Source organism: Arthrobacter sp. Z5-13, from assembly GCF_056499105.1.
In genome coordinates, this window is sequence record NZ_CP096460.1 from 2859266 (window position 1) to 2973979 (window position 114714).

The 114714-nt window shown below is 61.9% G+C and carries 106 protein-coding genes, 1 tRNA gene and 3 rRNA genes (2 of these 110 only partly in view); 28 read left to right on the forward strand and 82 right to left on the reverse strand.

From position 1 onward, the window contains the following. On the reverse strand, window positions 1–1853 hold the 5' portion of the coding sequence (locus M1E02_RS13460) for a pyruvate carboxylase (protein ID WP_479374756.1). The gene continues 1543 nt to the left of window position 1, outside the view; 1853 of the gene's 3396 nt are visible here — the first part of the coding sequence; its start codon is at window positions 1851–1853; its stop codon lies beyond the left edge, outside the window. 317 nt (window positions 1854–2170) lie between these two features. Here M1E02_RS13460 and M1E02_RS13465 point away from each other — a divergent pair, with 317 nt between their 5' ends. Then, the gene (locus M1E02_RS13465; protein ID WP_479374757.1) at window positions 2171–2992 is read left to right on the forward strand and encodes a ParA family protein; all 822 of its coding nucleotides are present in this window, start codon (window positions 2171–2173) and stop codon (window positions 2990–2992) included. 182 nt (window positions 2993–3174) lie between these two features. Here M1E02_RS13465 and M1E02_RS13470 read toward each other — a convergent pair whose 3' ends face one another. The 5 genes from M1E02_RS13470 to gcvH all read right to left on the reverse strand — a co-directional run bounded on the left by M1E02_RS13470 (window position 3175) and on the right by gcvH (window position 6289). Then, window positions 3175–3768 carry a MerR family transcriptional regulator gene (locus tag M1E02_RS13470; protein WP_247045148.1) on the reverse strand — a complete coding sequence of 198 codons (594 nt, stop codon included), beginning with the start codon at window positions 3766–3768 and terminating at the stop codon, window positions 3175–3177. 234 nt (window positions 3769–4002) lie between these two features. Then, on the reverse strand, window positions 4003–4506 hold the full coding sequence (locus M1E02_RS13475) for a bifunctional nuclease family protein (protein ID WP_479374758.1): 504 nt from the start codon (window positions 4504–4506) through the stop codon (window positions 4003–4005). Next, the gene (gene ftsR / locus M1E02_RS13480) at window positions 4506–5222 is read right to left on the reverse strand and encodes a transcriptional regulator FtsR (RefSeq protein ID WP_479374759.1); all 717 of its coding nucleotides are present in this window, start codon (window positions 5220–5222) and stop codon (window positions 4506–4508) included. The genes M1E02_RS13475 and ftsR overlap by 1 nt, the downstream gene beginning before the upstream one ends. Before the next feature lie 23 nt (window positions 5223–5245). After that, window positions 5246–5719, reverse strand: a complete 474-nt coding sequence (locus tag M1E02_RS13485) for an FHA domain-containing protein (protein WP_479374760.1) — start codon at window positions 5717–5719, stop codon at window positions 5246–5248. A 183-nt stretch (window positions 5720–5902) separates the two neighbouring features. Next, window positions 5903–6289, reverse strand: coding sequence for a glycine cleavage system protein GcvH (gene gcvH, locus M1E02_RS13490; protein WP_479374761.1), 387 nt, complete (start codon window positions 6287–6289; stop codon window positions 5903–5905). Window positions 6290–6420: 131 nt separating this feature from the next. Between gcvH and M1E02_RS13495 the strand changes: the two genes are divergently transcribed. After that, window positions 6421–7293: an Fpg/Nei family DNA glycosylase gene (locus M1E02_RS13495; protein ID WP_479374762.1), complete on the forward strand. Its 873-nt coding sequence runs from the start codon at window positions 6421–6423 to the stop codon at window positions 7291–7293. A 49-nt stretch (window positions 7294–7342) separates the two neighbouring features. Here M1E02_RS13495 and M1E02_RS13500 read toward each other — a convergent pair. From M1E02_RS13500 to M1E02_RS13545, 10 genes are all read right to left on the reverse strand, one after another. Next, a tRNA-Pro gene (locus tag M1E02_RS13500) sits at window positions 7343–7419 on the reverse strand. A gap of 138 nt (window positions 7420–7557) precedes the next feature. Further along, on the reverse strand, window positions 7558–9108 hold the full coding sequence (gene der / locus M1E02_RS13505; RefSeq protein WP_479374763.1) for a ribosome biogenesis GTPase Der: 1551 nt from the start codon (window positions 9106–9108) through the stop codon (window positions 7558–7560). A 10-nt stretch (window positions 9109–9118) separates the two neighbouring features. Beyond that, on the reverse strand, window positions 9119–9802 hold the full coding sequence (locus M1E02_RS13510) for a lysophospholipid acyltransferase family protein (RefSeq protein ID WP_479378156.1): 684 nt from the start codon (window positions 9800–9802) through the stop codon (window positions 9119–9121). A gap of 25 nt (window positions 9803–9827) precedes the next feature. Continuing rightward, window positions 9828–10541 (reverse strand): (d)CMP kinase, encoded by a 714-nt coding sequence (gene cmk, locus M1E02_RS13515; protein ID WP_479374764.1) that lies wholly within the window; start codon window positions 10539–10541, stop codon window positions 9828–9830. Next, window positions 10541–11650 carry a prephenate dehydrogenase gene (locus tag M1E02_RS13520; RefSeq protein WP_479374765.1) on the reverse strand — a complete coding sequence of 370 codons (1110 nt, stop codon included), beginning with the start codon at window positions 11648–11650 and terminating at the stop codon, window positions 10541–10543. Before M1E02_RS13520 ends, cmk begins: the two co-directional genes overlap by 1 nt. Window positions 11651–11653: 3 nt before the next feature. Then, entirely contained in the window at window positions 11654–12859 is a 1206-nt protein-coding gene (locus M1E02_RS13525) for a pseudouridine synthase (RefSeq protein ID WP_479374766.1), read from the reverse strand. Window positions 12860–12968: 109 nt separating this feature from the next. After that, on the reverse strand, window positions 12969–13538 hold the full coding sequence (gene scpB, locus M1E02_RS13530; protein ID WP_479378157.1) for an SMC-Scp complex subunit ScpB: 570 nt from the start codon (window positions 13536–13538) through the stop codon (window positions 12969–12971). 86 nt (window positions 13539–13624) lie between these two features. Next, on the reverse strand, window positions 13625–14467 hold the full coding sequence (locus M1E02_RS13535) for a segregation and condensation protein A (protein ID WP_479374767.1): 843 nt from the start codon (window positions 14465–14467) through the stop codon (window positions 13625–13627). Window positions 14468–14473: 6 nt separating this feature from the next. Then, entirely contained in the window at window positions 14474–15373 is a 900-nt protein-coding gene (locus M1E02_RS13540; RefSeq protein ID WP_247045170.1) for a ParA family protein, read from the reverse strand. A gap of 279 nt (window positions 15374–15652) precedes the next feature. Continuing rightward, on the reverse strand, window positions 15653–16993 hold the full coding sequence (locus M1E02_RS13545; RefSeq protein WP_479374768.1) for a cation:dicarboxylate symporter family transporter: 1341 nt from the start codon (window positions 16991–16993) through the stop codon (window positions 15653–15655). A gap of 139 nt (window positions 16994–17132) precedes the next feature. Here M1E02_RS13545 and M1E02_RS13550 point away from each other — a divergent pair, with 139 nt between their 5' ends. The 6 genes from M1E02_RS13550 (at window position 17133) to M1E02_RS13575 (ending at window position 23879) form a co-directional block, all read left to right on the forward strand. Next, window positions 17133–18755: a sensor histidine kinase gene (locus M1E02_RS13550; protein ID WP_479374769.1), complete on the forward strand. Its 1623-nt coding sequence runs from the start codon at window positions 17133–17135 to the stop codon at window positions 18753–18755. Further along, entirely contained in the window at window positions 18752–19465 is a 714-nt protein-coding gene (locus M1E02_RS13555; protein ID WP_479374770.1) for a response regulator, read from the forward strand. Before M1E02_RS13550 ends, M1E02_RS13555 begins: the two co-directional genes overlap by 4 nt. 123 nt (window positions 19466–19588) lie before the next feature. Then, the gene (locus tag M1E02_RS13560) at window positions 19589–20230 is read left to right on the forward strand and encodes a GntR family transcriptional regulator (protein WP_479378158.1); all 642 of its coding nucleotides are present in this window, start codon (window positions 19589–19591) and stop codon (window positions 20228–20230) included. Window positions 20231–20240: 10 nt separating this feature from the next. Then, window positions 20241–21761 (forward strand): MmgE/PrpD family protein, encoded by a 1521-nt coding sequence (locus tag M1E02_RS13565; protein ID WP_479374771.1) that lies wholly within the window; start codon window positions 20241–20243, stop codon window positions 21759–21761. Continuing rightward, window positions 21762–22667, forward strand: a complete 906-nt coding sequence (prpB, locus tag M1E02_RS13570; protein ID WP_479374772.1) for a methylisocitrate lyase — start codon at window positions 21762–21764, stop codon at window positions 22665–22667. 72 nt (window positions 22668–22739) lie between these two features. Then, complete coding sequence (locus tag M1E02_RS13575) at window positions 22740–23879, forward strand: bifunctional 2-methylcitrate synthase/citrate synthase (protein ID WP_479374773.1); 1140 nt, start codon at window positions 22740–22742, stop codon at window positions 23877–23879. A 129-nt stretch (window positions 23880–24008) separates the two neighbouring features. On the opposite strand, the gene M1E02_RS13580 is transcribed toward M1E02_RS13575, so the two are convergent. Genes M1E02_RS13580 through M1E02_RS13595 form a run of 4 tightly spaced genes read right to left on the reverse strand, consistent with a single transcriptional unit; the run spans window position 24009 to window position 27988 of the window. Continuing rightward, window positions 24009–24500 (reverse strand): 8-oxo-dGTP diphosphatase, encoded by a 492-nt coding sequence (locus M1E02_RS13580; protein WP_479374774.1) that lies wholly within the window; start codon window positions 24498–24500, stop codon window positions 24009–24011. Window positions 24501–24520: 20 nt separating this feature from the next. Continuing rightward, window positions 24521–25522 (reverse strand): site-specific tyrosine recombinase XerD, encoded by a 1002-nt coding sequence (gene xerD / locus M1E02_RS13585; protein ID WP_479374775.1) that lies wholly within the window; start codon window positions 25520–25522, stop codon window positions 24521–24523. Continuing rightward, window positions 25522–26184 carry an NUDIX domain-containing protein gene (locus M1E02_RS13590; RefSeq protein ID WP_479374776.1) on the reverse strand — a complete coding sequence of 221 codons (663 nt, stop codon included), beginning with the start codon at window positions 26182–26184 and terminating at the stop codon, window positions 25522–25524. Before M1E02_RS13590 ends, xerD begins: the two co-directional genes overlap by 1 nt. A 25-nt stretch (window positions 26185–26209) precedes the next feature. Then, the gene (locus tag M1E02_RS13595; RefSeq protein ID WP_479374777.1) at window positions 26210–27988 is read right to left on the reverse strand and encodes a CTP synthase; all 1779 of its coding nucleotides are present in this window, start codon (window positions 27986–27988) and stop codon (window positions 26210–26212) included. Between the two features lie 80 nt (window positions 27989–28068). Between M1E02_RS13595 and M1E02_RS13600 the strand changes: the two genes are divergently transcribed. Next, window positions 28069–28578, forward strand: coding sequence for a DUF2867 domain-containing protein (locus M1E02_RS13600; RefSeq protein ID WP_479374778.1), 510 nt, complete (start codon window positions 28069–28071; stop codon window positions 28576–28578). Window positions 28579–28621: 43 nt separating this feature from the next. Here the strand turns inward: M1E02_RS13600 and recN are convergent, their stop codons facing one another. Genes recN through M1E02_RS13630 form a run of 6 tightly spaced genes read right to left on the reverse strand, consistent with a single transcriptional unit; the run spans window position 28622 to window position 34392 of the window. Further along, window positions 28622–30361, reverse strand: coding sequence for a DNA repair protein RecN (recN, locus tag M1E02_RS13605; protein ID WP_479374779.1), 1740 nt, complete (start codon window positions 30359–30361; stop codon window positions 28622–28624). Between the two features lie 3 nt (window positions 30362–30364). Continuing rightward, on the reverse strand, window positions 30365–31429 hold the full coding sequence (locus M1E02_RS13610; RefSeq protein ID WP_479374780.1) for an NAD kinase: 1065 nt from the start codon (window positions 31427–31429) through the stop codon (window positions 30365–30367). Window positions 31430–31442: 13 nt separating this feature from the next. Then, the gene (locus tag M1E02_RS13615; RefSeq protein ID WP_479374781.1) at window positions 31443–32267 is read right to left on the reverse strand and encodes a TlyA family RNA methyltransferase; all 825 of its coding nucleotides are present in this window, start codon (window positions 32265–32267) and stop codon (window positions 31443–31445) included. Further along, entirely contained in the window at window positions 32264–32566 is a 303-nt protein-coding gene (locus tag M1E02_RS13620) for a hypothetical protein (RefSeq protein ID WP_479374782.1), read from the reverse strand. Before M1E02_RS13620 ends, M1E02_RS13615 begins: the two co-directional genes overlap by 4 nt. 9 nt (window positions 32567–32575) lie before the next feature. Next, complete coding sequence (locus M1E02_RS13625; protein WP_479374783.1) at window positions 32576–33565, reverse strand: HAD-IIA family hydrolase; 990 nt, start codon at window positions 33563–33565, stop codon at window positions 32576–32578. 5 nt (window positions 33566–33570) lie between these two features. Beyond that, window positions 33571–34392 (reverse strand): hypothetical protein, encoded by an 822-nt coding sequence (locus M1E02_RS13630; protein ID WP_479374784.1) that lies wholly within the window; start codon window positions 34390–34392, stop codon window positions 33571–33573. Between M1E02_RS13630 and M1E02_RS13635 the strand changes: the two genes are divergently transcribed. After that, complete coding sequence (locus M1E02_RS13635) at window positions 34378–35589, forward strand: hypothetical protein (RefSeq protein ID WP_479374785.1); 1212 nt, start codon at window positions 34378–34380, stop codon at window positions 35587–35589. The genes M1E02_RS13630 and M1E02_RS13635 overlap by 15 nt on opposite strands. 377 nt (window positions 35590–35966) lie before the next feature. Here M1E02_RS13635 and rrf read toward each other — a convergent pair. The 7 genes from rrf to M1E02_RS13670 all read right to left on the reverse strand — a co-directional run bounded on the left by rrf (window position 35967) and on the right by M1E02_RS13670 (window position 46977). Continuing rightward, window positions 35967–36083, reverse strand: a 5S ribosomal RNA gene (gene rrf / locus M1E02_RS13640). 242 nt (window positions 36084–36325) lie between these two features. Continuing rightward, window positions 36326–39461, reverse strand: a 23S ribosomal RNA gene (locus M1E02_RS13645). 537 nt (window positions 39462–39998) lie between these two features. Continuing rightward, window positions 39999–41523: ribosomal RNA gene (locus tag M1E02_RS13650) — 16S ribosomal RNA — on the reverse strand. The 16S, 23S and 5S rRNA genes sit together here, the layout of an rRNA operon. Window positions 41524–42058: 535 nt before the next feature. After that, on the reverse strand, window positions 42059–43372 hold the full coding sequence (gene tyrS / locus M1E02_RS13655; protein WP_479374786.1) for a tyrosine--tRNA ligase: 1314 nt from the start codon (window positions 43370–43372) through the stop codon (window positions 42059–42061). Window positions 43373–43415: 43 nt separating this feature from the next. Continuing rightward, complete coding sequence (locus M1E02_RS13660; protein WP_479374787.1) at window positions 43416–45644, reverse strand: HelD family protein; 2229 nt, start codon at window positions 45642–45644, stop codon at window positions 43416–43418. Between the two features lie 79 nt (window positions 45645–45723). Continuing rightward, window positions 45724–46281, reverse strand: coding sequence for an adenine phosphoribosyltransferase (locus tag M1E02_RS13665; protein ID WP_479374788.1), 558 nt, complete (start codon window positions 46279–46281; stop codon window positions 45724–45726). Window positions 46282–46290: 9 nt separating this feature from the next. Further along, complete coding sequence (locus M1E02_RS13670; RefSeq protein ID WP_479374789.1) at window positions 46291–46977, reverse strand: DNA-3-methyladenine glycosylase; 687 nt, start codon at window positions 46975–46977, stop codon at window positions 46291–46293. A 93-nt stretch (window positions 46978–47070) separates the two neighbouring features. Between M1E02_RS13670 and M1E02_RS13675 the strand changes: the two genes are divergently transcribed. Both M1E02_RS13675 and M1E02_RS13680 read left to right on the forward strand, forming a co-directional pair. Continuing rightward, window positions 47071–48579 (forward strand): DNA-3-methyladenine glycosylase 2 family protein, encoded by a 1509-nt coding sequence (locus M1E02_RS13675; protein WP_479374790.1) that lies wholly within the window; start codon window positions 47071–47073, stop codon window positions 48577–48579. Further along, entirely contained in the window at window positions 48576–49070 is a 495-nt protein-coding gene (locus tag M1E02_RS13680) for a methylated-DNA--[protein]-cysteine S-methyltransferase (RefSeq protein WP_479374791.1), read from the forward strand. The genes M1E02_RS13675 and M1E02_RS13680 overlap by 4 nt, the downstream gene beginning before the upstream one ends. Window positions 49071–49138: 68 nt before the next feature. On the opposite strand, the gene M1E02_RS13685 is transcribed toward M1E02_RS13680, so the two are convergent. The 9 genes from M1E02_RS13685 to argC form a co-directional block, all read right to left on the reverse strand. Continuing rightward, window positions 49139–49897: a maleylpyruvate isomerase family mycothiol-dependent enzyme gene (locus tag M1E02_RS13685; RefSeq protein WP_479374792.1), complete on the reverse strand. Its 759-nt coding sequence runs from the start codon at window positions 49895–49897 to the stop codon at window positions 49139–49141. Between the two features lie 93 nt (window positions 49898–49990). Then, complete coding sequence (gene argH, locus M1E02_RS13690) at window positions 49991–51454, reverse strand: argininosuccinate lyase (protein ID WP_479374793.1); 1464 nt, start codon at window positions 51452–51454, stop codon at window positions 49991–49993. Between the two features lie 5 nt (window positions 51455–51459). Continuing rightward, window positions 51460–52665, reverse strand: coding sequence for an argininosuccinate synthase (locus M1E02_RS13695; RefSeq protein WP_479374794.1), 1206 nt, complete (start codon window positions 52663–52665; stop codon window positions 51460–51462). A gap of 102 nt (window positions 52666–52767) precedes the next feature. Then, complete coding sequence (locus M1E02_RS13700; RefSeq protein ID WP_479374795.1) at window positions 52768–53298, reverse strand: arginine repressor; 531 nt, start codon at window positions 53296–53298, stop codon at window positions 52768–52770. After that, entirely contained in the window at window positions 53298–54287 is a 990-nt protein-coding gene (gene argF / locus M1E02_RS13705) for an ornithine carbamoyltransferase (protein ID WP_479374796.1), read from the reverse strand. Before argF ends, M1E02_RS13700 begins: the two co-directional genes overlap by 1 nt. Beyond that, window positions 54284–55618, reverse strand: coding sequence for an acetylornithine transaminase (locus M1E02_RS13710; RefSeq protein WP_479374797.1), 1335 nt, complete (start codon window positions 55616–55618; stop codon window positions 54284–54286). The genes argF and M1E02_RS13710 overlap by 4 nt, the downstream gene beginning before the upstream one ends. Then, window positions 55615–56556, reverse strand: coding sequence for an acetylglutamate kinase (gene argB / locus M1E02_RS13715; protein ID WP_479374798.1), 942 nt, complete (start codon window positions 56554–56556; stop codon window positions 55615–55617). The genes M1E02_RS13710 and argB overlap by 4 nt, the downstream gene beginning before the upstream one ends. A gap of 15 nt (window positions 56557–56571) precedes the next feature. Continuing rightward, window positions 56572–57738, reverse strand: coding sequence for a bifunctional glutamate N-acetyltransferase/amino-acid acetyltransferase ArgJ (argJ, locus tag M1E02_RS13720; RefSeq protein ID WP_479374799.1), 1167 nt, complete (start codon window positions 57736–57738; stop codon window positions 56572–56574). Further along, entirely contained in the window at window positions 57735–58766 is a 1032-nt protein-coding gene (gene argC / locus M1E02_RS13725; RefSeq protein WP_479374800.1) for an N-acetyl-gamma-glutamyl-phosphate reductase, read from the reverse strand. The genes argJ and argC overlap by 4 nt, the downstream gene beginning before the upstream one ends. A gap of 196 nt (window positions 58767–58962) precedes the next feature. Between argC and M1E02_RS13730 the strand changes: the two genes are divergently transcribed. Both M1E02_RS13730 and M1E02_RS13735 read left to right on the forward strand, forming a co-directional pair. Next, window positions 58963–60054 carry a fatty acid desaturase family protein gene (locus M1E02_RS13730; protein WP_479374801.1) on the forward strand — a complete coding sequence of 364 codons (1092 nt, stop codon included), beginning with the start codon at window positions 58963–58965 and terminating at the stop codon, window positions 60052–60054. Between the two features lie 138 nt (window positions 60055–60192). After that, window positions 60193–61158, forward strand: a complete 966-nt coding sequence (locus M1E02_RS13735) for a quinone oxidoreductase family protein (protein WP_479374802.1) — start codon at window positions 60193–60195, stop codon at window positions 61156–61158. A gap of 98 nt (window positions 61159–61256) precedes the next feature. On the opposite strand, the gene pheT is transcribed toward M1E02_RS13735, so the two are convergent. Together pheT and pheS are read right to left on the reverse strand one after the other, a co-directional pair. Beyond that, a complete protein-coding gene (gene pheT, locus M1E02_RS13740) occupies window positions 61257–63800 on the reverse strand; it encodes a phenylalanine--tRNA ligase subunit beta (protein ID WP_479374803.1) in 2544 nt (847 codons plus the stop codon). Window positions 63801–63802: 2 nt separating this feature from the next. Next, window positions 63803–64864 (reverse strand): phenylalanine--tRNA ligase subunit alpha, encoded by a 1062-nt coding sequence (gene pheS, locus M1E02_RS13745; protein ID WP_479374804.1) that lies wholly within the window; start codon window positions 64862–64864, stop codon window positions 63803–63805. Window positions 64865–65102: 238 nt separating this feature from the next. Between pheS and M1E02_RS13750 the strand changes: the two genes are divergently transcribed. The 3 genes from M1E02_RS13750 to M1E02_RS13760 are packed head-to-tail and all read left to right on the forward strand — an operon-like array spanning window position 65103 to window position 67495. Beyond that, a complete protein-coding gene (locus tag M1E02_RS13750; RefSeq protein WP_479374805.1) occupies window positions 65103–65621 on the forward strand; it encodes a hypothetical protein in 519 nt (172 codons plus the stop codon). Window positions 65622–65630: 9 nt separating this feature from the next. Then, on the forward strand, window positions 65631–66275 hold the full coding sequence (locus tag M1E02_RS13755; RefSeq protein ID WP_479374806.1) for an SIMPL domain-containing protein: 645 nt from the start codon (window positions 65631–65633) through the stop codon (window positions 66273–66275). A gap of 50 nt (window positions 66276–66325) precedes the next feature. Further along, the gene (locus tag M1E02_RS13760) at window positions 66326–67495 is read left to right on the forward strand and encodes an Rv2578c family radical SAM protein (RefSeq protein WP_479374807.1); all 1170 of its coding nucleotides are present in this window, start codon (window positions 66326–66328) and stop codon (window positions 67493–67495) included. Here M1E02_RS13760 and M1E02_RS13765 read toward each other — a convergent pair. Beyond that, window positions 67482–67937, reverse strand: a complete 456-nt coding sequence (locus M1E02_RS13765; protein WP_479374808.1) for a (deoxy)nucleoside triphosphate pyrophosphohydrolase — start codon at window positions 67935–67937, stop codon at window positions 67482–67484. The two genes, M1E02_RS13760 and M1E02_RS13765, sit on opposite strands and share 14 nt — an antisense overlap. A gap of 151 nt (window positions 67938–68088) precedes the next feature. Here M1E02_RS13765 and M1E02_RS13770 point away from each other — a divergent pair, with 151 nt between their 5' ends. Together M1E02_RS13770 and M1E02_RS13775 are read left to right on the forward strand one after the other, a co-directional pair. Then, window positions 68089–69300 carry an MFS transporter gene (locus M1E02_RS13770; RefSeq protein ID WP_479374809.1) on the forward strand — a complete coding sequence of 404 codons (1212 nt, stop codon included), beginning with the start codon at window positions 68089–68091 and terminating at the stop codon, window positions 69298–69300. 150 nt (window positions 69301–69450) lie between these two features. Next, window positions 69451–69720: a GlsB/YeaQ/YmgE family stress response membrane protein gene (locus tag M1E02_RS13775; RefSeq protein WP_247048690.1), complete on the forward strand. Its 270-nt coding sequence runs from the start codon at window positions 69451–69453 to the stop codon at window positions 69718–69720. Window positions 69721–69850: 130 nt separating this feature from the next. On the opposite strand, the gene M1E02_RS13780 is transcribed toward M1E02_RS13775, so the two are convergent. The 4 genes from M1E02_RS13780 to infC all read right to left on the reverse strand — a co-directional run bounded on the left by M1E02_RS13780 (window position 69851) and on the right by infC (window position 72784). Continuing rightward, a complete protein-coding gene (locus M1E02_RS13780; RefSeq protein ID WP_479374810.1) occupies window positions 69851–70747 on the reverse strand; it encodes a TrmH family RNA methyltransferase in 897 nt (298 codons plus the stop codon). A gap of 37 nt (window positions 70748–70784) precedes the next feature. Then, a complete protein-coding gene (gene rplT / locus M1E02_RS13785) occupies window positions 70785–71234 on the reverse strand; it encodes a 50S ribosomal protein L20 (protein ID WP_247048688.1) in 450 nt (149 codons plus the stop codon). A 116-nt stretch (window positions 71235–71350) separates the two neighbouring features. Next, a complete protein-coding gene (gene rpmI / locus M1E02_RS13790) occupies window positions 71351–71545 on the reverse strand; it encodes a 50S ribosomal protein L35 (RefSeq protein ID WP_009358635.1) in 195 nt (64 codons plus the stop codon). Window positions 71546–71659: 114 nt separating this feature from the next. Next, window positions 71660–72784, reverse strand: a complete 1125-nt coding sequence (infC, locus tag M1E02_RS13795) for a translation initiation factor IF-3 (RefSeq protein WP_479374811.1) — start codon at window positions 72782–72784, stop codon at window positions 71660–71662. Window positions 72785–73171: 387 nt separating this feature from the next. Here infC and M1E02_RS13800 point away from each other — a divergent pair, with 387 nt between their 5' ends. Next, entirely contained in the window at window positions 73172–73558 is a 387-nt protein-coding gene (locus M1E02_RS13800; RefSeq protein WP_479374812.1) for a DUF1844 domain-containing protein, read from the forward strand. 145 nt (window positions 73559–73703) lie between these two features. Here the strand turns inward: M1E02_RS13800 and M1E02_RS13805 are convergent, their stop codons facing one another. From M1E02_RS13805 to M1E02_RS13840, 8 genes are all read right to left on the reverse strand, one after another. Next, window positions 73704–75002 carry an MFS transporter gene (locus M1E02_RS13805; RefSeq protein WP_479374813.1) on the reverse strand — a complete coding sequence of 433 codons (1299 nt, stop codon included), beginning with the start codon at window positions 75000–75002 and terminating at the stop codon, window positions 73704–73706. Between the two features lie 54 nt (window positions 75003–75056). Beyond that, complete coding sequence (locus tag M1E02_RS13810) at window positions 75057–75926, reverse strand: SseB family protein (protein ID WP_479374814.1); 870 nt, start codon at window positions 75924–75926, stop codon at window positions 75057–75059. 2 nt (window positions 75927–75928) lie between these two features. Beyond that, window positions 75929–76675: a bifunctional 1-(5-phosphoribosyl)-5-((5-phosphoribosylamino)methylideneamino)imidazole-4-carboxamide isomerase/phosphoribosylanthranilate isomerase PriA gene (priA, locus tag M1E02_RS13815; RefSeq protein ID WP_479378159.1), complete on the reverse strand. Its 747-nt coding sequence runs from the start codon at window positions 76673–76675 to the stop codon at window positions 75929–75931. A gap of 67 nt (window positions 76676–76742) precedes the next feature. After that, window positions 76743–76904 (reverse strand): hypothetical protein, encoded by a 162-nt coding sequence (locus M1E02_RS13820; RefSeq protein ID WP_479378251.1) that lies wholly within the window; start codon window positions 76902–76904, stop codon window positions 76743–76745. Then, the gene (gene hisH / locus M1E02_RS13825; protein WP_479374815.1) at window positions 76904–77713 is read right to left on the reverse strand and encodes an imidazole glycerol phosphate synthase subunit HisH; all 810 of its coding nucleotides are present in this window, start codon (window positions 77711–77713) and stop codon (window positions 76904–76906) included. Before hisH ends, M1E02_RS13820 begins: the two co-directional genes overlap by 1 nt. Continuing rightward, window positions 77710–78336 carry an imidazoleglycerol-phosphate dehydratase HisB gene (gene hisB, locus M1E02_RS13830; RefSeq protein WP_479374816.1) on the reverse strand — a complete coding sequence of 209 codons (627 nt, stop codon included), beginning with the start codon at window positions 78334–78336 and terminating at the stop codon, window positions 77710–77712. Before hisB ends, hisH begins: the two co-directional genes overlap by 4 nt. 61 nt (window positions 78337–78397) lie before the next feature. Beyond that, on the reverse strand, window positions 78398–79516 hold the full coding sequence (locus M1E02_RS13835) for a histidinol-phosphate transaminase (RefSeq protein ID WP_479374817.1): 1119 nt from the start codon (window positions 79514–79516) through the stop codon (window positions 78398–78400). 90 nt (window positions 79517–79606) lie between these two features. Continuing rightward, window positions 79607–80170 (reverse strand): LysM peptidoglycan-binding domain-containing protein, encoded by a 564-nt coding sequence (locus M1E02_RS13840; protein ID WP_479374818.1) that lies wholly within the window; start codon window positions 80168–80170, stop codon window positions 79607–79609. 362 nt (window positions 80171–80532) lie between these two features. On the opposite strand from M1E02_RS13840, the gene lexA reads away from it, so the two are divergent. Further along, window positions 80533–81282, forward strand: a complete 750-nt coding sequence (lexA, locus tag M1E02_RS13845; protein ID WP_479374819.1) for a transcriptional repressor LexA — start codon at window positions 80533–80535, stop codon at window positions 81280–81282. Window positions 81283–81296: 14 nt separating this feature from the next. Here lexA and M1E02_RS13850 read toward each other — a convergent pair whose 3' ends face one another. Further along, window positions 81297–83363 carry an ATP-dependent DNA helicase gene (locus tag M1E02_RS13850; protein WP_479374820.1) on the reverse strand — a complete coding sequence of 689 codons (2067 nt, stop codon included), beginning with the start codon at window positions 83361–83363 and terminating at the stop codon, window positions 81297–81299. Further along, window positions 83356–84924 carry a GTPase HflX gene (gene hflX / locus M1E02_RS13855; RefSeq protein ID WP_479374821.1) on the reverse strand — a complete coding sequence of 523 codons (1569 nt, stop codon included), beginning with the start codon at window positions 84922–84924 and terminating at the stop codon, window positions 83356–83358. The genes M1E02_RS13850 and hflX overlap by 8 nt, the downstream gene beginning before the upstream one ends. Before the next feature lie 576 nt (window positions 84925–85500). Between hflX and M1E02_RS13860 the strand changes: the two genes are divergently transcribed. Next, complete coding sequence (locus M1E02_RS13860; protein ID WP_479374822.1) at window positions 85501–86115, forward strand: class I SAM-dependent methyltransferase; 615 nt, start codon at window positions 85501–85503, stop codon at window positions 86113–86115. Here the strand turns inward: M1E02_RS13860 and dapF are convergent. The 6 genes from dapF to M1E02_RS13890 all read right to left on the reverse strand — a co-directional run bounded on the left by dapF (window position 86096) and on the right by M1E02_RS13890 (window position 91692). Then, window positions 86096–87040, reverse strand: a complete 945-nt coding sequence (dapF, locus tag M1E02_RS13865) for a diaminopimelate epimerase (RefSeq protein WP_479374823.1) — start codon at window positions 87038–87040, stop codon at window positions 86096–86098. The genes M1E02_RS13860 and dapF overlap by 20 nt on opposite strands. A 93-nt stretch (window positions 87041–87133) precedes the next feature. Continuing rightward, window positions 87134–88069, reverse strand: coding sequence for a tRNA (adenosine(37)-N6)-dimethylallyltransferase MiaA (gene miaA / locus M1E02_RS13870; protein WP_479374824.1), 936 nt, complete (start codon window positions 88067–88069; stop codon window positions 87134–87136). Window positions 88070–88072: 3 nt separating this feature from the next. Continuing rightward, window positions 88073–89629 carry a tRNA (N6-isopentenyl adenosine(37)-C2)-methylthiotransferase MiaB gene (gene miaB, locus M1E02_RS13875; protein WP_479374825.1) on the reverse strand — a complete coding sequence of 519 codons (1557 nt, stop codon included), beginning with the start codon at window positions 89627–89629 and terminating at the stop codon, window positions 88073–88075. Window positions 89630–89708: 79 nt separating this feature from the next. Continuing rightward, window positions 89709–90242 (reverse strand): regulatory protein RecX, encoded by a 534-nt coding sequence (locus tag M1E02_RS13880; protein ID WP_479374826.1) that lies wholly within the window; start codon window positions 90240–90242, stop codon window positions 89709–89711. Beyond that, window positions 90229–91281 carry a recombinase RecA gene (recA, locus tag M1E02_RS13885; protein WP_309107189.1) on the reverse strand — a complete coding sequence of 351 codons (1053 nt, stop codon included), beginning with the start codon at window positions 91279–91281 and terminating at the stop codon, window positions 90229–90231. Before recA ends, M1E02_RS13880 begins: the two co-directional genes overlap by 14 nt. Before the next feature lie 186 nt (window positions 91282–91467). After that, on the reverse strand, window positions 91468–91692 hold the full coding sequence (locus M1E02_RS13890; protein WP_479374827.1) for a DUF3046 domain-containing protein: 225 nt from the start codon (window positions 91690–91692) through the stop codon (window positions 91468–91470). A 42-nt stretch (window positions 91693–91734) separates the two neighbouring features. Here M1E02_RS13890 and M1E02_RS13895 point away from each other — a divergent pair, with 42 nt between their 5' ends. Next, window positions 91735–92265, forward strand: coding sequence for a MarR family winged helix-turn-helix transcriptional regulator (locus M1E02_RS13895; protein WP_479374828.1), 531 nt, complete (start codon window positions 91735–91737; stop codon window positions 92263–92265). Window positions 92266–92459: 194 nt separating this feature from the next. Here M1E02_RS13895 and M1E02_RS13900 read toward each other — a convergent pair whose 3' ends face one another. The 4 genes from M1E02_RS13900 to M1E02_RS13915 form a co-directional block, all read right to left on the reverse strand. Beyond that, a complete protein-coding gene (locus M1E02_RS13900) occupies window positions 92460–92912 on the reverse strand; it encodes a helix-turn-helix domain-containing protein (RefSeq protein ID WP_479374829.1) in 453 nt (150 codons plus the stop codon). 154 nt (window positions 92913–93066) lie between these two features. After that, window positions 93067–93546 (reverse strand): CinA family protein, encoded by a 480-nt coding sequence (locus tag M1E02_RS13905; protein ID WP_479374830.1) that lies wholly within the window; start codon window positions 93544–93546, stop codon window positions 93067–93069. Further along, entirely contained in the window at window positions 93543–94169 is a 627-nt protein-coding gene (gene pgsA, locus M1E02_RS13910; RefSeq protein WP_479374831.1) for a CDP-diacylglycerol--glycerol-3-phosphate 3-phosphatidyltransferase, read from the reverse strand. Before pgsA ends, M1E02_RS13905 begins: the two co-directional genes overlap by 4 nt. A gap of 9 nt (window positions 94170–94178) precedes the next feature. Next, entirely contained in the window at window positions 94179–97088 is a 2910-nt protein-coding gene (locus tag M1E02_RS13915; protein ID WP_479374832.1) for an FtsK/SpoIIIE family DNA translocase, read from the reverse strand. A 259-nt stretch (window positions 97089–97347) separates the two neighbouring features. Between M1E02_RS13915 and M1E02_RS13920 the strand changes: the two genes are divergently transcribed. Then, entirely contained in the window at window positions 97348–99234 is a 1887-nt protein-coding gene (locus tag M1E02_RS13920; RefSeq protein ID WP_479374833.1) for an anthranilate synthase family protein, read from the forward strand. A gap of 85 nt (window positions 99235–99319) precedes the next feature. Here the strand turns inward: M1E02_RS13920 and M1E02_RS13925 are convergent, their stop codons facing one another. Together M1E02_RS13925 and dapA are read right to left on the reverse strand one after the other, a co-directional pair. Continuing rightward, window positions 99320–101011: a ribonuclease J gene (locus M1E02_RS13925; protein WP_479374834.1), complete on the reverse strand. Its 1692-nt coding sequence runs from the start codon at window positions 101009–101011 to the stop codon at window positions 99320–99322. Window positions 101012–101053: 42 nt separating this feature from the next. Continuing rightward, complete coding sequence (dapA, locus tag M1E02_RS13930) at window positions 101054–101962, reverse strand: 4-hydroxy-tetrahydrodipicolinate synthase (RefSeq protein ID WP_479374835.1); 909 nt, start codon at window positions 101960–101962, stop codon at window positions 101054–101056. A gap of 151 nt (window positions 101963–102113) precedes the next feature. Between dapA and M1E02_RS13935 the strand changes: the two genes are divergently transcribed. Next, window positions 102114–102938, forward strand: a complete 825-nt coding sequence (locus M1E02_RS13935) for an alpha/beta fold hydrolase (protein ID WP_479374836.1) — start codon at window positions 102114–102116, stop codon at window positions 102936–102938. A gap of 48 nt (window positions 102939–102986) precedes the next feature. Here M1E02_RS13935 and M1E02_RS13940 read toward each other — a convergent pair whose 3' ends face one another. Continuing rightward, window positions 102987–103739 (reverse strand): carbon-nitrogen hydrolase family protein, encoded by a 753-nt coding sequence (locus M1E02_RS13940; RefSeq protein ID WP_479374837.1) that lies wholly within the window; start codon window positions 103737–103739, stop codon window positions 102987–102989. A gap of 9 nt (window positions 103740–103748) precedes the next feature. Continuing rightward, entirely contained in the window at window positions 103749–104090 is a 342-nt protein-coding gene (locus M1E02_RS13945; RefSeq protein WP_479374838.1) for a hypothetical protein, read from the reverse strand. A 246-nt stretch (window positions 104091–104336) separates the two neighbouring features. On the opposite strand from M1E02_RS13945, the gene M1E02_RS13950 reads away from it, so the two are divergent. Then, window positions 104337–105572, forward strand: a complete 1236-nt coding sequence (locus M1E02_RS13950) for a heparan-alpha-glucosaminide N-acetyltransferase domain-containing protein (protein ID WP_479374839.1) — start codon at window positions 104337–104339, stop codon at window positions 105570–105572. Here the strand turns inward: M1E02_RS13950 and M1E02_RS13955 are convergent. Genes M1E02_RS13955 through M1E02_RS13995 form a run of 9 tightly spaced genes read right to left on the reverse strand, consistent with a single transcriptional unit; the run spans window position 105569 to window position 113220 of the window. Further along, window positions 105569–106045 (reverse strand): hypothetical protein, encoded by a 477-nt coding sequence (locus M1E02_RS13955; RefSeq protein ID WP_479374840.1) that lies wholly within the window; start codon window positions 106043–106045, stop codon window positions 105569–105571. The genes M1E02_RS13950 and M1E02_RS13955 overlap by 4 nt on opposite strands. A gap of 6 nt (window positions 106046–106051) precedes the next feature. Next, a complete protein-coding gene (dapB, locus tag M1E02_RS13960; protein ID WP_479374841.1) occupies window positions 106052–106810 on the reverse strand; it encodes a 4-hydroxy-tetrahydrodipicolinate reductase in 759 nt (252 codons plus the stop codon). 23 nt (window positions 106811–106833) lie between these two features. Beyond that, complete coding sequence (locus tag M1E02_RS13965) at window positions 106834–107292, reverse strand: molybdenum cofactor biosynthesis protein MoaE (protein ID WP_479374842.1); 459 nt, start codon at window positions 107290–107292, stop codon at window positions 106834–106836. Then, entirely contained in the window at window positions 107282–107737 is a 456-nt protein-coding gene (locus tag M1E02_RS13970; RefSeq protein ID WP_479374843.1) for a MogA/MoaB family molybdenum cofactor biosynthesis protein, read from the reverse strand. Before M1E02_RS13970 ends, M1E02_RS13965 begins: the two co-directional genes overlap by 11 nt. Before the next feature lie 56 nt (window positions 107738–107793). After that, a complete protein-coding gene (gene moaC, locus M1E02_RS13975; RefSeq protein ID WP_479374844.1) occupies window positions 107794–108288 on the reverse strand; it encodes a cyclic pyranopterin monophosphate synthase MoaC in 495 nt (164 codons plus the stop codon). Then, on the reverse strand, window positions 108276–109553 hold the full coding sequence (locus tag M1E02_RS13980) for a molybdopterin molybdotransferase MoeA (RefSeq protein WP_479374845.1): 1278 nt from the start codon (window positions 109551–109553) through the stop codon (window positions 108276–108278). Before M1E02_RS13980 ends, moaC begins: the two co-directional genes overlap by 13 nt. Window positions 109554–109576: 23 nt before the next feature. Beyond that, window positions 109577–111235: a molybdopterin-dependent oxidoreductase gene (locus M1E02_RS13985; RefSeq protein WP_479374846.1), complete on the reverse strand. Its 1659-nt coding sequence runs from the start codon at window positions 111233–111235 to the stop codon at window positions 109577–109579. Beyond that, on the reverse strand, window positions 111222–112448 hold the full coding sequence (locus M1E02_RS13990) for a sensor histidine kinase (protein ID WP_479374847.1): 1227 nt from the start codon (window positions 112446–112448) through the stop codon (window positions 111222–111224). Before M1E02_RS13990 ends, M1E02_RS13985 begins: the two co-directional genes overlap by 14 nt. Beyond that, the gene (locus tag M1E02_RS13995) at window positions 112435–113220 is read right to left on the reverse strand and encodes a response regulator transcription factor (protein WP_479374848.1); all 786 of its coding nucleotides are present in this window, start codon (window positions 113218–113220) and stop codon (window positions 112435–112437) included. Before M1E02_RS13995 ends, M1E02_RS13990 begins: the two co-directional genes overlap by 14 nt. Window positions 113221–113352: 132 nt before the next feature. Here M1E02_RS13995 and moaA point away from each other — a divergent pair, with 132 nt between their 5' ends. Both moaA and M1E02_RS14005 read left to right on the forward strand, forming a co-directional pair. Next, window positions 113353–114486 (forward strand): GTP 3',8-cyclase MoaA, encoded by a 1134-nt coding sequence (moaA, locus tag M1E02_RS14000; protein WP_479374849.1) that lies wholly within the window; start codon window positions 113353–113355, stop codon window positions 114484–114486. A 4-nt stretch (window positions 114487–114490) separates the two neighbouring features. Continuing rightward, window positions 114491–114714, forward strand: the 5' portion of a protein-coding gene (locus M1E02_RS14005; RefSeq protein ID WP_479374850.1) for a MoaD/ThiS family protein. It continues 43 nt past the right edge of the window; 224 of the gene's 267 nt are visible here — the first part of the coding sequence; its start codon is at window positions 114491–114493; the stop codon falls past the right edge of the window.

The window sequence follows — 114714 nt, forward strand, 5'->3', positions numbered from 1 at the left end:
GGTGTGTAGCCGACGGTATTCCTGCCCCGCAACAGCATTTGGAGACAGATGTTTGGCAGAGCCTTCCGCAAGGCTGCAAGCCGCTCCCAGGGATCCTCACCGAGGAACCGGAGTGCGACGTCGTAGGTAGCGCCGCCCCATGCCTCCACAGAGAGCAACTGGGGCAAAAGCTCCGAGACGGCAGGCCCCGCCGCTACCAGGTCCCGGGTCCGGACACGGGTGGCCAGCAGGGACTGGTGGGCGTCACGGAAGGTTGTGTCCGTGACCGCTACAGTTTGCTGTGCGCGCAGCTCCGCAGCGAAACCTTCAGGCCCCAGTTCCAGCAGGCGCTGGCGGGATCCGGCCGGGAACGTTGAAGAGGAGACAACGGGAAGTTTGGACGCCGGATCCGAGTGGACGGTCAGCTCGCCATGGGGTTTGTTCACCGTGACGTCGGCGAGCCAGGTAAGGAGCTTGGTTCCGCGGTCCGCTGATACACGGGATTTCAGGAGCTCGGGACGTTCGTCGATGAACGAAGTCACCACGTTGCCTGCAATAAAGTCCGGGTCCTCGAGCACTGCCTGAAGGAAGGAAATGTTCGTAGAAACGCCGCGGATGCGGAATTCCGCGAGGGAGCGCTTGGCCCGTGCCACTGCAGCAGGATAATCGCGCCCACGGCAGGTGAGCTTTACCAGCATGGAGTCGAAGTGAGGACTGATCTCCGCGCCCGAGTAGACCGTGCCGCCGTCGAGCCTTACACCGGCACCGCCGGCAGAGCGGTAGCCCGTGATCTTCCCGACGTCGGGCCGGAACCCGTTGGCGGGATCTTCGGTGGTAATCCGGCATTGGAGGGCAGCGCCCTTGAGCTGCACCGTGTCCTGGGAGAGGCCAAGGTCAGCCAGTGTCTCGCCTGATGCAATCCGCATCTGGGCCTGAACCAGGTCGACGTCTGTGACCTCTTCCGTGACCGTGTGCTCCACCTGGATCCGGGGGTTCATTTCAATAAAAACGTGCTGGCCTGCGCGCTCACCTACAGTGTCCACGAGGAACTCAACCGTACCCGCGTTCACGTAATTCAGTGCTTTGGCGAACTTCACGGCGTCGCGGTAAAGAGCCTGGCGGATTCCTTCGTCAAGGTTCGGTGCCGGTGCGATTTCGATGACTTTCTGGTGCCGCCGTTGGATGGAGCAGTCGCGTTCGAAGAGGTGCATCACATTGCCCTCCGCGTCGGCGAGGATCTGCACCTCAATGTGGCGGGGGCGCAGGACAGCCTGCTCGAGGAACATCGTAGGATCGCCAAAGGCGGCGTCGGCTTCCCTCATGGCTGCCTGCAAGGCTTCCGGGAGAGCGTCGCGGGTGTCCACGCGGCGCATGCCGCGCCCTCCACCTCCGGCCACTGCCTTGGCAAAGATGGGGAAACCGATCTCGTCCGCAGCAGCGATGAGCTCGTCAACATCCTTCGAGGGTTGGCTGGATTTCAGCACCGGCACACCCGCATCGCGTGCTGCCTGAAGTGCTGCCACCTTGTTTCCTGCGAGTTCAAGAACGTCAGCCGGTGGGCCTACGAACGTGATTCCCGCCGCTTCGGCTGCTCGCGCCAGGTCAGGGTTCTCAGAAAGGAAGCCGTAGCCCGGGTAGATGGCATCCGCACCGGACTCCTTAGCCACACGGACTATCTCATCAACGTCGAGATACGCCCGGACAGGGTGGCCCTCTTCGCCGATCAGATACGCTTCGCCCGCCTTTTGGCGGTGAATCGAGTTGCGGTCTTCATAGGGGAACACAGCAACGGTCTTGGCTCCCAGCTCATAGCCGGCGCGGAAGGCGCGGATAGCGATTTCACCGCGGTTTGCCACCAGAATCTTCGAAAACATACTTCTCCTGCATCATCGCGGGTGTATCGGTAGGTGGTCACAGTGTCTAAGACGCTTGCGTTCAAAGACAAATCATTGTGTCCGCTATCACAGAATTATCCGTCATGTCGGACTCCCTCTGAAGCGGAACGGCCAGCGGAAGTGCGGTGGACGAGCGGGATCAGGACTCTTCCCACCCTCGGCAACGGATAAAGCAGGATTTGACTCAAGGTCAACATATGATGAGTTGGGCGGCGTACGATCGCCCCGGGCTTCGGGACAACGCCGAGGCCGACTCTACCCCAACACGGCAACCGGCGTTAGGTATTGGTTTTTCAGTGCAAGTAGTCAGCATCAGCAGCCTCAAAGGCGGTGTCGGTAAGACATCCGTTACCACCGGACTGGCGTCTGCGGCACTCGCCGCCGGCATCCCTACCCTTGTTGTGGATCTTGATCCGCATGCCGACGCCAGTACGGCGATGGGCGTCCAGCCTGACGGGCAACTGGACATCGGCAGGATGCTCAAGAGTCCCAGACGCGCCCGGCTGGGCGATAACGTCGTGCCCAGCGGCTGGATTAAGCGCACCTCCGCCAATGGTTCCCCTGCCCCGGTGCTGGATGTGGCCGTAGGTTCCGCGTACACCGGGATTTACGACCGTCCTGACCTGGGACGGCGCGATCTGCGCAGGCTTTCGCACGTCCTGGCCACCGCGGACAACTATGAGCTTGTCCTTATTGACTGCCCGCCGTCACTCAATGGCCTCACCCGGATGGCGTGGTCAGCCAGCGACAAGGTCACCCTCGTGGCAGAACCCGGTTTGTTCTCTGTTGCCGGGACCGAGCGCACCATGCGTGCTATCCAGCTGTTCCGGCAGGAATTCGCCCCGGGCCTCTCCCCCGCCGGCATTGTGGCCAACAGGGTTCGCAGCGGATCATCAGAACATGCCTTCCGCCTGGCCGAAATGAAGACCATGTTCGGCAAGCTCCTACTCACGCCCCATATTCCGGAACAGGCTAATTGGCAGCAGATCCAGGGCGCGGCTCACGCAGTCCACCATTGGCCGGGAGATTCCGCCAAGAACTCCTCGGCGCTCTACGACTCTTTGCTGCAGAACCTGTTGTCTGCCGGTGACAGCCCGCAGGTGCGCGCCAAGCGCTAGGCGCTCCGCAGCGAAGCCCGCAAACGCCGGCCCTATGATTGATGATTTAGCGAACGACGGCGGAGGCCGCCTTCCCGACGGAAGGCGGCCTCTGCCATGGGTATCTAAATTCAGTTGTTTGCACTATTGATTTGGGCAGTTCAACTTGCCCAGTTCAATGGAGCAGTCAGCTCCCAGCGGGGTCAGCTGATTTTCCGTGCTGCCCGCCGCTTACTGAGTTCGTCGTCGGGAAAGGATTCGGTGGCGTGCTCACTGGGCAGCGCCGCGAGGCTTCCTTCCACTTCGCGCCAGACGCGTCCTACTGCTATGCCGAATACGCCCTGTCCGCCCTGCACAAGATCGATAACTTCGTCAGCAGAGGTGCATTCGTAAACGCTGGCACCGTCGCTCATGAGAGTAATCTGCGCGAGGTCTTCGACGCCCCGCTCACGCAGGTGTTCAACGGCAGTGCGTATCTGCTGCAGGGACACTCCCGTGTCCAGGAGTCGCTTGACCACCTTGAGGACCAGGATGTCGCGGAAACCGTAAAGTCGCTGGGAGCCTGAACCGGCCGCACCCCGCACTGCCGGCTCAACCAATCCTGTGCGCGCCCAGTAGTCCAGCTGACGGTAAGTGATCCCGGCTGCCTTGCATGCGGTGGGGCCACGGTAACCCGCATCTTCATCAAGGACGGGAAGGTCCTCGGTGAAGAGGAGGCCCTGGGCACCGCTTGCGGGCAGGGCAACACCAGCCGTTGAGGGCTGTTTCAGCTCGCCTGCTTCGCCTTTAGGACTCACGTGGACACTCCTTGTCATATGCTCCCCTAAGGAAGTTGCAACAGCGGCACGGACAAAATCCATCCGTGTAATTCTGCCGAGGCTGCACATTCCAGTGTGACTTGCACGGCTGCTGTATGCAATGGGAACTTGTATCTTCGACGTTAAGCCCGTGGAGGCGCGAGGTCAAAGATGTAGGGGTGTTTGGAAGGGCGTGTCGAAACTTTCAGGCTGAGCTTTAACCTTAGCGTGACCTTAGCCGTCGAAATCCTCGGGCTCCACGTCATCCAGGAACTCACGGAAGCGGCGCAGTTCCCGCTCTTCGTCCACAGTCGGCCCCTGATCGGTCTCTTCACCATCGTCGTGCTCAGTAATCCGGACACCGGCTTCCTCCATCACAGAGTCAGCGCACCAGATCCGGCACTTCGCCCTCAAAGCCAAAGCCAAGGCATCCGATGCCCGGGAGCTGACGGTGCTGCCGTTCTCGAACTGGAGCTGGCCGTAGAAGATGTTGTCTTCAACGGCCACGATGTTGACGCTGACAATGCTGTGGCCGAGGGTTTCCACGACATCAATGAGGAGGTCGTGAGTCATGGGACGTGGCGGGACTACGCCTTGCTGAGCCAGGGCTATGGCACTGGCTTCCGGAGTTCCGATCCAGATAGGAACATGGCGTTCCCCATGGATTTCCCGCAGGAGAACCAGTGGCTGATTCGAGGGAAGCTCAATCCTCACCCCTACGATCTCTACTTCTATCATCAGATATCCATCCGGGAGATTCGGTCCTGAACAAGCGCCCGATGCAAGGACAAGCAGATATCGCTGATCTCACGGGCCGTTTCGGCCGCGCGTGCCTGCGATGCCGCATCCTTGCGTGAGGTGAGGGTGGCGACGGCCCGCTCCACCAATCCGAATTCCCGCTCGGCGGCGGCCTGGAAAGGGCGGAGATGCCGGGGCTCCAGTCCGTGGCTCTCAAGCTGGACGCAAGCCCGCGCTACCTGGAGGGCATGTTCGTCGAAGGTGCCGTTGACGTGCGAAATGAGCCCGAAGCTCAACAGTGACTGAAGAAGGGGAACACTTGCCCCTGACTCCGCCCGCAGCTGTTCTTCGCTGAGCCGGCGCACGCGTGTCTGCAGTTCCACAGCCAGGTCATCTGAAACGATCCGGGGCGAAACGTTGACACCGGGAGGTAGGTTGTCCGGGCGTTCCCCGCGGTCTATGGCATCAAGATAATCCTTGATCACTTTCAGCGGCAGGTACTGGTCGCGCTGCAGGGCAAGGACGAACCGCAACCGTTCGACGTCTCCATCTGAATACTGACGGTATCCGGCGGGAGTCCGCTGCGGGTTGATGAGTCCCTTTTCTTCAAGGAACCTGATTTTTGACGCAGTCATATTGGGAAAGTCATCGCTCAGCTGCGCCAGCACTTCCCCAATATTCAGGACTTGCGGTCCCCGCCGTTCCGGCTGTGCCATGGCCACAGGCAACTACTCCGTAATCAGCCCTGGCCTGCGCGGGCAGGGCTCAGGTAGAACGTAAGACGGAACTTTCCAATCTGGACTTCGTTACCGGACCTGAGCTCCACGGCGTCGACCCGGTCGTGGTTAACGTAGGTGCCGTTGAGGCTACCGGTATCAACCACCTCGAAGCTGCGATCCGTACGACGGAATTCAACATGCCGGCGCGAGACGGTGACGTCGTCGAGGAATATATCGGCATCGGGGTGGCGTCCCGCCGTGGTGACATCCGAGTCCAGCAGGAATCTGGCCCCCGCGTTAGGGCCACTGTGTGCTACGAGCAGGGCAGAACCGTGAGGCAGCGCCTCGACGGCGACCCGCTCCTCGCGGGACAACTGCGGAGCAATGCTTGGCTCATCCCTGACGGGCGTGAGATTAATGGAGGTGGTTTCCGACGACTTCGTCTCACCCTTACCGAAAATACCTCTGGCTCGGTGACGTTCATGGCCAACCATGGTTCCTCCTCATCCGTTGCAGCCGCCCCGCCTGCAAACAACCCGTCTCGTCCGGAAATGCGTGGCACACCCGATCTGGGGCGCGTCGTCCGGCCGTTGATTACTCAATCGAACATCCAAATCGATCGCTCGAATCGAATGCTCATCAGAGTTCAATGGCCGGACGTCGCTGCCCAGTAATCTTTAGCCTACCTGTTGTTCGTACTCGGCTGCACTGAGTAGCGAATCAACCGCGTCGGGTTCCGCCAGCTTCACTTCGATCAGCCAGCCGTCTCCGTAGGGATCTGAATTGATGAGGGCGGAATCTGTATCCAGCGATTCGTTGCGGGCAACCACTTCGCCCGTAACCGGCGCGTAAATATCACTGACGCTCTTGGTGGATTCGACTTCACCGACAACGTCGTTTGCCCTCACCGTGGTTCCTACCTCCGGCATCTGCGCGTATACGACGTCGCCGAGTGCGTCCTGGGCGAAGTCCGTAATTCCCACGCGCACAACGCCGTCGGCATTGGGCGCCGAGACCCATTCGTGTTCCGCAGTATAGGAGAGGTCTTCGGGGATGTTGCTCATCAGGGGCCTTTCATCGGGTCAAACACCAATGTCAACGGAAGCCTGCTGAACAAGCCGCCGCTGAAAGTATAGGCACATCAATCCTCCCGAAGGCCGCTGATTTTGCCACCTCCCTGTGGCACAGTGGTGACATGCCAGAACTCCCCGAAGTTGCCGGGCTAAGCGCCTTCCTGGGCTCCCGGCTTCGTGGAGCCGTAATGACCCGGTTTCAGATTGTCTCCTTCGCCGTGCTCAAGACTGCGGATCCGCCGTACTCCACGCTGCAAGGCCGGGAAATCCAGGGTGTACAACGGTACGGGAAGTTCATCAGCATCGATGCCGGCACCGTCTTCCTGGTCTTCCACTTGGCGAAGGCAGGTTGGCTCCGGTACACGGAATCTCCCACTTCAACCCAGCTCCGGATGGGAAAGGGGCATATTGCCGCACGCTTCGCCCTGAGCCGGGGACCGGACGTGCACATCGGGATGGACCTGACAGAAGCAGGGACACGGAAAAGCCTGGCCGTTTACATTGTCCGGGATCCCCTTGACGTTCCCGGGATCGCCACCCTCGGGCCGGATCCGCTGAATCCATCCTTTGACATCGAAACTTTTGCCGCGATATTGGCCTCGAATCCACACCAGATCAAGGGCCTCCTGCGGAACCAGGGCACTATTGCCGGAATCGGAAACGCCTACAGCGACGAGATCCTCCACGCGGCCAAAATCTCACCGTTCGCGGTGGCCAAATCCCTGGACAGGGAGGCCGTCGAAGTGCTCTACGACGCTATCCATACAGTGCTGGGAGCAGCCGTGGCCGAGGCTGTCGGCAAGGCTCCAAACGAGCTCAAGGACGCCAAACGAAGCACTATGCGTGTCCATGGCCGGGCCGGCCAGGCATGCCCCGTGTGCGGTGACACTGTTCGCGAGGTTTCTTTCGCGGACACAGCCCTCCAGTACTGCCCCACCTGCCAAACCAAAGGGAAAATCCTAGCGGACCGCCGCACCTCAAAGTTCCTGAAGTAGGCAAACAAAAAACCCCGCCGATCCGGAAAGGATCGACAGGGTTTTTGGTTGGTCGGGCTGACAGGATTTGAACCTGCGACCCCTTGACCCCCAGTCAAGTGCGCTACCAAGCTGCGCTACAGCCCGTTAGTTCCGCCGTTCTCCGCTTCGATGATATCTGAGAATTTCATCTAAGCAGTCCGGCCGAACCACCTCCAAAAGCTTACACGATTCCGGAGGGTGCCTGTGACATCGAAGGGGCATCACAGGCCTTGTGTGTCCAAATTAACGCTTCTTGCCACGCTTTTCCCGCACGCGCATGTTGACCTCGATAGGGGTTCCCTCGAAGCCGAAGGTTTCACGCAGCCGGCGGGTGATGAAGCGGCGGTATCCCGGGTCCAGGAACCCGGTGGTGAACAGGACGAACTTCGGCGGACGGCTCGACGCCTGGGTGCCGAAGAGGATGCGGGGCTGCTTGCCGCCCCGGACCGGGTGGGGGTGTGCCGCAACGAGCTCACCGAGGAACGCGTTGAGCCTGCCTGTGGGAATACGCTTGTCCCAGCTCTCGAGAGCCACGTCCAATGCGGGCACCAGCCTGTCCTTGTGCCAACCCGTCTTTGCTGAGATATTCACGCGGGGAGCCCAGGCCACATGCGCGAGGTCCTGGTCGATTTCGCGCTCCAGGTACTTGCGCCGTTCGTCATCGAGCAGGTCCCACTTGTTGAACGCAAGGACCAGGGCGCGACCGGATTCGATGGCCAGCTGGAGGATGCGCACGTCCTGCTCGCTGAGTACCTCATCAACTGCCAGGAGGACGACGGCGACCTCGGCCTTCTCGAGCGCCGCCTGCGTACGCAGGGAAGCGTAGAAGTCGGCACCCTGGGCCATGTGCTGCCGACGGCGGATGCCTGCGGTGTCCACAAAACGCCAGGTCCGGCCGCCCAGCTCGATGAATTCGTCGACGGGGTCGCGGGTGGTGCCGGCGGTGTTGTCCACCACGACCCGTTCCGAACCCGCCAGCTTGTTAAGCAGGGAGGATTTGCCAACGTTGGGCCGCCCGATCAGGGCAATCCTGCGCGGTCCGCCGGAACGCTCAAGTCCCTCGATGGTGGAGAATTCAGGGAGAGTATCCATCACGTGGTCAAGGAGATCCGCCACACCGCGGCCATGGAGCGCTGAGACCGGGTAGGGCTCGCCGAATCCCAAGCCCCAAAGCGTTGACGAGTCTGCTTCCTGCGCGAAGTCATCCACCTTGTTGGCCACCATAATGACCGGCTTCTTGCTCTTCCGGAGCATCTTCACAACGCCTTCATCGGTGGCTGTAGCACCGACCGCGGAATCGACCACGAAGAGCACGGCGTCAGCCAGCTCAACTGCCATTTCTGCCTGCTCTGCAACCCGGGCATGGATGCCGCGGGCATCGTGCTCCCAGCCGCCTGTATCCACAATGGTGAAGTTGCGGCCGTTCCAGTGGGCCGAGTACATCACGCGGTCGCGGGTTACACCGGGAGTGTCCTCTACTACAGCCTCACGGCGGCCAAGGATCCTGTTGACCAGCGTGGATTTGCCCACGTTCGGGCGGCCGATAATGGCAAGCACGGGATCCAGCTTGACGGGTCCGTCAAAGTCCTCATCCGCGTAGAGCCCGTCCAGGAGGGCCGCGTCTTCCTCGTCAAGCTCATAGTCCTCCAGCCCGGCCCGGAGGGAGGCCGCGCGGACCTCAGCCTCGTCATCGTCCAGGGCTGCGAGGTTCTCCGCCACCTGGTCTGTGCCGGTGGGCGTGTATTCGTCTTCGCCGGCGCCAAAATTGCCGGAGGTTTGAGTCGTATCGCTCATTGCACTTTCCTTAGTGGTGGTCTGCCGGCGTCCCGGCTACTGCTTCATAACGTTTTTGCGGGGAATCCGCGAGGGGCAGAGGCTGCCCGCTGACTTTAATTGCTTGCTGGATGTGCTGCGCCAACGCAGCACGAATCTCGGTCCCCGCCCTGTCCATTGAAACACGCCCGCTCTCACCGGGTTTGCGGGTGACGTGGATGGGCTCACCGAAGTGGACGTGAAGTTGCCTGCGCAGGCGGGGTAAAGCATCGAGGTGCTCACCCTTGGTCCTGGTGCCAAGAATGGCTACAGGCACAACAGTTGCACCGGAATTGAGAGCCAGCCATGCCACGCCGTGATTGATCGAGGACGCAGCGCCACTCCCCCGGGTTCCTTCCGGAAGTATGCCTACGCACCGTCCGGCGTCGAGCATGTTCTTGCTGAGCTGGAGCGCTTGACGGTCGCCTGAGCGGTCAACCGGCAACTGGCCGGACGCGCGGAGAACCTGTCCGAGGAAGCCGGTGAACAACTCTTTTTTGACGAGGATGTGCATGGGCCGTGGAGCCGCACCGAACATCAGCGGCCCGTCGAGGAAGCTGATGTGGTTGGCCGCAAAAATCACCGGGCCGGTCAACGGAACCTTGGCGCGGCCAAGGACTGAGGTGCGGTAAAGGACATGGGTGAGGAACCAACCGACGGGACGGCTCCATGCCATGGTCAGACCGGTCCGAAGTCCGGGCTTAGTCACGGTTGATCACCTTGGTGACGATGGCGAGGGCTGCATCCACAGTCCCGTCAAAGTCGAGGTCCGACGAATCGAGGGTCACAACACCGTCGGCTGCCTGGGTGAAGTTCACAACAGTAGAATCCTTGGCATCCCGATGCGTTACCTGGGCGGCAAGCTCCTGCTCGTTCTGGGTACCGCCGAGCTGGATGCCACGACGGCGAAGCCTGGCTTCTTCGCTGGCGGTCAGGAGCATCCGCACTTCCGCGCCCGGTGCCACAACGGTAGTGATGTCCCGGCCTTCCACAACAATGCGCCGGTTGTGCTGTTCGATGAGTTCACGTTGACGGCGGATCAGTTCAGTGCGGGCTCCAAGGGTTGTTGCCACAGCGCTGACAGCCGCGGAAATCGCCGGCTCCCGGATCGCATGGGTCACTTCCGCGCCGCCAACCCTGACGTATTCCTCGAGTGGGCTCGTGCTTATTTCCAGGGGCAGCTCCTCGGCTGCCTGCTCCACCGCGACGCGATCCTCCAGGTCGATGCCCTGGTCAAGGCAGTACCAGGTAAGTGCCCGGTACATTGCGCCGGTGTCCAAATACGCGAGGCGGAGCCGGCGCGCCACCTCCCTGCTCACGCTTGACTTGCCTGAGCCTGAAGGACCGTCGATAGCCACAACAAGGGCCCGGCCCTGCCGCAGCATGGGCAATGTATCGATGAGTTCCTGTGTCATTACTGGAGTACCCGCCATCCGCGGTCGTTGAGCGCCTCGATCAGCAAATCATGCTTGTTTGGCAGAACCGACAATTCCACCATTCCAACATTCTGCCCTGAAGAGTGGTCCAAGCGCAGGTCCTCGAGGTTAACGCCGATCTCGCCGATCTCCGTCAGGAGGCGCGCGATTTGGCCCGGCCGGTCATCCACAAGGACAGTAAGCCACGAATATGCCTGCGGCGGACCGCCGTGCTTGCCGGGAATCCGTGATTGCCCGGCGTTGCCCTCGCTGAACAGCTGCGCCAGGTCCAGCCGGGCACCGGGAGCGAGCGGATCCTCAAGGGTGCCGATGAGTCTGTTGAGGTCTTCGCGGACACCGTGGAGGATCTCCACGACTTTTTCCGCGTTCGCACCGAGGATCTGAACCCAGAGGGTGGGATCGCTCGCTGCTATGCGGGTGGTGTCGCGCAAACCGTTGCCGGCCAGTGACAAGGCGTGCAGTGGGATGCCCTGGAGACGGCTGGCCAGCAGCGAGGACATGACTTGGGGCAGGTGGGAAACCAACGCCACAGCTTCGTCGTGTTCTTCGGCGTCGAATCGGGAAACAATGGCGCCAAGATCCGTCGCCAAGGCATGCGCTGTCAGGAGGGCATCGGGCAAAGTTTCCTCGGAAGGGCACAGGACCCAAGGCATGGAGGTGAACAGTTCACCCCTTGCCGCAACGGGCCCGGCTTTCTCCCGCCCGGCCATGGGATGAGTTCCCACGTACCTGCCCAGGTCCACGCCACGGCGCCGCAGTTCCTGTTGGATCCCTGCTTTGACGCTGGCGATGTCGACGACTACAGCCGCGGGGTACTCCCCCAAGGCGCGCTCGACGACGTCGGCCGTTACGTCGGGAGGCGCAGCCACCACCACCAGTTCGGGCTGCTCCGTTCCCAGCCCGGACAAGGGAAGCCCTGCCCCGATGTCAACGGCCACCGCCTGGTTGGTGGGTGACGGATCCGAAAGGAAAACGGGGACGCCCCGGCCGCGTAGGCCAAGACCGATGCTGGCACCGAGCAGCCCGGTACCAATCACCACCACGGGGCCATTCAGGTGGCCCCGCCCGTGAGTACCGAATGCCGACATTTCCTAGAGCCCTACTGATGCCAGCAGGTGGCCGACTTCCTGCTTGCCCAGGTTCCGGATGCTGCCCTGGCGCTGGTCTCCCAGACCGATGGGACCAACCTTGACCCGGACAAGCCGGAGAACCGGGAAGCCCACGGCGTCGAAGAGACGGCGCACAATGCGGTTCTTTCCGGAGTGCAGCACCACTTCGATCAGCACGTGGCCCGGTGTGGAATCCACCAGCTTGAACGAGTCCACAGAGGCAATGCCATCCTCAAGCTCAACGCCAGCCCGCAATTGGGCACCCACTCCCTGGGGGAAGGGACCCCGCACCTGGACGAGGTACGTCTTGGGCACTTCGTAGGAGGGGTGCGTCAGGCGGTTCGCCAGCTCGCCGTCATTGGTTAACAACAGCAAACCCTCGGTGGCGACGTCGAGGCGTCCGACGTGGAACAGCCGTTCGCCATGGTTGTTGCGGACAAAATCGCTGATGCATGGGCGCCCGTCGGGATCCTCCATGGTGGAGACAACGCCCTTGGGCTTGTTGAACACCATGTACACGAGGGACTCGTCAAGCTGGATGCGCAGGCCGTCCACGTGGATGACTGCGGTCTTGGGATCGACGCGGACGCCGAGTTCGGTAACAACCTGCCCGTCGACTTCCACGCGGCCTTCAGCGATCATCTCCTCGCAGACCCGCCTGGAGGCTACGCCGGCTTGAGCCATGACCTTCTGCAGCCTGATGCCGTCGGCATCGTGAAGTTCTGACTGGGGCACTTCGTTGCGAGGACCGCGCTTGCGTGCAGGCTTGCGTACCGGTCCAAGGTTCTGGCCAAAGCGTTCGCTGCCAAAGGCGCGGGGGCCCCCGGAATTCTGTGCGCCGGTCCGCGGCTTCGGTTTCAGGGCCCCGGGCGTGCCGGGAGTCTTTCCTGCGCCTGGCTTCCGTGCAGCAGACTTCCTGGCCGAGGGCTTCGCCCCGGTCTTCCAGTCGCCAGACTTGGCTGCGTCGGTTCCCCTACCCACCGGGGCGCTGCCCGTGGGCTGCTCATCGGGATCGATGAAGCGCTCCTCGCGCGGTTTGGGCTGCTTAAAGGGCCGGTCTCCGCCGCCCTTGGAAAAATCGCGCTGGCCAGCATTACGCTGTGCTCCGGTGCGCGGTCCTGCAGTGCGTCCTGAACCGTTACGTCCTGAACTGCTACGTGGTGAACCCTGGCGTCCCGCCTGTGTCATGACCCGTCCTTCGTTAATGTGGCCGCACTGTGTATTTCTCTTCAACACACTAGCCAGCCGTGCAGAATAGTTCTGCCCTTGTGGTTAATCTCGCGCAGGCCTCAGCGGCCTACATTCTTCCGGCATCATAAAACTCTTCTATGCCTTCAAGCCCCGGAAGATGGGGTGAAAGCTGAGGCAACTCAGCCACCGAGCCGATTCCCATGCGTTCAAGGAAATACGACGTTGTGCGGTACAGGATGGCCCCGGATTCGGGGTCGTTTCCTGACTCCTCAATCAGTCCGCGTTGGGTAAGGGTCCGCACGACGGAGTCAACATTAACCCCACGAATTGCAGACACCCTCGCCCGCGAAACGGGCTGGCGGTAAGCGATAACGGCGAGCGTCTCAAGCGCCGCCTGCGTCAGCCTGGCTGTCTGTCCTTCGAGCACAAAGCTGCCGACAAGATCGGCGAACTCTGCACGGGAATAGATCCGCCAGCCTCCGGCGATACTCCGCAATTCAAAACCCCGGGGGCTGGTGCCGAAGCCAGCATCGCTGACGTCGTCCATGTCCGGGGCTTTAACAGTATAGCCGTTATACTCGCGCTGCAGTTCCACCAGGAGCTGTTCGACGACGTCGACGGTCAGGTTGAGTCCGGCGGCAAGCTCAGTGGGCGTGGCCGGCTGGTCGATGACCATCAAGACAGCCTCCAAAGCTGCACGGGCGCCGCCCGGGAGTTTTGACAGGTCGTTTCCCGACTGTTCTGGTGCCCCAACCGGTTCACTCAAGGCTGTTCCTCATATTCTTCGCTCAAATTTTCGCTGCTCCAGGAAGCAGTATCAGCCGTCCAATGAACTGTCAGGTCGCCCAGCGGCTGGAGTTGGTCGAATCCGACCGCCTTGTCCCTGTACAGCTCAAGCAGCGCCAGGAACCGGGCCACGACCACCAGCGTAGACTCAGCATCGGAAATCAGGGCCCTGAAAGACAACGGCTTTCCTTGCTGCAGCTTCAGCCCTATGATCTCTGCCTGCTCTTTCACACTCACAGTGGAGCCGTGAAGGTGGGCCAGACCCACCTGGGTTGCGGAGGCCTCCTTTGGCTTCAGGGCCGATTGCGCTAAGGCAGCGAACTGCTGAGGGGTGTGCCGCCAGACGAGTTCAGGAAGCAAGGCCGCAAAATGGCCTTCGAGCGCTACCTGACGGGGGTAGCGGCCTGCTTCCAGTTCCAGCGTTGAATTGATCATTCCGGCCACCTCTTTGAAGGCCTTGTACTGGAGGAGCCGGGCGAACAGGAGGTCCCTCGCCTCAAGCAGGGCGATGTCCTCGTCGTCCTCGACCTCTCCGGCCGGAAGGAGCCTGGCTGCTTTGAGGTCAAGGAGAGTTGCCGCAATCACCAGGAATTCGCTGGCCTCATCCAGTGCCCATTCCTCGCCGAGCTTCTGCAGTCCCCGGATGTATTTGATGAATTCATCGGTGACCGTCGCCAGCGCCACCTCCGTGATGTCCAGCTGATGCTTTGAAATAAGGCCAAGGAGGAGGTCGAAAGGGCCGGTGAAATTCGCCAGCCGCACTTCGAAGCCCGGCTTTTTAGCTACGCCCGTCTCCGCAACATCGACTGCAGTGGTCATTGCTGACTAGGGTGCGCCGCCGCGCGAAATCAGTTCTTTTGCAAGATTCCGGTATGCGTCAGCACCTATGTGGTTCCCTGCGTAACTGGTGATGGGTTCAGCGGCCACGGTTGCATCGGCGAATTTGATGGAACGCTTGATGACGGTTTCGAAGACTTTGTCCCCGAAGGCCTCGACCAGCCGGGTGATGACCTCACGGCTATGCAGGGTGCGGGCGTCGTACATTGTGGCCAGCACGCCGTCCACCTGGAGCCTGGGGTTCAGCCGGTCCTGCACCTTGTCGATCGTTTCCACGAGCAGGGCCACAGCACGAAGCGCAAAGAATTCACAGATCAGGGGGATGATGACGCCGTGCGCAGCGGTGAGGGCGTTCACGGTGAGCAGACCGAGGGAAGGCTGGCAATCGATGAGGACGACGTCGTAGTCGTCTTCAACGCTCTTCAGCGCGCGGTCCAGAACCTGTTCACGGGCGACTTCATTTACCAACTGGACCTCGGCGGCGGAGAGGTCAATATTTGCAGGGAGCAGGTGAACGTTCTCCACGCCTGTCTGGTGGATGGCATCGCGAATGTCCACTTTGCGGTCCATGAGCACGTTGTAGACAGTCAGGTCGAGCTCATGCGGGTTGACGCCGAGGCCCGCGGACAAGGCCCCCTGGGGATCGAAGTCCACGAGGAGGACGCGCCGCCCGTACTCGGCCAAAGCCGCAGCAAGATTGATAGTGGACGTGGTTTTGCCCACCCCGCCCTTCTGGTTCACCATGGCTATAACGCGCGCCGGTCCGTGCGATGACAGCGGTGCGGGTTCCGGAAACTCACGGTGGGGGCGTCCTGTGGGACCCATGACCGCGTCTTCCAGATCGAGGTCCATGCCTTCCAGAGTTGCTGAACCGTGTTCGCTGCTCACGTATCTATCCACACTTTCGATGACGGTGATTATTGCCGGCGCATATTTCCGGTGATTATTGACCTGATCTCCTGCCACTGGCTTCCCAGCGCCGATCCTGCTTCCTCCCAAGGTTACAGCGCCGGGCTTGGTATTCAACGGACCCCGACACGCTCCCTTGCCCGTGCCTTTACCTTCTGGTAAAGCTTGAAGGTTGCCTATGGAAAACGGAAACCGCCCGCACAGCCTCTGCTGCGCGGGCGGTTTCCGTATGTGATGTTGAGGGTGTTGCAGTGAGGCCTAGACGGTGGCCGGTACGGCCTGGGCCTTGGTTTCCTCGACCTCATGGTGATGGGCGATCATGGTGGTCTCGTCGAACGGCTCTTCACCGGAGAGCACACGCTCAACCTGGCCGCCGTCGATCTCCTTGACCCAGGTTCCGATGAGGACCGTGGCCACGGCATTGCCGGTGAAGTTGGTCAGGGCGCGGGCTTCTGACATGAAGCGGTCGATGCCGACGATCATCCCGACGCCGCCGAGCAGTTCCGGCTTGTGGGCCTGGAGACCTGCGGCCAGCGTGGCCAGGCCTGCACCGGTCACACCGGCTGCGCCCTTGGAAGCGATGATCATGAAGATCAGCAGCGAGATCTGGGCTCCGAGGTCCAGCGGAGTTCCCATGGCGTTGGCAACGAACAGTGACGCCATGGTCAGGTAGATCGCAGTGCCGTCGAGGTTGAAGGAGTATCCCGTCGGAACCGTGACGCCAACAACCGGCTTGGAAATGCCCAGGTGTTCCAACTTGGCGATGAGGCGGGGAAGAGCCGCTTCGGAGGAGGACGTGGAGAAGATCAGCAGGTATTCGCGGCCCAGGTACTTCATGAGCCGGAAGATGTTGACGCCTGCAACAGCCTGCAGCAGCCCGCCCAGGATCACAACAATGAAGAGTGCGCAGGTGACGTAGAAGGCCGCCATGAGCGTAAACATGCTCACGATCGCCGCGAACCCGGTAGCACCGACCACAGCAGCGATGGCGCCGAAAGCACCCACCGGAGCGAGCCACATGATCATGATGAGGATCCGGAACACAACCGCCTGGCCGTGGCCGATGGCCTTGAGGACGGGAGCACCCTGGGCACCCATCTTCTGCAGTGCGAAACCAACGAGGATGGCTGCAAAGAGAGTCGGGAGGACCGGAATGTCGCCCGGAATGATGCCCAGGAGGAAGGCGACAGTGCTGTCTACTTCAGCCTTCTTGTTGGGGTCGTACGGCGCAAGCTTCAAGCCCTCGCCCGGGTGGATCAGGTTGCCAACCACCAGGCCGATGCCCAGAGCGAAGGTTGACATGATGACGAAGTAGCCCAGCGCCAGCCCGCCGACCTTGCCGACCGTGGCGGCCTTGGCGATGGAGCCGATCCCGAGCACGATGGTGCAGAAGATAATCGGGGCGATCATCATCTTGATCAGCTTGATGAAGCCATCACCCAGCGGCTTGAGTGATTTTCCTACTTCGGGAAACAGCAAACCGACGAGTGCGCCCAGGATAACGGCGGCGATGACGGCAATGTAAAGGTAATGGGATTTGTCCAGCCCCTTGCGGGCGGCCTTGGCAGGCGCTGCTGACTCTCCTCTTTGAGAAGCCATGATGTGTCTCCTTATGGATAATCTGGAAGACGTTCGGCACAGTCTCTGAGCTCTTCACGTCGGTCCGGTGTGATATCCATCATTGGGTACATAGTGACGTGGCTCACCGTTGCGTTCATATTGGTCATGAAAGGTCCCCATGAGGCACAAATGGAGCATTGCCAGGAGGCTGTTCGTGGCGCACCTGCTGTTTGTGCTTGCCCTCACGGCGATCGTAGGCACGGCAACGTTCCTTGACGCGCGCGACCATGCCTATGCAGAGGCGGGACGGCGGATGGCTGGAGTGGCGACGGCGATTGCAGACAACCCGCTCGTCCTGGATGCTGCAGCCACACCCGATCCCACCGCCACCCTCCAGCCTTATGCCCTCAACGTCATGAGGGATGCCGGCGCTGACTTCATCACCATCATGGCCCCTGACCGGACAAGGTGGACCCATCCCCGGAACGAAGAAATCGGACGCCCATACATTGGCTCAATTGATGCCGCCCTTGCCGGGAATGTCTATACCGAGGTCACGGCGGGAACACTGGGCCCGTCAGTGCGCACGATTGCCCCCGTCAAGGATTCAGCAGGAAACGTCAAGGCCCTGGTTTCGGCGGGGGTGACGGTACGGACTGTGGATGTCGCGGTTTCCGGGCGGCTGCCAGCGGTTTTGGCGATCGCTTTCGCGCTCCTGGTGGGCGGTTCGGTGGCGTCCTGGCTCCTCGGAAGGTATTTGCGCAGGGTCACCCGGGGGTGGGGACCGGAACAGCTCGCGCAACTCTTCGCCTACTACGAATCTGTGCTTCATTCAGTCCGCGAAGGAGTCATCCTGATTGACAGCAAGGGCAAAGTGGTGATGTACAACGACCAGGCGGCCGAACTCCTTGGGCTGGCCCCACGGGAAACGGACGGCGACCCGAACGATCCGCCGTCGCTCTCTGAACTGCCGTTAGCGTCAAGCCTGCAGACATTGTTCGAATCCGGAAGGCTCGCGCACGACGAAATCCATCTGACAGGCTCCCGCATCCTGGTAGTCAATCAGGGCCCGGCGCTTGGGCCGCCGAGCCAAGGCCGCCAGCGCGACCAGGTGTTCGGCACAGTGGCCACCATCCGTGACAGGACGGAGATCGAGTCCCTCGGCTCGGAACTTGAAACCATGCGGACGTTGTCTGCCGCACTTCGTTCCCAGACCCACGAGCATGCGAACAGGCTGCATACCTTGGTCTCCCTGATGGAGCTGGGACGAACGGAAGACGCCCTGGATTTCGCCACCAAAGACCTCGAGCTCAGCCAAAAACTCACTGACGAGTTGGTTGATTCTGTTGAAGAGCCTGTACTTAGCGCGCTGGTCATGGGGAAAGCAGCGGAGGCGCACGAGCGCGGCGTCGAACTGGTTCTTGAGGCGAAGGGGTCAACGGAACTTGCCGGCCTCGCGGTTCAGGATCTGGTAACCATCCTTGGAAACCTGCTTGATAACGCTATCGATGCCGCCGCTGAAGCCGCCTCCCCCAAACGGGTGGAGCTGGCTCTACACTCCACCAAGGAGAGTCTTGAGATCACGGTGCAGGATACTGGTAGCGGAGTTGATCCACGATCCGTGGACGACGTTTTCAGTTACGGTTTCAGCACCAAGGCACCCGGCAAGTACGGTCGGGGCATAGGACTGGCACTGGTCCGTCAAGCAGTCCAGCGTTTGGGTGGAACGTTGACCATTACCAACCCAGGCGGTGCGCTATTCCGCGTTGTTCTGCCTTCCGGTACTAAGGAGCAGTTTTGAGCGATATCCGCGTGCTCGTCGTCGAAGACGAACCGATCGCCTCCGCCGCACATGCCGCCTATGTGCAGCGGCTCGACGGGTTCTCACTCGCGGGGACTGCCCCGGACGGGCAGTCGGCACTCCGGCTCCTGGCGGAGTTTTCCGCTGCCGGGAACCAGGTGGAGTTGGTGCTCCTGGACATGAACCTGCCGGACCTTCATGGATTGGACATTGCCCGCCGGATGCGGTCCTCCGGCCTGTTTTCGGACATCATCGCCATCACTGCCGTACGGGAATTGAACATTGTGCGCAGCGCCGTAGCAATTGGAGTGGTCCAGTACCTGATCAAGCCCTTTACGTACTCCACCTTCGCCGAGAAGCTGACCAACTACCGGCTGTTCCGGGAGCAGTTAGCATCGTCCGACGACGGAAAAACTAAAACCGACGCCTCCCAGAGCGACGTCGACCAGGCCTTTGCAAGTCTGCGGACGCCCTCGGAACTCCAGTTGCCCAAGGGGTTGTCCGTGTCCACGTTGGACGCGGTCAAGGATTATCTCCGCAAGGAAGATGGGGCTGTGTCTGCCAGCGAAGTGATGGATGAGCTCGGAATGTCCCGCGTGACTGCCCGGCGCTACCTTGAGTACCTGGCCGATGCCGGGTCAGTATCGCGAGCGCCGAGATACGGAGCACCCGGCAGGCCCGAGAACGAGTATCGGTGGACCCGCGGCTGACAGCGCCATCGCGACTTTTGTATACATAATCTCTTCCCAGCCGGGAAAGATCCCAGCATTCTCCAAAAACCGGCCACTTCCTGTATACACTGATGGTCACAGGAGGATGATAGCGAGGTGACCATGCGGGCAAGCGACCGGGCTTACGAAACGCTGCGCGATGACATCATCGAGTGGCGCCTCCGTCCCGGCACAGTACTTGGAGAGGTGGAGCAGTCCGAGCGCCTCGGCATCTCGCGGACACCCCTCCGGGAAGCACTGGGCCGCCTCACTGCAGAGGGGCTCACCGCGGCGTCAGGCGGGCGCGGCGTCGTCGTTACCGACATTTCCCTGGACAATATCGACCAACTGTTCGAACTGCGGGAAACCCTGGAAGGACGGGCCGCCGCCCTCGCTGCCGAACGGGGTGACGCCGTGACGTTTCAAAAACTCCACGACGAGTTCCTGCGGGCTCCCTCGCTTATTCAGGCCGACGACCCTGCCCGGCACGAGTACTACGAACTGGTGGGACGTCTTGATTCGGCGATCGACTCAGCCATAACCAACACCTACCTCGCACAGGCCATGCGCAGTTTGCGCGTGCACCTGGTGCGGGTCCGGCGGCTGGCTGCGGACGACGCACGCAGGCTCACCTCGGCCGCTGCCGAGCACGCTGCGATCGCCGAGGCTATCGCCGCAGGTAATCCGCGCCTTGCCGAAGCAGCCACCATGCTGCACCTGCACCGCAGCCTCTCCCATGTCAAAGCCACGCATACACCGCATTAGAAGGAGCCCCATGGTCAAGGAACACCACGTCCGCGTTTACCGGAGCGAAGAAAAGCTGCCCCGCGAAGAGCAGCTGGCCCACAAGATCGCCGCCGTGGCGGCAGATCCCGTCGCGGTGGCAGATGACGTTACGGCCATGGTGATCAATAGGATCATCGATAACGCCTCCGTGGCGGTTGCATCCCTGACCAGGGCTCCCATTGTGGCGGCAAGGGCCCAGGCCCTGACCCACGGTCCCAGTACGGGAGGCAAGGGCGCGAAGGTCTTCGGAATTGATGAGCGGGTCTCCCCCGAGTGGGCTGCCTGGGCCAACGGTGTTGCGGTTCGCGAACTGGATTACCACGACACCTTCCTGGCCGCTGACTATTCCCATCCGGGCGACAACATCCCGCCGATCCTGGCCGTGGCGCAGCACGTTGGTTCCAGCGGGCAGGAACTGATCCGCGGGATCGCCACCGGGTACGAGATCCAGGTCAACCTGGTGAAGGCGATCTGCCTCCACAAACACAAAATTGACCACGTCGCCCACCTTGGCCCCTCGGCCGCTGCAGGGATCGGAACGCTGCTGGGGCTCGACGTCGAGACCATCTTCCAGTCAGTCGGCCAGGCCCTTCACACCACCACAGCAACGCGCCAGTCCCGAAAGGGCGAAATTTCAACCTGGAAGGCTCACGCCCCCGCTTTTGCCGGCAAGATGGCAGTCGAGGCCGTGGACCGTTCCATGCGTGGGCAGACCTCGCCGGTGCCGATCTATGAAGGCGAAGACGGTGTCATTGCATGGATGCTCGACGGCCCGGAGGCCTCCTACAGCGTGCCGTTGCCCGAAGCCGGCGAAGCCAAGCGCGCCATCCTTGACACCTACACCAAGGAGCATTCTGCTGAATACCAGGCCCAGGCCTGGATTGATCTGGCCCGGAAACTTCATGCGGAGCACCCTGAAGTGACCGATCCGGCGAATGTGAAATCCGTGCTGATCAAAACCAGCCATCACACGCATTTTGTGATCGGATCCGGAGCCAACGATCCGCAGAAGTACAGCCCCGACGCCAGCCGCGAAACCCTGGACCACTCCATCCCGTACATCTTCACCGTGGCATTGCAGGACGGCAGCTGGCACCATGTGGATTCGTATGCGCCGGAGCGGGCCCGCCGGGTGGACACCGTTGAGCTGTGGCAAAAGGTCAGCACCGTCGAGGACCCTGAGTGGACGCGCCGCTACCATTCCATGGACATTTCCGAGAAGGCGTTCGGCGGGTCTGTGGAAATCACGCTCAACGACGGGTCCGTAGTCACCGATCAGATTGCTGTGGCTGATGCGCATCCGCTGGGTGCCCGGCCGTTCGCCCGCGAGCAGTACATCAACAAGTTCCGCACTCTCGCCGCCGGTCTGGTGGAGGAAAAGGAAATCGACCGTTTCCTCGACGCAGCAGCACGGCTCCCGGAACTGGCCGCCGGAGAACTGGACCAGCTGAATATCGTTGCGGCTCGTGGTGTTATTGACTTCGCTGCAGCACCGAAGGGGCTGTTCTAAGTGCTGTATTCCCACACCACGCCCGAGCAAAAAAGGATCCGGCTCCGTGAACTCCTGGCATCCGGAACCATCCAGCAGTTCCCCGGCGCCTTCAGTCCCCTTTCTGCCCGGCTGATCGAGGAAAAAGGCTTTGCCGGTGTCTACATCTCCGGCGCCGTGCTGGCTAACGACCTCGGCTTGCCTGACATCGGCCTCACCACCCTGACGGAGGTTGCGACGAGAGCAGGCCAAATCGCTCGCATGACGGAGCTGCCGGCCATTGTGGACGCGGACACAGGTTTCGGCGAACCCATGAATGTTGCCCGCACAGTCCAGGAGCTGGAAAACGCAGGCCTGGCGGGGTGCCACATCGAGGACCAGTTCAACCCGAAGCGCTGCGGACACCTGGATGGAAAAAATGTGGTGGACCTGGACACCGCCACCAAAAGGATCCGCGCGGCAGCGGACGCCCGGCGGGACCCGAATTTCCTGATTATGGCCCGCACGGACATCCGGGCAACTGACGGCCTTGCGGCGGCGCAGGTGCGGGCCGTGGCCCTGGTCGATGCCGGCGCCGATGCGATCTTCCCCGAAGCCATGAAGGACCTGGGCGAGTTCAAGGCCATCCGCGAGGCAGTGGACGTGCCGATCCTGGCGAACATGACTGAGTTCGGCAAGAGCCCGCTGTTCACGGTTGAACAACTGCAGGCCGTAGGCGTGAACATGGTGATCTATCCCGTGACCCTCCTCCGTAGTGCCATGGGCGCTGCGGAGCGTACGCTGGAGACGATCAAGGCTGACGGCACGCAGGAGGCACAGGTGGAGAACATGCTCACCCGCGCGCGGCTGTACGACCTTGTGGACTACGAGGCCTACAACCGTTTCGACACCGGTGTGTTCAACTTCCAGGTTCCCGGAAAGAACTGACACTCAGATCCCATCGGATTTGCCGGCCCAGGCCGGGCAATAGCGTCTCAAAGAAACTAAGGAGTTTTCAGCATGGCTGCAGAAGAGATCAAAAAGGGACTCGCCGGCGTCGTGGTGGACACCACTGCCGTCTCAAAGGTCAATCCGGACACCAATTCACTTCTTTACCGGGGATACCCCGTGCAGGAACTCGCAGCAAGGTGCAGCTTCGAGGAAGTGGCATACCTCCTCTGGAACGGGGAACTGCCCACGCCTGACCAACTCGCTGAATTCACGGCAAGGGAGCGCTCGGGCAGGGCGCTGGACCCGGTAGTCAAACAGGTCATCGATGCATTGCCCACCACAGCTCATCCCATGGACGTATGCCGCACCGCCACTTCCGTGATGGGTGCCCGTCACAGCCTTGCCGAGGACTCGTCCCGGGAAGCCAACATGACCAAGGCAATCGACCTCTTTGCCGCCATGCCAGCTGTGGTCGCCTACGATCAGCGGCGGCGCAAGGGCCAGGCGCTCGTCGGGCCGCGGGATGATCTGGGCTACTCGGCGAATTTCCTGTGGATGGCCTTCGGGGAAGAGTCAGTCCCGGAGGTTGTGGAGGCCTTCAACGTCTCGATGATCCTGTATGCAGAGCACTCTTTCAACGCCTCCACGTTCACCGGCCGCGTCATTACGTCCACACTCTCCGATCTTCATTCTGCTGTCACAGGGGCCATCGGCGCCCTTAAGGGACCGCTTCACGGCGGCGCCAACGAAGCCGTCATGCACACGTTCGATGAAATAGGCATCCGTCCCGAGGAGTCACTGGAAGAAGCCGCGGCCAGGGCTAAGACCTGGATGGAGAACGCCCTCGCCCAAAAGAAGAAGGTCATGGGCTTCGGCCACCGCGTGTACAAGCACGGCGATTCCCGCGTGCCGACGATGAAAGCTGCGCTGGACAAGATGATCGCCCACTATGGCCGGCCCGAGCTCCTGGGCCTCTATAACGGCCTTGAGTCGGCGATGGAGGAGGCCAAGGCCATCAAGCCGAACCTCGACTACCCGGCGGGGCCTACCTACCACCTCATGGGCTTCGATACCGCCACCTTCACTCCCCTGTTCGTGGCCAGCCGCATCACCGGATGGACTGCGCACATCATGGAGCAAGTGGAATCAAACTCCCTGATCCGTCCGCTGAGCCTGTACAACGGTGCTGAGGAACGGCACGTTCCGTAGTTCTCCTTGCCGGGAACGACGGCGGGCCGGTCACCTTTGAAAGGTGACCGGCCCGCCTTTCTTATCCCTGTGAAACGTAGTGTCCTGACCCGCAGGCTAAATGTATAATTTCCAGCCTGCCGCGGATGGTTACAAAAACTCGGAAATCGTTACCGCGGATTGAACTGTCTCGTTGTCCGGGTTCAGTGTCACTACAACGTTGACCCCGCCCTTAGTGAGCGCCAGCGGAAGCCAGTGTTCGGCGTCGGCCCACATCCGCTCCAGCGGGAGGGAGTCAAGCAGAAACCACTCGGGAATGATTTCGATGCTTTCCGTCGGCTCTCCTTGCCACGTTCGTGTCGTGAAGAGGATTGCGGACATGTTCCAGAGCGGACGGGCCGGAAAAACAAAGTCGACTCTGCCTGCAGGCCTCAGATCGGACTCGAGAACGGTAATTCCCGTTTCCTCGTAGACCTCACGGCATACGGCTTCGGCCGCCGACTCGCCGGGTTCGATATGGCCGCCCACACCGACGATCTTTCCGGTCCCGAAGCCGGTCTTCTTGAGCCCCAGCAGCACCTCAGTGCCCACTCCCTCGAGATCGCGGAGGAGGAAGCAGAGGGTAACAGGGGCGGAAGTCATTCCCCAAGAATATCCCTGGGCTAGCCGAGCGCGCGGGGATGCGCCGCTGCGTAAATCTCGCGCAGCGTATCCGCCGTAACCAAGGTGTACACCTGGGTGGTGGTTACCGAGGCGTGGCCCAGAAGTTCCTGGACCACGCGCACATCCGCCCCGCCCTCCAGCAGATGGGTCGCGAACGAGTGCCGGAGCGTATGCGGTGAAACGTCTTTGGTGATGCAGGCTTTCTCTGCCGCGGCCTTGAGAATGGTCCAGGCGCTCTGCCTGCTGATCCGCCCTCCCCTCGCGTTCAGGAACAAGGCCGGAGTCCCCTTCCCTTTGCCCGCCAGGAGGGGGCGGCCACGGACCAGGTAAGAATCCAGTGCCCGTGCACCGAAAGAGCCCAAGGGTACCAGGCGTTCCTTGGAACCCTTACCAAAAAGGCGCACGATCGCCGGACCGTCGTCCGCCCCTTCGAGGGAGATGTCATCGACGTCGAGGCCCACTGCCTCGCTGATACGGGCACCGGTGGAGTACAAGAACTCCAGGAGCGCCCGGTCTCGGAGGCCTGTGGGAGAGTCCGTTGCGGCGGCCTCAAGGATCCGCGTTACCTCATCCACGCTGATGGCCTTCGGCAGCCGCTTGCCGGGCATAGGCGGGTGCACATCACTTGCCGGGTCCGCCGTCGTCGTGCCTTCAAGCGCCCAAAACTTATGCAACCCGCGTACTGCAACGACGGTCCGTGCGGCCGAGCGCACGCCGAGCACAGATCCTCCATCAGAACCGTCCGAGAGTGACTGCACGAACGCCGTCACGTGGCGCCTCGTCACATCCTCCGGGCGCGAAACGCCGGCCGATGCAAGATAGTTGCCGTACCTGGAAAGATCCCTCCGGTAAGCCGACAGGGTGTTCACCGCGAGTCCGCGTTCCACGCCCATGTGCTGGAGGTAGTCAGTGACACCACGATCGATGGCAGACGGTGGCCTCGGCGTCGGGGAGGTGCTGTCAGGCGTGTCAGACGCCTCAACCGTCGCAGTCCCGGTCATCAGCGCTGGCTGGGGTGAGCCGGCCAGGGCGCACCGGCCGGACGGAGGTGCCGGAAGTCATTGCCCCTGGCGGCCGCAGCGGCCAGGATTCCGACGACGGCGGAAGGGTTGTGCAGGCGGCCGTCCAGTACTGCTTGAACAGCATCGTCAAGGGAGGTCCAATGCAGCTCGATTTCGGCTTCCTCGTCGGTGCGGACGTGGAGTTCGTGGTGAGGTACAGCCGTCAGGTCCCGGGCAAGGTAGATCCGGATGGCTTCACTCGAGGAACCGGGAGAATTGAAGAAATCAACCAGGACGTTCCAGGTTTCTGCCACGAGATCGGCCTCTTCTGCCAGCTCTCGGGCGGCGCCCACCACGAAGTCCTCGCCATCAACGTCCAGCAGCCCTGCCGGGATCTCCCAAAGATCCATTCCCACCGGGTGCCTGTACTGCTTGATCAGCAGCACCTCGCCGGCGTCGTTCATGGGCAGCACTGCCACCGCACCGGGGTGGTCGATGTAATCCCTGGTCAGCGGGTCGCCGGCGTCAGTCAGTTTGAAGCTGTCGCTGACAACATCCCAGATGCGGCCTTCATAGACGGTCCGGGACGACAAAAGACGGCGCGGACTCGGTACATCCGAAACCTGCCGTGCAGCGTTGGGGGTTTCAGATGTATGAGGCATCGCGCCGTCCTTTTGTCGTGCTGGCTTACTTGGCCGGCACCACGCTGTCCGCTTTTTCCTTGCGGACCGGTGCCTCAGCACCCACTGTATTACGTTTTGCGGTGGCTCCCTGCTGGTGGTCCAGCGCGGCCTTGACCAGACCCGCGAAGAGCGGGTGAGGGCGGGTAGGCCGTGAGCTCAGCTCGGGGTGGGCCTGTGTAGCCACGTAGTACGGATGCGTCTCGCGGGGCAGTTCAACGAACTCCACGAGCTTTCCGTCCGGAGAGGTGCCTGAGAAGACGAGCCCTTCAGCAGCAATCTGCGCCCGGTACTTGTTGTTGACCTCGTAACGGTGGCGGTGCCGCTCGCTGACGGTGGTAGCCCCGTAGGTCTCTGCGATAACGGAACCCTCGTCCAGCTTGGCCTCATACAGCCCGAGCCTCATCGTTCCGCCAAGGTCGCCCTTGCCTTCAACGATGTCCAACTGCTCTTCCATGGTGGCAATCACCGGGTGCTTGGAGTCGGGTTCAAATTCGCTGGATGAAGCGCCTTCCAGCCCCACCACGTTGCGTGCATATTCAATCACCATGCACTGCAGTCCCAGGCAGAGGCCCAGTACCGGCAGCTTGGTCTGACGTGCGAATGTCAGGGCCCCCAGCTTGCCTTCGAGGCCGCGGATTCCGAAGCCGCCGGGAACACAGATGGCGTCGACGCCTTCGAGGGAGGTTATTGCACCCTCTTGGGTTTCGCACTCGTCTGACGGAACCCAACGGATCTTCACCTTGGTGTCGTTCGCAAACCCGCCTGCACGGAGGGCTTCCGTTACCGAGAGGTAGGCGTCAGGCAGGTCAATGTACTTGCCCACAAGCGCAACTTCGACCTCGTGCTTGGGGTTGTGGACGGCTTCCAGCAACTTGTCCCAGCTGGTCCAGTCCACGTCCTTGAACGGCAGATCAAGGGCACGCACAATGTACGAGTCCAGGCCCTGGGAGTGGAGGGTCTTGGGGATGTCGTAGATGCTGGGGGCATCCGGGGCACCGATCACGGCGTCAATGTCGACGTCGCACATGCGGCCGATCTTTTCACGCATGGGCTGCGGCACCTCGCGATCGGATCGGATCACGATGGCCTCAGGCTGGATACCGATTGAGCGCAGTGCGGCAACCGAGTGTTGCGTCGGTTTGGTCTTCAGCTCCTGGGACGGACCGATGTACGGGACCAGCGAGACGTGGAGGAAGAAAACATTGCCACGGCCGATGTCCTGCCGCACCTGGCGTGCTGACTCCAGGAAAGGCTGGGACTCAATGTCGCCGACGGTCCCGCCGATCTCGGTGATGATGACGTCAGGTGCATTCTTGCCTTCGGACGGAAGCCGCATGCGGCGCTTGATTTCGTCCGTGATGTGGGGAATGACCTGGACGGTGTCGCCCAAGTACTCGCCGCGGCGTTCCTTGGCGATGACGGTGGAGTAGATCTGGCCCGTAGTGACGTTAGCCGAGCCTTCAAGATTTTCATCCAGGAAGCGCTCGTAGTGTCCGATATCGAGATCTGTCTCGGCGCCGTCGTCGGTGACAAAAACTTCACCGTGCTGGAACGGGTTCATTGTGCCGGGATCCACGTTCAGATAGGGATCCAGCTTTTGCATTGTTACAGACAAACCACGTGCCCGCAGCAGGTGTCCGAGGCTTGAAGCCGTCAGTCCTTTACCGAGCGAGGACGCCACACCACCGGTGACGAAGATGTGTTTGGTCGTCTTGGACGAGCCCGGGAACCGGGAATTTACACGGGAATTTGATCGCTGCACCACGGAATTCGAGCCTATCATCAATTGCGCCTTCCACGGGTCCATCCGGTTGTTCCCCCAAAGCCTCAAGTCTCGCCTGTTTGGGCCGCTACGATCAAGGGGTGACGACGCCGGATCCCATAAACCAGCCCGCTGAAACCAGCCAATCCCCCGTTCCGTCTCCTTCTTTTGTCTCGTTGGCCCTCGCCTCGATTCCGGTGCCGGACTATGCCGATGTGATTGTTCTCCCAGTGCCGGCAGGAAGCCCCGTGGACCCACGGCTTTGGGCAGAGACGATCTTTTCAGGCGCTGTGGTCCCACTCTGGGTCAAATGGCTGCTGGGCATCCGGCAAACCTTGGTGGTCCTGATTGGAGTCAAACCCTCTCCCTGGGACATCTTTGCCGTGTCCGGGGTTGTTGGTGAGGAAGCCCTCATCAGCGCCGATGACAAGCATCTTGATTTCCGTTGCGGAGTGGCCCTTGATGCTACGCGAATGCTGCTGCGGGTCACCACGGCGGTGCGGATTAAGGGATGGCGGGGCCGCCTCTACTTCCTGCCAGTGAGGATCCTGCATCCGCTCGTGGTGCACGCCATGATGGCCAGGGCCGTTCGGGTGCTGACTTCCCGCTAGGCGATGCTTCCGGTTAGGCCCGCTGCCCGCTTGGCCCCGCCGGTTAGGCCCGCTGGGGCAGGAGACGGGCGTCCTCCAGGAGTTCCTTCGCGTGAGCTTGTGCAGACTCGGAGTCCTCTTGCCCCGCCAGCATCCTGGCAAGCTCCTTGATCCGCTCGGATGCGTCCAGCAACTGAACATCACTGGAGGTAAACCCAGTGGCGGTAGCGCCGTCCGAGCCGCGGACAGAGGTCTTGGTGACGCGGATGTGCTGGTCAGCGAAAGCAGCCACCTGGGGCAAGTGGGTCACTACCAGCACCTGGACATGCTGGGCCAGCATGGCCAGCCGGCGACCGATTTCGACGGCGGCACGGCCACCAACGCCTGCGTCGACTTCATCGAAAACGAACGTGGGCACGGGATCGACCGCAGCCAGCACCACCTCGATGGCCAGCATGACTCTTGAGAGTTCACCGCCGGAGGCACCCTTGCCAAGGGGCCTTGCGGGTGCTCCCGCATGGGGCTGGAGCAGGAACGAAATCTCATCCACGCCAAATGGGCCCAGTTGCCCGCCCGGTTCGATGTTGATCACCAGCGTGGCATCCGCCATGGCCAGTGCCTTCAGCTCGGCACTGACACGGGCGGAAAGGTCCTTGGCTGCCTTGGCCCTGATCTTGCTGATGGCGGCGGCCTGCTTCTTCAGGTCAGCCTCCGTGCGGACAACTTCGGCGTCGAGCGCCTCGATCCGGGTGGAATCGTCCTGCAGTTCGTCGAATCTGATCCTCGCGTTCTCCGCCCAGACCAGGACTTCATCGATGCTCGGTGCATACTTACGGACCAGCTTGGCCAATACGGCACGCCGGTCCTCGATCTCCGCGAGCCGCTCCGGTCCCTCAGAGTCCAGCCCTGCCTGATAGCTGGCCAGCTCAGTTGCGATGTCATTGAGAAGAAAGCCGACTTCGGCCAGGCGGGCAGAGGCCGCACCCAGCTCGGCGTCGTGCTCCGCCACGTGCTCCAAGGTGCGCTTCGCTGCATCCACCATGGTGGTTGCGTCACCGGAATCCCCAAAGTCCTCCGCGATGAGCGCCTGGTGCGCGGTGTTGGCGGCAATCCTCAGCTCTTCCACGTTGGCCAGTTTCACGGCCTCGGCTTTGAGGGACTCGTCCTCACCTGGTTGGGGATCCACTTCATCAATCTCCGCCAAGGCGATCTCCAGTGACTCGGCTTCACGCAGCCTGTCACGGGCGGCGCTGCGCAGCGTATCCAGCTCCGTCTGGATGGACTTCCATTGGCTGTACAGCGCCTGGTAGCTGGCGAGTGGAGCGGCGAGAGAGTCGCCCGCAAACTTATCCAGGGCACCGCGCTGGGCGGTAGCGCCCTTCAGCCGGATCTGATCCGACTGGCCGTGAACCACCACGAGGCTTTCGCCGATTTCGGCCAGGACGCCCACCGGGGCCGCCCGCCCGCCAAGGAAAGCACGGCTGCGGCCGTCGGCTCCCAGGCGCCGGGCAAGGATTAGCTCAGTGCCGCCGTCGAACTCCTCCACGTCTGCGCCGGCTTCCACCGCACGGGCAACGGCAGGATGCTCGTTCGCCAGCTTCAGTACCGCCTCAGCGGTGGCGCTTTTCGCCCCGCTCCTGACGGCACCGGCGTCGGATCTTGCCCCCAGCAGCAGGCCGACGGCGGTGACCACCATGGTTTTACCCGCACCGGTTTCGCCTGTCACCACACTCAACCCCGGGCCAAGCGGCAAAGTGGCGTCCGTGATGACGCCGAGATCGCGGATTCTCAGTTCTTCAAGCACGATTCACCTCGCAGTGGTGGGGTCGGGAGCTGCCGGCGGTTCTTCCGGATGTTCCGCCGAAGAATTTGCCGGCGCGGCAGCCGCGGTCGAAGGCGTGGGGGGCAACGGCATCGGCTTGGGTGTACGGACAATGGGGATGGGTCCGGTATGAACGGATTCGGGTTTTGGTGCAGGCCCCCTCCAGCCATGGATGGGCAATTCGAACTTGCGCACCAGCCGTCCTGAGAATGGCGTGGGATGAGTGCGGGCAAGGCGTACCGGTGTGGCCGACCGCGTAACCTCCACGCGGGCACCCGGCGGAAGGTCAACAGAGCGCCGCCCGTCGCACCAGAGAACTCCCTGCGCATCGGTCCGGCCCAGAACTTCGACGGCGAGTCTCGAGCGGGGTGAAACGACCAGTGGTTTGGCAAAGAGGGCGTGGGCACTGATGGGAACAATCACGAGGGCTTCCACCTCTGGCCACACCACCGGCCCTCCGGCGGAAAAGGCGTAGGCCGTGGAACCGGTAGGGGTTGCCAGCACAATGCCGTCGCACCCGAAGGTGGTCAGCGGACGCTCGTCCACTTCGGTAACCACTTCAAGCATCCGCTCCCGGTTGCCTTTTTCGATGGCAGCTTCGTTAAGCGCCCACGTGTGCCAAATCTTTTGCCCGCGGACCCAGACCTGAACATCGATGGTCATTCGTTCTTCGACTGTGTACTGCCTGCTGGCTATCCACTCGACCGTCTGGGCAAGGTCTGCCCGCTCACTCTCGGCGAGGAAACCAACGTGCCCCAGGTTTACACCCAGGAGCGGCACGTCAACCTCGCGGACAAGTTCAGCTGCGCGGAGAATGGTTCCGTCTCCGCCCAGGACCATCACAAGTTCAACATCGGGCAGCTGGACGTGATCGTGGAGAACTTCGACCGGGTGTTCCAGCCGGCCGAAGTAGCGCTCCATGTCGCCAAGCTCCGATTCCTGCATCACAGGCACAATCCCGGAGGAATGCAGCTGTTCGCAGGCCTCCCAGGCAGCTTTCAGTGATTCCTCGCGGCCGGTGTGGGCAAGGACCAGTACACGCCTGCTCATCGGGTTCCGCTTTCTACTGGTTCTTCAAAGGACTCGGCCAAATACTTCCAAGCAACGCGGCAACAGCAGCGTCGTGCCCTTCGATCTTAGGCAAGTCTGGAACCATCCTGCGTTTTATCCACAGGAAGTATTCAACGTTTCCGTCCTGGCCGGGCAAAGGACTGGCTGCCAGCCCGCGCGGCTCCAGTCCCGCCTCGACTGCAGCAGAGGCGACTTTAGCCACTGCCCGGCGTCGTTCCAGCTCGGAATTGACCACACCTGTCCGGCCCAGCCGGTCCTTGCCAATCTCGAACTGGGGTTTGACCATGAGCACCAGGTCCCCGCCAGGTACTGTGCAGGCAGCCAGCGGTTCAACCACCAGGGTGAGGGAAATGAAGGACAAATCAGCCACCGTGAGTTGCGCCAGGCCGCCGATGTCATCGGCCTTCATGTATCGGACATTGAGTCCTTCGTGAACGTCCACACGGGGATCGGACCTGAGCTGCGGCACCAGCTGTCCATGCCCGACGTCGACTGCCACCACGCGTTCGGCACCCTGTCTCAGCAGCACCTCCGTGAAGCCGCCCGTGGACGCTCCTGCATCGAGGCAGCGTTTTCCCTGGACGACAATTTCAGGGAAGGCCTTGAGCGCGCCAGCCAGCTTATGGGCGGCACGGCTGACATAGTGGTCTTCAGCCGCCTCAACCACGCTTAGTTCAGTCTGGTCCTCAACCTGGAGGGAAGCCTTGGACAGAGTGGTCCCCTCAGAGGTCACCTTTCCTTCGACGATGAGCCGGGCGGCATGGGTACGCGATCTTGCCAGCCCTCGGGCTACAAGCATTTGGTCCAGTCGGGTCATGGGCGCGTATCGTCCGACGACGGGTTACCGTGCAGCGCACCAGAATTCAGCGCCTCCAGCAGCGCATCGTGCAGTTCGGCGTAGACAGTTCCGTGCTCGGCCACTTCCAGGTCAGGCAATTTGGACAGCAGACCCAGGGCCTCGTCCACATCCTGGTCAGTCATCCCCTGACCGGGGGTTCCCTGACCGGGGGTTCTCTGGCCGGAGGCGTCCTGGCCGGAGGCGTCCTGAAACCGGGGTGCCTGCGGCCAGCGGACCACCGAATGGTCGACGGGATGAGGCTGGTTCTGCTCGGTCATTTCACCAGTCTAATGATCAAGCCATTCGAGGTCGGCCACCTTTGCCGTTGTGGCTCCCGGGTTGGCAGCCCACCACGCTGCGCACGCGGCTCGCCAGGAATCCACATCCGTCGGGTCCCCGGTGATGCTGACGGTGTTCCCGTCAACACGTGCATGGGATTCGCGGCAATAGTAGCTCCCGTCACGACTGACCACGTCCGGGTATGGCTCGTAGAGCTCGGATAACGTGCTGATGAGATAACCGGGCCGTTCCTCTGCGCGGGCGGCCAGGATGGATTCCCGGGTGTCGACGCCGGTCAGGACGGCGACAGTGGCGAATCCGGCCCGGTTGCCGCCGAGGATGTCAGTGTCCAGCCGGTCACCGACAACGAGCGGGCGCTCAGAGCCCAGCCGTTTGGCAGCCGCATGGAACAAAGGAGCTTCCGGTTTGCCCGCGACCAACGGCTTCTGCCCGGTGGCCGAAGCTACGGCTGCAACCAGGGTGCCGTTCCCAGGCGCAATCCCCCGTGCCTGCGGGATAGACATATCTGTGTTTGTTGCCACCCAGAGCGCACCGCCCGCCACCACGTACGATGCCTCGGCAAGATCCTTCCATGCGATTTCAGGGTTAAATCCCTGAACCACCGCCACGGGGTGTTCCAAAGCACTATGCACCGGCACGAGCCCGACAAGTTCCAGCTCGTGGGCAAGGGCACGGCTACCCGTGACGAGTACCCTGGAACCTGCCGGAAGCATGCCGGACAGAAGTTCTGCTGCCGCCTGCGATGAACTCACCACTTGATGGTCCTCCGCAGGCGCACCCATTTCACGCAGATGTGCTGCCACCTGGGCAGGAGTCCTGGAGGCGTTATTGGTGACGTAACCCAGGCCCACGCCTTCACCCTCAAGCTTCCCAAGTGCCTCTATGGCACCAGGGATAGCATGGGGTCCGGCGTACACCACGCCGTCCAGGTCCGACAGCAGGGCGTCGAACATCGAGATGAGTGAAGCAGAAGGCATACGGGCTAGTCCTCTGTGCGGTTCACGGGATCGGACTCATCCGCTGTTTCCGTCGGCGCAGTCTCTGTCGCGTCAACATCTTCTTCGACTGAATCTTCATCAGATTCTGCGTCGTCCGACTCAAAGTAGTCGGATTCGGCGTCATCCGAGCCTTCGTCAAGTTCTGCAGGTGCAGACGTCGTTGTCGTTGCCTTTAGTCCAGCATCAGCGGCCTTCGTGCTTCCCTGCGCAACTTCCGTCGTCTCCAGGTTCTGCCTGGCTTGTAGGCGGCGCAATTCCTCCTCCTGCCGGGCCTCCTCTTCCTCGTCCCAACCAAGGTCGATGATGTCGGGCTCCTCAGAGGCGCCAAGGCCAAGGGCGTTCTCAGCCACCACAGCCTGGCGCTGCCACTTCTCCGCTTCCTCGCCACGACCAACTGCAGCCAAAGCATCTGCGTACGACCTGAACAGACGCGGGCTGTAGGAAAAGGCACGGTTCATGTCCAGCTGGGGGATCTCCAGCTCAGCCACTGCAGCGTCCAACTGACCAAGGTCAGTGCGTGCGCCTGCCGCCACGATGGCCAGTTCAACCTTGCCGGGCGCGTCCAGATCCTTGGCTTCCTCGGACCGCACGACGTCCAAGGCTCTGTCCGGTCGGCCGAGGCCTCGTTCACAATCAGCCATTACGGGGAGATGCACGTTGGAGCCGCTGATGCGCCGGTATGTCCGGAATTCCCTCAGCGCCTCCCCATAGTGGCCTGCAGCGTAGGCCGTGAGCCCCACGGCCTCGCGCACTGCCGAAAGCCTTCCGCCCCTGCGGCTGGCAGCCAGGGCGTGCTGGAAAGCCAATTCGGGTTCGTCGTCTATGAGCCGGCCGGCCATCACCAAGTGGCGTGCAACCCACTCGGCGCTGTTGGCTTCGAGCGTCTTGATCTCGTGCTTGGTCGCCCGGTCAAGTTCCTGCCCTGTGACATCTTCGTCAATCTGGGGAGAACGTTCCCGATCGGGACGGTTGGCGCTGCGCAGGTCGCGGGCATTCGGTACGCGTACCGGACGGTGTTCCGGCTCGTCACGTCGCCCGAACTGGCGGGGACCCGAGTCTCCACGGTCGAAGGTCCTGGGGGCACGGTCCTGGCGGTCGCCGAAGGGCTTGCGGTTTTCTCCGGCGCCAAAGCTGCGACGCTCCCCATCACCCTCACGGCGCGGACGATCACTAAACGGCGGCTTACGATCCCGATCTCCGCCACCGAAACTGCGACGCTCGCCATCACCTTCACGACGTGGACGATCACCAAATGGCGGCTTACGATCCCGATCACCGCCACCGAAACTGCGACGATCCCCATCACCTTCACGACGTGGACGATCACCAAATGGCGGCTTACGATCCCGATCACCGCCACCGAAACTGCGACGCTCGCCATCACCTTCACGACGTGGACGATCACCAAATGGCGGCTTACGATCCCGATCACCGCCACCGAAACTGCGACGATCCCCATCACCTTCACGGCGCGGACGATCACCAAACGGCTTACGATCCCGATCACCAAACGGCGGCTTGCGATCCCTGTCGCCCTGCGGGCGCTGGCGATCACCAAACGGCGGACGCGAGCCCTGGCCGTCACGATCTCCGCCGCCAAAGCTGCGACGTTCGCCATCACCTTCACGGCGCGGACGATCACCAAACGGCGGCTTACGATCCCGATCCCCACCGCCAAAGGGCTTACGATCGTCGCCCTGCGGGCGCTGGCGATCACCAAACGGCGGACGCGAGCCCTGGGCGTCACGATCCTCGCGGGAACGGAATCCACGAGGATCCCCGCCCGAATTATTGGTGCCCCGGAAAGGGCCACCCGAACCCCGTCCGCTGGAACCGCCGCGATCTTTTCCGCCGCGGTTTCCGCCGTTGTGCTCAGCCATTATGGAGTCCTCCTATTGCGAGCTGACCACTGGCGCAATCGCAGCCGCTCTTCTCGGTGTTCGTCGTTCTACGCAACCCGAATTTCAAGCGCTTCGAAGTCCGTACATCTCATGCAATTCTAGGCGAGGGATCGCTAGGTGGTCACCGCAAGCCGAACCGCTGGCGAAACAGTGACCATGATCATAACCAGCTGCTCCAAACCTCTGGGTCCACGAGCATCTTTTGCCTCAAACGCTCCCTCACATTTCGCCGCTTCTGGCGCGACGGTCCCTCAGGTTCTGCGGCGGTTTGGTGTGGTGACGGCGGTGGCCGGGGCTGGAGGTGAGGGAGGGTCCCGGTTTTGGGGGCTGGAGGTGAGGGAGGGTCCCGGTTTTGGGGGCTGGTGGTGAGGGAGGGTCCCGGTTAAACCTGCGGGTGGTGAGGGAGGGTGGGGTTTGGGGGTTTTAAATGGGGAGAGCCCCAACCGGTTTCCTGGTTGGGGCTCTCGACCTTAATGGTTGTCCGGCGGTGACCTACTCTCCCACACCCTCCCGGGTGCAGTACCATCGGCGCTGTGGGTCTTAGCTTCCGGGTTCGGAATGGGACCGGGCGTTTCCCCCACGCTATGACCGCCGTAACCTTTTTACCCGTTCACGCAACCCCTGGTGGGGTGGTGTGGGAAGTTTGTGGTTACAACATGTTTCCTGCCCTTTTTGGGGGCAGTTGTGGTGTTGTTATTCAGTTGTGGTGTTCCCGTGGCCAGGCAAACCGTGTTCGGGTTTGTTGGTTGGGAACCACATAGTGGACGCAAGCAGTCTTGTTTTCTTTTTACCAGTGCTTGGTGTGAACGTCTTTTGAATGCCGTTCACGCATTGGTGTGTGGTGTAAGTTATCGGCCTATTAGTACCGGTCAGCTTCACGAGTCGTTAGTCCTCGCTTCCACATCCGGCCTATCAACCCAGTGGTCTGGCTGGGGGCCTCTCACACACAAGGTGTATGGAAATCTCATCTCGAAGCGAGCTTCCCGCTTAGATGCTTTCAGCGGTTATCCCATCCGAACGTAGCTAATCAGCGGTGCACTTGGCAGTACAACTGACACACCAGAGGTTCGTCCGTCCCGGTCCTCTCGTACTAAGGACAGCCCTTCTCAAATTTCCTGCGCGCGCAGCGGATAGGGACCGAACTGTCTCACGACGTTCTAAACCCAGCTCGCGTACCGCTTTAATGGGCGAACAGCCCAACCCTTGGGACCTACTCCAGCCCCAGGATGCGACGAGCCGACATCGAGGTGCCAAACCATGCCGTCGATATGGACTCTTGGGCAAGATCAGCCTGTTATCCCCGAGGTACCTTTTATCCGTTGAGCGACGGCCATTCCACAATGTACCGCCGGATCACTAGTCCCGACTTTCGTCCCTGCTCGAGATGTCTCTCTCACAGTCAAGCTCCCTTGTGCACTTACACTCGACACCTGATTGCCAACCAGGCTGAGGGAACCTTTGGGCGCCTCCGTTACTTTTTAGGAGGCAACCGCCCCAGTTAAACTACCCATCAGGCACTGTCCCTGACCCGGATTACGGGCCGAAGTTAGATGTCCAAAGTGACCAGAGTGGTATTTCAACGATGACTCCACCCGAACTGGCGTCCGGGCTTCAACGTCTCCCACCTATCCTACACAAGCCACTCCGAACACCAATACCAAACTATAGTAAAGGTCTCGGGGTCTTTCCGTCCTGCTGCGCGTAACGAGCATCTTTACTCGTACTGCAATTTCGCCGAGTTTATGGTTGAGACAGCGGGGAAGTCGTTACTCCATTCGTGCAGGTCGGAACTTACCCGACAAGGAATTTCGCTACCTTAGGATGGTTATAGTTACCACCGCCGTTTACTGGGGCTTGAATTCTCAGCTTCGCCTTGCGGCTAACCGGTCCTCTTAACCTTCCAGCACCGGGCAGGAGTCAGTCCGTATACATCGTCTTGCGACTTCGCACGGACCTGTGTTTTTAGTAAACAGTCGCTTCCCCCTGGTCTCTGCGGCCCCTGCACGCTCCGGACAGCAAGTGTCCATCACGATGGGGGCCCCCCTTCTCCCGAAGTTACGGGGGCATTTTGCCGAGTTCCTTAACCATAATTCTCTCGATCGCCTTAGTATTCTCTACCTGATCACCTGTGTCGGTTTGGGGTACGGGCGGCTAAAACCTCGCGCCGATGCTTTTCTAGGCAGCATAGGATCACCGAATCCCCCCTTACGGGAGTCCCATCAGATCTCAGGCATCATGAACAGCGGATTTGCCTACCGTTCGCCCTACATCCTTAGACCGGGACAACCATCGCCCGGCTCGGCTACCTTCCTGCGTCACACCTGTTAATACGCTTACCTCCCAGGATCAGGTCCCGCGCTCCACCAAAAACCTCACACCACAAGGGTGATCGGTCAGGTCTCGGGCGGTTAGTATCCCCTGTTCAGCATGGACGGTTTTTCGCCGGTACGGGAATATCAACCCGTTGTCCATCGACTACGCCTGTCGGCCTCGCCTTAGGTCCCGACTTACCCAGGGCAGATTAGCTTGACCCTGGAACCCTTGATCATTCGGCGGACGGGTTTCTCACCCGTCTTTCGCTACTCATGCCTGCATTCTCACTCGTGTAGGCTCCACCGCTGGTTTACACCGCGACTTCACTGCCCACACGACGCTCCCCTACCCATCCAGACGCCTGAACCACAAGGGCTTAGCAAAAATCTGAATGCCACAACTTCGGCGGTGTACTTGAGCCCCGCTACATTGTCGGCGCGGAATCACTTGACCAGTGAGCTATTACGCACTCTTTTAAGGATGGCTGCTTCTAAGCCAACCTCCTGGTTGTCTTCGCAACTCCACATCCTTTCCCACTTAGCACACGCTTAGGGGCCTTAGTTGGTGGTCTGGGCTGTTTCCCTCTCGACTATGAAGCTTATCCCCCACAGTCTCACTGCTGCGCTCTCACTTACCGGCATTCGGAGTTTGGCTGACGTCAGTAACCTTGTAGGGCCCATCGGCCATCCAGTAGCTCTACCTCCGGTAAGAAACACGCAACGCTGCACCTAAATGCATTTCGGGGAGAACCAGCTATCACGAAGTTTGATTGGCCTTTCACCCCTACCCACAGCTCATCCCCTCCATTTTCAACTGAAGTGGGTTCGGTCCTCCACGACGTCTTACCGTCGCTTCAACCTGGCCATGGGTAGATCACTTCGCTTCGGGTCTAGATCACGCCACTGCAACGCCCTATTCAGACTCGCTTTCGCTACGGCTTCCCCACACGGGTTAACCTCGCGACGTAACACTAACTCGCAGGCTCATTCTTCAAAAGGCACGCCGTCACAGCTACTTGTGATTACTCACGGCTGCTCCGACGGATTGTAAGCACACGGTTTCAGGTACTGTTTCACTCCCCTCCCGGGGTACTTTTCACCTTTCCCTCACGGTACTGGTCCGCTATCGGTCATTAGGGAGTATTTAGGCTTATCAGGTGGTCCTGACAGATTCGCACGGGATTTCTCGGGCCCCGTGCTACTTGGGATACTCTCCAGGCGGTACACAACATTTCGGTTACGGGGCTCACACCCTCTCTGGCCGGCCTTTCAAGACCGTTCACCTATGCCCGTACTCTCACCTCACTGTCCCGGCAGAGACAGAACGGAAAGTCCCACAACCCCGACCATGCAACGCCCGCCGGCTATCACACATGGAACGGTTTAGCCTGATCCGCGTTCGCTCGCCACTACTAACGGAATCACTATTGTTTTCTCTTCCTGCGGGTACTGAGATGTTTCACTTCCCCGCGTTCCCTCCACGCACCCTATGTGTTCAGATGCGGGTCACCAGATCACTCGCGCGTCTGGCGGGGTTTCCCCATTCGGAGACCCTGGGATCAAAGTCCGGTTATCGACTCCCCCAGGCTTATCGCAGATTCCTACGTCCTTCTTCGGCTCCTAATGCCAAGGCATCCACCGTGTGCTCTTAAAAACTTGACCACAAAAGATCAAAAAAACATTTCGAGAGAACCTATGGGAACCACACCACAAACACAGCCACACCCAACCCCCAAAAGAGGCAAAGGCACAACCACATCCGCAGCACAGATCCAGGTTCATATTCTTGGAAATTGCTTCTTATAAAAGATGCTCGCGTCCACTATGTAGTTCTCAAACAACAACCCCAAACCACACACCCCACACACCACCCCAAAAAGGGTTCAACGCGCATGATCGATGCAGCCAGGAAACCAGAAACAAACAAACCCGGAAAGTTACCCTCCCGGTCCTGTTGCCTCAGGACCCAACAGTGTGCCAAACACTAAACCCGTGAACCACCACCCCCGCCGTTCCAGGACACCCTCCAAAAGGAGAACAACCGTACTGAACAGGGACAACAACCACGAGGCCGCTATTTGTTGATATTCCACCCTTGAGCACCCACCGCAGAACAATCGCCTGCGCAATGGGCCTTTACTCCTGACAACCCCTCCACACTCACATACATGAGGCAAGGTGACTGTAGGTGCTCCTTAGAAAGGAGGTGATCCAGCCGCACCTTCCGGTACGGCTACCTTGTTACGACTTAGTCCCAATCGCCAGTCCCACCTTCGACAGCTCCCTCCCACAAGGGGTTAGGCCACCGGCTTCGGGTGTTACCAACTTTCGTGACTTGACGGGCGGTGTGTACAAGGCCCGGGAACGTATTCACCGCAGCGTTGCTGATCTGCGATTACTAGCGACTCCGACTTCATGGGGTCGAGTTGCAGACCCCAATCCGAACTGAGACCGGCTTTTTGGGATTAGCTCCACCTCACAGTATCGCAACCCTTTGTACCGGCCATTGTAGCATGCGTGAAGCCCAAGACATAAGGGGCATGATGATTTGACGTCGTCCCCACCTTCCTCCGAGTTGACCCCGGCAGTCTCCTATGAGTCCCCACCATCACGTGCTGGCAACATAGAACGAGGGTTGCGCTCGTTGCGGGACTTAACCCAACATCTCACGACACGAGCTGACGACAACCATGCACCACCTGTGAACCAGCCCCAAAGGGGAAACCACATTTCTGCGGCGGTCTGGCCCATGTCAAGCCTTGGTAAGGTTCTTCGCGTTGCATCGAATTAATCCGCATGCTCCGCCGCTTGTGCGGGCCCCCGTCAATTCCTTTGAGTTTTAGCCTTGCGGCCGTACTCCCCAGGCGGGGCACTTAATGCGTTAGCTACGGCGCGGAAAACGTGGAATGTCCCCCACACCTAGTGCCCAACGTTTACGGCATGGACTACCAGGGTATCTAATCCTGTTCGCTCCCCATGCTTTCGCTCCTCAGCGTCAGTTAATGCCCAGAGACCTGCCTTCGCCATCGGTGTTCCTCCTGATATCTGCGCATTTCACCGCTACACCAGGAATTCCAGTCTCCCCTACATCACTCTAGTCTGCCCGTACCCACTGCAGAACCGGAGTTGAGCCCCGGTCTTTCACAGCAGACGCGACAAACCGCCTACGAGCTCTTTACGCCCAATAATTCCGGATAACGCTTGCGCCCTACGTATTACCGCGGCTGCTGGCACGTAGTTAGCCGGCGCTTCTTCTGCAGGTACCGTCACTTTCGCTTCTTCCCTACTGAAAGAGGTTTACAACCCGAAGGCCGTCATCCCTCACGCGGCGTCGCTGCATCAGGCTTTCGCCCATTGTGCAATATTCCCCACTGCTGCCTCCCGTAGGAGTCTGGGCCGTGTCTCAGTCCCAGTGTGGCCGGTCACCCTCTCAGGCCGGCTACCCGTCGTCGCCTTGGTGAGCCATTACCTCACCAACAAGCTGATAGGCCGCGAGTCCATCCAAAACCACAATAAAGCTTTCCACCCCCCACCATGCGATGAGGAGTCATATCCGGTATTAGACCCAGTTTCCCAGGCTTATCCCAGAGTTAAGGGCAGGTTACTCACGTGTTACTCACCCGTTCGCCACTAATCCACCAGCAAGCTGGCATCATCGTTCGACTTGCATGTGTTAAGCACGCCGCCAGCGTTCATCCTGAGCCAGGATCAAACTCTCCGTTGAAGTAAAACAAAAACAGACACAACCAAATCCCCCGGGAAAACGGGAAACAAGGCCGCACAAAATTTGAAACCAGCCAAAAAAACCAGACCATCCACGGGGTGGACAACCTGGCCAATTCAACCAATCAATAAAACAATTGGTATCAACAAACTTGGCACACTATTGAGTTCTCAAACAACAGACACATTCGAATACTTCAAGAAACAATGTTTACTCGAATTACTTCGAATTCTTTTGTTTCGCTTTCTTCGCTGCGATGTTTCCATCTTATTTCATTCATTTTCACTTTGCAAATCCGGATATTCTCCGCAAATTCACTTGGTTTCAATGAATCCGCCCAGCAAAATTTGAAACAATTCTCATTTTGTGCGCCTTGCGCATGAAGAATTGCTTCTCATTTGTAGGGGGTCTGTCACCACTCAGCGGCGGCGACTCAGAAGACATTACACGCTCCTTCCCGGCCGTGCAAATCGGCGGAAAGGAGCGTGCTCTGTCAAAGTTCTGCGTGGTGTTTTACCCAGGTGGTGCCGCTGCCTCAGCGGGCCGAGACTTCCACGGTGGCCAGGTTTTTCTTGCCCCGTCGCAGCAACAAGTAACGGCCGTGGAGCAGCTGCTCAGGTGAAATCACTGCGTCAGGATCGGAGATTTTGGCGTTGTTCACATAAGCACCCCCCTCCCCTACGGTGCGCCGGGCGGCGGACTTGCTCTCGGAGAGCCCGGATGCGACCAAGAGGTCAATGATGCCCAGGCCGCCGTCGTCGATCTTCGCTGAGGGTAGCTCCGACGTAGCCGCTGCGAGGGTCTGCTCATCCAGCACGCTGAGATCGCCGTTGCCGAACAAAGCAGCCGAGGCGGCGATGACTTTTTCGGTTGCTTCCACGCCATGAACCAGGGACGTGACCTCGTACGCCAGCTTCCGCTGCCCTTCGCGGGCGAAGGGACGCTCCGCCACCGAGAGCTCAAGGGCCTCGATCTCTGCCCTGCTGAGGAAGGTGAAGACCTTCAATCGTGCAGCGACGTCAGCATCAGCGGTGTTCAGCCAGAACTGGTAGAAGGTGTATGGACTGCACATAGCCGGATCGAGCCAGATGGCGTTGCCTTCGCTCTTGCCGAACTTGGTACCGTCCGAGTTCGTGATCAGGGGCGTTCCCAGCGCGTGCACGTGCTTTCCCTCAACCTTGCGGATGAGTTCCGTGCCGCTCGTCAGGTTGCCCCACTGGTCCGAACCGCCAGTCTGGAGTACACAGCCGTAGTCGCGGAACAGCTGCAGGTAGTCCATGCCCTGCAGGATCTGGTAGCTGAACTCGGTGTAGCTGATTCCCTCTTCGGAACCCAGGCGGGACGCCACAGCATCCTTGCGGAGCATGGTGCCGACACGGTAGTGCTTGCCGATTTCGCGCAGGAAGTCGATGGCGCTCAAAGGGGCGGTCCAGTCGAGGTTGTTGACCATACGGGCCGCATTGGCACCCTCGAAGCTCAGGAACCGGCGCACCTGGGCCTGAAGGTATCCTACCCACTCCGTCACAGTGTCCTTGGTGTTCAGCGTCCGTTCAGCTGTCGGCCGCGGATCGCCGATGAGGCCCGTGGAGCCGCCCACAAGCCCAAGAGGCTTGTGGCCGGCAAGCTGCAGCCTGCGCATAAGCAGCAACTGCACCAGGTTGCCAAGATGAAGGCTTGGCGCAGTGGGATCGAATCCGCAGTAATAGGTGATCGCGTCACCGGCGAGGAGCTTTTCCAGTTCCACTTCGTCGGTGGATACGTGGATAAGTCCGCGCCAATTCAGCTCCTGCCAGATGTTGGCGAAGCTGGGATCGTTCTGCTGGGATTCAAGATCAGTTAGTTGTGACACGTGATCTAAGTTAGCAGGATTGACGGGTCAGCAGCGTCGCGGTTCAGCCTTCGATGCCTGCAGGTATTCCGGCCGATGCAATGAGTCGCAGCCGCTGGGTGGGGCGGGTCATGGCCACGTAGAGATCGCCTACGCGGCCGTGCTCATGGTTGAGCATGACCGAAGGCTCCAGAACCACGACGCCGTCGAACTCAAGGCCCTTTGCCTCGCGCGGGCTGATGACCACAATGTCCTGTTCGTAACTTCCCGCGCCCGTTCCGACCCTGCGACCGTAGGCAGCACGCAGGGCGCCTGCGGCTTCGGGCAGCAACGGGCCATCGGCAATCACTGCCAGCAGTCCGCCGTCGAGCGCTTCCAGCTCCTCGGGGAGCACGTCCACAAGGTGATTGACAAGCGCATCCTGCTCCACCTCGTCGATGATCGGGGACCAGCGGCCCTCACGGACAGCCTTCGGCGCTGACACCACCAGGCCTGCTGCATTTGCCATACGGGCGGCAGCCTCGGCGATCTGGGACGGCGTCCGGTAGTTCACGGTCAGCTCTTCGAGCTGCCAGCGGTCGCCGAAGAGAGGTTCCAGCGCACCCTGCCAGGATTTCGCGCCGGCCACGGAACTGGTCTGGGCGATATCTCCCACGATGGTGAACGACTTGAGCGGGCACCGCCTGACCAGCAGGCGCCACTGCATGGGCGAGAGCTCCTGTGCCTCGTCCACGACGATGTGGCCGAAGGCCCACGTACGATCAGTGGTGGCGCGCTCGGCCGCGGTCAGGCGGGCTTCGCGCTCCTGGTTCTGATCGACCAGTTCCTCCGCGCTCATGAGCACGTCCACCCCGGCAGTCTCCATGTTGACCAGGGTCTGGCGTGCATTGGCAAGATCGCGGGCACGGTCGTGTTCCTGCTGGGCAAGCCCACGGCCGGCAGCAGCGTCGAGTTCGCCCAGCAATTCCGCGGCCTCATCCAGCAGCGGCACATCAGACTCCGTCCACGGAGAATCCGCAGGCCGCATGAGGAGGGCTCGCTGCCCGGCAGTGAATCCGGGTGTGCAAGCCTCCAGGATCGCCGGTTTGCTGAGCAGTTCGCCCACCAGCTTTTCGGGAGTCATGGGCATCCAGCACAGGTTCAGGGCGATCCTGACATCCCGCGCGGAACGGACGTCCTCGGCCAGGTAAGAGCGGTCAGCATTGTTGCCGATGCTGCCGGCTTCAACCAGTTCGGTCATTTGCTCCGTCAACTCCCGGAGCAGGATCTTCACGAAGGTGACCCTCGCCTCGTTGTGAGGCTTGCCGGTTCCGCGGGCTTTGTCCCTGGCGCGGCGGACCTGACGCGGAGTGAGCACCAGTTTGCGGCCGTCCACCTCAAGAATCCGGTTCTCGGCGGGAATGCGTTGCCGGTTGGCCACAGCATTGGCCACAACTTCAGCCATCTTTAGGCTGCCCTTGAGGGCCGCGACATCGCCTTCAGGCTCAGCGACAGCATTGATGCCCGGCATCAGCCTGCCCAGGCTGGCCATCACGACGCCGGTCTCGCCCAGCGAGGGGAGGACACGTTCGATGTACTTCATGAACGACGACGACGGGCCAACCAGCAGGACACCGGCAGTCTTCAGCCGGTCACGGTGGGTATACAGCAGATACGCAGCGCGGTGCAGTGCCACAGCCGTCTTACCGGTGCCCGGACCACCCTGGACAACCAAGGCCCCCGAAATGGAGGAGCGGATAATCCGGTCCTGCTCGGACTGGATGGTGCCCACGATGTCGGACATGCGTCCGGTGCGCTTGGAATCGAGGGCGGCCAGGAGCGCGCCCTCCCCTTGCAACGATGCGTTGTCGGCCAGCATGTCTGCGTCCAGGACATCATCCTCGATGGCCCGCACTTCCCGCCCCTGGAGGATGAGGTGGCGACGGCGGCGCACGCCTTGCCGGTCGAAGGCCGTGGCCTGGTAGAAGTGGCCCGCCTCAGGTGCCCGCCAGTCCACCATGAGCCGCTGGAGATCCTCAGTGGTGAGGCCGATGCGTCCGATGTACTGGGCTTCGCCCGAGTCAAGGTCCAGCCGGCCGAAGACAAGGCGGTCATCGACGGCGTCCAGCTGTGCCAGGCGGTCTTCGTAAAGCGCGGCGAAGGCGTCACGCTCGGAGACATTCTGCATCGTTCCTATGGCACCGGCACGGCGCACTTGCGCCAACTGGGTGCGCTTTTCCTCGCGCAGTTCATCCAAACGGGCATACAACCCCGCTACATAGTCCCGTTCATGGGCTAAATCAGCGTCGAGCATCGAGACGTTCCCCTATCGCAAAAGACAGACCTAACATTCTACAACCAATCCGTTGCCCGCGTGTGTGATGACGTCCCTGCTACAAACGCAGAAGTGATCGGACACGGTGGCCGGTCAGGGCGGAGCGTCCGCGGAGCTCGCCAAGCTCCATCACAACCCCGACTCCGGCCACGTGGATGCCGCATCGTTCAAAGAGCCTGGTTGCCGCACCCAGCGTGCCTCCGGTTGCGAGGACGTCGTCGAGGATGAGCACGCGGCTGCCGGCCGGCAAATCCGAGGTATGCAGCTCCAACGTTGCCGTGCCGTATTCCAGGGCGTAGTCCTCGGCAAAAACAGCCCGGGGAAGCTTCCCCGCCTTCCTGACGGTCACCACCCCTGTATTCGTGGCGTAGGCGGCCGCGGCGGCCAGCAGGAAACCCCGTGCTTCCACTCCCGCGACGGCGTCGAACTGTCCCCTGAACGGTTCCACCAAAGAGTCGACGACGGCTCTAAAGGCTGCGGGATTGGCAAAAACGGGGGTCAGGTCCTTGAAGGAGATGCCGGGTTTCGGGTCGTCCGGCACAGTGACGCAGAGGCTCGAGATGAGCTCGTCCACAGGGACGGGGCGCCGGGTGGTAACTGGCTCGCTTGGATTCACGCATCCACACTACTGTGTGCCGGCGGGCTTTCCGGTGATGGCCCTGCTCTTGGCGGCTTTGTATCGGGAGACCGTGGGGTCGCCGGTCAGCCAGAAGCGCCAGGGGTATTCGTGGCTTCCACCGGCACCGGCGACGCCCACGCGGGGCCCGGCACTGATGGCGGATGCAGGGACGGCAGGCAGTTCCAGTGCGAAGGGCTCCTTGAGCGCGTCCCTGCCGCTGTCCGCCGTCGTCAACCCGAGTGAAGTGGCGAGCCGGGCCGGACCGCTGGCCAAATCAACAGCCGTTTTGGACGCCGGCCGCCGGGTGCGCGCCAGATCCTGACCGACAACCACCTCTCCGGCGCGCAGCAGCAGGGCGGATGCCACACCGTCTGGCCCGCAAACAATGTTGGCGCAGTAATGCATGCCGTAGGTGAAATAGACGTAAAGATGCCCCGCCGGGCCGAACATTGGCGCATTCCGCGGTGTCAGGCCGCGGAATGTATGGGAACCGGGATCAGGATGCAGGGAGTCATGAGGGCCCAGATAGGCTTCGACCTCCGTAATCCGGACGGACACAGCTCCAGCCGGACTGTTGTGGGTGAGGACCGCCCCCAACAGCAATGGCGCAACATGCCGCGGATCGGCTGAAAGCACCTCCCGCACCGACTTCGGCGGCACACTGCCGGCTGGATCTTGAGGGCTCGCATTCATGATTCACACCTTAACAAAGGAGGACATACGGCACTCCACGGCCATGTCCGAATTCCGCTAGCCCGGCCGTCCCGGAGCTGACAGGATGAAGGCATGGACTTCTGGCAGCGATACCGGGCAATAGACGCCCGAGACACCCGTTTCGACGGGCAGTTCTTCACCGCTGTGCGGACAACAGGGATTTACTGCCGGCCGTCCTGTCCTGCGAGGACCCCCAGGGCCGAGAACGTCACGTTCTATGAAACGTCGGCGGCTGCCCATGAAGCCGGTTACCGGGCGTGCAAACGCTGCCTTCCGGAGGCCGTACCAGGAACGCCCGCCTGGAACATACGATCGGACGTAGCGGGACGGGCCATGCGCCTCATCCATGACGGCGTCATTAATCGTGACGGGGTGGAAGGACTGGCTTCGCGGCTGGGCTACTCCTCCCGCCAGCTCAACAGGATCCTCACGTCAGAACTCGGTGCCGGTCCCCTTTCGCTGGCACGGGCGGGCAGGGCCCAGACTGCAAGGACTTTGCTGGTGTCGACGTCGATGAAGTTCGCCGACATTGCGTTTGCCGCTGGCTTCAACAGCGTGCGCCAGTTCAACGACACTGTGGTGGAGGTCTTCGATCTGACTCCGACGGCTCTCCGCGGTACAGCCCGGCATCAAAAAGCCCCGGTCACCACCACTACGGCGCTGACGCTCCAACTCCCTTACCGGGAACCGTTCGATCCCGGCATCTTCACCTTCCTCGCCGTCCGTGCCATCCCAGGCATAGAGGCGGGTACGCCGGCTTCCTATGCCAGAACGCTCCGCTTGCAGCACGGTGATGCCCGCTTCAAAGTGGAGTACGACGACGGCGCCCCCGGCCGTCCGTTGATTCTCACCATTGGTGCCGTGGATCTCCGTGATCTTCCTGTTCTTCTGAGCAGGGTGCGCCGGCTCCTGGATCTCGACGCCGACCCCGGGGCAGTGGACTCAGCACTGGCAGCAGAACCCCGCCTCGCACAATCCGTTGCCGAATCCCCCGGCATGCGCCTGCCAGGCGCCGTTGACCCCCAGGAACTGTTGGTCCGGGCAATGGTAGGCCAGCAGGTCACCGTAGCGTCAGCCAGGACCGCCCTTACTCAACTGGCCGTGAGCGGCAGCGCGACGTCCATGCCGGGCGAGGGCCTGGACCGGCTGTTTCCAACGCCGGCCCAGCTGTCAGAATCTGCGCCCCTGTTACTCAAGGGCCCGCAGCGGCGAATGGATTCGCTGGTATCCGTGACATCCGCCATGGCAGCAGGTGACCTTAGCTTTGGTTATGGAGACAATTTCGCCAGCCTGACGGACAAGCTCCTGCCGTTGGCTGGAATCGGTCCCTGGACCGTGGGATATGTTGCCATGCGTGTTATCGGCGCACCCGATATTTTCCTGGCCAATGATGCTGCCGTACGAAACGGAATCCGTTCCCTTTCGGCCAACCGGTCTGTGTCCACCCAGTACCCCGGTACCCCGGATTTCCGGGAAGTCAGCCCCTGGCGGTCCTACGCCACCATGCATCTTTGGCGGGCGGCGTCGTCCGTTCCCCGTGAAAAACGCACAGGTCCCACAACAGTGAAAGTGAAATCATGAAAGCGGAGCTTCTGACCCTGGCCACGCCCGATGGCCCCTTCAGCATCATTGCCCGGGACGGCGAAGTCCTCGCGTCCGGGTGGACTGCCGAGCCGGACGAATTGACCGGCCAGGTGCACCCGCTGCTGCGTCCCTCCGAACTTATGGCGGTGCAGGAGATGGGTTCCGTGTCTGAGGCCGTGGAAGCGTACTACGCAGGCGATCCTGATCCGGCCATGCACGTCCCCGTGCTGCAGAAATCCGGACCCTTCCGCAGTCACGCCTGGGACATGCTCCGCACCGTAAGCCCCGGCAAGCCAGTCACTTACGCCCAGTACGCCATGCTGGCCGGGAATCCGCTGGCCGTCCGCGCGGCGGCAAGCGCATGTGCGTTCAATGCGGCAGCCCTGTTTGTACCCTGCCACCGTGTAATCAGGACTGACGGAACGTTGGGCGGCTTCCGGTGGGGACTTGCCGTCAAAGAGAGCCTGTTGGCCCGCGAGGCCAGGTGAGGCTTGCCTCGGGCCCTACGCTTTGCTAGCTCTGCGCTTTACTGCTAGCCCTGCCCCTTACTGCAGGTTTAGGGCCGTACGGCTGGAACGCCTGCAGGCCAGGGCAGAAGCTCCGGGAGATCGACACCATCAGCGGCCGCCGAAGCCCGGAGGCTGCCCAAAGACGGAGTCCTGCCGGCAAGCCATGCCGCAATATCGGTCAGCATTCCGCTGATCACCGTTGTTTCCCCTCCGGAACCAAGGGGAAGGGGAGGCAAACCGAGCGGCTGGAACACAAACCGCTGATTTTCGGGAACCCGGGGAGCCAGGAAATCAAACAAGTGCCCGCAAAAGGTCCTGCTCCAGGTCTCCGGACCGCGGCCCATACCGAGGTCAGCGGCGTGGATGGTGAGTTCACGCCAGAGGGCCAGGCCGCCGTCGTACACCACACCGCTGCGGTACGTGATGGGAGCCTGCCATCCTGTTTCCCTCACGCCGTCTGAAGCGTCCAAGCCGTCGAACGCCTGCAGGACCCGGTCCAGAGCGGCATAGAGCGCTGTCCGGTGTTCCGACAAGGATCGACTTGCCGCCATGTCGATCGCCTGGTTCCGCCCATCCATGCCGCCGTCATACAGTTCCACCGTCTCGCCACGGGATGCGTACTCCAGTTGGCGGGCCATGGCGTTGGCTATGCCGCTGATGTGTGCCAGCACGTGTCCCCGGCTCCATCCCGGAAGTTCCGAGGCTGCAGGAACGTCCTCTTCTTTCAGTTTTGCGGCAAGCTCGCGCACGACGTCGGCAGCCTTGTGGAGCTCTACGAGGAGATCGTCCGTTTTGATCGTGGTCATGGCGCCCATCCTAAACGCGAGATGGCACTTCGCGGCAGTTATCCCGAAGAACACTGCCGTGAAGTGCCATCTCGCGCGGCGGATTGGTTTCCGTCAGCCGGCGTAGGCCCTGACCTGTGAAACTTCCACTTCCAGGGCTTTCAGCTGGCGTTCGACGGCGGCCGGCGCCGTCCCGCCCTGCGAGTTCCGGCTGTTGAGCGAACCTTCCGTGCTGAGGACGGTCCGCACCTCGGGCGTGAGATGCTCCGAGATGGTGGCATACTCCTCGTCCGTCAGGTCCCAGAGTTCGACGCCGCGGCTCTCTGCCTGTTTGACGGCGGCGCCGGAAAGCTCATGCGCTTCCCGGAACGGAACGCCCTGGCGCACGAGCCATTCGGCAATGTCGGTGGCGAGCGCAAAGCCCTGTGGAGCCAGCGATTCCATCCGCTCCTTGTTGAATTTCAGGGTGGCGATCATTCCTGAGACTGCCGGAAGCAGCAGCTCCAGGGTGTCGGCGGCGTCAAAGACCGGCTCCTTGTCCTCCTGCAGATCGCGGTTGTATGCGAGCGGCAGGCCCTTGAGCGTGGCTAAAAGCCCGGTCAGGTTGCCGATCAGGCGCCCCGCCTTGCCGCGAGCCAGCTCGGCAACGTCCGGGTTCTTCTTCTGCGGCATGATCGAGGATCCGGTGGAGTAGGAATCATGCAGCGTGACGAAGGAGAACTCCTTGGTGGCCCACAAAATCACTTCCTCCGAAACCCGTGAAAGGTCCACTCCGATCATGGCCGTTACCCAGGCGAACTCGGCGAAAACATCACGGGAAGCGGTGCCGTCGATCGAGTTGTGGGTGGCGGAGAAGAAGCCAAGGTCAGCCGCAACAGCTTCCGGGTCCAGTCCCAGGGAAGAACCCGCCAAGGCTCCGGAACCGTAGGGTGAAACGCCTGCCCGCTTGTCCCAGTCCTGGAGACGCTGCACATCACGAAGCAGGGCCCAGGCGTGGGCCAGGAGGTGATGGCTGAGGAGGACCGGCTGGGCATGCTGCAGATGGGTGCGGCCGGGCATAGCCACGCCCTGGTGCACTTTGGCCTGATCGACGAGGGCGTCAATGGTGGCCAGCACGCCGCGTGCGATGATGCGGGCGTGGTCACGCAGGAACATCCGGCCCAACGTTGCCACCTGATCGTTGCGGGAACGTCCGGCCCGGAGCTTTCCGCCCAGCTGCGTTCCAGCACGCTCAATCAGCCCGCGTTCCAGGGAGCCGTGAACGTCCTCGTCTGATTCAGCGGGCAGGTAGGCCCCTGAAGCCACGTCCTCGTCGAGCTGTGCCAGTGCAGCCAGCATGCCTTTGAGCTCGGCATCGTCCAACAGCCCGGCCTTGTGGAGCACGCGGGCGTGCGCCACCGAGCCGGCGATGTCGTAGCGGGCCAGCCGCCAGTCAAAGTGGGTGGACTTGCTCAGGGCCGCCAGGGCATCGGCGGGGCCGCCGGCAAAACGGCCGCCCCACAGTGCACCTTCATTCGTCCCCGAACGAGCCCCAGCCTCGCTGCGCTCGGCAGGGGGCCCCTGCGTCTGTGGGCCCATCCCGGTCACTGTCCCGCGACGCGGATGTCGCGGCCCGAAGCAACCTTGGCGGACATGCCCCACAGCTCGATGAAGCCCCGCGCCATGGACTGGTCGAAGGTGTCGCCGGTGTCGTAGGTGGCGAGGTCGAAGTCGTACAGCGAGGTCTCGGAGCGGCGTCCGTTGACGATCGCCTGGCCGCCGTGGAGTACCATGCGGATGTCACCGGAGACGTACTTCTGGGTGTCTTCGATGAAGGCGTCAAGGGAGCGCTTGAGCGGGGAGAACCACTGGCCGTCGTAGACCAGTTCGGCCCAGCGCTGGCCAACAGTGGCCTTGAAGCGGGCCTGCTCGCGTTCGATGGTGATGTCCTCGAGGTGCTTGTGGGCCGTGATCAGGGCCATAGCGCCCGGTGCCTCGTAGATTTCGCGGGACTTGATGCCCACCAGGCGGTCCTCGACGACGTCGATGCGGCCCACACCCTGGGCGCCTGCGCGGCGGTTCAGTTCCTTGATGGCCTGCAGCGGGGTGACCTTGACGCCGTCGATCGCTACGGGGACTCCGGCCTCGAAGGAAATGGTGACCTCATCCGGGGCCGACGGGAACTCCGGGGTGGCGGTGTAGTCGTAAATGTCCTTGGTGGGTGCATTCCAGATGTCTTCCAGGTAGCCGGTTTCGACGGCGCGTCCCCAGACGTTCTGATCGATCGAGTACGGGTTCTTCTTGGTGGTCTCGATCGGCAGGCCCTTTTCCTCGGCGAAGGCAATGGCCTTGTCGCGGGTCAGGGCGAGGTCGCGGACGGGGGCGATGCACTTCAGGTCCGGGCCGAGGGTCTGGATGCCCACCTCAAAGCGGACCTGGTCGTTGCCCTTGCCGGTGCAGCCGTGCGCAACGGTGGTTGCGCCGAATTCACGCGCGGCCTTGACGAGGTGCTTGACGATGACCGGACGCGAGATGGCCGACACCAATGGGTAGTGCCCCTGGTAGAGGGCGTTTGCTTTCAGCGTGGGGACGCAGTACTCGTTGGCGAACTCGTCGCTCGCATCGGCAACGTACGCTTCGACGGCGCCACAGCCCAGCGCGCGCTGGCGGATGGTCTCCAGCGACTCGCCGCCCTGTCCGACGTCGACCGCCACAGCGATGACCTCGGCACCGGTGGCTTCACCGATCCAGCCGATGGCTACGGAAGTATCAAGGCCACCGGAGTAGGCCAGCACAATACGCTCAGTCACGGAAATGCTCCTCAGTTGTGTTTGTTGTTCTTGTTTGTTGGTTAGCCGCCTGGTGGTCGCACGGCTGGTCTGCTTACAGCTTAGGGGTCCGCCCGCTAAACCTCATTGGCCTGCTTCGTCGGCCAATCTAAGGAACCGGGCGGCAAGTTCGGCTCCGCCTTCAGGATCACGCGCCACCAGCATGACGGTGTCGTCCCCGGCGATGGTTCCGAGGATGGAAGGCATCACCGAATGGTCGATAGCCAATGCCAGGAAGTTGGCTGCCCCCGGTGGCGTCCTGAGCACCACGATATTGGCTGATGCCTCGGCAGTGACCAGGAGTTCCCCGCATAGCCGCGCGAGTCGGCTGTCCAGGATTTCCTGGGTAACTCCGCTCTTTGCCGCCCGCTCCCCGCCCTCGCCGGGAACTGCGTAAACCAGCACCCCTTCCTTGCCTCGGACCCTGACGGCTCCGAGTTCGACGAGGTCACGGGACAGCGTTGCCTGGGTGACCTGGACGCCATCGTCCGCCAGCAGTGCTGCCAGCTCTGCCTGGGAACGTACCGACTCCCCCGTCAGGATCGCGATGATGCGAGCCTGCCGGGCGGTCTTCGTGGCGGGGCTGGCGCCAGGTGTAACCGAGGGAACGGACACTAATTGCCGTCCCTGGTCACCGGCGGGAGGCCTTCCACAACGGCCAGTCCGGACTGGTGCATCAGCCAAGCCATCAGCGCCTTCTGGGCGTGGAGCCGGTTTTCCGCCTCGTCCCAGACGATCGATTGAGGACCGTCGATAACTCCTGACGAGATTTCGTAACCCCTGTAGGCGGGCAGGCAATGAAGAACGACGGCGTCAGGGGCCGCGTGCTGCATCGCAGCCTCATCCACGGAGTACTCCCGGAACAGCTGCAGCCGGGCTTCCTTTTCGGCTTCCTGCCCCATGGATACCCAGGTGTCCGTGGCGACGACATCGGCTCCAGCCAACGCTTCGGCCGCATCGGTAGTGATGAGGATCGAACCGCCGGTCTCACCGGCCCGCTTCTCGGCGGCGGACACAATGTCGGCTGATGGCAGGTAGCCTTCGGGGCCTGCGATGCGGACGTGCATTCCGGCAGTGACACCAGCCAAGAGGTAGGAGTTGGCCATGTTATTGGCGGCGTCACCGAGGTAGCTCATGGTGAGGCCCTTGAGCTCGCCCTTATGTTCCTTCACTGCCAAGAGGTCGGCCAGGAGCTGGCAGGGGTGGTAGTCATCGCACAGGGCGTTGATGACCGGAACGCTGGAGTTCTCTGCCATGGCAACCAGTCCGGAGTGCGCCCCTGTTCGCCACACGATGGTGGAGACCATGCGCTCGAGGACTTTGGCGGTGTCTTCCACCGATTCCTTGTGGCCGATCTGCGCTTCGCCCGGGTTGATGATCAGCGCGTTGCCGCCCATGTCTGCCACCCCTGTGGCGAAGGAGACGCGTGTCCGCGTGGACGTCTTGTCGAAGATCACCGCAACGGTCTTGCGGCCGCTTCCTTCTCCCGCGAACGGCTGGGCGCTGTAGGGCGCGGCCTTCAGCCGAACGGCAAGATCCAGCACCTCAGCCTGCTCCGCAGCCGTGAGGTCGGTGTCCTTGAGGAAATGGCGCGTGGTGGTCACTGGGCGTCCTTTGCGATGGTGAGGAGCACGGGGAGAGCTTGGATAAAGCGGTCGGCCTGCTCGATGGTTAGAATGAGCGGCGGTGCCAGGCGGATGGTCCGCGGACCCGGGCTGTTGATGATGAACCCGTTCGCCAGGCCGGCTGTGACCAGCGCAGGAGCGACGTCGGCGTCGAGGTCGAAGCCGATGAGGAGCCCTTCGCCGCGCACTGCAGTAACGCCGTCAACGCCGGCCAGTGCCAGGCGCAAATGCTCCCCCACCGAGCGGACGTTTTCCAGGATCCGCTGATGCTCCAGCGTGTGCAGCGTCGCCAGGGCGGCCGCCGTCGCGACAGGGTTTCCACCGAAGGTGGTTCCGTGCTGCCCGGGTGTAAGGAGCGACGACGTCTGCTCGCCGAACGTGATCAGTGCACCAACCGGGAATCCACCGCCCAACCCCTTTGCGAGGGTTATGGCGTCAGGCACGATGCCTGCGTCCTCGCTCGCCAGCCATTTTCCCGTCCGGCCGATACCGGTCTGGACTTCGTCGAGGATGAGGAGTGCACCTGCCTTGCTGGTTGCTTCCCGGGCGGCCTGCAGGTAGCCGGGAGGCAGTGGCCGGACACCCGCTTCACCCTGGATGGGCTCCAGGAACACAGCGGCCACGGACTCATCAATGGCGTTCAGAAGCGCCTCCACGTCACCGAACGGGACGTGGACGACGCCGGCCGGCAACGGCTCGAAGGGCGTGCGGTACGCTTCTTTCGCCGTAAGCGCCAAGGCGCCCATGGTCCGTCCGTGGAAAGCACCCTCGAGCGCGATGATCTTGGTGCGCGGAGTTCCTTCCGTGCCAGTGTTGCGGCGGGCCAGCTTGAAGGCGGCCTCGTTCGCTTCGGTGCCGGAGTTCGCGAAAAACACCTTCGAACCGGCCGGAGCCTTGGTGAGTGCCAGCAGCTTCTCCGCCAGCGCGATCTGCGTGGGACTGGTGAAGAAGTTGGAGACGTGGCCAAGCGTTGCAAGCTGGCTGGAAATCACTGAGGTAACGAAGGGGTGGGCATGGCCCAGGGCATTGACCGCGATGCCGCCCAGCAGGTCAAGGTACTCCTTCCCGTCCGCGTCCCAGACGAGGCAACCGGCCCCGCGGACCAGGACCCGCTGGGGAGTTCCGAAGACGCCGATAAGGGAGGAAGAATAGCGCGCCAGCCATTCCGCACCGCTGCTGTGGGCGGCGACGAGCTCCCGGATCGGAGAGGACTCCAGCTCCGCTGGTTCTGGTGCAGCTTGACCCGGTGTTGCCTGTTCCGGAGTCTGTCCTGGCACAGTGTGTCCAGTGGCATTCTCAACAATGTTCATGCGTTTGTGTCCTCGTCCGAAACAACCTGGGTGCCGATGCCTGCGGTAGTAAAGGTTTCCAGCAGCATGGAATGCGGAAGCCGTCCGTCAACGATGTGCGCTTGTCCCACGCCGCCATCGACAGCCTTCAGGCATGCGCCCATCTTGGGAATCATCCCTGATTCCAGCGACGGCAGAAGCTTGCGGAGTTCGGAGGCCGTCAGCGAAGAAATCAACGAGCTCCGGTCGGGCCAGTTGGCGTAGAGGCCTTCAACGTCGGTGAGGATCACGAGCTTTGAGGCGTCCAGCGCCTCTGCCAAGGCGGCAGCGGCTGTATCAGCGTTGACGTTGAGGACCTGGCCGGTGGTCTGGAACCCGGCGCCGTCGTCGGTAATTTCAGGAGCAACAGTGGAGATGACCGGAATGCGGCCAGCCGCCAGAATGTCCAGGATGCCTTCGGGATTCACCCCTACAACTTCCCCCACCAGGCCAAGGTCCACTTCTTCGCCGTCCACAACTGTCCCGGTGCGCACAGCCCGCAGCAGTCCGCCGTCTTCGCCGGACATACCCACGGCATAGGGCCCATGGGAGTTGATGAGGCCCACAAGCTCGCGGCCCACCTGGCCTGTCAACACCATCCGGACCACGTCCATGGCTTCAGGGGTGGTGACGCGCAGGCCACCCTTGAATTCCGACTCGATGCCGAGGCGGCTAAGCATCGCGTTGATCTGCGGACCGCCTCCATGCACCACCACCGGGTGGATTCCTACGTGGTGGAGGAACACCACATCCTCAGCGAAAGCCCGGCGGAGGTCCTCGTTGACCATGGCGTTGCCGCCGTATTTGATCACCATGGTGGTGCCGGCAAAGCGCTGGATCCAGGGCAGCGCCTCGATAAGGGTTTCTGCCTTACTTTGGGCAGCACTGGTGGCTGTAGATTCGCGGGTCTGCGTGTTCATTACTGCTGTCTCTCCCTAGCTGGAGTAGGCGCTGTTCTCGTGAACGTAGTCGTGAGTGAGGTCATTGGTCCAAATGGTGGCTTCGGCGCCGCCGGCCTGAAGGTCGATCTCCACCAGGACTTCGCGGGGCTCAAGGTCCACAAGTCCGCGGTCCTCCCCGATGCTGCCCTTCTGGCAGATCTGGACACCGTTCATGGAAACGTTGAGCTCATCCGGGTCGAAAGCAGCATCGGTGGTGCCAACGGCGGACAGCACGCGCCCCCAGTTGGGGTCCTTACCGAAGATCGCTGCCTTGAAAAGATTGGAACGGGCGACGGCGCGGCTCACGATTTCGGCGTCCCGCTCGGTTTCGGCGTTGAACGTCCTGATGGCGATATCGTGGCTGGCGCCTTCGGCATCGCCGATCAGCTTCCGGGCCAGTTCAGCGCAGACCTTCGTCAATCCTTCACCGAAGTCCTCGGCACTGGGGACGGCTCCGGAAGCACCGGAAGCCAGCAGTACCACCGTGTCATTGGTGGACATGCAGCCATCGGAGTCTGCGCGGTCAAAGGTGACCTTGGTCGCGTCGCGGAGGACGACGTCGAGCATTTCTGCCGGGACGTCCGCATCAGTGGTCAGCACCACCAGCATGGTGGCGAGTCCGGGTGCCAACATGCCGGCCCCCTTGGCAATGCCGCCGATAGCGAATTCATTGCCCTCGGCATCCTGGCCGATGAAAACCGCCTGCTTGGAGACGGAGTCTGTTGTCATAATGGCCGTTGCGGCTTCGGAGCCGCCCTCGTCGGCTAAGGCAGCCACAGCGGAGTCGATCCCCGGCACGAGTTTGTCCATGGGCAGCTGCTCCCCGATGAGGCCAGTGGAGCAGACGATAATGTCGGTGGCGGACAGGGACAGCGCTTCAGCCGTCTTCTCCGCCGTCGTGTGCGTGTTCTGGAATCCCTGCGGCCCGGTGCAGGCGTTCGCTCCACCGGAGTTGAGGATCACGGCGTCGACCCGACCGTCCTTGATCACCTCGCGGGACCAATGAACAGGTGCAGCGGCCACGCGGTTGCTCGTAAATACTGCCGCTGCCGCCTTCGAGGGGCCGTCGTTGACCACCAATGCGACATCCGGCTTGCCGGAAGTTTTCAGACCGGCTGTGACTCCGGAAGCGCGGAACCCCCTGGGTACGGTGATGGTCACGGTGCGACTCCCTGCAGGTTGAGGCCGGCGGTCTCTGCGAGGCCAAGGGCAATGTTCATGGACTGTACTGCGCCGCCGGCTGTCCCCTTGGTGAGGTTGTCCAGAGCACACGTGATGATGACGCGGTTGGTGTGCTCGTCGAACGCCAGCTGCATGGCTGCGTGGTTGGATCCCACAACGGACTTGGTGGACGGCCACTGCCCCTGAGGAAGCAGGTGAACGAAGGGCTCGTCGTCGTATGCATCCGCCCAGGCACGCCGAAGGTCCTCAGCGGAAACGCCGGCGCGGACTTTCGCCGTGGCGGTGGTCAGGATGCCGCGGCTCATTGGAGCCAGGGTGGGAGTAAAGGAGACAGTCACTGCTTCGCCGGCAGCCTTGGACAGGCCCTGCTCAATTTCCGGCGTATGCCGGTGTCCGCCGCCCACACCGTAAGGGCTCATGGAGCCCATGACCTCCGAACCGATCAGGTTTACTTTTGCCGCTTTTCCGGCACCGGATGTTCCCGAAGCCGCGACAATAACGACGTCGTCAGGCTGCAGCACGTTGTTCGAGAAGCCGGGGGCGAGGGCCAGGAGGGCGGACGTCGGGTAGCAGCCCGGGACGGCGATCCGCTTCGCCCCCTTGAGTGCCTCGCGCTGGCCCGGAAGTTCCGGCAAGCCGTAGGGCCAGGTCCCGGCGTGGGTGGACGCGTAGAACTTCTCCCAGGCGGCCGAGTCTTCCAGCCGGTGGTCAGCACCGGCGTCGATCACCACGGTTCCCTCCGGAAGCCTTGCGGCAATCTCGGCGGACGCGCCGTGCGGGAGCGCCAGGAAAACGACGTCGTGTCCCGCCAGGTTCTCGACGGTGGTGTCTTCCAGTATCCGGCTCGCAAGGCCATGGAGATGCGGCTGCAATTCACCTAGTCTGGAACCGGCGTTGCTGTGCGCTGTGATTGCCCCGATGGTTACGTCGGGGTGAGCGGCAAGCAAACGAAGCACTTCGCCCCCGGCGTAGCCGCTGGCCCCTGAGACGGCAACAGAAATAGTCATGTTGCCACCCTACAGCAAAAGTATGCATATGTCTCGATATTTATGCAGGCTGGTTCGACTTTCGTAGACAGCTCGAAAGCAGTCAAACGGCGATAGACCCTGACCGGACAGCGTATGCTGAGTGGAGGGTGATCCAGACCGTGCAGGCCGAGTGTCGGATGCAGCGTTGCCCGTAACAGTGGCGAGGCAGACATTTATGACCCCAACCATCACCTCGGAGCGCCCGAAATCACGTGTTGTGAAGGCAAACCCGGTCGTTCAAAGCTATTCCGAACTCTTGAAGAGCGTGAAAGCGGCAGGCCTGCTTGAGCGCCGTGTCGGTTTTTACATCACAGTCTTCTCAAGCCTTGTCCTGCTGATGACCGCAACGTGGTTCGGCTTCGCCCTGATCGGTGACAGTTGGTTCCAGCTCCTGATTGCCGCAGCCTTGGGTGTCCTGTGCACCCAGCTGAGCTTTCTGGCGCATGAGGCGGGCCACCGGCAGATCTTCGCTTCCCGCCGTGCCAACGACTGGGCGGCACGGCTGCTCGCAACATCTGTGGCCGGGATGAGTTACTCCTGGTGGGAACAGAAGCACGGTGCCCACCACAATCATCCGAACGTGATCTCCAAGGATCCGGACATAATGGACAGCCCCATCGCTTTCCACGTTGAAGAATCTGCCTCCCGCCAGGGACGGCTCTCCTCCTTTCTGACCCGTAAGCAGGGCTGGTTTTTCTTCCCTCTTCTCCTTCTTGTGGGACTGGGCCTCCAGATTGATTCCGTCAAGTTCGTCTTCCGCCGCGCCAAGGTCACGCACCGTTGGGTCGAGCTACCCATCCTCGTCGTCCGGCTAGGCGTCCTTCCCGTTCTTGCCTTCTCATTCCTCCCCCTTGGAATGGCCTTTGCCTTCCTCGCTGTTCAACTCGCGGTTTTCGGTTTCTACATGGGCGCATCATTCGCCCCGAACCACAAAGGCATGCCCGTGCTGCCGGCCAACAGCCGGGTTGACTTCCTCAGCCGCCAGGTCCTGACATCCCGCAACATTTCAGGTGGCCGTTTCATGGATATCCTCCTGGGCGGACTCAACCGCCAGGTGGAACATCACCTCTTCCCCGACATGGCCCGCCCCCAGCTTCACCGCGCAACCGCGATTGTCCGGCAGTACTGCGACAAGCACGGGATCCCCTTCACCGAGACCACCCTGCTTCAGTCCTACGGGATCATCGTGCGTTACCTCAACGACGTGGGACTGGCAGCCGGGCGTCACTTTGAATGCCCCATGGCCACGGTTACCCGCAGGTACTGATACCCGCTTCACCGGCTCCTGCTTCACCTGCGCCTGCCTCACCGAAGTCGAGTTCGGCTTCGCTGTGGCCGTCACAGGTCCCTAGGATGGGATTCACGACCCCGGCACAGGAAGTCCCTGCCCGGAGAAGGAGTTCCCATGACGCACGCCATCCTCGCCCAGCAGCCCGGCGGACCTGAAGTCCTGGAATACGCGGAGGTTGAACGCCCGCAACCGGGGCCCGGCCAGGTGCTGGTCAAGGTCGCCGCGGCAGGCGTCAACTTCATCGACACCTACCACCGCAGCGGCACGTACAACGTCCCCTTCCCGTTCACCCCGGGCTCCGAAGCCTCAGGTACGGTTGAGGAGCTCGGCGAAGGAGTCAGCGATCTTGCCGTGGGAGACCGCGTAGCAACGGCAGAGGGCTCCCGCTGCTATGCCAGCTATACCGTGCTTGATGCCGCCAAGGCCCTGCCCGTGCCGGACAACGTTGATGACCTCACAGCGGCCGCCCTGCCGCTACAGGGCATGACTGCCCATTACCTGATCAATTCGTCCTTCAGGGTGGAGCCGGGCCACACCATACTGACGCACGCCGGAGCCGGCGGCGTGGGCCTGCTGCTGATCCAGCTGCTCAAGGAGAGAGGCGCCCGCGTCATCACCACCGTCTCTTCGGATGCAAAAGAAGAACTGGCGAGGGAAGCCGGCGCGGATGAGGTGCTGCGGTACGTCGGCTTTCCGCACCACGTCCGTGAACTGACCGGCGGCACAGGAGTGGATGCCGTTTACGACGGCGTCGGCCGCAACACCTTTGATGGCTCGCTTTCGTGCCTGCGCACCCGGGGTTCGCTGGTGCTTTTCGGGGCAGCCTCCGGCCCGGTGCCACCCTTTGACCCGCAACGGCTCAACGCCGCAGGCTCTCTGACACTCACTCGCCCCTCCCTGGCTCATTTCCTGAGCAACCCGCAAGAACGCCGTTGGCGCTCGGGGGAAATATTCGCCGCCGCAGCCAACGGAAACCTCAAGGTCCGGGTTGGCACCACCTATCCGCTGCAGGATGCCAAGCAGGCCCACAGCGATCTCGGAGGCCGTCACACCACAGGGAAGGTGCTGCTGGTTCCCTAGCAGGCCAAGCCCCGGGACGTGCACCTCGTTCCGAACGCAGAAGATCCCCGCATGCTGTTGCGGGGATCTTCTGTATTCAGTGTCAATCCTGAGGCGGCTTAGCGCTGAACGGCACCAAACCGGCTGGCGGCCAGGGCAACAGCGCTCGCACGGGCAGCCGAGGCCTCTTCTGCTGTCAGTGTGCGGTCAGCGGCGCGGAAGCGGAGGCTGAAGGCCAGAGACTTCTTGCCGTCCTCAATGCCTTTGCCTGCATAAACATCGAACAGAGCGACATCCTCAAGCAGTTCCCCGGCACCTTCGCGCAGTGCGGACAAGACGTCGTCGGCGGGCACCTCTTGGGCCACCACGAGTGCTACGTCCTGGGTGGCTACCGGGAACGTCGAGATGTGGCGGGCCACGATGACATCAGCCGCAGCCTCGAACAGGGCGTCGGCATTGATCTCCAACGCTACCGAGCGTTCAGGCATGTCCTGGGCCGCAAGCAGCTTTGGATGAAGCTCGCCGGCGTAACCCACAACTTCTCCGGAACGCAGAGACAGCAGCGCTGCACGGCCCGGGTGGAAGGCCTGATGCCTTCCCTGGCTGATAACCAGTTCCACACCGAGAACGTCACCGGCGAGGCGTGCAATGTCCAAAGCATCTGCCCAGTCCCAGGGACGGGGCGTGTGATTGGCGGCCGCCGGTGAATCCTGTCCGGTCAACACAGCAGCGATGTGCAGCGGCTGGTCCGGAACGCCGTCGTACAACCCATCCAGCACCTCATCGGCAGGTTTGACGCCGAGCGGCGGTATGGAAGCTGTCCCAACGTCGCCTGCTGGCAGGAACACCAGCCCGGCTTCAAAAACAGCGAGGTCGCGGAATCCCCGTGAGTGGTTGCGCTTGGCTGCCTCGATCAGTCCGGGAAGGATGGACGTCCGCAGGAATCCCTGTTCCTCGCTGATGGGGTTGGCCAGCTTAACTGCGGAACAGGCGGCCCCTTCCTCGGGGACGCCAAATGTGTCGTTGGCCGCCTTGGAAACAAACGGGTAGGCAAGTACTTCAGTGAGCCCGGCATCGGCGAATGCCTGGATGAGCCTCCGGCGCTGCTGCTGCACACGGGTCAGGCCGCGGCCTGGCGGGGCTATCGGAAGTGTTGCGGGGATCTGGTCGTAGCCCACCAGACGGGCGATCTCCTCTGAGAGATCTTCCTTGGTTTCCAGATCATTCCGCCAGCTGGGCGCTGTAACCCGCCAGCCGCCGTCGTCCTTCTGAACGGAAGCGCCGAGGTCTTCCAGGGAGGTGACGATCTGTTCTTCAGTGAAGTTGATACCGATCCGCTCGGCGGCGAAAGCAGCCGGCAGGGCAATAGACACGGCGTCCGGTGCAGTTCCGACGTCGGTGCCGGCCTCGTCAGCGGTGCCCCCCGCAAGCTCCACGAGCAGGTCGACGGCGCGCTGGGCGGCGATGTTCGCCACCTGCCAGTCGACGCCGCGCTCAAAACGCTTCGAGGCTTCGGACGGCAGCTTGTGGCGACGACGCGAGCGGGCGATCGAGACTTCCTCGAAGTGCGCTGCCTCGATCAGCACAGTTGATGTGGCCTCAGAGACTTCAGTGGAGGCACCGCCCATGACGCCCGCGACGCCGATTGGGCCTGAACCGTCCGTGATCAGCAGATCCTCGGGATCAAGCCCGCGTTCCTTGCCGTCGAGAGTGGTGAGCTTCTCCCCCGCCACCGCACGCCGGACCACGATCTCACCTGACAGCTTGTCCTGGTCATAGAAGTGCAGGGGCTGTCCGAGCTCGAGCATCACGTAGTTGGAGATGTCTACGGGCAGGGAAATCGAGCGGATTCCTGCCAGGCGCAGTCTGGATGTCATCCACGGCGGCGTTGGCCTGCTCGCGTCAACACCATGCACAGTGCGGGTGACGAAACGGTCGCAGCCTGGTTTGCCGTAGATCGGGGCGTCGTCGTTGAGCTTGACGCCGTAGCCGCCGGTCAGCTCCGCGGGTGCCTGCACCTTGGCAGCAGGGTCCGTGAAGGCAGTTCCTGTAGCGTGGGCGTATTCGCGGGCAACACCCCGGATGGAGAATGCATAGCCACGGTCAGGGGTGACGTTGATCTCGGCGGCTTCGTCGTAGAGCCCCAGGAGCTCCATGGCGTCCGTGCCGATTTCCGGGTCAAGGCCAATACGGGACAGAACCAGGATGCCGTCGTGATCCTCGCCGATACCGAGTTCGCGCACGGAGGCGATCATCCCGGCCGAGAGGTGGCCATACGTCTTGCGTGCCGAGATGCGGAAGTCGCCCGGCAGCACAGCACCGGGCAGGGTGACCACCACCTTGTCCCCTTCGACGAAGTTGTGGGCACCGCAGATGATGCCCTGGACTCCGGACGGATCAATGCCTTCACCGGTGAGGGTCTGTTCCTGTCCCTCCGGGACAACACGGACCTGGCACCAGTTGATGGTCTTGCCGTTGGACTGCGGTTCCTTCACAAGGCTGAGCACCTGGCCCACCACAATGGGACCCTGAAGGGTGTCGGTAGGCCGGTGGACTGCTTCTTCTTCAAAACCGACCTTGACCAGCTCGGCCATGACGTCCTCGGCCGTTGCTCCGGCCGGTACCTGCGCGAATTCACGCAGCCAGGAAAGTGGGATACGCACTGTTAGATCTCCATCCCGAAGTGCTCGCTGAAACGTACATCGCCTTCGATCATGTCGCGCATGTCGCCCACCTCATTACGGAACATGAGCGTGCGCTCGATGCCCATGCCGAAGGCAAATCCTGAATAGAGGTCCGGATCGATGCCGGCCGCCCTGAGGACGTTGGGGTTGACCATGCCGCAGCCGCCCCATTCGATCCAGCGCGGGCCGCCCTTGGCACCCGGGTGCCAGATATCCAGCTCGGCAGAGGGCTCGGTGAACGGGAAGTAGTTGGGGCGAAGCCGGATCTGGGCTTCGTCACCGAACATCTGCCGGGCAAAGTGCTCCAGGGTTCCGCGGAGGTCCGCCATGCTGAGGTTCTTGTCGATGGCAAGGCCTTCGAACTGGTGGAACACAGGGGTGTGGGTGGCGTCCAGTTCGTCGGTGCGGAACACCTTGCCGGGGCACAGCACATAGATGGGAAGATCGCGTTCCAACATGGAGCGAACCTGCACGGGCGAAGTGTGCGTGCGCATCAGGAGGTGGGCTTCGGGGGGCTCCACGAAGAATGTGTCCTGCATTTCGCGGGCGGGGTGGTCCGGCTTGAAGTTAAGGGCGTCGAAGTTGAACCACTCGGATTCGACTTCGGGGCCTTCGGCAATTTCCCAGCCCATGCCAACAAAGATGTCCGCGACCCTGTCCTGCAGGGTGGACAACGGATGACGGGCACCTGCCCGACGACGGCGCGGTGCTGCCGTGACATCCACCGTTTCCTCTATAAGGATCCGTGCGTCGTTCTCTGCCTCAAGCTCAACAGCGCGGGCCGCGAGCGCCTGGTTGACCCGTCCGCGGGAGGAACCCATAAGCTTCCCGGCCACGGCTTTCTGATCCTTCGGCAGGGAGCCGATTTCGCGGTTGGCAAGGCTCAGGGGCGCCTTCTCCCCTGTATGGGCCAGGCGCACGGCCTTGAGCTCCTCAAGGGTGGCCGCGGCGGCAATGGCGGCAATGGCGTTTTCTACGGCGGCAGTGATGGCAGCTTCATCCAGAGGGTTCGGGATGGCAGCGTCCGGCAAAGTTTCAGTCATCTACTGTTCTTAGCTACGAGTCGGATGGCGTCAGTGCCTGATTGCGCCGGGACGTGTTGCCCGGCGAAAATCGCTGCACTGACAAGCTGTTCGACGGCGCCAATGAAGGTCCCGGCAAAACAACAAAGGGCAGGGCACACCGGATTTCGTCCGGAACGCGCTCCTTCCCAGTCTAGTAGAGAGCAGCGGTTGGCCTGAACCCGGCCGATCAGTTTGCTCCGTTCGCTACCATGGCCACATGACGCCAGCACAGCGGCTCCGGCAGGTTGCCAATCTGCTCAACGGATCGAGCATCCTGGGCCTGTTGCTGGCACGCTCCGCAGGATGCGGCATCAGTAAGGGACCACGTGGGCTGGTGATCGCCACCGGCTATCGTCCCCGCTTGCCCGTTGCCGGGGCGTTCGCGGTGGGGAACGTGGTGCTCTTTCGCTGCGATCCCGGGCAGGTCCTGGGAAACCCGGTCCTTCTTGGGCACGAGGAGCGGCACTGCACGCAGTATGCGTGGTGCCTCGGCCTGCCGTTTCTTCCCTTGTACTTCCTCGCGGCCGGCTGGTCCTTCCTTCGCACCGGAAGCACGGGGAGCGGCAATATCTTTGAACGGATGGCAGGACTTGAGGCCGGTGGATATGTGGAACCACCTGGCCGCCGCCGGACCGGAAACCGGAACATGACCAGGAATCGCCGCCGGATCAATGGAAGCGGCAAGCCCGGTCGAAGCAGGCCTGCCTCGACGTGGTCCGGCCAACAAGAGAAGTGAGGCATAACGGTGAAGAAGGATCCCCGCACAATTTCAGTCACGGGCGTCGGCATGGCGGAAGCTGCGCCAGACCTGCTGACCCTGTCGATCGGCGTCGACTGCCACCGCCAGGATGTTGCTGCCGCGTATGGTGACGCGGGAAGGCTATCAGGGGAGATTGCAGCTGCGCTCCGCCAATTCGGCGTAGGCGCCGCGGACATCAGCACCACCGGCCTGAACGTCAGGGCCGATCTGGTCTGGCAGGAGGGCCGCGGGCAGACCGTGACGGGCTACATTGCGAGCAGCATCCTCCAGGTGCGCCTTCGCGACTTCGCGCGGTCCGCCGAAGCAATCGCTGCAGCCGTTGAAGCCGGTGGCAACGATGTCCGGCTCAACGGATTGGAACGTGGCTTCGCCGATCCTGCGGTTGTCCAGGCACGGGCAAGGGAAGCTGCCTGGAAAGATGCCCTGGCAACAGGGCAACAATATGCGGCACTCTCGGGAACGGTGCTTGGCAAAGTGGTTTCGCTTACGCAACAGCCGGCGTCGTCAATGCCGATTCCCGTGGTGAAAATGGAGCGTGCCGTAGCCGCGGACTCGCTGACAGTGGAAGCCGGAGAATCCAGCCTCAACGCTCACCTTAACGTCGTATGGGAACTGCGCTCTGCTGACTGAATCCAACTTCCATTCTTGACTTTTGTTCGAACATAGATTCGAATGGATGTATGAGATGGGACGCACAAGCAATCACTCCGATTGCTGAAGACGGAGGCAAGGATGCCGCGCCCGCAACCGCATCATCCGGCGCTTTGTTGCCCCTCGCGGGGCTCGTCCGGTCTGTGACCACGCCGGAATTTGCGAGAATTACCTTTCACGAAGTGGCCGCTAAATCCGTCCTCAATAAGGTACCGACCGGATCACGGATGCCCTTCGAATGGACCATCAACCCATACCGCGGCTGCAGTCACGCCTGCGTCTACTGCTTTGCCCGCAAATCCCACACTTACCTGGACTTCGACGCTGGCCTCGACTTCGACAGTCAGGTGGTTGTGAAGATCAACGCAGTGGAGGTCCTCAAACGGGAGTTGGCCAAGCCCTCGTGGGGGCACCATCAAGTGGCGCTCGGAACCAATACGGACCCCTACCAGCGGGCTGAGGGACGCTATCAGCTTATGCCGGGCATCATCGGGGCGCTGGCGGACTCGGGCACCCCCCTTTCCATTCTCACCAAGGGCACCCTGCTGGCCAGGGACATCCCGCTGCTCAAACACGCCGCAACGCAGGTGCCCGTAGGCGTCGGCATCTCACTGGCCATGACAGACGAGAAACTGTCCGAGGCGATTGAGCCTGGAACGCCTGGTCCCCGGGCACGCTTGAAGCTGGTCACGCGGCTGCGGGAGGCAGGTCTGCCGTGTGGAGTGATGGCAATGCCCATTCTTCCGTGGCTTTCCGATAGCGACGAGGCATTGGACCACCTCTTCAGTTCGCTGGCACAAGCTGGCGCAACCGGGGTTACCGCCGGGGCGCTATACCTGAAACCGGGAACAAGAGAGTGGTTCATGAAGTGGATCGCGGCTTATCATCCCGAACTGGCAGGCAAGTATGGCCGCCTTTACGCCTCAGGCTCCTATGCGTCCAAGGAATACCGGAGCTGGCTTGCAGGGAGGGTCAAATACTTCAAAAAGCTGCATGGCTTCTCGGACACTTCAGGGTTCAGCCATAGAGACATGGAGACCGGGACCAATCAGGACGCAAGCGTTGAGTCGAAGGGCACGCTTGACGCCAGGGACGAAGAAGCCCAGTATCCTGCTGGCCTCATTCCCGGACCAGATGCGGAAACAGCCGCCCGCGCCCGTCGGCAAAGCAAGACCCCCTCGCAGGCTACGTTGTTCTGATTCCACCTGCGGACTGACGGGCCACCGTTTCCAACAGCCTGCGGACGATCGGAAGATCCGCCGGAATCCAGGGAAGGTCCAGCACTTGACCTTCGGACCCGAGTTCCACCCAGCGCAATTCGTCGTGGTCCTCCAGTGGGGCCGGGACGCCCTCAGAGATCTCGGCGAACCACACCCGCATTGAGGCATTGGAGTTCAGTGGCCACCCGTCGTCCGAGTCTGAGAAAAGCTCCGAACCCAGGCGCACTCCGATACCGAGTTCTTCCCTCAACTCGCGATGCAGCGCGTTCTCTGCCGCCTCGCCAGCTTCCACTTTGCCGCCGGGGAACTCCCACATACCGGCAAATTTCGGCGGCGAGGTACGGCGGGCGCTGAGCAGCCGCGTCGGCTCTTCAAGCGAATCCACGACGGCGGCGCCCACCACTCTGATCAGTCCAGTCACCGCATCAGTCTATGGGGGACAATGGAGAAGCAGCTGCTCGGCCTTACTGGGAATACCGCACACTCCGTCGGGGTTATGCGCAAGCAGCTAAAATCTGATTTATTGGTGCCGTTGCCGCGCCTTCCGCCGTTGTCTCTTGAAAAGCAGGCTTATGTCCGTCGTCACCACCGTCCCCGCCGTCAAGCCCAGGCTCAGCAGCAGGCAGCTTGCTTGGGCAGTCTTCTCGCTCGCCATGGGTGGTGTTGGCATCGGGGTGACGGAATTCACCGTGATGGGCCTGCTGAAGGAAGTGGAGGTTGGGCTCAACATCAGCACTCCTGAGGCAGGTCACCTGATCTCGGCCTATGCGCTGGGCGTGGTCATTGGAGCTCCGCTGCTGGCCGCTGTGGGTGCAAAGCTTCCGCGCAAGCACTTGGCCATGGGACTCATGCTTTTCTTCAGCCTGGCCAACCTGACCTCATTTATTGCCCCTGACTACGGCACAATGCTTGTCTCCCGATTCGCTGCCGGGCTCCCCCATGGCGCATTCTTCGGCGTCGCAGCCGTTATCGCTGCTTCCCTGGTGGCACCGACAAAACGCGGGTGGGCAATCTCCATGGTGATGTCCGGCCTGGCCATATCCAACGTGGTAGGCGTTCCATTCGCAACATGGCTGGGCCAGACATTCGGCTGGCGCCTGCTGTTCGTCTTGGTAGGAATAATCGGTCTGGCCACCCTCGCGTGCCTCTGGAAAAACGTCCCGTTTGAACAAGCTCATGCCGATGCGAGCATCCGCAGGGAATTGGGCGCGCTGAAGCGCCTTCAAGTGTGGCTGGCCATCATGATCGGCATCGTCGGCTTCGGTGGCTTCTTTGCGACTTACACGTACATTGCCCACACCATGACATCGGTGGCAGGAATTCCGGCATCGCTTCTGCCGGTGGTTGTTGCCCTTTACGGTCTCGGGATGGTTGCCGGAAATATTGTCGGCGGCCGGATCGCAGACAGGTCAGTGATGGGCACCATCTATTGGGTGCTGCCGGGGATCGCCGTCGCGCTGGTGGTCTACGCAATTGCCGCCCACTGGCCGTGGTCCGCGTTCGTTATGGTGTTTGTTGTTGGCGCCGCAGGCTCTCTGCTCATCCCGGCGCTCCAGACCCGGCTGCTCGACGCATCGCCGGATGCCCCCTCGCTTGCATCATCGCTGAACCATGCCGCCCTTAACGTCGCCAACGCCTTAGGTGCATTCCTTGGCGGCCTTGTCATCGCCTGGGGCTGGGGTTACGTAGCACCTGCTTTGGTGGGCGCAGTCCTGGCCGTCCTGGGTTTGGGGGTAGCGCTGCTAAGCGGCCTCCTCGAACGGAAAAGGCCGCTAACGGCTTAGCCTGCCTCAGGGTAGGAAGGCGCCTAATACACCGCGAGGGCGTCCCCCTTCAGGCAAAGGTAAGTCTGCTGACAAGGTACGGGTGGTGTGTTAGCTTGAAGCCATATTCGGGAGCTGTAAAGGAATCCCGACGAATATGTAGGAGGAGAAATGGGCTTTTTAGGCTGGATCATTCTCGGACTCATTGTTGGAGCAATCGTTAAGGCAGTAATGCCAGGGCGGGTCGGCGGGGGCTGGGTAACCAGTCTTGTGCTCGGCGTCGTCGGCGCGATTGTTGGAGGCTGGATCGGCGATCTTCTGTTTGGCGGTGGCAGGATGGAGTTCTGGAACCTTGGTTCCTGGATCCTCGCAATCGTCGGCGGCCTCGTCGTAGCAGGCATCTACGGCGCCATCACCGGCCGCAACAAGACCACTACATAATCAATCGAATTACAGCCGCTGACGGCAGAACGTCAGGGCGCGCAAGAAGAGGCGGGACTCACCATCAGGTGGGCCCCGCCGCAGTTTTAGCCACTGCTCCCTGCTAGGCGGCCGAGCCGCCGCCCAGCCACTACCCCGGCTGTTGCGACCGGGCACTCGCATAGAGGCAGACGGTAGCGGCGGTGCCCAGATTGAGGCTCTCCGCTGCCCCGTAGACCGGCACGGCCACCCGGTGATCAGCCAGGCCAAGCTCCTCCTCAGACAAGCCTTGGGCTTCATTTCCGAAGAGCCAGGCTGTGGGTCGTTCCAAGTGGTAGTCAGAGGGGCTCTCGTCCAGCCCGAGCCGGCGGGCTGCGTTTTGGTCCTGCAGTTTGTCCAGGTTCAGCTGTCCGTAGCCGTCCGCAGCCAGGATTCCGATTCCACGCGTCCGGCATTGATCCGCGAAGTCCTGGACATCGACGCCAAGCACAACAGGCAGGTGGAAGAGAGAACCCGCCGTCGAACGGACGGCCTTTGGGTTGTAGATGTCCACGCTGGACTGGGTGAATACCACGGCGTCGGCCCCGGCTGCATCGGCCGCCCGCAGCACCGTTCCCGCATTTCCGGGGTCCCTGACCTGGCACAGAACAGCGATCAACCGCGGTGAAGCCTCGAGAACGGATTCAAGGCTCACATCAATGAAGCTGCAGACGGCAATAATCCCCTGCGGATTGACTGTGTCTGCCATGGCCGCCAGGACTTCATCACTGGCAAGCCTGGCGTTGGTGCCCTCTGCGAGGTCGTCGAACTCGGGGTAACGGTCCAGGCACGCCTCGCTGGCGAAAACTTCCTGCACCATGCCCGGCTCACCCCCCGCAATTCGCTTGGCTTGGAGGACAAGAGCCTCCCGGACGGCCTGCGGCCCTTCGACAAGGAACTGCTCCCGCTTTAAACGGGCCGGGCGCCCTGCAAGCTTTGCCACATCCCTGACCCGATCAGCTCGGGGATTAGAGAGTGGAAAGACTTGCGGGCGCCCGGTTTCGTTCATACAAGAACTTTAGTTGCTGTTGCCAGCAGTTCTTGAATTACTCAGCTGCTGCGGCAACCGGCTTCTTCGCGGCCTTGGCCTTTGCGGCCTTAGGCGCAGTCTCTGCCTTCACGGCAGGAGCAGAAGTGTCAGCGGGCAGGGAATCCTTGGCAATCTTCACCAGAGCGGCGAACGCGTTGGCGTCGGACACTGCAAGCTCGGCCAGCATACGGCGGTCAACCTCAACCTCAGCGGCCTTGAGGCCCTGGATCAGACGGTTGTAGGTGAGGCCGTTGGCGCGCGATGCAGCGTTGATGCGCTGGATCCAGAGGCGACGGAAATCGCCCTTCTTCTTCTTGCGGTCGCCGTAGCTGTACACGAACGAGTGCAGCAGCTGCTCTTTTGCCTTGCGGTACAGGCGTGAGCGCTGTCCACGGTAACCTTTGGCGCGTTCGAGGATAACCCGGCGCTTCTTGTGGGCGTTTACCGCCCGCTTCACACGTGCCACGTGCGTACTCCTTTAGAATTCTGATCCCAAGCGTCTACTGCCGGAAACCCGGCCGGCCTGAGAAGGCTTTTGGTAGTTGACTGCTGCCAGGAGGCATCAGCCAGAGAACTTGGAAATTAGATGCCGAGCATCTTGCGGATGACCTTAGCGTCGCCCTTGAAGACGATCTTGTCGCCGGCAAGGCGACGGGTCAGGCGCGAGGACTTGTGCTCGAGGTAGTGACGGCGGTTGGCCTGCTGACGGCGCAGCTTGCCGCTACCGGTCAGCTTGAAGCGCTTTTTAGCACCGCTGTGGGTCTTCATCTTCGGCATGGGAACCGATCTCCTTACGTATCCGCAGACAGTGTCTGCAGTTCTTTCGAGCAGCCGCCTGTGGGGCGGCATGCTGGTTGCTTACTGCGGAAGCAATGCCTCTGCAGCTTTGAACTAGTTGGTCTTCTTCCCCGCAGGCTTGGGAGCCTTGGGGGCTGCAGGCCTTGCAGCGGGCTTCGGTGCCGCCGGACGGGCCACGGGCTTCGGCGGCGAAGGTACAGCAGCCGGCTTTGGAGCCGCAGTAGGCGCCGCAGCAGGCGCCTGAGCTTCCGGCGCCTTTGCAACAGGAGCCTTTGCCGCCGGCGCCTTTGGTGCGGCCGGGGCCTCACGTTTCGGCGCCGGTGCCTTGGGAGCAGCCTCGCGGGGAGCCTCGACGGCTTTCTCCTTGACCGTCTCAGCTGCCGGAGCTTTTTCAGCTACCGGAGCCTTTTCAACGGGTGCTTCGGTAACTGCAGCAGCGTCCGGGGCAGGAGCCTCTTCCACGGAGGATGCGGCCTCCTTTACGGGGGCCTCGTTCCCTGCGTCAGGAGTGGATGCCTGCTGTTCCTGGACTGCGTCTTCACCATCGATTTCGACTGCCTCAGACTGAACGTCTTCGGTGGTTTCATCGGTTGAAGACAGGAAACCTTCGGGGAGAAGATCGGCCAGCGACTGCGTCAGTGACTCCTGGTTTTCGCCGCTGGTGTCTACACGGCCGGAAGCCTTGGCCTCGTTTTGTGCCTTGGCCTCCGCGCGCTGAGTTGCACGGCGTGCTTCTGCCTTGGCTTCAGCCTTGTTCTTCAGCGGACCAACAACCATGACCATGTTGCGGCCATCGATGCGTGGGCTGGACTCAACCACGCCGACCTCGGCAACGTCATCCGCGAAGCGCTGAAGCAAGCGGATACCCATTTCCGGGCGCTGCTGTTCACGTCCGCGGAACTGGATCATGGCCTTGACCTTATCCCCGGCACCGAGGAAGCGAAGGGCATGGCCACGCTTGGTCTCGTAGTCGTGGGTGTCGATCTTCAGACGGAAGCGGATTTCCTTCAGAACAGTGTTGGTCTGGTTCTTCCGGGCTTCGCGTGCCTTGACGGCAGCTTCGTACTTGTACTTGCCGAAGTCCATCAGCTTGCACACCGGAGGCTTAGCCTGCGGTGCAACTTCAACGAGATCCAGATCGGATTCGGCAGCCAAACGCAGCGCGTCCTCAATACGGACGATCCCTACTTGTTCGCCTGCAGGGCCGACCAGCCGCACCTCGGGGACGCGGATACGCTCATTGATTCTTGGCTCGCTAATGTTAAAGCTCCTGTGGTTGTAATGAGTACTCCACCGGCAAACAGAGAAGGCCCCCAATTGCCGGAGCAATCGAAGGCCTCGAGGATCGGATGTGCCCGCCCCATGGTGAGGTGGCACGCGCTTCAAACAGACAATCGCCTGATTGAACCGCCCGACCGTTACCCGGCAGCCTTGCTGCCACAAGAACATTTCCTTGTGGCAAACGGCTGACGCGGGTGGGAGAGATCTCCGCTTGCAAACTAGAAGTCAATTCTACAGAAAGATACCCGTTCTCCGCACATTGGGGGGAATGGGCATCCATAGCAAAATAACGACATCCAGTCGGTCTGTGACAAGCTTACCAGTATGAGCACTCCAGACAGTAATTCACACGTGTATGAGCCAGCGGATGAGCAGGGCAATGTGGCCCAACAGATCCGTGACATCTCCGAGGTGCCGGCAATCGAGGTCATCACCACTGCTGCAGTCCACCTGATGAGCGCTTCAGCCGTGAAACTCGGACTTGCCGCCGAGGACAATGCAGCAGAACTCAAGGACCTGGACGAAGCCCGGAAGCTTATTACCGCCCTCGCTGGCCTCGTCACAGCAGCGGCACCGGAAATCGGCTCCCAGCATGCGGGACCATTGCGCGATGGGCTGCGCTCACTGCAGCTGGCATTCCGGGAGGAATCGACAATCGCTGATGCTCCGGGCAAAGGCCCCGGAGAAAAGTACACCGGGCCGGTTAACTAGCGCTTACTGTCTTCCCTGAAAAGCCTTTTACAGCTGACTGACGACGACGGCGGCCCTCCACCTTCTAAAGGTTCGGGCCGCCGTCGTCGTTTATTTAGTCATTTAACTGTTTCAGGCTACGACGGGCCTGGTTACGCCGATCCGGTTACGGCGGCGTCTGGCTCCGACGGTGCTGCTGAAGCAGGAGCCCCAACAGGCAGATGGCTACGCCTGCCAAGCCGACGGATACAAAACCTGCAGAGGGTCCTATGCCGTCGATGAAGAGCCCGGCCAGCGGGGCCCCGAGAGCAACGCCCGCGGTAAGGGCAGAGCCGTACCAGCCCATCGCCTCGCCGCGGCGGGCCTCGTCCACCAGGTCAGCGACCTTTTCTGATGCAGCCGACAAAACGGGAGCGCAAAGCAGACCCGGCAGGAGCGACAGGAGTCCAAGCGTAAGAGTGTCCTGTGCGAAGCCCATGGGTATGGTCAGTGCTGCCATCCCCAGCAGCAGGACCATGGGCGAAACCGGGCGGTGCATGGCACCGTAGATCAAACCGCCGGCTACTGAAGCGGCGCACCAGAACAAAAAAACAAGTCCGATCTCTGCCTCTTGTCCGCCGATCTCAAGCAATGCGACGATCCCGACGTCGGTGCCGCTCAGCACCATACCGGCGCCTGCCGCAACCGAGAAGACCGCAGCTACAGAAGCGGTGAACCATGCGAAGTTGCGCGCGACTACGCCCCTGAGACGCGATGGTGGCCGCACGCCGGTGTGCGCTGGTTTCAACCCGGCCGCTGCCTCTTGGACATGGGCTGGAGCTGCCGCAACGACAGCCAGTTCAGCTGCCTGCTGCTGCTCGGCTGCGCAGTCCTCGTCGGTCGCCTCGCTTCGAGTGGGCGGGTTGAACCACATCAGGAAAAGTCCCGCGGCCGACGTCGTGATGCCTACTACCGTGAGCCCCAGCACGGAGAATCCGCTGGTGGCCACAATGGCGCCCGCGGCAGGGCCGATCATAAAGACCATCTCGGTGGAAATCGCATCAAGGGCAAACGCGGTACGGCGCTGCTCGCCCGTCACCATGACCCCCAGCGATTGACGTACCACACTGAAAATCGGAAGAGTGAACAGGCCGCCCACAAAGACCAGAGGCAGAAGCCACTCGTAGCTGACGTGAGGAACGACCGACCAGATCAGGGCCTCCGAGATCACCGAAGGGATCAGGGCCTTCCGTAAGCCGACGGTGTCAACGCGCCGCCCGCGCCACGGCGCTCCGACAGCGATGCCAATGGTCATGACGGCGGCGGCGGCCCCGGCCGCAGCGTAGCCCTGGCCAAGGGACAGGACTATGTGCAGGGTGAGAAGTACCCCGGCGGCCGAATGTGGAATGCGGGCAATCATGCCTACGATCAACAGCCGCCGGACGGGCCGGACAGCAAGCAGCTCCCTGTACAGAGCGAAATTCACGGGTTACATCCTTTTTCTTGCCTACGGCAGGAGGATCCATCCCCTGACCGAAAGCTACTCTACTGCGCGCCGCAGCTTGACCTCGATGGAGTCAACCCGCTCGGCCAACAATTCATTCCGGGCCCAGGCATTATTCATGCCTGCCACCACTGACTGGACTCCGGCGGCGTCCAATCCATCCACCAGGTACAGGACTATGCGCAGCTCCGGACCCGCACCGCCGCCTTTGAGCTGCAGCCCTCCCGCTGTCAAAGTGCCTACTCCCCCGCCACGCTGGATCTCGATGCGCCGGATCTGCGGAACATCGGAAGCAGTTGCCGCCACAGCATCAGCCACCTCGGCGTCGTCATAGGACGGTGACCATGGGAGTTGTTGAGCCAACGCCCAAACCGCAGGCCGCCGGACAACGATGGTGACGTCCGAGCCAGGATCGATCACCATAAGTTCGGCGCCTTCGGCAGCAGCAGACAAGGCAGCCCTGGCAGCATAGACGGCGACGGGCCTGGCCTCCTGATGCCAAGCATGGAGTGACTCGGCAGAGGAGAAAACCGGCAATGCAGTGCGTCCGTCGGGGGCCTTCAGCGTCACGAGTGCCATGTCCGCCTGTTTGTCCGCCTGGAGCCCGGCAGCGCCCTGCCCCTCTTCGCCCAACTGGGCGACTATCGGAACGAAAACCCTGGCATGCGCCAAGGCCTGCACAACGTCGTTTTCGTCACCCGCGCCAGCCACCAACTCGGATACTGCGGTGAGATATCCGGAGTCGGCAGTGCCGTCGTCGTCCTCGAAGTTGTGGATCCTGGCCTCCTCACCGGCGAGGCTACGCCCCGACCACGGCTGGCCAGCCGAATCGGTGGCACCCCCGGCACCAGCCAAGGCTGCAGCGATATGGCCCGGCAGAGGCCGGGAGCCGGATGAGTCTTCCACTGTCAGCGGCGGCCGGCGACGTCGAGAGCCTGGGGCAGTGTGAACGCACCGGCATAGAGAGCCTTGCCCACGATGGCTCCTTCGACGCCCAGTGGGACAAGTGAACGCAACACCCTGAGGTCTTCGAGGCTGGAGATTCCTCCCGAAGCTACGACAGGCTTACGGGTCTTCTCCACCATCTGGCGCAGCAGTTCCACGTTCGGACCCTGCAGCGTTCCGTCCTTGGTGACGTCAGTGACGACGTAACGGGCGCAACCAGCCGCTTCCAGCCGCTCCAGGACCTCCCACAGATCGCCGCCTTCCTTCGTCCAGCCTCGGCCTGCAAGAGTGGTTCCGCGGACGTCGAGCCCGACGGCGATGCGGTCGCCGAAGCGGTCAATGGCACGCTGAGTCCACTCCGGGTTTTCGAGGGCAGCGGTGCCGAGATTCACCCGGGCGACGCCCAGATCCAACGCCTTCTCCAGTGTCTCGTCGTCCCGCAGCCCGCCGGAAAGTTCCACCTTGATGTCGAGTTTGCCAACGACTTCCCGCAGCAACTCCGAGTTCGAACCGCGGCCGAAAGCAGCATCAAGGTCAACAAGGTGAACCCATTCCGCGCCCTGCTGTTGCCAGTTCAGAGCAGCCTCAAGCGGAGTCCCGTAGCTGGTCTCGCTGCCGGCTTCGCCTTGGACCAGGCGTACGGCCTGGCCGTTCACTACGTCAACGGCCGGGAGCAGTTCAAGTACCGGCAGCAGGGTTTCGTCGTTCATCATGGTCCTCAGGAGTGGTGGGGCGGAGTAGGAAATGTGGCCCGCAGCGATGCTATTCGGCAGGCTGTTATTCGGCAGGCAGGGTCAGCAGGTAGGCAGCCAGCAACGCCATTCCAGCAAGCGTATAGAACACGATCTGGAGCCAGAACGGAGCTTTCTGTTGCCTGAAGGACAACGCGCCGCCCACCAGCAACCCGGCGAGACCCATCAGCGCTATGGACCACCACACTAGGCGTCTGCTGCGGGTTGAGCTGAAGGCGTGCTGGCTGGAGCGGCTTCCGTGGAGGCAGGAGGCGCTTCTGTGGAGGCAGGAGCCCCAACGCGCTGCCCATGACGCAGCCCGTTGACCCAGTTTCGCAAGAGGCGGGCACCTGCGTCACCGGACTTTTCCGGGTGGAACTGGGTGGCAGCGAGAGGACCGTTTTCAACCGCAGCAATGAAGGGGGCCCCATGCTCCGACCAGGTTACCAGTGGCGGAGCCATCCGCGGCTGGATCACATCGAAGTCCCAGGTCTGGACTCCGTAAGAGTGAACGAAGTAGAAGCGTTCGTTCTCCACACCTTCAAAGAGGTGCGAACCCTCCGGTACCTTAACCGTATTCCAGCCCATGTGTGGCACGACGTCAGCCGGGAGCAGTTCGACCTTCCCAGGCCACTCGCCCATTCCTGCGGCCTCTGTGCCGTGCTCAACGCCGGCTTCGAACAGCACCTGAAGCCCTACACAGATGGCCAGGACGGGCCTGCCGCCGGCGACGCGCCGGCCGATCATCCTAATACCGTCCACGGCTTTGAGTTCGTTCATCACTGTTTCGAAAGCGCCGACGCCGGGAACAACGAGGCCATCGGCGTTGAGGACGTCCTGTGGCTTGGAGCTGAGGATCACTTCGGCCCCGGCACGCTCCAGCGCCCGGACAGCAGAGCGGACATTGCCCGACCCGTAGTCCAGGACCGTAACGGTGGGCTTACCCTCCGGCGAAGCGGGTTTGGCGGTGGCCTCCGGATCGACGATCGCGCCGTCCTGGATGAGCTTTCCGGTCACAATGCCCCTTTGGTTGATGGGATTCCGTCCACGCGCGGATCGGTTTCCACTGCCGCGCGCAGTGCCCGGGCGAACGCCTTGAACTGTGCCTCCACAATGTGGTGGGGATCCCTGCCGGCCAAAACGTTCATGTGAAGGCATATTCCCGCGTGCAGGGTGATGGCTTCGAAGACATGGCGGGTGAGTGAACCCGTAAAGTGCCCGCCAATGAGGTGGTATTCCTGGCCGGCAGGTTCGCCGCCGTGCACCAGATAGGGCCTTCCGGAGACGTCCACTACCGCGTGTGCGAGTGCTTCATCAAGGGGAACAGTGGCTTCTCCAAAGCGGCGGATGCCTGCCTTGTTACCCAACGCCACTTTCAGGACTTCACCAAAGGTGATGGCGACGTCTTCCACAGTGTGGTGGACGTCGATGTGGGTGTCACCGGTGGCCTTGACCGTGATATCGATCAGCGAGTGCTTGCAGAGCGCCGTGAGCATGTGATCGTAAAAAGGAACCGAGGTATCGATGTCCGACACTCCCGTTCCGTCCAGATTGATCTCGACCAGCACGGACGATTCACTGGTGGCGCGCTCCATGCGCGCAGTCCGTGCCGCGCCAGCAATGGATCCGGTGTTGCTCATGGTGATGTGTCCTTTGGAAGAAGGGCCTCAAAGCCTGCGGCTTCTGGGTCTTGGTTCAAGTTTAGGCCGGTACTGCGGATTGCCCTGTCAGGATGCGCTCCAGAGCCTCAAGGAATGCTGTGGTCTCAGCCTCGGTTCCCGCCGTAACCCTCAGGTGCCCTGGGATGCCGACGTCGCGAATCAGGACTCCGCAGTCAAGAAGTGCTTGCCAGACTGCGTGCGGATTCTCCAGTCCCCCGAAGAAAACGAAGTTGGAATCAGAGGCGGCGGGCTTCAGGCCCATTCGAGTGAGCTCCGAGACGATCCTGTCCCGTTGCGCCTTGATGTCCTCAACATCAGCCATCAAAGCTTCCCTGTGCTGGAGCGCTGCGAGAGCCGTCGCCTGGGTGACCGCTGACAGATGGTAGGGCAAGCGGACCAGGCGAAGGGCATCAGTGACCTCCGGTGCTGCCGCCATGTAGCCCAGCCGGGCACCGGCCAGGGCAAACGCTTTGCTCATAGTCCGCGTCACTATCAGGCGTTCCCGTCCGGGGAGCAACGTCAGTGCACTGGGAGTACCGTCGTGTGCAAACTCGTGATAAGCCTCATCCACGATAACAACGGTTTGGCTCTGCTCTCCTGCTTCATAGACAGCCTTCACAACATCCAGCCCCAGGCCGGTACCTGTGGGGTTGTTGGGCGAACTCAGGAACACTATGTTCGGCTGCCGCTCCCGGACCTGTTCGGCGGCATATTCTGCGCTGAGCCCGTAGCCCGCAGCGCGCAGGCCCGTGACATATTCGGTATCAGTACCGCTGGCAAGCAACGGGTACATGGAGTACGTGGGGGGAAAGCCCATTGCCGTCCTGCCAGGTCCGCCAAAAGCCTGCAGCGTCTGTTGCAGCACTTCATTGGAGCCATTGGCAGCCCAAATGTTTTCAGCCCCAAGCCCATGCCCCAGGTATTCAGCCAACGCTGAGCGGAGCTCACTGAACTCCCGGTCGGGATACCGGTTCAGGCCGGCGGCGGCGGCTGTGACAGCCTCCGAAATTGCCTTCAGGACATCCTCAGGCACGCCATGGGTATTTTCATTGACATTGAGCAGGATGGGCACATCCAGTTGCGGCGCACCGTAAGGCGTCAGGCCCCGGAGATTGTCGCGGAGTGGCAGTCGATTCAGGCGCGCTAGCTGGTCAGTCACCAGAACAGTTTAAGTGCCCGATGCCGGGGCCGGAAAACTGTGACGCCCACGGGGATTGCGGGAAGTCGACAACAGGGCCCACGCAAAGGCTCATGCGGACGGGACAAAGAGCTGCTGTCCCGGGCTGACCGCTCCGCCGTCGAGGTTATTCAACTGCACGATGTCTGCCACCACATCCCGCGGATCGCGTTCAGGCGCAACGGTGCCGGCTATCGCCCACAAGGATTGCCCCTGCTGCACGGTGACGGTCACAGTGCGGGTCAGGGAGAGCTCTGAGACGGTGTCCGCCGCCTTGGCCGGAGACGTAAGGAACCCTGAGAGCGACATCAGGAAGGCGGTGAGCAGCATAAGGGGCAAGACCACCAGGACAATCCACCCGCGCCGGGTAAGCCGCAACGGCGCCTGCACCCGGCTATGGGTTGCGCCCTCGGCGCCGGCACCCTCGTAGGCACGCACTCCTTCGTAGGCACTGGTTTCGTCGCTGGCCCATGCTTCCCGACCGGGACGGACCACTCCGTACTCAAACGACGCGGCTGCCTCCTGCCAGGCACCGGCGTGATGCGCGACGGCGGAAGTGCACAGCGTCTTCTCCGATTGAGGCTCCCCGGAAACCGATTGCGGAAAGAACTCGTGGAACGCAGATGTAGCTGACATGACCGTCCTCCTGGACCCTACTGTGCTGCCCGTTGTGTTCGTTGATTGCAAGAAATTCACTTGCCCACGGCCTCCACTTTCGAACGTTTGAACGGATGTGGTGACCGGAGCCGGCAAATTAGGAAGCTGACTAGAACACATATTCGAACCTTACTGTGTAAGTTTTAGCATCTATGATCGAACATTGTCGAGACTCACTAGAACAAATGTTTGAAAAACTCTCTTGGCTGGCCTACGTTTGATCAAAGAAAGATCGATCAGGACAACCACATCTGCAGTTGATCAGCAGGGTCTGACATTCAGGCAGAACATTCCGGCGGCTGCCGCTCAGCGGCCGGAAAAATGGAAAGGCGTTGGCGAAAATGGCAGCACAAGCCGCGGGCAGCAAGGCCACCCCAAGGGCCTCGCAGACTGCCCGAACGCCCAAGGGGCTCACCCTTCGCCAAAAGAGGATCCTGGAGACCATTCAGCGATCAGTGAACGACAACGGCTATCCGCCGTCCATGCGCGAAATCGGGGACACGGTGGGCCTTGCGAGTTTGTCCAGCGTCACCCATCAGCTCTCGCAGCTTGAGAAACTCGGTTACCTGCGTCGGGATCCAAAGCGTCCGCGGGCAATGGAAGTTTTGATGCCGCTGACCCTGGAAGAAGGCGGAACCGAGCCTGCCCGGCCGGAAAAGCCAACCCGGCTCCGGAGTGTTGGCCGTCAGCCGGTGACGGAACTGGCCGGCGCAACAGATACCGCTATGGTTCCCCTCGTCGGGCGTATCGCCGCAGGCGGGCCTATTCTCGCCGAGCAACTGGTTGAGGAGTTCATGCCGCTCCCCCGCCAGCTCGTTGGACACGGCGAGCTGTTCATGCTCAAGGTTGCCGGCGACTCAATGATTGATGCCGCCATCTGTGACGGCGATTGGGTGGTTGTGCGCCGCCAAAGCGATGCTGTCAACGGCGATATCGTGGCCGCGCTCTTGGACGATGAAGCCACCGTCAAGACCTTCCGGCAGCGGGACGGTCACACATGGCTGCTCCCACAGAACACCCAGTACGAGCCAATCCTGGGCGATCATGCCACCATCATGGGCAAAGTGGTCTCGGTCCTGCGGTCCATCTAAGCCCTGCGGTCCATCTAGCTACTCGCCACCCGCGTTTCCTCGGCCAGGCGTTTCAATGCTGCCACCGCGATTGTGGGGTCTGTGGTGGGCCAGAATGGCGGAAGGGCAGCGCGCAGGAAGTTACCGTATCGCTCAGTCGACAATCGGGAATCCAGGACGGCCACAACCCCCTTGTCCCCCGTCGAGCGAATGAGGCGGCCGGCACCCTGGGCAAGCCGAATCGCGGCGTGGGTGGCAGAAACAGACATGAAGCCGTTGCCCCCTGCCTTTGCTACGGCACGGGACCGGGCGGTCATGAGGGGATCGTCAGGACGCGGAAAGGGAATTCTGTCGATCACCACCAGGCGGCACGAACCCCCCGGAACGTCCACTCCTTGCCACAGTGACATTGTGCCGAACAGGCAGGTGTCAGGCTCATCCGCAAACTGCCGGACCAGTGCGGTCATGGTCGAGTCCCCTTGGCAGAGAATGTTCACGTCGAGCCGCGGACGCAGGGCTTCCGCAGCTTCTTCCGCCGCGCGGCGCGAGGAGAACAGGCAAAGCGCCCCGCCCCCGGATGCAAGGATCAGCTTTTCGAGCTCATCGAGGGCCTCGGGTGAGGTTCCCCGGCCCGGCTTCGGCAGGTGACCCGCCACGTATAGAATCCCTTGTTTCGGATAGTCGAAAGGCGAGCCGACGTCGATTCCGGTCCAGCTCGGCGCACCTGGTCCTACGAGGCCCAATCCCCCCGCGGCAGGCTCAAAAGCGGAACCGATGGCCAGGGTCGCTGATGTCAGCACAACGGTGTGTCCCTCGAACAGGCCTTCGCGTAGCCGTCCGGCGACGCTCAGGGGCGCCACGTTGATCAAAGCCGGGGAATGGTCGTCCGGCGCTGAGTAACCTTGCTGCGGATCAAAGGTGCTGTTTCGCGAAATCCACACCACCTCGGCGTTTTCCCGTGCCGAGATCAGCCGTTCACACAGTTCCAGGATCACCAGGAGGCGTGAACGCGCCAGCTGCCGCCCGCCGTCGGCCGTGGTGGAACTGTCCCCCTTGGAATCGGAGAGCGCCGCACGGCATGCATCGCGGAGCTGGTCCACACAGTCGAGTTGTTCGTCGTTGAGCCCGCTGGGCAGCAGACCGCTGGGAATCCCTGCAATCGCGACTTCCAGGTTGGCAGCGGCAGAGTTGAGGGCTTCGACAGTTATGCCGGTGTGCTTGCGCGCTCCGGAGGCCGCCGCATGAACCATCGCCACAGAGAGTTGCCCGGAGACTGCCCCTGTAACGCGATCCTGAAGTTCATGGGCCTCGTCCACCACCACAACGTCGTACTCAGGGAGCACCGCCAGGCCCTCGAATGCGCTTACAGCGAGCATGGCGTGGTTGGTGACGACGACGTCGGCCTCTGCAGCGTTTTGACGGGCCAGTTCACTGAAGCACTCGGCTGCCATGGGGCATTTCTGGGCCCCGAGGCACTCCATGGACGTGACTGAAACCTGCCGCCAGGCACGGTCAGTCACGCCAGGCATCAGCTCGTCGCGGTCGCCGGTGTGGGTCTTGTCAGCCCATTCCCGCAGCCGGACCACTTCTTTGCCCAGTTGGGACAACGGACCACCCATGGCGGCTGCAAAGTGCGGCACGCTGGTATCTTCCCCCAGCGAGAACAACTGTCCCTCAGACGGCTCTTCGGATGGAAAACCGCCCTCAAGCTTGTGGCGGCAGACGTAGTTGGCGCGGCCCTTGACGAGTGCCACTTTCACAGGCCGGTCCAGCGCAGGGGTTAGCGTTTCCAGCAGCCTGGGCAAGTCCCTTCCCACAATCTGGGTCTGCAAAGCCAGTGTGGCGGTGGAGACAAGGGTGGGTTTGTCGCTGACCAGCGAGTGGGCGATGAGGGGAATGAGATAGGCGAGGGACTTGCCGGTCCCTGTTCCTGCCTGGACCAGCAGGTGGTCGCCGCTGTCTATTGCGCGCGCCACCTGCCGGGCCATTTCGTGCTGACCGGTGCGGCTCTCGCCGCCCATTCCGGAGACAGCCCGGTCGAGCAGTTCAAGCACAAACCGCTCACTGGCCGATGCATTCGCCTCCGGATCCGCTTCAGTCATTGGTGACGAAGGATTCCAGCTCAGCGGCAAGACCTTCGCGGACCATCACCACGGCACGTGTGCCGTGTTCATCGTGATCGAGGGTAAGGATTTCTGCGTCCGTTTCGTGCAGCTTGCTGATCAGGTCGCCCCGGTTGTAGGGGATGTGCAGTTCCAGTTTGACGCTTGGCCTTGGAATGGATTCGCTGATGGCTTTGAGCAGGTCGCTGATGCCCTGGCCTGTCCTGGCGGAAACCACCACGTGCCGGGGTTCGCGCTGCTTCAGCCGCTCCACCACGAACGGATCCGCGGCGTCCACCTTGTTCAGCACGATGATCTCCGGGACCTTGCGCGCATCCACTTCGCTGAATACAGCACGGACGGCGGCTATCTGGCCTTCCGGATCCGGGTGGGATGCATCCACCACGTGGAGGATGAGGTCGGAATCGGCCACTTCCTCCAACGTGGAGCGGAACGCTTCCACCAGCTGAGTGGGCAGTGAACGGACAAAACCCACGGTGTCGGCAAGGGTGTAGCCCAGCCCGTCTGCGGTCTCGGCCTTGCGGACCGTCGGGTCCAACGTGGCAAACAGCGCGTTCTCCACCAGGACACCGGCGTCGGTCAGTCTGTTCAGCAATGAGGACTTGCCGGCGTTGGTGTACCCGGCAATCGCAACAGAAGGGACAGCATTACGACGGCGGTTGGCCCGTTTGGTCTCCCTCGCAGGCTTCATGGCGGCGATTTCCCGCCGCAGTTTTGCCATCCGCGTCCGGATCCGTCGCCGATCCAGTTCGATCTTGGTTTCACCAGGACCACGCGAGCCCATCCCGGCCGCTGCCCCACCCACCTGGCCACCGGCCTGGCGGGACATGGATTCACCCCAACCACGCAGGCGCGGCAAGAGGTATTCGAGCTGGGCCAGCTCTACCTGGGCCTTGCCTTCCCGGCTCTTGGCATGCTGGGCAAAAATGTCGAGGATAAGCGCGGTACGGTCAATGACCTTGACCTTGACGATGTCTTCGAGACCGCGCCGCTGTGACGGAGCCAATTCGGCGTCGACAACAACTGTGTCCGCGCCCGTGGACATCACAATGTCCTTCAGTTCGAGGGCTTTGCCTGAGCCAAGGAAAGTTCCGGGATCTGGCTTGGCTCTGCGCTGGACGAGGCCGTCGAGTACTTCTGAGCCAGCGGTTTCTGCCAGCGCTGCCAGTTCCCGCAAGGAGTTCTCAGCATCCGCCAGGGTTCCTTCTGACCACAGCCCCGCCAGGACTACACGTTCGAGCCGGAGCTGCCGGTACTCGACTTCGGTAACGTCCTCAAGCTCGGTGGAGAGTCCCGCGGTCCGCCGCAGTGCGCGCCGTTCCTCGAGATCCTGCTGATCACCGTCGTAGCTGGTGTGCTCGTCGTCGAGCCCTGATATGGCCTGGGCCCTGCCGAAGACACCCTTGCTGTCATCGTCCGCCTTCCGGATATTCCTGGCCGGTACATCCTTGGCGAGAATCCGGTCAATTACAGCCTGGATCTCCTCAGGGGACATATCCTGCGCGGCTGAATCTGGTCCGGTGTTGTGCTGACTGGTCATGGTCTCCTTAAGCGGTTCTACATCTTCAGAATAGTGCCCTTTGCCGGGCTGTGGTGCTGTATTCGCGGTGGGCTGACGGCTATTGGTCAATTGTTCCTCCAGGTGGCCACGGCTGCGGTGCCGTGGCGGGCATGGTTGGGGACGTTCGTGGCTGGGGGCTCCCGCGGAAGCGGTCTGCCGGCCAGAGAGACTTCGGGTGGTGTTGTCAGATGCCTTGGTTGATCATGATGGACTCCATGGGGTTCGGGCACCCAGTTGATCTGCCAGTGGGATCATTCGCCTGCATCCGATAGACGTTGCCTCCGGCCGCCGACGGTGATCGGGTGGCGTGGTGTCGGGAGGGTTTGTCTATGGTTCATTGACTTTGAAAGCACTGGTGCTGAGCGCGCTAAGCGGAAGGAAGTTACCTGCATCGCTGCGGGACGATAAGCGGGCAGTCAGGCGGGCTATTATGCCAACTCGCCTGCGCCGGGCTGAATCGCCGCTACTCAAAGATCAAGAACATGGATTAAAGAATACCAGATGGGCCTACCCCCGGTTTCCCATCGAGCTGCAGGCCAACTAATCTGGCCAGTTATGGAGTCCGCACATTATTTCAGCGCCCAGCCGGCAGGGCCATTCACCCGCAAGCCGCTGACGGTCGAACTCGCCGGTGAGACGAGGAAGCTCCATACATCGTCGGGAATCTTCAGCCCCGAGGGTATTGACAAGGGGACGGCCGTTTTACTGGCCGAGGTACCAGCGCCGTCTCCGCAGGGAAACCTGCTTGATATCGGGTGCGGCTGGGGTCCAATCGCCCTGACCATGGCCCTGCGTGCACCCCATGCGAACGTCTACGCCGTAGACGTCAACGAGCGATGCGTGACCCTGACGAACGAAAACGCTGCCGCACTGGGTCTGGGAAATCTCCGGGCGAGCCTGCCGGACGAGGTAGACCCAGGAATCATCTTCGACACCATCTGGTCAAATCCCCCGATCCGGATCGGTAAGGACGAACTTCATTCGCTCCTGCTGCGATGGCTTCCCCGGCTCGCCCCTGGTGGCTCTGCCTGGCTGGTAGTCCAAAAAAACCTTGGATCCGATTCACTGCAGCGGTGGCTGGGAGCGGAGCTGGATTCATCCTTCACGGTGACCCGCGAGAGTACCTCGAAGTCCTTCCGGATCCTGAAGGTCAGGAAAGCGTCCCAGTAGCAACAATGACGGCGGGGCCGCTGAGCTCCACGTGCTCGCGCCCGTCTGGCCCGGGGAAGAACTTCACGCCCACTACGCCGCCGGGAACTCTAACGTTCCACGCATTCGGAGCGCCCTCGCCTGCCCAATGCCGGATCGCGACGGCTGCTGCGCAGGCGCCAGTCCCGCACGACTGCGTTTCGCCGACGCCCCGCTCGTGAACCCTCATCGTTATGGTTCCCACACCATCATGGACAAGGGGTTCGGACGGCACCACAAACTCGACGTTGGTGCCGTTCGGTGGAGTGGGATCTACATGGGGTGCGGTAAAAAGCTGCGTTGCCTCGAGCTCGGAAAGCTCTGCAAGGGCAACAACAGTATGCGGATTTCCCATGCTGACAGAGAGAGCGGGCCGGGCCACCTCGAGTCCGTGTGCGCTGACGAGCGAGTCCATTGCGCGGGCTGCTGCATCCTCGGGGAAGATGAATTCCCAAGGCCCCATGTCCACCGCATATCCCGAACCGCTGCGGACGATCACCTTCACGCCGCCGCGGGTCCCAATGGTCAATGAAGCTCCCTCGTCCAGGCTGACCAGTCCTTGTGCGATGAGGAAATGCACGAAAACACGCACCCCGTTGCCGCACATCTCGGACAGGGAGCCATCCCCGTTGCGGTAGTCCATAAACCATTCAGCGTCCGGATGATGGGCCAGCAGGTCCCGGCCTTCAGGAAGGAAACGTGATGGCACCGCGCGGATGAGGCCGTCGCCGCCGATTCCGCGGTGGCGATCGCACAGTTCGGCTACCTGTTCAGGCCCAATAGGCCAGGTGCCGGCCGGATCGGCGATCAGGACGAAGTCATTTCCCGTGCCATGACCCTTCGAGAACGACAAGCCGCTCAAGCCCTGGTGAGCATGTGCGGGGGTCTCTTCAAGGGTCTCATTCATGGTCCAAGGTTACCGTCTTGGTCCTGTTAGCCGGAAAACCTTCCGGCGAAGCCACTTCCCTGGAAACCCGACGGGAAACCCTCGGGATGTCCCTCATCGGCAGAAGGCTGCTGCCTTCTCCAACAGTGCAGGATCCTGCCAATCCAGCCAGGCAATCCTGGGATCCCCCCGGAACCACGTCAGCTGCCGGCGTGCGAATTGCCTGGTGGCCACAATGGTCTCCTCCGCCGCTTCCGCAACGTCGCTGACACCATCGAGTACTTTCAAAAATTGCGCGTACCCGAGGGCACGGGAGGCGGTTTTTCCCTGCCTCAGTCCGCGTGATTCGAGCCGTCTTACCTCCTCAAGGAGGCCGTTCTCTACCATCCCATGAACGCGTTGGGCGAGCCGGGTGCGGAGGACGTCCCGATCCACTTCCAGCCCAATCTGCACGGTGGGCCGGACGTACTCACGCGTGGGCATGTAGGAACTGAAAGGGCGCCCGGTTAACTCATAGACCTCCAAGGCGCGGATGACCCGGCGGGTGTCTCCCAGGCGTGCCGCTGATACGGGGTCCAGGCGTTCAAGGCGGGAACGCAGGCCGGCTTCACCCTCGGACGCGGCTTCGTTCTCAAGGCGTCGACGAATGGCGGGATCCGTTCCGGGAAACTCGAGCACATCCAGAGCCGCCCGCAGATAGAGGCCAGAACCGCCCGCGAGGATGGCCCTTTTCCCCCGCTCATGGATTGCGTCGATGACCGCTCTGGCTTGCTGCTGGAAGTCAGAAACGCTGGCTTCGTCGGTGACGTCCAGGGTATCCAGCAAGTGGTGGGGCACTCCCTGGCGTTCTTCCAGACTGATCTTGGCGGTACCGATGTCCATGCCCCGGTAAAACTGCATGGAATCGGCGTTGATAACCTCACCATCAAGTTCGAGGGCCAGTCCCACGGCCAGATCGGATTTGCCGGAGCCAGTGGGCCCGACGACGGCGATCACCGGTGGCGGGCCGTCTGTGGGAACCCTTACTGCAGCGGTACCGGCGTCTGGCATTCTCTAGCGTCCGCGGACCGGAATGGAGGGCATCCCCAGGGAGACTCCGGCCTTACCGGATTTCCCTGAAGGTGCGGGCACTCCGCAGGAGTCGGCCTGGGATCTGTCCCAGGCATCGCCGGCGCGGGAGCGGCGGAGACTGTAATCCTCGGGGGTGGAAGGGTCAGCGACAAGGTGGAAAGAAGCGGCCTCAGTAATAGTGACCGTGACAAGATCACCCGGGCGGGGCGCTTCTGCTCCTTCGGGAACAGAGAAGTGAACCAGCCGCTGGTCCTGGGAACGACCGGAGAGCCGGTGGGTCTCCCCTGCCTTTCGTCCGGACTGGGCCGTCACCATCACCTCAACACGCTTACCAAGCTGCCGCGCGTTCTCTTCCGCAGCGATCCTGTCCTGCAAAGCGGTGAGACGTTCAAAGCGTTCCTGGACGACTGCCTTGGGGAGCTGATCCGGCAGGTCAGCCGCCGGGGTACCGGGCCTCTTGGAGTACTGGAAGGTGAAAGCTGTCGCAAAGCGTGACCTCTCCACAACATCCAGAGTCGCCTGGAAGTCCTCCTCCGTCTCTCCCGGGAATCCGACGATGATATCCGTGGAGATCGCTGCGTGGGGAATCTTTTCGCGGACCTTGTCCAGGATTCCAAGGAACTTAGTGGAACGGTAGGACCTCTTCATGTCCTTGAGTACTTTGTCCGACCCTGATTGGAGTGGCATGTGCAGTTGAGGCATGACATTGGACGTTTCGGCCATGGCATCAATGACGTCGTCCGTGAAGGCAGCAGGATGAGGGCTGGTGAATCGAACCCGCTCCAGCCCTTCGATGTTCCCACAAGCCCGCAGCAGTTTCGAGAAGGCCTGCCTGTCCCCGAACTCCACGCCGTAGGAGTTGACGTTTTGGCCAAGGAGCGTCACTTCGATCGCGCCGTCATCAACAAGTGCCTGGATCTCCGCCAGGATGTCGCCTGGCCGGCGGTCCTTCTCCTTGCCTCGGAGAGCAGGGACGATGCAGAACGTGCAGGTGTTGTTGCAGCCAACCGAGATGGACACCCATCCCGAATAGACGGAGTCACGCTTGGTGGGCAGCGTGGAGGGGAAGACATCGAGGGATTCCAGGATCTCAAGCTGGGCTTCGTTATTGTGCCGTGCCCGTTCCAGCAAGGCAGGTAGGGCGCCCACATTGTGGGTGCCGAAGACGGCGTCCACCCAGGGGGCTTTGCGGAGAATCGTCTCGCGGTCCTTTTGAGCGAGGCATCCACCAACAGCGATCTGCATTCCGGGATTGGCTTCCTTGACAGAGGCGAGCATGCCCAGGTTCCCGTAAAGCTTGTTGTCGGCGTTCTCCCGCACGGCACAGGTATTGAACACCACAACGTCTGCCTGCTCTGCAGCAGCCGGAACGTAGCCCGCCGACTCAAGCATTCCTGCCATTCGTTCAGAATCGTGGACGTTCATCTGACAACCGAACGTGCGGACCTCGTAGGTGCGCGGACGTGCCGCATCCGAGGCAGTTGAAGTGGCTGAGGCGGAATGGGTGCCGGCTGCCGGCGAAGGAATGGTCAAACTCACCCATTAAGGGTAACGGTTGAAACGCCTGCCTGCTTGTGGGGGTCCGAGAAAGCCATTGGCCTGCCTGAATTCCCAGCGATCAGGGATCGCCGGCGGAATCCAGGACCTCTCCGACAATCCTGAAGGCCGCGGAGGGGTTGTAACCCTTCCGCGCAAGCATGGACGCCAGCCGGCGAGTGGCCTTGTCGCGCTCGCTTCGATCCTGGAACGGGCCGGAACCGCGCAGCTTCCGCATCACAAGTTCCCGCGCTGCGGATTCCTCGGCCTCATCCGTGATCTGTTCCAGCGCCTGCGATGCGGTTTCGGAATCTATGCCCTTCTCCGCAAGCTCCCGTCTCAGGGCGCCGCGTGCCAGTTTTCGCGACTGGGAGCGGCTACGCACCCAGGCATCAGCAAACTCCGCGTCGTCAACCAGGCGAACCTCTTCGAAGCGGTCAAGAACTGCCTCCGCGACGTCCTCAGGTACGTTCCGCTCGGCGAGCTTCCTGGCCAGTTGAAGGCGGCTCTTGGGCGAGTTGGTCAGCTGCCTCAACACTATGGCGCGGGCGACCGACGCTGGGTCCGGCTCCGCATCGAGCGCAGCCGGATCCCTGGTGCGATTAGAAGCCGTCAACGGCCTTGAGCTTCGGTGCGGCTTCGGTTTCGGCTGCAGGCTTCACGCCAACGCCGAGCTTCTCCTTGATGAGCCTTTCCAGCTCAGCGGCAAGCTCGGGGTTGTCACGCAGGAAGCGTCGTGAGTTTTCCATACCCTGGCCGAGCTGGTCGCCGTCATAGGTGAACCAGGAACCGGACTTCTTGATGATTCCGTGCTCGACACCCATGTCGATGATGCCGCCCTCGCGGGAGATCCCCTGACCGTAGATGATGTCGAACTCCGCGATCTTGAAGGGGGGCGCCATCTTGTTCTTGACGATCTTGGCCTTGGTCCGGTTTCCGACCGAATCCGCGCCCTCCTTCAGCGTCTGGATCCTGCGGACGTCGATACGGATGGAGGCATAGAACTTCAGGGCCTTACCACCGGTGGTGGTTTCCGGAGATCCGAAAAAGACACCGATCTTTTCACGAAGCTGGTTGATGAAGATCGCGGTGGTCTTGGTTTGGCTCAAGCGCCCGGTGATCTTCCTGAGTGCCTGGCTCATGAGCCGTGCCTGGAGGCCCACGTGGCTGTCGCCCATATCGCCCTCGATTTCGGCACGCGGAACCAGGGCTGCCACCGAGTCAATGACAATGACATCCAAGGAGCCGGAGCCGATCAGCATGTCCATGATTTCGAGGGCCTGCTCTCCGGTATCCGGCTGGGATACCAAGAGGGCGTCGGTGTCGACTCCGAGCTTTGCTGCGTACTCGGGGTCGAGGGCGTGCTCGGCGTCGATGAAAGCAGCTATGCCGCCCTGCCGCTGCGCGTTGGCCACGGCGTGCAAAGCAACGGTGGTTTTACCTGACGATTCCGGGCCGTAGATTTCAACGACACGGCCGCGGGGCAGCCCGCCAATTCCCAGGGCCACGTCCAGCGCGATGGAACCGGTGGGAATAACCTCAATCGGTGCCCTGACCTCGTCTCCGAGGCGCATGACGGAGCCTTTTCCGAACTGCTTGTCAATCTGCGCAAGCGCTGCTTCAAGCGCCTTTTCACGATCCGGGGCTGCCGCCATGGTTCACACCTCTAATGCTTTCTCGCTTTGGAGTGGCCTCAGGGGCCGTTTCTTTGTCATCAACGACGCTAATTGCACCCACCGACATTCTGGCCGGAACACATTGCTTATGTGGATAACACTCTGAAAAAAGCATAGTCCTACCCGAACAGATATTCGAACAAATGACCGGCGTGTCAGCCAGCGCTAATCGCCACGCGGGCTGATGTCCCGGCCGAAGCGTCGCTCCTGGGGAACATCCTGCAACTCGCAAATGGCCAGCCATACGGCCCGGGGGCTGACGCCGGCAGCCAACGCCTGGTCCGCCGTTCGTCCACCGACAACCGCCAACACCAACGAGCTGCTCAGTACACGCGAGTAACCGGCGCCAAATTCATCGTCCATAAGCCGCCAAAATTCGCTAATCCGCACGAATAGAGTCTCTCACGGGACGCTGACTCTAGAATTGTTGCCATGAGCAACCCAGTTGACAGCCCAGGCTCGCCCGAGGACCTTGCGGGAGGGGACGACGTCGACGCCGCCCTGCAGTCCGTGGAACAGCAATTGAGCCTTTTCTGGCGGAGGGCACGCTCGGTCTCGCAGCAGCTCTCCCGGCAGGTCCACCCCGACATGGAGCCGGCGGCGTACGGCCTTCTGACCATCATCCGGAGGGAGGGAGCCATGCGTCTAACCGATCTGGCGTCCTGCGTTGGCGTCGGAAAACCCTCTGTGAGCCGGCAGATTGCCTTTCTCGAGAGCATCGGCCTTATCTTCAAAGAAGCCGATCCCGTGGACGGCCGCGCGCAATCCATTCGGCTCACTCCCCGGGGCGAGGAGAAGATGCACCAGGTCCAGGACGCCCGCAATCAGGTGTTCCGGGAACGGTTGGGGGAATGGCCGGTTTCGGAGCTGCAGACTCTGGCCCGGTACATAGCAAAGCTGAACAGCACCTATGAGCGGGATGGCTTCCCCAAGGACGAATCGAAACGGGACCAGGTGCAGTAGCGAATCCTCCTCCGCACAGAACGCCAATCTGGCGCGGACTGGGCAGAGAACGCGGAGAACAACGCAGAAAACGAAGGGCCTGCCGCAACCGCGGCAGGCCCTTCGTTTAGTCAAGCAGTCAATACGAGGTCATGAGGTCTCGAGGTCAGTCAGGCACTCCCAGGATCCGGGCTCTCAGCTCAGCACGGAACGGATCAGCGGGCGCCTGACAGGAGGCCCTTGGTGAGTTCGTCGTTAAGGTCAGTGTTCAGCTCGCGGTCGAGGTCACGGCCATAACGCTGGGAGAACTCCTGAGGGACGGTGTCCGGAACTGCCACTCCCTCAGCAATGGCCACGCGGTCGCTGACCTCGCGGAGCATGCCGGACAGGGGAACATCCAGGGCCGAGCAGATCGATGAAAGCAGCTCCGAAGAGGCTTCCTTCTGACCGCGCTCCACTTCGCTCAAGTAGCCGAGAGAAACACGGGCACTGTGTGAGACTTCGCGGAGGGTACGGCCTTGGCGCTGGCGGACATCGCGAAGGACATCACCAATTTCGTGACGAAGAACAACCATCTTGCGCTCCTTCTGTTCGCTCTTAGCCTGATCGGCGAGGCCCACATCCTTCCAGCGGACAACGCCGTTTACGGATACGGGCTGCTTTACCATCTGTATCGCCTTGCTCCCTCATACTTCAGGTTCACCACTCAGGGGAACCAGTGTGGTCTTTTTATCCTAGGCGCCTCCGCGATCCGGAAGCGACACAATGTAACAACTATTGGGTTTCGATTTTTGTTCCCGGCAACTTTACGCCCGGGTAACTTTAGGCAGGAAGCGCCTTCAACAACTGTTCCAGCGCCGCCGCACAGGCCTGCCCGCGGATCTCGGCCCGGTTCCCTTCGAAGTCATAAGATACCGCAAACGATCCTGCAGCTGTGGCAATACCGATGAACACTGTGCCAACCGCTTGTCCGTCATGCGGATCGGGGCCAGCGACACCTGTACTGGACACCCCGATATCGGCGCCGCAAAGGGTCCGTGCACCTGCTGCCATTGCTTCCGCGACGCTGCCGTCCACTGAACCGACTTTGGCCAGAAGTTCTGCCGATACGCCAAGCACAGCGCTCTTTACCTCGTTCTGGTAGGCGACCACGCCCCCTTGCAGCATGGCCGAGGCGCCGGGGGTATCGGCCAAAACAGCTGCGATCATGCCAGCGGTGATGGATTCGCCGGTCGCCACGGTGACGCCTTGTTCCCGGGCCTTACTGACTGCGGCTTCCGCACTCCTGTGAAGGTTGCTCATGACGCGCTCCCGTCCGGCTGCCGTTTCGAAGGCAAGCCCTGTGCACGCAGTTTAAGTGCTTCCACCACATACTGCACGCCCGTCCATACCGTGATCGCGACCGCAACGAGCATGACTCCGAGAGCAAGGAATCCGAGCCACGGCGCCAGGGACGCCAGCGGAATGACGTAAAGGAAGATAGCCAGGGTCTGCACCACGGTTTTCAGCTTCCCGCCTCGAGAGGCCGGAATCACACCGTAGCGGATAACGAAGAAACGCAGGGCGGTGATACCCCACTCGCGGACAAGGATCAGGATGGTGATCCACCAAGGCAGTTCGTTCAGGATTGACAGCATCACCAACGCGGAGCCTATGAGCAGTTTGTCCGCGATGGGATCGGCAATTTTTCCGAAGTCGGTCACAAGGCCGCGGCTGCGGGCGATGTCGCCGTCGAGCTTGTCGGTGTAAATCGCGACGGCGAACGCCGCCACGGCGGCCCAGCGCCAGAACCCGTGGCTGCTGTTATCGGCCGCAAGGAACCAGACGAAGAATGGCACCAACACAATCCGGAGCATGGTCAGGATGTTGGGCAGATTCCAGATCCCCGAGGAGGAACCGGTGCTGTGGGCCTCGGTGCTAGTCACCTTCCTAGGCTACCGTCCGGTGAGCGACCAGGCGTCCTCGGAGCCATCTTCGTCGTCCCGGGTGCCATCGGCGCCGTCGTAATACTCAACGTTCTGCGTGCGGTTCTCCAGGTCTGAAGCGACAAGGTCTTCTGCATAACCGCCTTGCGCGATGTTGGCATTGGCGTTGTCGCTCAGGGCTGCCGTGTGGGAGTCAGGCGTGGCGGGGGCTTCCTGTCCCTTCATGGCTGCCAACACTGGCGCGAGATCGTCAGGTTTGACCAGGACGTCGCGTGCCTTCGAACCTTCAGACGGGCCCACTACACCGCGGGACTCCAGCAGGTCCATCAGGCGGCCTGCCTTCGCGAACCCGACCCGGAGCTTGCGCTGGAGCATTGAGGTGGAGCCGAACTGGGTGGTCACCACCAGCTCCGTGGCCTGCAACAGCACCTCAAGGTCGTCGCCGATGTCGTCATCGATCTGCTTCTTGGGGGCCTCCGCGGCGACGTCGTCCCGGTAGGTTGCCTTGAGTTGGCCCTTGACGTGCTCAACAACTTTGTGGATTTCCGATTCGGTCACCCAGGCACCCTGTACGCGCATGGCCTTGGAGGCGCCCATCGGCAGGAAGAGGGCGTCGCCCTGACCGATGAGTTTCTCGGCGCCCGGCTGGTCGAGGACCACGCGGGAGTCAGTGACGGAGGAGGTGGCAAAGGCCATGCGGGATGGCACGTTGGCTTTGATCAGGCCGGTGACAACGTCCACAGACGGTCGTTGGGTGGCCAGCACCAGGTGGATTCCGGCAGCACGGGCCAGCTGCGTGATGCGGACGATGGAATCTTCCACGTCCCGGGGAGCCACCATCATGAGGTCGGCGAGTTCGTCCACGATCACCAACAGATACGGATACGGGCGGATGACACGCTTGGAATCGACCGGCGGGTGGACCTTCCCGGCACGGACTGCTTTGTTGAAGTCGTCGATGTGCTTAAAACCGTAGTTCGCGAGGTCGTCGTAACGGGCGTCCATTTCGCGGACCACCCACTGCAATGCTTCCGCCGCCTTCTTGGGGTTGGTGATGATGGGCGTGATCAGGTGGGGTACGCCCTCGTAGGCGGTGAGCTCCACACGCTTGGGGTCCACCATGACCATCCGAACCTCGTCCGGGGTGGCCCGCATCAGGATGGACGTGATCATGGAGTTGACGAAGGAAGACTTACCCGCGCCGGTAGCACCAGCGACGAGGAGGTGTGGCATCTTTGCAAGGTTCGCCACGACGTAGCCGCCTTCGACATCCTTGCCGACCCCCATCACCATGGGGTGGTCGGTGCGGCGGGCATTTTGGCTGCGGAGCACATCCCCCAGCGACACCGTCTCGCGGTCGGTATTGGGGATCTCGATGCCGATGGCCGATTTGCCGGGAATCGGGCTCAGGATGCGCACATCAGAGCTCGCCACCGCGTAGGAGATGTTCTTGGACAGAGCCGTGACGCGCTCCACCTTGGTTCCTGGTGACAGCTCGATTTCATAGCGCGTCACTGTGGGCCCGCGGCTGAAGCCGGTGACCTGCGCCTCGACGTTGAACTGGTTGAGCGTTTCGGTCAGCGAGGCCACGATGGCGTCGTTGGCTTCGGTGCGCTCCTTGGGGATGGATCCGGGCGTCAGGACATCCGACGACGGCAGTGTGTAGGTGACATCCCCCGCCAGTGAGAGCTGCTCCGTGCGCTGTGGGATGGGGGTGGGTGGAGGGGCTGGAGCCACTGGATTCGCCGGCACGGGGTTCGCCGGAACGCCTGATGGCTTCAAAGGGGCGGTATTCAGGGATCCTGCGGCCACCATGCCAGGTGTCACGAGGGGAATGGCCTCGGTGGCGTTCTCCCCGCCCATGTCAGTCCGGGAGCCAAGACCCTGGGCTGCCTTGATCTTCTCGATGGCAATTTCAGCCTGCGTGGGTCGGCGGACTCCGGGCGCGGCGGCGGACCGCTTGTCACCTTGGGAGCCGGGCTCGTCGTCGTCGATGACCGGGGTCTCAAAGGCTTCGTCCCCCACATAGCCTTCCAGGCCGGCGTCGTTGTCCTGGTCTTTGCCAAAGAGCCGCGAGCGTTTCTTCTTCTTCGCCGCGGGAGCCGGACTCTCATTCAGGTAGCTGCGGTCATGACCCGCCGCGTGATCCCCCGGCTCCTGGAGATCGATGCCCATGAGATGTTCGTAAGCACCCTTCAGCCGGCGCGGAATGGCGCCAAAGGGAGTTGCCGTGACGATCAACAACGAGGTAAATGCGAGCAGCCCGTAGACCACCAGTGGCACGGCAGCGTGAATTGCCGCCAAAGGGGAGGCAGCCAGGAATCCCAGCATTCCGCCCGCTTGCCGGAGGCCTTCGAAGCCGTCTGACACTGTCGGCTGGCCACCAATGATGTGCGCCAGGGCCGAGCCGGCGAAGGTCATAATCAGGAAGCCGATGCCGATCCGGTTGTTGCCGCGGCTGTCTTCCGGTACGCGGAACAGACGGACAGCGCAAACCATCAGCATTAGCGGCAGCACCAGTGACATCCAGCCAAAGGTCCCGTTGACCACGGCATAGACGGCATCGGGGAACCAGCCCTGCATCCCCCACCACGCGAACGTTGCGATGAAGATGGCGAGAGCGAGGTTGAAGAGCGCAGCCCCGTCCCTGCGGTCCTCCGGCGCCAGATCGCTGACGTCATGTCCTATCCGGCGCACACCGCCTCCAACGAGGTGGCCGATCCCCAGCCAGGCACCGGACAGCATCCGCACGGGCCACGGCTGGTGGGGAACGACGGCGGGCATCTGCCGGGTCCGGGCAGCAGCGCCGCTGGTGGACCGGGCGGTTTTGGGCGCGGAAGAGCCTGCGCCCCGGCCGGAGGCGGTGCCTGTTTTGCTGCGGGAGTTTCCTCTAGGCGTGGAGGAAGTACGTGTCGCCATAGCTGCCACGCTACCTCAGGCAGGCCGGAATCCCGCGGATTTCCGGGCCCGGCCGATCCATGTTGCCCGGCGGCCCGAGCTTGCAAGGATCCAACGCAGCCACCTAGAATCAGCCCATGCGCTTCTCGACCCGCTCTTCTTGGTGGCCCGCCCCTTAGGCGGACAGACGCGCGCACCACTACGCTCACGACCGCCTCGCCAAGCGGTCGTTTTTTGCGGCACCGGTCGGTGAGGTGGACTCTATTTTCAGGGACTGCCAATGACCTCGCTCCTCTCCCGCATCGTCGATTCCTCCGCCGATGCTTCAATTCCCTTCGCCGTCATCCGGCGCCATGAATCTGACCTCGTTGACGTCTTCACTGGCCACACCATCGATGTGGACAAGCTCGCGGACATCCCGCTCGACGGGAGTCAGAGCGGGTGTGATGTCCTGGCTCTTGTGCCGTTTCGGCAGGTTCGGGAGCGCGGATTCGCTGCGGCCGATGACGGCTTCCCGCTCCGATGCCTCCTGGTGAAAGAGCGCGAGACCCTCTCCCTGGAGGACGCTCTGGCAGCTCTTCCGCAAGATGACGTACCCATCGAATCCCTGGGATTCGACACCACCGATGAGGACTATGCGGAGACAGTGCGTCGTGTTGTGAGGGACGAGATCGGGCGGGGAGAAGGCGCCAACTTCGTCATCCGCAGATCATTTCGCGGCGCCACCCCGGTCTCACCTGCGACAGCCGTGCTCGCGTGGATGCGGACGCTGCTCCTCTCAGAGCAGGGCGCGTATTGGACCTTCGCCGTCCACTCTGCCGGCCATTCCCTGGTAGGAGCAACCCCCGAGCGCCACGTCTCCGTCAGGGACGGGCTGGTGACAATGAACCCGATTTCGGGAACCCTCCGGCACCCGGCCGATGGCCCGACGGCGGGAGACGTCCTGAAGTTCCTGTCCGATGTCAAAGAGAGCGACGAACTCTTTATGGTGGTGGACGAGGAAATGAAGATGATGAGCAGCATTTGCCCGGCGGGAGGCCGCATCCTTGGGCCCTATCTGAAGCAGATGTCCAGGCTGAGCCATACAGAGTATCTGCTCGAGGGGCATACTGATTTGGACCTCCGGGACGTTCTCAGGGCCACAATGTTCGCCCCGACAGTCACCGGCTCCCCCATGGAGAATGCCTGCGCCGTCATCAATCGCCACGAACAGGGCGGGCGGGGATACTACTCAGGTGTCCTGGCGCTCTTCGAGTCGAGGACGGGTGAGGATGGTGCCGTTACGTATGAACTCGACGCACCGATCCTTATCCGCACAGCCCACCTCAATGGCGATGGACTTGTCACTGTGTCAGCAGGAGCAACTCTTGTTCGGCTTTCCACGCCGGAAGGCGAAGTGGCCGAAACGCACGCAAAGGCTTCCGGGATGCTCGCGGCCCTGGGGCTTATCCCGCAGGCTCCACCGCAGCCGGCAATTAACCTCAACGCCCAGCCCGGAGTTGCAGATGCGCTCGCGGAACGAAATCACCAACTGGCCTCATTCTGGATTCGCTCCCAAGAGTGGGAACAACATCCTCCCTTCGCCGGAAAAACAGCCCTGGTCATTGACTGCGAGGACCAGTTCACCGAAATGCTTGCCCACCAACTGCGTCACTTGGGGTTGGAGACTTCTGTGGCGCGCTGGGATTCAGTGGCAGACATTTCCTTGCCGGATCTGGTGGTGTTCGGTCCGGGCCCAGGAGACCCTCGCGACGTCGAAAGTATCCGGCTCGAGACAGTGCGCGCCCACCTGCGCACCCGGTTGGATCTGGGAAGGCCTCTTCTCGCCGTCTGCCTGAGCCATCAGATCCTGTCGATGCTTGCCGGGCTTCCAGTTGAGGCTCTGCCTACCCCTCGTCAGGGGGTGCGGCTTCAGACCGAGGTGTTCGGGACCGGCGCTGCCCTCGGCTTCTACAACACCTTCAGCTCTGTGGCGGAAGGCGGCCAACTCGTCACCCCCAGGCTCAATCTGGACATATCTGCAGAGGACGGCTTTGTCGTAGCTTTGAGAGGCGCTGGAGTCGCCTCCATCCAGGGACACCTGGAGTCGGTTCTTTCCTCCGACGGCCTCGCGACACTGGAGCGCCTCGTGCGGTCCGCACTGGCGAGGGATAAAGCTCCGGTATAGGACTGAGGCGGACGATACGAAAAGGCCCGGTTCGCAGAAACCGGGCCTTTTCGTGACTGATGGAGCTGAGACGGTGCTCTGAGGACTACGCCTCCAGAACCACTGGGATGATCATGGGGCGACGGCGGAGCTTGCGGTTGACCCACGTCCCCACCACACGACGGACAACCTGCTGGAGCTGGTGGGTTGTGTGATCTGTGTGGTTGAGCACAGCTTCTTCCAGCGCCGCATTGATCCTCGGAATGATGTCATCGAACACAGAGTCGTCCTCGGCAACACCGCGGGCATGGATTTCCGGCCCGGAGACAACCTTGCCGGTTGCCCGGTTGATGACCGTGATGATGGAGATGAATCCTTCGTCCCCCAGGACACGGCGGTCTTTCAGATCGGCGTCGGTGATCTCACCGACACTGGATCCGTCAACATAGACGAACCCGACCTCGACCTGGCCTACGATGTCGGCCCGGTGGTCTTTGAGGTCGATTACCGTGCCGTTATCGGCGAGCAGGATGCTCTCTGCCGGCACACCCGATTCCTCAGCGATCTTGCCGTTGGCAATGAGGTGCCGTGTTTCGCCGTGCACTGGCATGGCGTTCAGCGGCTCAAGAATGTTGTAGCAATAAAGGAGTTCGCCTGCAGCGGCGTGGCCTGACACGTGGACCTTTGCGTTGCCCTTGTGGATGACGTCGGCACCGAGTTTGAGCAGCCCGTTGATGATGCGGTAGACGGCGTTCTCGTTACCGGGGATGAGGCTGGACGCCAGGATTACGGTGTCACCCTCGCCCACGATCACCCTGTGGTCTCCGTTGGCCATCCGGGACAACGCAGCCATCGGCTCGCCCTGTGACCCGGTGGACATAAGGACCACGCGGTTATCAGGAAGGTTGTCGATGTTCTTGATATCGACGACGACGCCGTCCGGCACGTCCAGGTAGCCAAGTTTCGCGGCAATCGCCATGTTGCGGACCATCGAGCGGCCAACAAAGGCAACGTTGCGGTTGTGTTTGACTGCGGCGTCCAGCACCTGCTGCACCCGGTGGATGTGGGAGGAGAAAGAAGCAACAATGATGCGTTTTGTGGCTTGGCCAAAGAGGCGGTCCAGGGTAGGTCCGATTTCCTTTTCAGCCGTGGTGAACCCGGGAACGTCGGCGTTGGTGGAATCCGACATGAACAGGTCGACGCCCTCTTCGCCCAGCTTGGCAAAGTGACGGAGGTCAGTGATCCGGCCGTCCAGCGGCAACTGATCCATCTTGAAATCGCCCGTATGCAGGACCGTACCGCCGGCCGTGCGGATGAAGACAGCCAAAGCGTCGGGGATCGAGTGGTTCACGGCCACGAATTCGCATTCGAAGGGGCCGAACTTCTCCACTTGTCCTTCAGTGACAGTGAGCGTGTAGGGCTTGATGCGGTGTTCCTGCAGCTTGGCTTCGATGAGGGCAAGCGTCAGTTGCGATCCGATCAGGGGGATGTCGCTGCGCAGACGCAACAGGTACGGAACCGCACCAATGTGGTCCTCGTGACCGTGCGTGAGGACGACAGCCACGACGTCGTCCATCCGGTCCTCGATGTACGAGAAATCGGGCAGGATCAGGTCAACACCCGGCTGGGTTTCCTCAGGGAAGAGGACACCGCAGTCGACAATGAGGAGCTTGCCGTCTATCTCGAAGACCGCCATGTTGCGGCCGATCTCGCCCAGTCCTCCCAGCGGGACAATGCGAAGCGTGCCTTGCGGAAGTCTCGGAGGCGTGACAAGGCCGGGTAGGGCTACTTGGGTCATAATGCACTTCTTTCCAGGCGGAAGAGTGCTGGTCTCAATCCGTCAGGAAAAGACCAGCCCTCCCTGCGCCAAATCCTCGCGGATGGTTTCGATCTCGGCTTCGTCCGGCTCCACGAGGGGCAAACGGACAATCGAGTTGGGCAGGACTCCCTGCCATTTAAGAATTTGTTTGGCCGCGACGGCCCCTTGGACGCGGGTCATGGTTGCGCGCACTACGGGCTCAAGCTCCAAGTGGATCTTGCGCGCAGTTCCCAGGTCGTTGGCATTGACGGCGTCGATCAGTTCGCGGAAACGGCGGGTGGCCACGTGCGTGGTGACGCCCACCAGCCCCACTGCACCCATTGCCATCCACGGAAGGGTCAGTCCGTCGTCGCCGGAGTAGAAGAGGAGGTCGGTCTCAGCCATAACCCGTGTGGCGGCAGCAAAATCGGCTTTGGCGTCCTTGACGGCGACGATATTCGGGTGCTGGGCAAGACGGATCATGGTTTCGGGCTGGATCGGGATGGAGGAGCGGCCCGGGATGTCGTAGACCATGACCGGGACATCGGTTGATGACGCGATTTTTTCGAAGTGGGCGCGAACGCCGGCCTGGCTGGGCTTGTTGTAGTAAGGCGTGACGATCAGAAGGCCATCAACCCCCAGGGCTGCTGCCTGCTGGGAAAGATGCACTGAGTGCGCTGTGTCGTTGGTTCCGGTGCCGGCCACAATGGCGGCGCGGCCTCCGACGGCTTCCTTTACGGCACGGAACATTCCGAGGTTTTCCGCGTCAGTGAGGGTGGAGGTTTCCCCTGTGGTTCCGGTAACCACCAGGCCGTCGCACCCGTCCTCGACCAGCTTGTTGGCCAGCTCTGCGGCCTGCTTATAGTCGACCTCACCGTCGGAAGTAAAAGGGGTGACCATAGCGGTCAGGAGGGTCCCGAAGCGGTGCGAGCGAATGTCAGAGTCAGCCATAGGAAAAACGTTACCTTGTCCGCGGCATGTTAGAACAACGGCAGCTGCGTGATGAACGTCAAGCGCACCGTGGAATCGGTACTCTCCTGACGACTTGCAGGGGGATCCGGACAAGGTTCTCTTGGCCGGATGAGGCTCCTAGACTGAGGCGATGAGGCCGGAATTCCGCTCCATACCGCTGGGAACGGGGGCGTCGTTGGCGTGCCTGATCGAAGACCGTCAGGGGGACGGCACCAGCGCTGGGACGTTCACTGACTCCCCTCTGCTTCTTGTTCATGCCTGGACGGAATCGAGAGGCAGCTTTGATCGCTTGCGTCCGCTGTTGGCGGGGCGGCGCGTGGTGGCCCCTGACCTTCGGGGCCACGGGGAATCCGACAAGACGGATTCCGGCTATTCCCTGCGCGAGGTGGCGGATGATGTTGCCGCCCTGCTGGATGCCCTTGCTTTGCCCAACGCCGTGGTCATCGGCTCCTCCAGCGGAGGGTACGTCGGCCAGCAGCTTGCCGTTTCGTATCCGGAGCGGGTCGCCGCGCTTGTGTTGATTGGCTCCCCGCTGAGCCTCCAGCGGAGGCCTGGTTTTGCCGATGAAGTTGACCAGCTGACCGATCCTGTACCTGAAGGCTGGGTTCGCGACTCCCTCTCCTGGTTTCCGTTGTTTCGGCCCGTGCCGAAGGACTACCTCGAGGACCGGGTCAGCGATGGCTGCAAGGTGCCCGCCCAGGTCTGGAAGAACAGCATCGCCGGACTCTGTACTGCCGTTCCACCCACGGAGGCTGGAGAGATCCTTGCCCCCACCTTGATTCTGTGGGGCCGGGAGGACAACCTGCTGTCCCGTCAGGACGAGGAAACTCTTGCCCAGCGGATTCCACAATCCCGGCTTCGGATCTACGAAGAGGCGGGGCACATGCTCCTCTGGGAGGCTCCGGAGCTGATTGCCTCTGACGTGAACCGCTTCCTGGCGGAACTCCCCGTCTGACAACCCGTCTGGCATCCCGGCCTGAGACACTTACTCGAATGAGGCCCGCTATCCGGCGCGGTAGCGTTCGATCGCCCCGTGCCGCAAGGTGGTGGTGAGTACCTCGGAGCCGATGCCGGCGGCCTGTTTTATAACGAGGCCGTCCGGCCCCCAGAATCCGCTGAGCCCACAAGAGGTCCCAAGGTCCGTAATGCCGCCGAGATTGGCTACCAGCGTGAACATTCTGTTGTCCATGGCACGGGCGCCCAGATGCAGACCGAGCCGGTGACTTTCGGCGTTGGTGTAGAGGGCAGACACGGCATAAATATCGGCTCCCGCTTGCGCCGCAGAATCAGCATGGTCAGGGTGCGCTGCTTCGTAACAAATTGCCAGGGCCACCTTCCAGCCATCAACCTCGATCAGCTTGACACCGTCCCCAGGCGTGAAGATCTCCAGTTCCTGCCCATGAAGCCGGGATTTGAAGGCAAGGTCAATTGTTCCTTCAGGATGGATGACAAGTGACGCAAGCCGCCGGGTACCGTCTTCCTCCATCAACGGCGCACCAATAACTGCAGTGATTCCGGTCCGGCGACAGATCTCCCTGACCGGATCCAGCCGCCGGTCACCATCGGTGATCCAATGGTGCGGCTCTTGGAGCAGTGCCAGGGAATAGCCAGTAGCCGAGAGCTCCGGGAAAATGACAAGCCTTGTGCCGTGGGAAGCGGCGTCCTCGACATGAGCCACATGTTCGGTCATGTTTGCCGAAACGCCCCCGTAGAGCGCTCGGTATTGGATGACAGAGACGGTCAAAGGGGAAGTCACAGCGCCAGTCTAGGTTGAAATGCCCCGGCGCCGTCCACTGTTGCCGGCACTGGCGTCGCTGCCTTCCGGCAGCGACCGGCCATCGTGGGAATCGGGTTCGCCGCAGTATCGCTGAACGGCCTCCTCTTTCAGCGACTCAGCCCACGCTGCGAGGCGCTGGGCAGCCCGGACGTAATGAAAAAGTTCCGTGGGGGTCAGCGCCTCCACGTCAGTCTCAGCAAGCCTCCGGGCGAGCTCGGCTCCCACGGGCTGGGCCGCCAGCACTGTACCCTCCCGGTTCCACTGGACGTCCTCTGACGACTCGCCGGCCACCAACCGCCGGAACAGGAAATCCACGACACCGGGACTCATGGCTTTGAGGACTCCTGACGCATCGGGCTGACGCCCAGGAAGACCGCCCTCACGAACACGCCGCTCAGAAAGGCTGCCTTCAGAAAAGCTATGTTGAGGAACGCTGCGTTCAGGAAAAACCGGTTCCATAGGACTGCTCATGCCGTTCATGCTATTCGAACATATATTCGAAAACAAGTGCCAGCTACACGTCACCCTCCTCGAATCAACCCGGCCTGTGGGGACGGGATGTGAGACGATCGGCTCATGACCTCCCGTGGTACCGCTGCAGCCGGCCGGACCATTAAGCGCGGTCAATCAACTGGCAGGCTGGCAGCTATTGACGCAGCCCGGGGCATGGCGCTGCTCGGCATGATGGCCACGCATTTACTGCCTACGTTCGAGCGGACCGCGGCCCTGACCCCGACGTGGGTGGGCTTGACCTTCTCGGGCCGGGCGGCTGCCTTGTTTGCCGTGCTGGCAGGAATCGGGCTTGCTCTCTCCACTGGAAAGGAGCGCCCGCTGGCGGGAGACCAACTATGGGCAGCGAGGCGCGGCATAGCGCTGAGGGCCTTGGTGATTGCCGTCGTCGGGCTGTTCCTCGGTGGCCTGGAAGTCAACGTCGCAGTGATCCTGGTCCACTATGCGTTGTTGTTCCTGTGCGTGCTGCCATTCCTGGGGATGAGCCTGAAGCGCCTTTGCATCATTGCAGGTACTTGGATCCTGGTCTCCCCGCTTGTCGCATTTATGCTGAGGCCCTGGCTCCTTGAGGCCACCCCTCCCTTGAAGCTGGGGCACAATCCGAAATGGGAGGATCTGGGGACACCGGGCCAACTGCTGGGTGACCTGTTGTTCACGGGCTATTACCCGGCGTTCCAGTGGCTCAGCTACCTGCTCATCGGCCTGGTCATCGGACGGCTTGCCCTGACGAAGGCCGCAGTTCCCGTTCTGCTGCTGGCCATTGGAACCGGGGTTGCCGTCGTCGCCAAATGGTTCGGCGTTGTGATGATGAATGACTGGGGTGGCAAGGACGCATTGCAGGAAGTGATCAGGGATACGTCCTATCCCTTGGACAGTGTGCTTCAGGTCAATCTGTCGGGCGTGCAGCAAACCGGTTCATGGTGGTGGCTCGCGTCCAGCGCTCCGCACTCGGGGACCACTCTGGACCTGCTTCACACCTCTGCAGTGGCGGCAGCAGTTGTTGGCGCATGCCTCTTGCTGGGAAGGCTCGGCGAATGGCTTGCCCTGGACCTTCTCCTCCCTTTGCGGGGTGCCGGAGCGATGACCCTGAGCCTCTACACGGCGCACGTTTGGGTCATCGCCGCGATGTACCGCCAACCTTTGCCACAGGGATGGACCGAGGACGGCATGTACTTCGCGCACGCTGCCACCGCAGTATTACTCGGTACCCTCTTCGCAATGCTCAAATGGCGAGGCCCGCTTGAATGGGTAGCCCACGCGGCAAACCAGGTAGGCCGCTACCAACCGGCACGAGTCCGCTAGCCGGGCATGCCTCGAAACAATTTCACGGCATCCCTCATGGACGCCCTGGCACGCTTTCGGTCCCCCGCCGCGTCATAGGCGCAGCTCAGCCGGAACCACGAACGCCAGTCCCCAGGAGCGGCCTCAGCCTCTTCACGGTATTTCTCAAACTCAAGGTCAGCCGCTTCCCTGATGATCCGGCCGGCGGGGGTGCGCGGAAGGTTATCCACCGGAAGCCCGCCTTCGGCTTCCAGGACCTTGGCCATCTGCTCCGTACGGGCGCCGAACATCAGCTCACGGATCAACGCCCAGGCACCGATAACGGGAAGCACCAGATACCCTGCGCCGATGGCCTTGGCAACAAGGTTGGGATCACCCAGCAGCAAGACAGCACGCTGGAACGCGACCACGAGGTAAAACACGAGCAGGAGCGTGACAGCACCCACCCAGATTTTTGTGCGGTTTTTTTTCAGACTTACCAGGATGTCAGCCATGGTGGGCTATAACCCCAGATCCAGATAGCCGTCCAGCCCCAGTGTGAGTCCGGGCCTGCCGCTCACACCCCGAACACCCAGCAACACGCCGGGCATAAAAGACGCGCGGTCGAACGAATCATGGCGGAAGGTCAGCTGCTCCCCCGGGCCGCCCAGCAGCACCTCCTGGTGGGCCACCAGACCCCGTAGCCGCACACTATGGACCCGTACGCCGTCCACGTCACATCCGCGGGCGCCCTGGAGCTCCGATGTGGTCGCGTCGGGACTTGCAGAGACGCCGGCGGCGTTACGCTCGGCGGCGATCAACTGGGCGGTGCGGAATGCGGTGCCTGACGGCGCATCCACCTTGTCCGGGTGGTGGAGTTCAATAATCTCTACTGACTCAAAGTACTTGGAGGCCTTGGCTGCAAACGCGGAAGCGAGGACCGAGCCGAGTGCAAAGTTAGGTGCGATAAGGACCCCAACACCGGGGTGGGCAGCCAGGACGGATCGAAGGCCCTCCAGGCGTTCGCCGTTCCAACCGCTGGTACCTACCACGGCGTGCATCCCATGCTCGACGGCGAACCGCACGTTTGCCTCGGAGCTCTCCGGAACAGTCAGGTCCACTACAACAGCGGCACCCGAGTCAATCAGCGAGTCCAGGGAATCCTTGCGTCCCAATGCCGCGACGAGCTTCAAGTCCGGTGCAGCTTCGATCGCTTTGACGGCTTCGGCGCCCATGCGCCCGTTCGCGCCCAGGACGGCGACTGCGAGTTGTTCGGTCATGGCGTTAACCCTACCGCCGGGGGTCAGGCGCCTGCGCCCACCCACTCAACAGTCCCGTCACTGAAAAACTGTTCCTTCCAGATGGGAACCTGTTCCTTGATCCTGTCCACGAGCTCCGAGCATACGGCGAACGCCCGGCCCCTGTGGGCTGCTGAAACGGCGCAGACCAGGGCGGGGTCCCCGATTTCCAGGGTTCCCACCCGGTGGGCGGCCCAGATCCTGACGGCCGGTCCTTCCGCTTCAGCGGAATATTCGGCAACAAGCTGCGCGACGACGTCGGTCATTACCTGGTGTGCCGTGGGGTGGGCGCTGTAGCTGAGCCGCTCAACGGCCTTGCCGCCGTCGTGGTTCCGTACCACTCCGCTGAAGCTGACCACCGCACCCGCTGTATCTGATTCGACAGCGGCGATTGCCTGTTCCACAGAGATGGGTTGGTCACTCAAGACGGCGTGAACCACTTCGAAGCCGGATTCAATGCCCATTGCTTCCCTCCAATTGATCGCAGAGGTGCCCGATGACCGGATCAAGCACCGTTAATCCGTCCATGACGCCTTTCGGCGATCCGGGCAGGTTCACGATGAACGTTGATCCTGCCGCCCCCGCATAACCGCGGCTCAACATGGCCATAGGCGTCTTCGCCCGGCCGGCCTGCCGCATCCCCTCCATGATGCCGGGGATTTCACGATCCAGCAGGGGAAGGGTCATCTCGGGGGTGAGATCGTCAGCGTTGAGTCCCGTGCCTCCGCTGGTTATGACGACGGCGGGCCGCTGGGTCAGCAGCGCGCGGATAGCGGCTCCTACGGGTTCGCCGTCCGGGACCACCATGGCAGGGAACGGCTCGAAGCCGTGCTCGGTCAGCCAATCGATGATTACGGGTCCCGTTTCGTCCTGGTACATCCCGGCTGCCGCCCGCGTGGAGGCGATCACGACTCCGGCCTTCCGACCGGTGACGTCTTCTCCGTGACGGTGTGGTTCAGAAGTATTCACAGCGCCCAGTCCCCGCTCTTGCCGCCGCTTTTGGCGAGCACTTTGATGTCAGTCAGGACAGCGTGCTTGTCCACTGCCTTGATCATGTCGTAGACACTGAGGGCCGCTACCGACGCCGCCGTAAGGGCTTCCATTTCGACCCCGGTGACCCCCCGGGTCCGGACGGTCGCGAGCACGACCACTGAGTCCTCAGCCAGTTCGAAATCCACTGTCACTTTTGAGATGGGCAAGGGGTGGCACAGCGGAATGAGCTCTGGCGTCTTTTTGGCGGCCATGATCCCTGCCACCCGGGCAACGGCCAGGGCATCGCCCTTGGGCAGGCCCCCGGAGCCAAGCAGGGAGAGCACTTCGGCGGTGCTGCGGACTGTGGCTGTGGCTGTTGCCTCGCGGGTTGTTTCCGCCTTCGCTGAAACATCAACCATCTGGGCGGTTCCGTCGCTTCGCAGATGGGTAAGGGCGGTGGAGTTGTCTTGATCGTTCACAGGATCCATACTTCCACTTCTGCGCCCTCCGCGAGCGCCGCCGTCCCCACAGGGACATGCACCAAGGCATTCGAATGGGCCAGGGCATGGACAAGGTGGGACGAGGGCCCGCCCTCGAGCCTGACACTGCCGTCAGCAAGGAAGGTGCCGCGGCGGACCTGGTGCTTCCCTTCGGGGGATGTGAGCGGCTCTGCCAGACGGGCCTTGAAAGCCGGGCGTCCAGCCGGGGCCCCCAGCAAGGAGGTCAGCACGGGCCTGAGGAACATCTCGAAGGAAACGAGGCAACTGACGGGGTTCCCGGGAAAGCCGAGGAAGGGCACGCCGTCGAACGTTCCTATCCCCTGCGGACCGCCTGGTTGCATCGCGACGTGGAGAAACTCAACGTCGTGGTCCTCCATGGCCTGGCGGACCACTTCGTAAGCGCCTTTGCTGACGCCTCCGGTAGAAACTATGAGGTCCGTCCCGTCGGAATGGTCGCGCAGCAGGGCCTGCAGCTCCTGTGGGTCGTCGGTGGCGATTCCGGTCCGGGTGACTTGGAGCCCGGCCTGCCTCATAGAGGCGGCCAGGAGGGTGCCGTTGGCGTCGTAGATCTTCCCGGGATCCAACGGACGCCCGGGTTCCACTACTTCGTCCCCGGTGGTGATCAGCAGCACCCTCACCTGCGCGTGCACCTCCACGTCGGCCATGCCCAGACCGGCAAGGAGCCCGAGTTGGCCCGGACCAAGATGCGTTCCGGCCGACAACGCCAGCTCGCCTGAAGCGATATCGCTGCCAGTTGCGCGGACGTAGGTTCCCGGGCCGGTGGCGGGCAACCGGACCCGTGCGTCGGCACCGGGGGCGGGAAAGGAATCGGGAACTGCCCGTTCAATGGGCACGACGGCGTCGGCCCCCGCTGGCATCATGGCCCCGGTCATGATGGGGACGGCAGTTCCTGGCTGCAGGATCGATGCGCCGGCGCCTGCAGGAACCGGAGCGGCCACCTGCAGTTCGGCCCCTCCGGGAGGAACGTCAGCACTGCGTACGGCAAAGCCATCCATCTGCGAGTTAGCGAACGGCGGCAAGTCAAGGGGTGCGTGGACGTCGCTGGCGGTTGCCCGGCCCAGAGCCTCCAGGAGGGGAAGCCGTTCTCTCCGTCCCGATGTGGTGAGCGGCATCAACAGTTCCCTGACCGCTGACCTGTGCTCCTCCACTGATCTGTGCTCCTCGCCGGGGCTGTGCACCCGGGCTGATCTGTGCGCCTCCACACTGCTGTGCCGGTGCGGGGTGGAGTCCATGATCCTGCCTTCGGTGGGAGCTGCTACGACGTCACGACCACTCTAACCGTGTGATAGCCGGTAGCTCCGTCAGGGGCGACGGACCGGCGTTCTTCCACTTGCACATCACCGTCAAGATCGGTTGCGCGAACCTGGATTTCGTACTGCCCAGGCGTGAGGTCCAGGGGCAACTGCCATTGGTACCACGTATCGCGGGAAATGCCCGGGGCCAACCGCGCCTCTTGCCACTTCCCCCGGTTCACACGCAGCTCCACCTTGCTGATCCCCGTGTGCTGTGCCCACGCCACGCCAGCGAAGGTGGTGGCGCCAGCCTTCACCACCTTGTCCGTGGCGGGCACATCGATCCGGGAGGACATCTTGATGGGACCGCGTTCGCTCCAGCCCCGTGGAGTCCAGTAGCCGACGTCGTCCGCGAACCTTGTGACCTTCAGCTCGGTAAGCCATTTTGTGGCTGACACATAGCCGTAGAGCCCCGGGACGATCATCCGGACCGGGAACCCATGCTCCAGCGGCAGGGGCTCCCCGTTCATGCCTACCGCCAAAAGGGAATCCCTGCTGTCCGTGAGTGTTTCCAGCGGAGTCCCAGCCGTCCAGCCATCGGCACTCCGGGACAGCACCATATCAGCGCCGCTCTTGACCCCGGCCATCAACAGCAACTCGCGCACAGGCCACCCAAGCCACAAGGCATTACCAATGAGATCCCCACCCACCTCATTGGACACGCAGGCGATGGTCACATGACGTTCCACCAGCGGCTTGGCCAAAAGATCAGCAAAATTCAGCTGGACCTCCCGCTCCACCATTCCCGTGACTTTGAGCGTCCAGGTGTCGGCGTTCAGTGCAGGCACCCTCAAGGCGGTGTCGATCCGATAAAACTCGGCATTGGGCGTCACAAGCGGGCTAACTCCATCCACGGCCACCTCTGCTCCGGCCGGAACGGGTGGAGCTACGGATCGTGGCGGGGGAAGGACCAGCTTCCGCCGCACGTCATTCACTCCGACAACAGCGCTGTTCAGTACGGCCGCCAGCACACCGCCGCCAGCGGCCAAGCCTCCTGCCCAGCCAAGGCCCTGCAGAAACCTGCGCCTGGCAGGTCGCCGGGGAGGTTGGCTGCCGCTATCCACGCGTAATGCCGGCTTCAGAAGTGTCTTTCCGCTCGGCTGGGGCTCCTGTGCTGCCCGCTCTCGGGCTGCCCGCTCTTCGAGGCCAGGCACCACAGGGACGCCTCCGGAAATCCCCTCCGCCGCTTCCCAATCCTCCAGCTGTTGAATGAGCCGGCGCAAAAGCACAACACCCAGAACAGCCGCGACCAGAGGCCCGGCTAGGGCTTGTTCGCTGAATTGAGCACGGCTCACCACTGCCAGCAATCCCACCACACCGAAGATGCCGATCAGCCATACCCCTGCATAACGCCGGCGCCGTTCCACGATTCCTGCCACAGCCGCCAGCGCAGCAATGATCATGCTCATGCCGATCAGCAGTGCAAGCTTGTCCGCGGTTCCGAAGGCCGCTATCGCCCAGTCCTTCACGGCAGGAGGAACGGCATCAATGACAGCTCCGCCCACTGCGGTCATCGAGGTCAGGGAAGGACTGAGGAAACCAGCCACCAGCTCGCCACCCGCCACACCGGCTCCAATAGCCACGATGCCCGCTGACGCCGCCCACCGCTCAGGCCTTTCCATGCGAGCCTCCTTGATTTCCGTCGCCTGACAGTGCCACCGGCTTCGAAGCCTCTGCCGGGATGCGGATGGAGAAACAGCACCCCTCCCCCTCGTTGTGGACCGTTACCGTGCCACCATGTGACCGCACGATCCCTGCCACCATGCTCAATCCGACTCCCGCCCCGCTGTAGGGCGTCCGTCCCTCTTCCATAGTGCCGATGACTCTTTCCTGACTGAGCCCGGCACGACTCCGGGCAAGGTCCTTCTGCCAACCGGTCTCGAAAACGTGCTCCAGGTCCTCCTCGGCTAGGCCGCCGCAGCTGTCCCTGACAGACACCACCGCATCCGCACCTTCCCGCCCGACCTCAACGTGCACCAGCGAGTCCCTGGGGCTATAGAGAATCGCGTTGAGGACCACGTTACGGATGGCCCGGCCCAGCGACGGACCGTCCGCGACGGCAAGGCACTCCCGTTCCCCTCCGCCGTCGAGCCTTATGTTCCTTTGAGCAGCCAACGGCGCGAGGTCGGCGATGGCGTCGCTGGCAAGGTCATAAAGATCCAGTGGCTCGGAAGTCAGCTGCAGGGTACCGGCCTGGATCTTGGACAGCTCCAGGAGGTCATTCACCATTCCTGCCATCTGGTCTGTCTGGGAGATGATTTGGCGGTGGTAGCTGCCGGCGTCCTCGGCCATTCCGTCCTCGAGCGCTTCGGCCATGGCCCGCATGCTGGCCAGCGGGGTGCGGAGATCGTGGGAAATCCAGGAGACCAGCTCCCGTCGCGACTTTTCCACCGCTGCCTCACGCTGGCGGGATTCCTCGAGCCTCGTGCTGCTCAGCTGCAGTTCCTCGGCGAGCGCTGCCAGTTCGGAACTCATCACAGGAATGGCGTTCCCGGGCTTCTTGCCGCGGCCAAGATCGCGGGCGGCGTCAGCCAGGGTCCGTGCGTTCCGCGATACCCGTGCCCCCAGCATCAAGGACATGGCAACGGCGACGACGGCAGCAATGGCCAGGATGTACCACATGACTTCGAGGTCCCGGGCGGAAATGAACATCGCGTTGAAGGCGCTCACCATGCCCGCCGTCAGCACTGCCACCGTGGCAAGAACGGCGACCGAAATCTGAACGGCAAGGGAGGTCCGGCGCAGGGACCTGAGGACCAGCATGGAGGCGCCGCCGATCACAACCGCCCAGAGCAAGGCCCACGCGATGATGCCGAACAACTCAGCGGCCTGCATCTGCAACTCCCGCGTCGCCGGTCAGCCGAGGCTCGCTCGCGGCGGAGGGATCCAGCCTGTAGCCGACCCCCCACACCGTCTTCAGGAGCGTGGGCCTGGCAGGATCGCGTTCAATCTTTTCCCGGAGCCGCCGCACATGGACCGTGACGGTGGAAAGGTCACCAAAGTCCCATCCCCACACCGCGCGGATAAGGTCCTCCCGGCTGAAGGCCTGGTTTGGCCGGCGCAGAAGGAAGGCCAACAAGTCGAACTCCCTGACCGTGAGCGTGAGGGGCTGGCCGTTGTGCGTCACGGTCCTGGCAGCTGGATTCAGATCAAAGCCGCCAATTTCAACGGGCGGTTCCGGACTGAAGGCCTGAATGCTGCGCCGGAGGACTGATTTGACCCGCAGCACCAACTCCCGGGGTGAAAAAGGCTTGGTCATGTAGTCGTCCGCGCCGGCTTCAAGGCCCAGGATCCGGTCGTCTTCGGTGCCCAGCGCTGTGAGCATGATGACGGGCACTTGCATGTTTTGCCGCAGCCGGCGGCATACCTCAACGCCGTCCAGGCCGGGCAGCATGCGATCCAGGATCACCAGGTCCGGATTCCGTTCAGAGGCCAACCGCAATGCAGTAAACCCATCCGCCGCGACGTCTACCTGGAATCCGGACTGCAGCAGATAATTCCTGACGACGTCAGCGAGGATCTGTTCGTCTTCGACAAGGAGGATGCGTCTATTGCCTGTTTCGGCCAGATTCCCGCTTTCGTGGGCTGGCAACGGGAACTTGGTCACGTCTTCAGCATAGGTTCGTGTCCCCAGCGCAGCATCCGTTTCGGCTTCAGAAGGGCCAACCGTTGGGATTCCGTAAGATCCAAGGAGGTCACAGGCGTGATGGATGCCTCGCTGGTGGCGTAGCCTGATTTCATGAGTGTTCAGCTAGGCATGCCGCAGCCGCGCGAAAGTGGCGCCGGTTCAGGTGACCGGACACCTCTGCCCGCCACCCGTCCGGCCGGTCTCGCACCCGGCCTGGTGGACCGCTACGGCCGCCGTGCCACCGACATGAGGTTGTCGCTGACGGACAAATGCAACCTGCGCTGCACGTACTGCATGCCCGCAGAAGGCCTCGAATGGCTGGCCAAGCAGGCCGTGATGACCGCGGAGGAGATTGTCCGCATTGTCCGGGTGGGCGTGGACCACCTCGGAGTCCGCGAACTTCGCCTCACCGGCGGGGAGCCCCTCGTCCGGGCTGACCTGATCGATATCATTTCCGCACTGCGCAAGGCGCATCCGGAGCTTCCCATTTCCATGACCACCAACGGGGTGGGGCTCGACAAGAAGGCCGCTGCTTTAAAGACAGCGGGGCTCTCCCGGATCAACGTCTCCCTCGATTCCCTCCACGAAGAGACATTCGCCCAACTGACCCGCCGCCCGTTCCTGGACCGTGTGCTCGCCGGCGTCGACGCGGCGTGGGCTGCCGGACTGGGTCCGGTGAAGCTCAATGCAGTCCTCATGCGGGGAATCAACGATGAGGAGTCGCCGTCGTTGCTCGCGTGGGCACTTGAGCGCGGCTATGAGCTGCGTTTCATTGAACAGATGCCTCTTGACGCCGACCATGGGTGGACCCGCCGGAATATGATCACCGCCGCGGAAATCCGCGACCTGCTTTCGGTGGATTACGTCCTGGGTCCGGACCCGCGTGCTCGGGACGGGGCTCCCGCGGAACGCTTTGAAGTACGACGGCGGGAAGCCGGTTCCGGTGATGCCACCGGTCCGGTGCTGGGCACTGTGGGTATCATCGCCTCGGTCACTGAGCCGTTCTGTTCGGATTGCCGCCGGACGCGCATCACTGCCGAAGGCAAGATCATGAGCTGCCTGTTCTCCCGGGAGGAGTTCGACCTTCTGGGACTCTTGCGGGCAGGAGCCACTGACGAGCAGCTCGCCGAGCGCTGGCAGGATGCAATGTGGCTTAAGCCCAAAGCCCATGGCATGGACCATGTAGGACTTGACGCCCCGGACTTCGTCCAGCCGGACCGCAGCATGAGCGCCATCGGAGGCTGAACCCTTGAATGTCCGTTACTTCGCTGCCGCGCGCGCTGCGGCAGGTGTGGAGGAAGAACGCTTCAAACTCCCTGCGGGATCTTCCGTGGAGGACCTCCTCGCCGCCGTGCTCACAGTGGAACGTCCCGAGCCTCCCGCCGGAACCCCGCCGCTGGCACGCATCCTGTCCCGGAGCAGTTTCCTGTTGAACGAGGTAGCCGTCAGGGACCGCTCAGTGGCGGTGGGCCC

Bases quoted from the DNA above. Each gene is read 5' to 3' on its own strand.
- M1E02_RS13985 (WP_479374846.1), bottom strand. From the start codon at position 111,235: ATGGAAAGGCCTGAGCGGTGGGCGGCGTCAGCGGGCATCGTGGCTATT.
- gcvH (WP_479374761.1), bottom strand. From the start codon at position 6,289: ATGAGCAACATCCCCGAAGACCTCTCCTATACTGCGGAACACGAATGG.
- M1E02_RS13955 (WP_479374840.1), bottom strand. From the start codon at position 106,045: ATGGCTGACATCCTGGTAAGTCTGAAAAAAAACCGCACAAAAATCTGG.
- dapB (WP_479374841.1), bottom strand. From the start codon at position 106,810: ATGACCGAACAACTCGCAGTCGCCGTCCTGGGCGCGAACGGGCGCATG.
- M1E02_RS13760 (WP_479374807.1), top strand. From the start codon at position 66,326: ATGAGATGGGACGCACAAGCAATCACTCCGATTGCTGAAGACGGAGGC.
- M1E02_RS13860 (WP_479374822.1), top strand. From the start codon at position 85,501: ATGGAGTCCGCACATTATTTCAGCGCCCAGCCGGCAGGGCCATTCACC.
- ftsR (WP_479374759.1), bottom strand. From the start codon at position 5,222: ATGGCACAGCCGGAACGGCGGGGACCGCAAGTCCTGAATATTGGGGAA.
- M1E02_RS13990 (WP_479374847.1), bottom strand. From the start codon at position 112,448: ATGCAGGCCGCTGAGTTGTTCGGCATCATCGCGTGGGCCTTGCTCTGG.
- argC (WP_479374800.1), bottom strand. From the start codon at position 58,766: ATGACTATTTCTGTTGCCGTCTCAGGGGCCAGCGGCTACGCCGGGGGC.
- M1E02_RS13680 (WP_479374791.1), top strand. From the start codon at position 48,576: ATGAAAGCGGAGCTTCTGACCCTGGCCACGCCCGATGGCCCCTTCAGC.
- M1E02_RS13800 (WP_479374812.1), top strand. From the start codon at position 73,172: ATGAGCACTCCAGACAGTAATTCACACGTGTATGAGCCAGCGGATGAG.
- recA (WP_309107189.1), bottom strand. From the start codon at position 91,281: ATGGCGGCAGCCCCGGATCGTGAAAAGGCGCTTGAAGCAGCGCTTGCG.
- M1E02_RS13495 (WP_479374762.1), top strand. From the start codon at position 6,421: ATGCCAGAACTCCCCGAAGTTGCCGGGCTAAGCGCCTTCCTGGGCTCC.
- M1E02_RS13550 (WP_479374769.1), top strand. From the start codon at position 17,133: ATGAGGCACAAATGGAGCATTGCCAGGAGGCTGTTCGTGGCGCACCTG.
- priA (WP_479378159.1), bottom strand. From the start codon at position 76,675: ATGAACGACGAAACCCTGCTGCCGGTACTTGAACTGCTCCCGGCCGTT.
- scpB (WP_479378157.1), bottom strand. From the start codon at position 13,538: ATGGTCATCGACCAGCCGGCCACGCCCACTGAGCTTGCCGCCGGACTC.
- miaA (WP_479374824.1), bottom strand. From the start codon at position 88,069: ATGCCAGACGCCGGTACCGCTGCAGTAAGGGTTCCCACAGACGGCCCG.
- der (WP_479374763.1), bottom strand. From the start codon at position 9,108: ATGAGCGATACGACTCAAACCTCCGGCAATTTTGGCGCCGGCGAAGAC.
- M1E02_RS13915 (WP_479374832.1), bottom strand. From the start codon at position 97,088: ATGGCGACACGTACTTCCTCCACGCCTAGAGGAAACTCCCGCAGCAAA.
- M1E02_RS13945 (WP_479374838.1), bottom strand. From the start codon at position 104,090: ATGAGTCCCGGTGTCGTGGATTTCCTGTTCCGGCGGTTGGTGGCCGGC.
- M1E02_RS13610 (WP_479374780.1), bottom strand. From the start codon at position 31,429: ATGAGCAGGCGTGTACTGGTCCTTGCCCACACCGGCCGCGAGGAATCA.
- M1E02_RS13730 (WP_479374801.1), top strand. From the start codon at position 58,963: ATGACCCCAACCATCACCTCGGAGCGCCCGAAATCACGTGTTGTGAAG.
- lexA (WP_479374819.1), top strand. From the start codon at position 80,533: ATGGCAGCACAAGCCGCGGGCAGCAAGGCCACCCCAAGGGCCTCGCAG.
- M1E02_RS13510 (WP_479378156.1), bottom strand. From the start codon at position 9,802: ATGGCATGGAGCCGTCCCGTCGGTTGGTTCCTCACCCATGTCCTTTAC.
- M1E02_RS13685 (WP_479374792.1), bottom strand. From the start codon at position 49,897: ATGACCACGATCAAAACGGACGATCTCCTCGTAGAGCTCCACAAGGCT.
- pheS (WP_479374804.1), bottom strand. From the start codon at position 64,864: ATGACTGAAACTTTGCCGGACGCTGCCATCCCGAACCCTCTGGATGAA.
- M1E02_RS13780 (WP_479374810.1), bottom strand. From the start codon at position 70,747: ATGAACGAAACCGGGCGCCCGCAAGTCTTTCCACTCTCTAATCCCCGA.
- M1E02_RS13525 (WP_479374766.1), bottom strand. From the start codon at position 12,859: ATGACACAGGCGGGACGCCAGGGTTCACCACGTAGCAGTTCAGGACGT.
- M1E02_RS13675 (WP_479374790.1), top strand. From the start codon at position 47,071: ATGGACTTCTGGCAGCGATACCGGGCAATAGACGCCCGAGACACCCGT.
- M1E02_RS13775 (WP_247048690.1), top strand. From the start codon at position 69,451: ATGGGCTTTTTAGGCTGGATCATTCTCGGACTCATTGTTGGAGCAATC.
- M1E02_RS13770 (WP_479374809.1), top strand. From the start codon at position 68,089: ATGTCCGTCGTCACCACCGTCCCCGCCGTCAAGCCCAGGCTCAGCAGC.
- M1E02_RS13660 (WP_479374787.1), bottom strand. From the start codon at position 45,644: ATGCTCGACGCTGATTTAGCCCATGAACGGGACTATGTAGCGGGGTTG.
- M1E02_RS13750 (WP_479374805.1), top strand. From the start codon at position 65,103: ATGACGCCAGCACAGCGGCTCCGGCAGGTTGCCAATCTGCTCAACGGA.
- rpmI (WP_009358635.1), bottom strand. From the start codon at position 71,545: ATGCCGAAGATGAAGACCCACAGCGGTGCTAAAAAGCGCTTCAAGCTG.
- M1E02_RS13475 (WP_479374758.1), bottom strand. From the start codon at position 4,506: ATGATAGAAGTAGAGATCGTAGGGGTGAGGATTGAGCTTCCCTCGAAT.
- M1E02_RS13735 (WP_479374802.1), top strand. From the start codon at position 60,193: ATGACGCACGCCATCCTCGCCCAGCAGCCCGGCGGACCTGAAGTCCTG.
- M1E02_RS13710 (WP_479374797.1), bottom strand. From the start codon at position 55,618: ATGAACATTGTTGAGAATGCCACTGGACACACTGTGCCAGGACAGACT.
- cmk (WP_479374764.1), bottom strand. From the start codon at position 10,541: ATGACACAGGAACTCATCGATACATTGCCCATGCTGCGGCAGGGCCGG.
- M1E02_RS13615 (WP_479374781.1), bottom strand. From the start codon at position 32,267: ATGACCCGACTGGACCAAATGCTTGTAGCCCGAGGGCTGGCAAGATCG.
- M1E02_RS13620 (WP_479374782.1), bottom strand. From the start codon at position 32,566: ATGACCGAGCAGAACCAGCCTCATCCCGTCGACCATTCGGTGGTCCGC.
- M1E02_RS13840 (WP_479374818.1), bottom strand. From the start codon at position 80,170: ATGTCAGCTACATCTGCGTTCCACGAGTTCTTTCCGCAATCGGTTTCC.
- M1E02_RS13580 (WP_479374774.1), bottom strand. From the start codon at position 24,500: ATGACTTCCGCCCCTGTTACCCTCTGCTTCCTCCTCCGCGATCTCGAG.
- M1E02_RS13595 (WP_479374777.1), bottom strand. From the start codon at position 27,988: ATGATAGGCTCGAATTCCGTGGTGCAGCGATCAAATTCCCGTGTAAAT.
- M1E02_RS13925 (WP_479374834.1), bottom strand. From the start codon at position 101,011: ATGACCCAAGTAGCCCTACCCGGCCTTGTCACGCCTCCGAGACTTCCG.
- M1E02_RS13625 (WP_479374783.1), bottom strand. From the start codon at position 33,565: ATGCCTTCTGCTTCACTCATCTCGATGTTCGACGCCCTGCTGTCGGAC.
- M1E02_RS13520 (WP_479374765.1), bottom strand. From the start codon at position 11,650: ATGTCGGCATTCGGTACTCACGGGCGGGGCCACCTGAATGGCCCCGTG.
- M1E02_RS13560 (WP_479378158.1), top strand. From the start codon at position 19,589: ATGCGGGCAAGCGACCGGGCTTACGAAACGCTGCGCGATGACATCATC.
- M1E02_RS13980 (WP_479374845.1), bottom strand. From the start codon at position 109,553: ATGGACTCCACCCCGCACCGGCACAGCAGTGTGGAGGCGCACAGATCA.
- moaC (WP_479374844.1), bottom strand. From the start codon at position 108,288: ATGGATCCTGTGAACGATCAAGACAACTCCACCGCCCTTACCCATCTG.
- moaA (WP_479374849.1), top strand. From the start codon at position 113,353: ATGAGTGTTCAGCTAGGCATGCCGCAGCCGCGCGAAAGTGGCGCCGGT.
- M1E02_RS13485 (WP_479374760.1), bottom strand. From the start codon at position 5,719: ATGGTTGGCCATGAACGTCACCGAGCCAGAGGTATTTTCGGTAAGGGT.
- M1E02_RS13535 (WP_479374767.1), bottom strand. From the start codon at position 14,467: ATGACCACTGCAGTCGATGTTGCGGAGACGGGCGTAGCTAAAAAGCCG.
- M1E02_RS13565 (WP_479374771.1), top strand. From the start codon at position 20,241: ATGGTCAAGGAACACCACGTCCGCGTTTACCGGAGCGAAGAAAAGCTG.
- M1E02_RS13670 (WP_479374789.1), bottom strand. From the start codon at position 46,977: ATGAATGCGAGCCCTCAAGATCCAGCCGGCAGTGTGCCGCCGAAGTCG.
- argB (WP_479374798.1), bottom strand. From the start codon at position 56,556: ATGAACACGCAGACCCGCGAATCTACAGCCACCAGTGCTGCCCAAAGT.
- M1E02_RS13920 (WP_479374833.1), top strand. From the start codon at position 97,348: ATGACCTCGCTCCTCTCCCGCATCGTCGATTCCTCCGCCGATGCTTCA.
- M1E02_RS13950 (WP_479374839.1), top strand. From the start codon at position 104,337: ATGACCTCCCGTGGTACCGCTGCAGCCGGCCGGACCATTAAGCGCGGT.
- dapA (WP_479374835.1), bottom strand. From the start codon at position 101,962: ATGGCTGACTCTGACATTCGCTCGCACCGCTTCGGGACCCTCCTGACC.
- dapF (WP_479374823.1), bottom strand. From the start codon at position 87,040: ATGAATGAGACCCTTGAAGAGACCCCCGCACATGCTCACCAGGGCTTG.
- M1E02_RS13965 (WP_479374842.1), bottom strand. From the start codon at position 107,292: ATGGGCATTGAATCCGGCTTCGAAGTGGTTCACGCCGTCTTGAGTGAC.
- M1E02_RS13575 (WP_479374773.1), top strand. From the start codon at position 22,740: ATGGCTGCAGAAGAGATCAAAAAGGGACTCGCCGGCGTCGTGGTGGAC.
- M1E02_RS13545 (WP_479374768.1), bottom strand. From the start codon at position 16,993: ATGGCTTCTCAAAGAGGAGAGTCAGCAGCGCCTGCCAAGGCCGCCCGC.
- argH (WP_479374793.1), bottom strand. From the start codon at position 51,454: ATGGGCCCACAGACGCAGGGGCCCCCTGCCGAGCGCAGCGAGGCTGGG.
- hflX (WP_479374821.1), bottom strand. From the start codon at position 84,924: ATGACCAGTCAGCACAACACCGGACCAGATTCAGCCGCGCAGGATATG.
- M1E02_RS13900 (WP_479374829.1), bottom strand. From the start codon at position 92,912: ATGGTAAAGCAGCCCGTATCCGTAAACGGCGTTGTCCGCTGGAAGGAT.
- M1E02_RS13590 (WP_479374776.1), bottom strand. From the start codon at position 26,184: ATGCCTCATACATCTGAAACCCCCAACGCTGCACGGCAGGTTTCGGAT.
- M1E02_RS13905 (WP_479374830.1), bottom strand. From the start codon at position 93,546: ATGAGCAACCTTCACAGGAGTGCGGAAGCCGCAGTCAGTAAGGCCCGG.
- xerD (WP_479374775.1), bottom strand. From the start codon at position 25,522: ATGACCGGGACTGCGACGGTTGAGGCGTCTGACACGCCTGACAGCACC.
- M1E02_RS13935 (WP_479374836.1), top strand. From the start codon at position 102,114: ATGAGGCCGGAATTCCGCTCCATACCGCTGGGAACGGGGGCGTCGTTG.
- M1E02_RS13895 (WP_479374828.1), top strand. From the start codon at position 91,735: ATGAGCAACCCAGTTGACAGCCCAGGCTCGCCCGAGGACCTTGCGGGA.
- hisB (WP_479374816.1), bottom strand. From the start codon at position 78,336: ATGAGCAACACCGGATCCATTGCTGGCGCGGCACGGACTGCGCGCATG.
- M1E02_RS13850 (WP_479374820.1), bottom strand. From the start codon at position 83,363: ATGACTGAAGCGGATCCGGAGGCGAATGCATCGGCCAGTGAGCGGTTT.